Genomic DNA, 92,364 nt, shown 5'->3' on the forward strand with positions numbered 1-92,364 from the left:
ACCGCTCCGTTTTTCTTTAATTCTTCCAAAGCCAGAGTGATTCTCTTCTGATAGGCTTCGTAATTTTTCTTGAAATATCCCGAATTTTTCGCTGCAGTATCCATATTCGTCGGAATATTGCCTTCTCCGTAAATATCTGCTATAAAAGCAACATAGCCTTGTTTTTCTAATTCCAGAGCTGCTGTTTTTGCTTCATCGTCAATTCCTTTCCATGCGGGAAGAATCAAAACTCCGGGAAGTTTTTTTCCTGCATTGGAAGTCACTAAACCATTCAGCTTTTGAGAACCATCCTGATAAGAAACCGGTTTAAGATTTTGGCTGAAAACCGTTCCTGAGGTTATTAGAAATGCTGTGAGTAAGATAGATCGTATCATATTTTGTTATTTGATGAAAGTTATTAACACAAATATCACTACTAATAATTGGTAGAATTAGTGAAATTGAGTATTTGCTCTTTCGAAATTAGTAAAAATAAGCAAGAATAACGACTAAAGAATGTTATACTATCTTAAGGTTTATAAAATTGATACTGTTCGTTTTCGTAGTAGGCATTAATATGCTGTAATCCATTGGTTAAAATGATTTCTTTTGCTCCGATAATGGAGTTGTATCTTGCTGTCTGTTCAAACGTTTTTTCTGTTAATTTAATCTGTGGCGCTTTACATTCGATCAAAATTATGGGTTCCGTTTTTTCGGTAATTAAAAGATCAATTCTTTTGGTTAAACCATTCAGAACGATTTTTTTTTCCGTAATCAATGCTGAGGTTGAATACGATTTTACGGTAAGGTAATAATGAATCCAATGCTGGCGAACCCACTCTTCGGGAGTGAGCAAAAGATAGGTCTTTCGAACTAAATCATAAATAAAAAACTTATCTTTGTCTTTCTTGAATTTAAAATCAAAAGTTTCCTGAAAATTCAGTTTGGGAAGTTCCATTTATTAAGATGAAAGAATTAGATTTAATCCTCAAAAATATTAAAAATAAAGAAGTTTTACCTATTTATTTTTTCCACGGAGAAGAACCTTACTTTATAGATCTTGCGGTAAAAGCCCTCGAACACGACTTTTTGAATGAAGACGAAAAAGCTTTCAACCAAACGGTGGTGTACGGAAAAGATACGTCTTATCAGGAAATTCTTTCTTTGGCACGCCAGTTTCCGATGATGGGAGACAAGCAGGTGATTATTGTAAAAGAAGCTCAGGATTTAAAATTAAATGAAGAAGAAAACAGAATTTTAGAAGCGTATGTATCGAATCCTGTTCCGTCTACAGTGCTGGTTTTTGCCCACAAACACAAGAAATTAGACAGCAGGAAAAAAGTAACAAAAGCTCTGGATAAAGCCAATGCATTATTTTTGAGTGAATCGATCAGAGAATCCAATCTTCCGAAATGGATTGCGGACGAATGTACTTCTTTAGGAATAAAAACCGCTCCCAATATTTCTCATCTTTTGGCAGAATACCTTGGAAATGATCTTTCAAGAATTGCTAATGAATTGAATAAACTTAAAATTATTCTTAAAGAAGGTGAAGTGCTGGACGGAACCATTATTGAGAACCATATCGGAATCAGTAAAGAATACAATGTTTTTGAGCTGCAAAAAGCTTTAGGGACAAAAAATGCCAATGCAGCCTTTAAAATTGCCCACTTTATGGGTAAAAATCCAAAAAATAACCCTTTTGTGATGATGTTGGCGAGTTTATATAATTATTTCTCCAATGTTGTTATTTATAATACAATGGCGGGTCAGTCACCACAGGCAATTGCCTCTCAAATGGGGGTGAACCCATACTTTATTAAAGACTACGCGGAATCGGCAAGGCTGTATCCTTTGAAACATGCAACACGAGTGATCTCTATTTTAAGAGAATTCGATATGAAAGGAAAAGGCTTAGGAGCTGTAAATATGAGTGAAGCGGAACTGATTAAGGAACTGGTTTACAAAATTATCAATGTTGATAAAATTAAGATGAAAGTGTAATTTTTGTTGACTGTTGCTGGTTGATTGATTTTAATTTACGATCAACTGACAACCAACAACTATCGAAATTCAACATATCAGATATTGACAACTATCATTAAAATAACTTTAAAATAATAGTAAAAATCCCGAAATTAGCAGACGTTAATTTTATAATCTTTTGAAAAGCAAATTATGGAGCAAAACATTTTAGATTGTGTGATCGTTGGATCTGGACCTTCTGGTTTTACAGCGGCAATTTATGCAGCAAGAGCAGACCTTAAACCTGAATTGTATACAGGTTTGGAGCCGGGCGGACAATTGACTACAACTACGGAGGTGGATAACTTTCCGGGGTACCCAGCGGGAATTACAGGTCCTGAAATGATGATGGATTTGCAAAAACAGGCAGAAAGATTCGACACCAAAGTTCATTACGAAATGATCACAAAAGTTGAATTTTCTAAGGAAGTAGGAGGTATTCACAAATTATATGCAGGTAGCAAAGAGATTTTTGCAAAAACAGTGATTATTTCTACGGGAGCTACTGCTAAATATTTAGGGCTGGATGATGAGAAAAAATACAATGGAGGAGGAGTTTCTGCGTGTGCGACTTGTGATGGATTTTTCTACAGAGGAAAAGATGTAGTCGTAGTAGGAGCAGGAGATACGGCAGCAGAAGAGGCAACTTACCTTGCTAAATTGGTTAATAAAGTAACCATGTTGGTGAGAAAAGATGAATTCAGAGCTTCAAAAGCAATGATTCATAGAGTTGAGAATACACCGAATATCGAAGTGAAATTCCACCATGAGTTAATTGGTATCGAAGGTGAAAATAATCTGGTAGAAAGAGCGGTAGTTATTAATAACCAGACTCAGGAAAAATCTACAGTAGATGTTCATGGAATTTTTATTGCGATTGGTCACAAGCCGAATACAGATATTTTTGCAGGGCAGATCAATTTAGATGAAAACGGATATATCGACACTGAAAAAGGGTCTTCAAAAACCAATCTTCCCGGAGTTTTTGCTGCAGGAGATGTTCAGGATCATATCTACAGACAGGCGATTACAGCAGCAGGAAGTGGTTGTATGGCAGCGATGGATGCTGAAAAGTATTTGGCAGAATTGCATTAATATACAATTAGTTTTTACAACATATAAAACGCATCTTTCAGGATGCGTTTTTATTTTTCAGCCTTAAATTTTCTTGTATCCTTCATAGTTTATGAAAATAATAGGTTTGATTTCTAATGTATTATTAAGTTTTGTGAAAATTTGTCCGGAAAATATTTTGTCATAATTAAAAAACATTCTATATTTGCACCACTGAAAACAACGATAGAATCGTAGTTTATGGAGAGTTGGCAGAGTGGTCGATTGCGGCAGTCTTGAAAACTGTTGACTGTAACAGGTCCGGGGGTTCGAATCCCTCACTCTCCGCTGAGAGGGTCTTTTTCCAAAAGACTCTCTTTTTTTTTTGTATATGAGCAATCCTTTCTCTTTCATTTTCAAATGATTATGTGATAAAAAGTCCAGCTTTGTGGGTGTTCGATAGATACCTTTTTCATAGTAGAGATTGCTGTCGAACACCAAGTTCACAAATTCCCTTTTTTGTAATGTATCTGCTGAATCATAAAGTGTAAATTCTGTTTAAACTGACCAGTCTATTCCGAAGTAAATTGACCATAGTAAAATAAGTCAAAAGAACTGATCTAAAGAATGGTTTAAAAATACAAAATTATGGTGTTATTATTTCTTTTTTAGATTCCCCTTTAAGTTCTATTCTTAAGGCATTATGTACCATTCTGTCCAGTATGGCGTCTGCAATAGTCTGCTCACCAATGACCTCATGCCAAGCACTTACCGGTAATTGGGAGGCGATGATCGTAGAACGCTTTCCGTGTCTGTCTTCAATGATTTCCATAAAATCATTCCTTTTATTATTATCCAGAGGTTGTAATCCAAAATCATCCAGTATAAGAAGATCCTGTTTTTCTATACGGTCAATCTCCTTGAGGTAGGAACCATCTCCCTTTGCCATTTTCAATCTGGAAAATAGTTTATTAATACTGAAGTAGGTGGATGTTCCAAAACATCCACCTTTAAGATACGATAAAGTTTATTCTGATTGTATCCGTTTTCTGGAGACTATAATATTTACTCTTTAGTTATAGTTCGAAGGGCTAAAATTACATTTTTTCATTTGTATATTATGATTAAAATTAGTTGATAAAAGCTCACCGTTTTTCAAATAAATCATGAGCAAAAGTTCCATGTAATTTATTATGGGTAACAGTTACCTATTTCATCACTGTTTTATTAATTAATAGCTTTTGAAATTCCTTTCCAATAAATGGATTAATGATATGTTGGAAACTTTTTTGTAAAGTAAAAACAGTAATTGTTGCATCAGATTCAGGAGAATAAATAACATCAGTTCCCCACCACCCTCCGTGATAATATGCATTAAACCCCATATCAAAGTGGTAAAGTCCTAAACAGTATTTGGATTGATCTGACGGTAAAACGTAGGTGTGCATAGCTTCCAAGATCTGCTTATCCTCAATAATTTTTCCATCAAATAGGTATTGGAAAAACAGGGCTGATTCTTTTGCCGTCGCGGCAATTCCACCACCACCATATAAGTCCCAGGAAGGATTAATATCATACGAATCCCATTTATACTTGCTGGCATATTGATGGGCAAGAGCTAAGGTGTTTGTAGGATAATGTTCCAAATCAATAAACCATGTTTTGGTTAGATGTAGCCTTTTGTATTTCAATAAATCTCGAATTGCTGTATAAAAGGGCTTATCTGTTGTTTGCTCAATAATTTCGGCTAGGAGTAAGTAATTTATATCTGCGTAACTAAACTTTTTACCTACAGGCTGAGGACTTCCAATTTCAATTGATCTCTTGATTTGTTCCTCTTTTGTCCATTTGTATTTAGGATGTTGATTTACAAATTCAAAATAATCTTCGTTCACATAATCCTGAATTCCAGATGTATGAGACAATAAATGCTTTATGGTAATTGTGTCCAAATTATAACCATCTTTTTCGAATAATTGTCGCGTTTTCTCTGTTAATAAATTTTTTATCGGCTGTTCCATGGTTATTTTACCTCTTTCAACCAATCTCAATATGGTAGCGGCTACATAAGGTTTGGTATTGCTTGCTATCAGAACAGGTTGTTGGGCATTTAATAGTTCATTTGTTTTGGTATTGGCAATTCCTTTCGCATAACTCCATGAAATATTTTGTTTTGGAGACTCAACATGAACAATAATGCCAACAGCGTCTTTATTATTATTGTATATTGAATCAACTTTATTCTTAAAAATTGTCTGCAATTGAGCAGATACTATCAATGGAATACACAATGTATTTACTAGTAATATTTTTTTCATTTGTTATTTTGAATACTGACTTAAAGCTATCGATTAAGGAATTGGAGCATATTGTATGAAGTTAACAGTTAATTTGAACCTCCCTTCTAAAGCGAATGTAACCCATTTTTAATATTGTTTTTTATATTTTCTGCTTATTTTATTTGCATTATTTTTAATTTATAGTAAAACTGTTCGCGGTAAACTAGCCCTACAGGAATACTTTTTTTATTACTTAAAATAATGATATGTTGTTCGAGATAATTTATTTTATTGAGATTGATAAAAAATGATTTATGAACTCTACAAATGTAATTGAGATGTTTTACATTTTCTTCAAAAGAAGTTAAGGTTGCGTGAATCATGATCGTACCCGTTTCGGTGTGTAGATTAATATAATTACGCATTCCTTCAATGTAAATTAATTCTGAAGGGTTAATTTTAATCAAGCGTTTATCGCTTTTCACATAAAAGCTGTCATTCTCCTTTTCGGCAGCTATGAGCGGTTGGCTCGGCTGTACCGGTCTTAGAAATTGAGTTGCTTTTTGGATGCTTTTAGCAAAACGTTCTAAAGAAATGGGTTTAAGCAAATAATCAATAGCGCTTTGGTTGAATGCATCCAATGCATATTGATTGTACGCTGTGGTATAGATAATGGCGGGAGGATTATTAAACAGGGTAACGAAATCTGTTCCGCTGATTTCAGGCATTTTAATATCCAGGAAAATTAAATCGATGTTTTTATTTCTATGGAGAAAAGTAATTAATTCAAAAACGTTATTACAAGTACCTTCTAACTGTAAAGTATCAAATTTTGAAATGTAATGAATCAGAACATCCTGAGCCAGCTTTTCATCATCTACTACTAAACATTTTATTTTTGTCATTTCTAGAATTTTATTTCAAGCATAATTTTAAAAACACCATTACTTTTTTCAATTTGAAACTTATGTCTGGAAGGATAAATCAATTGCAAACGTTTGCGGATGTTTTCAAGACCAATTCCGCCAACCTCTTTCCGTTTCGATTCTTTAAAATTATTTTCACAGGTAAATATAAGGTTAATATCGTTGCAGCTTAATTTTGCATTGATATAAGAATGCCCAACCGTAGAATCTGTGCCGTGTTTGAAAGCATTTTCTATCAGAGGAAGTAATAACATGGGTGTAATCCTGACATTCTCTTTTACATGATTGTAATGAAATGTAATCATTACGTTTTCGGATACTCTTAATCTTTCAATATCGATATAGGTATTCAAAATATGTATTTCGTCAGCTATAGAAACTTCTCTTACCTGTGTTTCGTATAAAGAATAACGCAGAATATCAGAGAGTTTTAAAATAACATTTGGTGTTTCATCTGATTTTTTAAGAGATAAGGAATACAGACTATTGAGCACATTGAAGAGAAAATGGGGACTGATCTGTGATTTTAATACACCAAGTTCTGCGACAGCTTGTTGAGTTCGTACTTGTCTTTCTTTTCTGATTTTCAATAAAAATTGTTGAATGGCATACCCAATAACCATGATTCCTAGAACAATCAGGATTCCCGGGAAAACATCGAAATAATATTGATACTTTTCTAGTCCGGCCGGAGCAGAGGAAGTGGCTGCAACCGGAGTAAAATTAATCAATTCTGTAGTAGTGAAGCTCAGATATAACCATTGTAAATATTGTCCCAATATGAATGTAGTACAGAAGATTACAGCCATAAGAGAAAGACAATACTGCTGTATTCTTTTATTGTATTGAAGCTGGGGAATAAACCAAAAGTTATTCAACCATGCAGGGAGAAAAAGAAGGATGTTGTAAAAGAAAATATAACCTACAGGTATGTTCTTATCATTATTAATTGCCGAGACTGAAAATATAAAGATTATAAACACAATGTTTATGAATATTCTCAGAAAATTATATCTGCTCAATGGTTGATTTATTTTTAAGACAGTAAAGGTAAATATTTTCATCGGCAGCAAATTCTTTTTTACACCAACGGGAATTAATCGTTGACAAACAACAGATAGATAATGTCCAAATTGTTTGTCTATACTATTATATTGTTTGTCCAAAAAATGGAAAACTGTAGGAAAGTTCTTCTTTCATTTGCATCAATAAAAATTGAATCATGAAAAGAATATTTCTTTTTTTTAGCCTAAATTTCTTTGTAATTACTTCTTCACAAAGTATTGATTACAAAAAATCAATTGACAGCTTAATGAATTATTTTCAGGAAAACAATGCTTTTTCAGGGAGTGTCTTACTTCAAAAGGACAGACAAACTATTTATAAGGGAGAATTCAATAAATTTCCAAACGGTACCGATAAATATAGAATAGGATCAATTACTAAAATTTTTACTGCTATCGTTGTTTTTCAGCTTATTGAGGAAGGTAAACTGAAACTTGATACGAAACTCAGTATGTTTTATCCAACCATAAAATATGCTGATGAAATAACAATCGGAAATCTTCTGAACCATACCAGCGGAATTTATAATTATTTAGAATGGGAAGAATATTACAACCAAAAAAGCAGTATCTACACCAAAGAAAATATGCTGAAACTCATAGAACAAGGTAAGCCGGAATCTAAACCTAATAAAGAAAGTTCCTATAGCAATTCCAATTACACGTTATTGGGTTATATCATAGAAGATATAACGAAAAAGGAATATTCAGAAAATATAAAATCCCGTATTATTAATCCATTAGGACTTCAAAATACATATTATGAAACAGGTAAAGGTGAAAGTTTTAAACGAAATGACTCCTATAAATTTGATGGAGAAATCTGGTCTAAAGAAAATGACACTCATCCAAGTTTTACTCTTGCTGCAGGCGCAATGGTCTCTACTTCGGAAGATCTGTCCAGCCTGATGTCTGCACTTTTTAACGGTAGTCTGGTTTCCCCAAAATCGTTGGAACAAATGAAAAAGACGAATTTGCAGACCGGAATAGGATATGGATTGTTTAGAACTCCCTTTCATGATAAGAACGGATACGGTCATACCGGTAGAATCGATGAATTTCGGGCGGCTACAGTCTACTTTACAGAAGATAATTTAATCTTAACTATTCTTACCAATGGAACAAATAGTAAGCTGAATGATATTGCATTAGGGATTGTTTCAAAATATTATCATACCCAATATCAAAGACCTAATCTTATTGCATATGAAAATGTAAACGCACCGCAAACACAAATATATACAGGTATTTACAGCGCAAAATTGGCAGGAATTATTAGCATTGGAAAGTTCAAAATAACACAGGCCGGAAAAAATCATTTATATATTGCGATGCATAACAACGAAAAAGATAATGCGAAGGAAAGTAGGAAGGCACTGCTGAAAAGAACCGGAGAGAATGAGTTTTATTCTTTTGAGGCTAATGCGAAACTTCAATTCTTACTAAATAAAAAAGGAGTGGCGATCGGTATAAAGTTGGAACAAGGAAATAATTCTATCAATTGTAAGAAATTATAGTCTTGTTATAAACAATAATTATTTTGCAAAATTTGATTTTGACCGGAAATTTTTAATCAAAATACATATTGCATTTGAAACAATAAAAATTTAGGGAACGATATACATAAAATTCACTGCAGTTAGAATATTTGTGTAATTTTATTGTTTATATAAATGATTTAGACGGCATTCAATAAAAACTTCAAAAAAAGATGAATCTTAAAATATTATTAATTTTTCTGTTTTGTATTGCAAATACGACCTTTGGACAAAGTAAAAAATTAAGCAATCCATTATTGGAAAAATCATTAAAGAAAGATAGTATCACTGCCGAGTTTACGGAATTGTATAATTTGATAAATATCATTCATCCGGGACAATATATGTTTTGTTCCAAAAAAGAATTCGAGCAGACCTATTTAAATTTAAAAAAATCAATAAAAACGGATATTTCTCCGATTGAATATTATAAAATAACCGCTACTTTATTAGCAAAAATAAAGGACGGCCATACAACTACAGACAGAAATAAAATTATTAGTCAATTGAAAGAGCGATTGGTATTTCCATTCAGTATTTATAAAATAAAGAATAATTTTTATTTAGATAAATCAACGTTAGAAAACAAAAATTATACGGGTTTACAAATTCTTAAAATCAACGGAAAAAATATCGCTTCTATTGTATATGATATTCAGAAATACATTCATCTGGAAGGACATAATGAATCGGGATTAAATTTTAGGTTTAGAAATTTCCCCTTCTATTATTTTATCTATAATCCATCTGAAAATTTTGAAATTGAATATGTGGATTCACAAAATCATCATCAAAAAGTAGAAATTAAAGGCTTAACCTATGGAGATTTTAATAAAAATACCAATGAAAATATCGAACATTTGACAACTGAAATTAATTCGTTAAATATTGGCATTTTAAAATTTCATTCTTTTGAAAATGGGTACAATGAAGCCGATCGAAAAATAGCTGAAAGACAATTGGATGTTTTTTTCTCTAAACTAGATAGCTTGAAAATTAGAAATCTTGTTATTGATTTACGAGATAATAGTGGTGGTGCAGCCGAAATTGCAAATTATTTATTTTCTTATTTGACAAGTAAGCCTTATAACTATTTTGATTATGTAGGCGCGAAATACAGAAGCGTTAAGGATTGGAAACATTACGCTCAATACCCGAACAATATCGAGGAAATAAACCTAAATGAAACAAATTCTATTAATGGACTTAATTGTTACACAAATGGTAATTGGTGGTTCGATAAACAGTTCAATAAATCTAATTTCTACAAAGGGAATATCAGTGTTTTGATAAATGGCGGATGTTTTTCCACCACAGGACATTTATTAGCCTTGCTGAGAGAATATAAAATCGGAAAATTTTATGGCGAATATTCTCAGGGAAGCAATTACAGCAATGCAGGTGGTCAGGCTTTCATTTTGCCCTATTCCAAAACGGTGGTTTGGATACCTACCTTTCAATACAAAATGAGGACACCTAATTTTCAGTATGATCCAAATGGAATTAAACCGGACGTATATGTACCTATTGAACCAGACGACTTGAAAACAAAATTCGATAGACAAATGGGCTTTGTGTTAAAACAGATTGAAGAAAATAAATGAACGAACATCCAATTGCAAGTAGGTAAATGGCGGGTTTGGTTCTAAATTCAATGTCTTAATCTTTTTTCGTCCAAATGATTATAGATTGATAATAATTTTTAGCTTACCTTCTTTTCCCATAAGCCATTTTCATCGAGAATTTTTAAATAGCTGTTAGTTGGTTCATTAGCGTGATAATATTGATACAGCTGATCTGTTAGCGTTGTGAGAAAGTCAAAGACAACTGAAAAGTCTTCCTTTGAGTTGTAAAGGTTGTCCCATTCACCCAAAACCCAACGGAATATTTTGTTATCATCAGTAGTAATTGAAATGACGAGATGAGGCATATCTATGTCGGTTTGTTTGTAATAATCGTAATTTTTTCCTCCGAGCAATGAGATATTCCGAGCCGGAATATTGATAACACTTATGTCGGAAAATAAAACCGAACCAAAACATGAACTGATAAAGCCTTCCTTATTTAATGTAACTGTATCTGTTGACTGTCTTTCGGAAGTTGTTTTATACAACTTATAAATAGCCAGAAATAGTAATGGGAAGGAAATCAGCAATAACCAAGTCGGAAAATATGGATTCGAAAGGATCACTAAAATGGTGCCTGTTAAGGTGATGGTCAGCAATGTAGTAAAAAACCAAATCAAAATTACTGAGGTTTTATTGCTGTTATTAAAACGAAATTGATAGGTTTTCATTGCTGGTTTAATATGGTGATATTTTTAAAAGAAACCACGGTCTCCAATTGTAAAAGTATACATATTCTGCTAAATATAAGCGCTTTATTGTTTTGCCAATGAAGCTATCATTTTTATAAATATAAAAATGATTATTATGGAAAATATCGAAGTAGGGTTAGTAACAATTGATATAATTTTATTTTCTATTTCTTTATATTTAACCACAATAAATACAACAATCAAGACAAAGTAAAAACATCCAAATTATGATAAAAAATATTATTCTATTGCTTTCTTTCATTGTGTGTTTATCTGCAAAAGCGCAATCAAACGCTTCGACAGATTCCATAACACAGCGGAATTTATTCCAAAGTTTAAAACCAGAATTTGAGAAATACGAAAAACAATACGGAAATTATATTCAGACCAATAATATAAGAATGCATTATTTAGAGTGGGGAAATAAAAAAAATCCAACACTTGTCTGGATTCACGGAACTTATAGCAATGGATATGAATTACACGAAATTATAGATCAATTGGTAAGAATGAATTTGCACGTCATTGCAATTGATTACTATGGACACGGATATACACCAATTTCTCAAAAAGACCTGTCTATTTATCACGTTGCAGATGATATCAAATTTCTTCTTGATACAATGAAAATTAAAAAAGCAATTATCGGCGGCTGGTCAAGAGGAGGGACCATTAGTTCGGCATTTTATAATGCTTATCCGGAAATGGTTCAAGCTCTTATTTTAGAAGATGGAGGTTCTGTTGCCTGGGATTTTCAGTCAAAGGCAGCCAACATTGTGAAAGATATTGAAGAAACAAAACAATATTATGCCGACAAAAAAACAATGGTGTTTGATGACGAGTTTGATGCTTATTGGTTTATGTATAATAATTGGGGTATAAAAGGAAAAGAAAATGAAAAACTGAAAAAAGAAATCTTTACTTCATATGCCCGAATAAAGAAAAACGCAAACGGAAAATATGAAATCAATCCTGGTGGAGAAGAACTGACAGGTGAGAATTCTGCTGAAGAAAACATTGCAATTATTTACACTCCTTTTACTTCCAAAACGGCTTTCGGTGCCTCAACACATCAATTAAATCCTAAAATTATTTATCGGAATTTGAATAAGCCTTTGCTTATTTTCGACCCGGTTAGTAATAATGATTGGTTTGATTTTAAGGAAGAAAATGATAAACTTACAGAGGAACACAAGCCTTTTATTGTTCACAAAGTTTATGATAAAACCTGGCATGGAGTAAAAGACGAACACCCAAATGAAGTAGCTAATGATATTAAAACATTCTTATTAAAGAATAAGCTGATAAAATGAAATAGTTATTAATATTCGTTTTGATGTTTAATGCTTTGTTAAAAGACTAGTTAAGGATAGGAAGGATATCACTAAAACTGATCCAAAGAATTTGAACGTAATCTAAATTTGTTTTGCGAGCAGAAACTATAAAACTGAAACAAGCATTGAGATATTCTGTTAAAATAGTAGAAATACTAAACTTACTTACTATAATTTTAAAAGGAGAATGAAAGTAACATGCTTTAAAAAAAGAGGTTGTCGAAATTTTTATTTCTATAGGAGCAGGAATCAATTATTATTTTGTTCATCTCTTCTTAGCTCTCTTTCCACTTCATCTATTTCTGTTAAAGGAAGAAGGAAACTGTTTTCTATGTAGCTCAGGATATTTTCATCGGTTTTATGATTTATTTTTCTGATGAAAATTTGATTGCTGGATTTCAGAGATTCTATAAAATTGAGTGTGTCTTGTTTGTTCTGAAAAATCGATTTTTCGAATACGGCTCTTTTATCATCGTTCACAATAATATCATTAAAGGAAGTATTCATGAGAACAGTCTGAAAAAACGATTCGGCAGGTAAAAAAGTATGGAGATAGAAGTCTTCAAAATCCATTACTTTTTTGTTGTTGGTTAAGAATGCACAGGTATCTCTTGTAAAGATAAACCACTTTCCGCCAATATAAGGGGTTATTCCTTTCATAAACTCTCTTTTATAGACAAAAGAGGAGATTTTGTAGGCTAATTCAGTAAAATGATTTTGTATTCTTTTTAGAGTATCTGGTCTGCAAAAGTTTTGGTCATAATAAAACAGATAATTCCGGCCGTTGTTAGTTGTAAGGAATTTACGGATGATCGGTTGAGACCTGAGTGGATAATCTTCGCCGCTTAGGTTGATGAAATAATCCCATTCCAAGCTGGCATTTAAGAGAAATTCCATAGCATTAAGCTCGGCCTGGATCATGCTGAAGCCTCCTGAAACAATATTCAGACTGTCTAAAATATAAACATTGGGAAATTGTACGATATAGAGCTGTATCTCTTCTGTTACTTCCGGTTTGGCCTTCCTGTCGATATGAATAAGATAGTATTGATCCTTCGTATAGATTTTCTGAAATAGGGCTTTGAATATATTAGGTTTATGATGAACCATAATAAAATAAGCAACTTTCACAAGAGGGGTAGCATGTGACTCCAGAGTCTGAGTCTGAGGATGTGTTATGGGTAGGGCTGTTTGCATATAGGGAAGCTTAAAATCATCCGCATAGCAAATAATTCGGTTAACGTGCGTAAGGTAGGAATAAAATTTTGATAATCAATTATTTAAATACAATGCTCTTTGTTTATTTTTATCGTAAGTTTGCAAAACATTTATAAAAACAGGTCACTGCCTTTGCTATTCTGTAAGTTTAAAATCACAATTTTCTTTTTCAGTTTTGCTTTTTCAGCTACCAATTTATAATCCTGATTTCATGAGGAGAAAATTAGGGATTGTAAAAATCCTATGATAAATAGGGGCGATATGTTATTGCAGGTCATTCAACAATAGTTTAAGTGGTATTGTTTACAGATAAAGCAAGCAAAATGATAAACCGGAAAAGGATTCTTTATTTGTTTATCCTTTATATACCAATTCAAATTTTAATCAACAGATTGGCTTACAAGCTACCGGAAGACCGGAATTTATAATGAGTTTCAAAAATTTAAATTTAATCAATCCGATTATTCGTGCCGTTACAGAAGCTGGGTATTCCCAACCTACTGAAATACAAAACGCTGCGATTCCATACATTCTGGCCGGAAAAGATATCATAGGATGTGCTCAAACCGGAACCGGGAAAACGGCTGCATTTGCTATGCCGATACTGCAGCTACTGAAAAAATACACCCCTGAACATAAAGAAATACGAACCTTAATTCTTACCCCTACTCGGGAATTGGCGATACAAATAGAAGAAAATTTTGGCATTTACAGTAAATATATGCCGCTATCTCAACTTTCTGTTTTTGGTGGTGTTTCAATAGGAAGCCAGCTTGCTGCTTTAAGAAAAAGAGTGGATATCCTTGTGGCAACTCCGGGAAGATTGTTGGATCTGGAAAGTCAAAGACATATCGATCTTTCTAAGGTTGAAATATTAGTGTTGGATGAAGCGGATAGAATGCTCGATATGGGGTTTGTAAATGATGTAAAAAGTGTTTTAAGTTTAATTCCGAAAAAAAGGCAAACCTTATTTTTTTCGGCAACGATGCCAACAAAAATAAGAGAATTTGCTGAAACGATTCTGAATAAGCCTGTAGAAGTTACGGTGAATCCGGTGTCTTCAACTGCAGAAACAGTCAAGCAATCAGTATATTTTGTAGAGAAAAAAGATAAAATAGATCTGCTGATTGAGATCTTACAGGAAAAAAATACAATGAGATCATTGGTGTTCACCCGTACCAAACATGCAGCCAATAAGCTTGTCCAACAGCTGGAGAGCGTAGGAATTTTTGCAGCAGCGATTCATGGAAACAAGTCACAGGCAGCAAGGCAAAATGCGCTGGATGATTTTAAGAACAACAGGATTAAAGTGCTTATTGCTACAGATATTGCAGCGAGAGGCATTGATATAGATGATCTTCCTTATGTGATCAACTATGAACTTCCTAATATCCCGGAAACTTATGTACACCGGATCGGGAGAACCGGAAGGGGAGGCACAGAGGGAACTGCGATTTCATTTTGTGATACAGATGAGCGGTTAGATTTTAAGAATATTCAAAAACTGATTGGGTTTACAATGCCGGTCAGGTCATTTTACTAATAAAGTCTGTAGCGTTTACAGACAATATATATAATTTTAATAATAATTACAATGCAACAAGGCACAGTAAAATTTTTCAACGAAGCAAAAGGCTTCGGATTTATTTCTCCTGCAGACGGGAGTAAGGATATATTTGTACATTCTTCAGGATTAAGCACAAGAACGATCCGTGAAAATGATAAAGTAACTTTCGATGTACAAACAAGTGAGAAAGGTTTAAATGCGATCAACGTAAAGTTGGCATAAACTAAACTTTATTTACAGAAATTTTAGAAATAATTTTTACAATTTTATATTTTAGAAATTAAGAATCAATACATTTTTAGTCTGAATATATTATTGGTACGAACATTAATATTGGTATATTAATTTTTTATTTTCCATTATGTTCATGGAGCCTCTTGCTATATGTAAGGGGCTTTTTAGATTTTATAATGAAGAGAACGATAAGTTTATAGAGAGTCTTCTGATAATGATTAATCAAAAGAGGAAATAAATAAAAACACACACTTCAAAATGAAGTGTGTGTAGTTCTAAAAAAGGATAAGATAGATTTAAAATTACTGCTTATTTCTTGTTTTTTATTCCTTCTGATAAGGACATCCTGAAGGAGGATTGGCAAGACGCTCAGAAACAGAAGCGGTGGTGGTCATACTCATGGCAGGAGGAGCGTTGAAGAACTCCTGTTCAATTATTTTTCTCTGATCTGCCGGAATATCTTCGATTTTACGAAGGGTATTGACCTGGATGTGGGGCCAGCTTGTTGTACCGCCGTCATTACCGAAATCAAATTCGAAGAATATAATCTGCTCGTATTGTAACTGAAGAATTTCTTTTCCGTCTTCAATCACGGTTTCAATCCAAAGATTAAAATCTATTTCAACGGTCGGTACAAAACGATTAACAAAAGGAACGTTTAAAATTCCTCCTTGTGCACCCGTTGCCATTCTTGAGGATAATTGAACAAGAACATAGTTTTCAACATGTTGTCCGCTTAGTGTATCTCTTAATCGCATATCCGGTCTTACACAGTAAGGGTATAATTCATCGGCAAGAATTCTCTGGGTATAGATTTTGTTGGAGCCGGGGTCATTTTCATCGGTTAAAGTTTCATGAACCCAGGCCGGAGCTGGTTCGTCAAGGTTAATAGGACCTCCACCACCTCCCATAGTAGGTGAGATAGCAAGATGAGGAGGATCCCAGGTTTTAATACCAGTAGGGAATTGTGGAGAACCATTTCTAAGGTAATATTGCTTGTTGTCTTTATTTTCGGGTGTAATATCTCCCAATACAGTAATCGTACTTCCATGAGGAATAACTCCGCTTCTTGAAATTGAATAATCAGGAATGAAATAGGGCCCTGTAATACCATCCATCGGCTTGATTTCCTGAGCAGGAATAATTTCATAATATTGCTGTCCTTCTTTTAATTGGCTCAAAAGAATGTAGGAAGGATTACCGTTTTCGTCTCTTACTTCAACCAAAGGTTCGTTTCTGTACTCACCTTTATAACCGTACTTTTTGAAATTATCTTCAGAAAAAGCATGAATTCCTCGGTCTCTTTTGATGGTTTCTTCAGTTGCTGCATAATTGTAGACATCACTTAGCCAAAGATACATTCCGTTTTCTTCGTGAATTCCGGCATATTGTAAATTTGGATTTCCTTCTACTTTATTGACACTTTTAATGGTTTGGTCGTATTTTACCGCACCGCAAAATAATTCAGTGGCGCCACCACGGTTACGAACTCCGCCGGGAACGATTTCGAATGTTAATTTTTCGATATATTCTTCAGTATCAAAGCTGAATTTACCCGGAATTGTTGATGGATTTGTACCTGGAGAAGGCATGATCGTGGTATGAATTCCGCTTCCCAGAGAAGGTCTGGTTATATTTTTATTGTAATTGGCATTGTAACTTACCCAGGTTCCATTCAGTGCTTCTAAAACACCATAATCAACATTGTTTGCAATTTCCTGTAGATTTTCTTCTCTAAATGGTCTTACCGGATCGTCGATTAAAAGTTTGGAGTATCCGTCCATAAGAGTCGCAAGATACCCTTTCTTGCTTTCTGCTGATGTTTTTAAAAGTTGGCTTTCTTGTCCAAGAATTTCTTTTTTTCTTTTTAGCATGATATTTAGTTTTTAATGGTTGTTCAATTAGTTGGTAGGATATTCAAAAGTGGGTCCCGCGTTTTGAGTAGAATTTAAAGGCTGGCTCATCAATCCGATCGCTTGCTCTTTCAAGGCATACATATACATGATTGATTTCTCCAGTTCTTTTGCATTACCTTCTACTGCCGCCTGAATAGCGTCTAATAAGCTTTTATAGGTTTGGTTAAATGCTTTTCCTTGTGCATACAGTTGCGGGTTTGACTGATAATCTGTCATTTTTGGGTTAGGTTTCATCGGATAAGCAGCGCTCCAGTCAACAGGTAAAGGTTTTCCGACAGGTGGGGTAGTAACGGGCATCATTCCGTTTTCGTCAGTGAAAGGTCTGTAATCTCCACCTACATAGAAATGCTCGTGGAAAACTTCTTTAAACCTGAAATAATGCGCCAGTTCTGCACCTTCTTCAAACTGAGAAGGATCTACATCGAAAATAGAATCATCTGCGCCTTCCCCCTGTCCTTTAATTTCCTGGAAAACAGCGATTACACCAGTTAAAGCTTCCACCGCGTGTAATTTTCCACCGCTTCCGTAATATTGCTCCGGACGGATCTGTTTAGCAGGATCTCCGGTGAAAATCCCACCAGTATTTAATTCTTCGAAATTTTGAGGAAGTCTTCCATGTTCTTTATAATAGGCAATGATTTGGAAAACAACGATATAAAAGAATAAAACATCATAATATTCACCAATGGTATGAACATTTTCCATGATGAAGCCTTTCATATTTTCAAGTGTCCAGTGATTATTTTCCTGTACAGCAGCACTTTTAGCAAGGGAAACACTTGGCTCAAATTCCTCATGATATTTCGGAGCTTTGACCAAAGGATTACTTGGACTTTCAATAGCGATAAAGGTTGCGATGCTGTTTGTTGAAAATGTTTCCAATCCAACATAGAAATCAACATTCATTGGTAATTTCATCGGATAAGAAGGGTAATTCTGAGGTCTGTTTACGGAAGGCTGGATATTTACCGCATTCATGACATTACAAACCATGATCATGTGAAGCATTTCTTCTACGGCAACACTGCGGATAATTTGCGAAGCCAGTGCATTGGTTCCATCTTTAATGGAATATAAAGCCGTAAGATAGGGTGGAATTGTAGAATGCTCGATTAAAATTGCAGTCTGCAAAAGATCTTGTAAAATCGGACGGTAATCAAGGTTTTCTATCCCTCCTTTTTTAATCTCCAAACTTGTTTTAGTAGATAAATCAGCAGGTTGTAATTCTGAAATTACCCCGCCAAACTGCGAACTTAAATATTCACTAAATTCTTTGATTTGATCATTTAGTAAAAGGTTGGTCAGCATTTTACTGTGGTGTTTTAAACCTTCAATCCAATCCGCTTTACTGATTGAGGTATCAAATAATAAGGATTGTAATGAAAGAGCTTCGGCAACAACCGCATTTCTGCCCATAAGATTTGAGCCTTTTGCGAAAGAAGTTCCCTGAGGTTCTGTTGTATTGATAAGTCTTTGTCTCATGTGTTAATTTTTTAGTTTCGTTTCCAGATCTGCCAAAATAGATTCTATTGAACGAATCGTGAATGCGGATAAGGTTAAGGTAGGGTTTGAAGTTCCCAAAGTGGTCATGTTTCCTGCTCCGACAATGTATAAATTCGGATGATCCCAGGATTTACAATAGCTGTTCGTCACAGAATCTTCCGATGTAGAACCCATTCTGTGAGTTCCCACGATATGACCGGCTCCGTTATAGGAATATCTTACATTGTTGTACACAAAAGTATTGTTGTCTGTTGCATTGTATTTTGTGAAATCTTCAATATCCAGTCTTTCAAACATCTGGTCTGAAGCCAGTTTTGCCTGTTCCATAGCTCTCTTTTCATAATCGGTCAGTTCATAATGAATAACCGGACGAGGAATTCCCAGAACATCCAGATATTGATCATTAATGGTCACTCTGTTATTTGGATTCGGCAATTGTTCGATCTCAAAATGGAATAATACCTGTCTTGAAAGTCTGTAGGCTAAAGCTTCTTTTAAATCTTCTCCAAAAAGACCTTCGTTCAAAAATTCCGAAAGATCAGATCCTGGTGAGAATGTGGGCCAGCTCCATCCCCAGTTATCCAGTGGAGAAATCCATGCGGAGAATTCGCTTCTGAAATTTCCGTCTCTGAAAGACGAAATATTGGTGGTAGAACCCGGTCCTCTATAAGAATAAATAGGTTCCGGAAATAATCCCCACGTCAGCATGACCATGTGGTCCATCAAGTTTCTTCCCACCTGATCGCTGCTGTTGGCAACCGTTTTTTCAACTCTTTGACCGTTTTCAATGACGGTATATTTAGAATTCAATAAAATTTTAGGATTTTCAAAAGCATTGGCCGCAAGAATGACAATCGAATCTGAGGTATCGATCACGTCTTCGACGAAATCCGTTTTCTCTTTTGAAACATATCTTCTTAAGTGAACTTTTGAAATTTTCTCTTTATCGTTCTGATCTACGCTTAATTTGTAAACAACGCTCTGAGCTTTCACTTCGATGTAAGGATTACGCGAAAGATTTTCATTTTCATTGACCTTGTATAAGGCTTTTTTCAATGTTTTTAAAGCATTGTATTTGGCCTGAACCGGACAGATCGGAACACATGAAGCATTTCCTTCACAGCGTTCTCCCATATAAGGATTCCAAACTGAGCCAAGCGCTTTGTATTCTTCTTTTCCTGAACCATCCAAAACCAATTTGTAACCGGATTCTGAAGTTTCTGCTTTAATGATTTTTGTTTTTCCGTATTTTGGATTCGGAATAGAATTTCTTCCTTGTGGAGACGGAACCAGCATCAACGGAATGTTTTCAAAATTTAATTGAACATTGGTTCCGGCAAGTCCATCCATGATCTTCTGATCCATATAACTTTGCGGAATTTCTTCCATCGGGAATACATAATCACCATAATATTGCTCCATGCTTTCGGAAATAGGATATTCCTGTTTTGAAACATTTCCGGAAACCCCGATTTCAAACTCAGCCATTTCGTAGTACGGTTTTAAAATGTCATAAGTGATCGGCCAATCCATTCCTCGACCATATTTTTCTTTTAAATGGAAATCATTCGGAAGCATTCTCGGTGTTGTTCCTAGCCAGTGAAGGGTAGTTCCGCCACCAACCCGAATAGCATCACTCGCAAATGGCATCGGACCAAACTGCACCAAATATCCTTTTTTATCGGGAAAAGGAGGAATAATGGGTTCCATATCCAAAACATTCGGGGAAGGAGCCTGTTTTAGATTAGGATAAGGAGAGTTTGGAACTTTGGCTTCCTGTAGATAAAAAGTACGCATGTACTCGTTATAATTAGTCATCGAAGACACGGAATCCAATTCTAAACCAGCTTCCAGACCTGCTTCAAACATGAGTATTGATAATTCGCGAACTTCATCTCCTTTTTGAGCATCTGCACGGTGAATCATTTTTCCTTTTTTAGTATCGAATACATGATCGGTCAGTAATTTTGCGATCAGTGATCCTGCGATCCCCGTTCCTACGATGATCACATCTTTCTTGTTGTCTGTCTGGCTCATGAGTTACTGTTTATAGGTTTAACGGCCCAAGATTTATAACCCGGTTGTTTTGCTCCCGGTGGATGCGCGTGCATCACATTCCAGACTAGACCTTCTTTGTAGGAAAGATCATTCACATAAGCACCTTCCCAGGTTCCCAGATACCAAAGTGTGATGACACTATTGGCAATGTCCTGAGTGGAAGGATTGGCAATAATTTCAGCACTAATGGAATTTTTAAGCTGATCCTGGCTGTAAGAATTTTCAAGAACAGTTTTAGAGGTGTTCAAAAACTCGATGAAGGTTGCTGCTTCTATTTTACCGAAGATATACATATAATACGTCTCAGCTAAACCGGTTGATTGTAGTTCGTTCACGGAAAATCCGGTGAGGGATTCTGAGATAGCCATGAACACGTCGTAATAATAATCGTCGACGTTGAGGATTTTGTTGATAATCATTTCGTTGAATTTGGTGTTTAGATTCATACCTTCTTGTTATGAAGAGGGTAATGTTACGATTGAAAATAAGTTTTTGAGGTATCTTTTATCGATTGATTGGATACGTTTGTAAGAGAGTTTTAGGGTTAGACATAGTTAGTAGTTTTTGTATTCTAAAGATAGTGAATTATCTTATGTGAAACATTGTAAATTTAGCCTAAAGTGTTGCTTGTGTGTTATTTATAATTATTCTACAAATTGGATGTATATGTACGAATATTGCAATTAAATTATTTTAATTTAGAATTGTTTTAGATAGAGTGTTGAGAATAGTAAATTCAATATATCCCTTTTAATAAAATACATTTGCCAATTGTGAATTATTTTAAAATGCAGTTTTTTAATAATCTATGGAGGTTAGTTTTTGTGAATATTTGTAATTCAATAGGTATAATAAAAAAAACATCTGAAATTAATAAATGTTAATTTCAGATGTGTAAAGTATTAATTGATGCAATTAAATGTAAGTATAAATTAAATTTAATTCCCGTTAATGATTGTTGTTTTCAATTGAATCAAGTGTCAAAGGTTTATAAAGATGATTTCTAAGTATTCTAATAGGAAGATAGGTGAATAATACCGAAAGTATCCCGGCTAAAGCACCGACTAACACCGCCATTGAAGTTGCATCCAGTTTGTAATATTTTGATAGAATAAATTGCCCCAATAATAGACTTGTCAAAACAAGAGAACCACTGATTAAACCATGCAGAATACTGAGTTTAGTCAATAATTTTTTAATATTCAATTCGTCATCAATCTTAAATTCAATAGCTTCCTGCGCAGCTGCATCAGTTACTCTTTTGATAATGTCAATGGTGAGAACAACAGGTAAAAATATGGCCATAGGCAAGGTCAGCCGGGCTAGACTTTGGGTGCAGGCAAAAAAATGAGTGTATCCCAATTCATTAAAACTGGCTAAGGCGATAATAAAATTGAAGAGTACATTCGGAATTACATAGATAAGCATCCGCTTTCTCAAAAAGCGATTAAGAGTAGTCTTTTTTATAGGTTTGGGTTGAGCCTTTTTTATTTTAAATTTCATGAAGTCAGGAGCTCAATAGCTTTATCTTTAATTTTTTCAGCTTCTTCTTTGGGAAGAAAATCTTCGTTAGACATAAAAGTGAAATCCATTTGCTGATTAAAAGTTGTCGCAACTAAGGTATTGGAATTTAACCAGGGAAATGCAACAGTCGGGCTAAAAATAGTATCCACTTTAAAGTTTTTATAATCATTAGAAATATCAAGTTTGCCCATATTCGATAAGGTGACGTCGTGTCCGCCGTTACTGGATTTTAACATTGTAACCATACGTTCCACGATCGGATGCATCTGCTCGCCCATCCACAACAGTTCTCTTGTATTCATACTCTCTATTTTCTGCACAAGATCTTTTTTAATGTGTCTGGAATTTTCCAATACATTTTGATTTCCTTTTTGTAAAGACAATTCAACAGTCGGAGCAAAAGCAAACAAATGATCCTGCTTAATTTCCGGTACGAAATGGCGTACATCTACAGGGCTGATCACTTTTCCTTTGGCATTTTTACCTTGAGTTTCTTTAAAAGCCTGCATGAAAGCCGAACATAATAAGGCATGAACAGAAACTCCGTTTGTCTTACATTTTTCAGTAATTTTTTGAGTCGTTTCCGGGTTTAATTTCCAGTGATTGGCATAGTTTTTACCCAGATTTCTCTTTTTACTTTTTCCTTGAATTAAGAAAAAAAGTTTCGCCATCATTAGATAAAAGCGGGCTTTTCGTTTCTTCTTTTTCAAATTAAAATCTGAAAGCATAAAATCATTGACTGAACTGAAGGTCTGATAAGGTTCAAGTTCAACAGACGGATCATCCAAAACGGCAAGAATTTCGCGCATTAAGGTCACAAGCGAAGTTCCGTCGCAAATGCAGTGAGGCATCACCAACAGAATTTCAGAAGTAGGCTGACCTTTTACCCAAACCAATTGAGCCAAAGGTTTTTCAGGATCCTCAAAAATTCGGTACCATTCTTTTTCAGATTCAGAAAGCCAGTCTTCATCGGTTTTTCGTTCACAAATCCGAATTGGAATAGGTTCGATTTCCTTTTCCTCTATAAAAACAGGATATTTTTTGCTTGTATCGATTTTTGATCTCAACAGAGGATGCTTTTGCTGAATTTTATCTAAAGCAATTCTTAAATTTTCTTCAGCAATTTCTCCGTTGATTTTTACGGTAAATATACAGTTTAAAGGGGTTTGAGAATCAACATACATGATTCTTTCCACCATCATTAATGGTCTCATGATACAGCTAAATATTCCAGTTGATGTTTAACAATTTTTATCATTTCATCACGGATTGCCAAAGCTTCTTCATAAGGTAAATATCCTTCGCTTCCCATGAAAGAAAAATCCATTTCTCCTCTGAAGGTTGAAACGACCATCGTAGTCGTATTTCCCAAAGGACCGATCACTGAAGGACTGAAAACGGCTTCCAGTGAAAACTCTTTGTATTGATGGGCAATCTGAATTCTTCCCAGATTCGAAAACATACAATCGTTGGAAGATTTTCCGTTTTTCAATAGCTTGGTAAAATTGGTCAGAGCATCATGTGCAGATTCCATGACCATCATAGTGATGTAAGGATTGAGTTTCGATGTTTTTTTATCCGCAGATCTTTGCATCAACTTTACATTTTCCATAAAGCCCAGTTTCTGGTCAGCAGAAAGCACAATCATTAATCCGAAAGCGAAAATATGATCTGTTTTAATCTGATTGGCAAAACGTCTGATATCAACCGGACATGAAACTTTATTGAAAGCACCATTACCTCTCACTTTTTTAAAGGCTTGAAGCAAAGCAGCACTCAGGAAAGTATTCACCGTCACTTCATTTGATTTGCAGTAAGAAACCAGCTCCTGACTTGTTTCTTGATTGAATTTCCAATGAATTAAATAATCATTTTGTCGGTCTATCGATTTTTTACCAACAGGAACAAGCTTGATCGCTGTTGCAGCCAGCCGTCCGATTGCTTTTGCTTTAAACTGTTGTCCGCGACTGGAAAGGATATTGGAAGGAACCACATCCTGAATTCCTAAAATCGGATGTTCAACACCGATGTCAGCTAAAGGATCATTCAAAACTTTTAAAAACTCATCCAGTACGGACATGGCAGAACCACCATCGCATAGACAATGATGGAAGACAAACATCATATCCGAAATCTCTTCATCTTTGATCCATACGAATCTCATAAATGGCTGCTCTTTGTAATTGAACATTTTGTGCCATTCTTTTTTCGATTCTTCCAGCCAGTCGTTTTCATCTTTTCGGGCTAAAATTCTGATCGGAATTTTTGCTTTTTCAGAAACTTCAAACCACGGAACATTTTTTTCATCATGCTTAATAACAGCTTTTAACCAAGGGTGTTTTTCCTGAAGCCTGTCCAGAGCATGCTGAATGTCTTTAAGCACGAATGTGCCCTTCAATCTAAAAGGAATTACCGTATTGAAGGGCTCTGTACCGTCTCCCAGCAACATTCGTTCGCCAAATAACAATTTTCTTTTCATCGGTTACATTTCTATCAATGATTCCTGTTGAACAAAATTTTCCAGCAATTCTACTGCACGATCGTTTCCGCCTGCATTGAGTAAGCTTGCCTGAACTTCTTTCGCTGCGTCTCTGTATGCCGGATTTTCCAATAATTCAAAAACAGTTTGGCGAAGCGCTTCAACACGCAGTCTTTTATATCTGATGCTGATTCCGCAACCTGCTTTTTCGATAAGTTTTGCAATATGAAAATGATCATAAGCAATTGGTGTGATCAACATGGGTAAACCGTTGGTAAAAGTATCATTCACCGTATTAAAACCACCGTGACAAATCACAGTATCCATATGAGGCATCAAAGCCGATTGAGGAACAAAGCTGCTCACGATAAAATTAGAAGGCCATTCTTCAAAAATTTCGGGTGGAGTAGCAGCAATGATGGTTACAGGCTGATCGGCAAATGCTGCAATCACTTTTTCAAAAAATGCTTTTCTGATATCCACTAAAAGAGTTCCAAGTGAAACGAAAACTTTCGGAGTGGTGGAAGCTTCCAGTTTTTCCCAGTCAAAAGGTGCCGGATTTGGACGACCTTTTACAGGGCCTACAAATTCCATATGAGAAGGAACGGTTTCAAAATCAGCGAATTTTTGAGAAGTAAATACCAGATTCAATTCATGAGAATGAATGAAAATTCCGTCTTCTTCGATGCCTACTGCTTTTTGAAGATCTTTAATTAAATTCTGCTGCCACTCAAAGATTTTCGGGGCGCTGTTCGCAGTATCGCCCATCACATCAGGTGGAACAGGAGTTGTTGTTACACAAGGAATATTATGTTTATGGGCAAAAAGAGCTCCTCCGAAACTAATACAATCATTTACGATGACATCGGGTTGCCAGTTTTTGGTAAGAGTTTCCAAACCGGGCATCATCATTTTGGCAAAAGGAACATACGTTTCTTCCAACGCCAGTTTCATCACTTCAGGCCCTGAACAAGAAGGACCGTCATCTTGTCTTTTTAAAATTCTTGCGATCTCCTCCTGATACGGAATTAAATCTTCTTCAGGATAAAAATAACTTCCTCCTTCCGGAATATGTTTATTATCTAAAGGAGTAATTCCGAACCATTTTACTTCGTGACCACGAGCAATTAAGCTTGCTCCAACACTCAAAGTGGGACTGATGTGTCCAAAAAACGGAGGAATAACGAATAAAAATTTAGATGTTGGTTTTTCCATAGTTGAAGTTGAAATGGCGTTTTCAAGTAGATTGGCTGCAGTTTCGCTACCTCCGGCTTCAGCGAAGGATTCACGAACAGTTTCTGCTGCTTTTTTATATTCAGGATTTGTTAAAATAGTTGTTACGGCTTCGTTTAAGTGGTGCGCTTTAAATCGGTTAAAGTTCAGACGTTCTCCTGCTCCGGTACGTACAACACGACCTGCAACATGCGACTGATCATACGCAATCGGAATCACAACTAAAGGCAAACCATTGGAAAGTGCTTCTGAAACCGTATTATGACCACCGTGACAAACGACACCATCCAGATGTGGCAACAAATCCAGTTGGGGAACTTGCTGATACACCATAAAATTATCTGGCCATTCCTCAAAAAGTTGAGGATCTGAAACTACAACAACCGTTAAATCTTCATTTTTAAAAGCATCGACAACCTTTTGGAAAAATGCTTTTTTATGATCGTGATCAAAAGTTGTTCCGATGCTTACGAGAATTTTTTTCTTTGAACTTTTATGAAAGGTTTCCCAATCAAATTCACAGGAAATACGACGCTCAGTAAGAACAGGACCTGTAAACTGGAAATTAGACGGAAGATCCATTTCACCAAAGAAGTATCTTGAAGTTAAGACCAAAGTCAGTAGATCTGAACAGTCCAATGCTTTGTCATCATCAATTCCCAATTCTTTTTGTAATGCAACGATCTGTTTTTCTTCCCATTCGTGAACTTTCGGTAATTCATCCATAATTTTAATGGCAGCCGGAGCGGTAACGGTGGTAGAATAGGGAAGTCCCAATTTTTTTGCAGCAACAGCAGCAGCAAATAACTGATGATCACCAATTACGATGTCAGGTTGGTAAAGTTCAAGTAAGCTGACAATACCATTATAGCAGTGTCTGTTTAAAGGAATCAGAACTTCTTCATAAAGAAATTTGATGCTGTCGATTCCATAGACCACTTTTTTTGAAATAATATCGAGATAGTTTTCACTCTCTTTTTTTTCTTCGTCGGTTTGATCGTATTCGATCAATAATAATTCTCCTCCGACAGGAAGTTTTGTACTTAAATTTTTGTCAAGACTGATCCAGGCTACTTCATGCCCTCTTTCCAGAAGAGTAGCACCGATGCTTAACGTGGGGTTGACGTGCCCTGTCAATGGTGGAACAACAAATACAAATTTAGCCATGGTTTTGTGTCAAAGTTTTTGATAAAATTTTAGATAAAAAATCAACGATCGTTTCTGCGATCAAAGCCGGTTCCTGAATCGGGATATTGTGATCTCCTGAAATTAATTCCAATTGAGAATCGGAGATTTGAGTGTTCAGCCATTCTCCGGTTGGTTTACAATTTGAATCAGAACCGTACAACAATAATGTAGGAATGTCTAACTCAGATAGATTAGCCTCATTCAGAAAATCTTTTTCCTTAATCATATCTGCTTTGATGCTGGTTTGATTGAAAAGGAATTCGTACATACGGTGGTTTTTTTCCATCTGTCTTTTGCCCATCTGAACTTTCGTGGTATCTGTAAAATTAGCCACATAATGTTCTAAAAACTCCTTGCTGTACTGATCGATAATTCCTCTGGCTTTTTCGTCTTGAGGATCGGGAGCTTCCATGATAACCAGCTGATTGATACGGTTTGGATATTCTAAAGAGGTTTTTAAAGCAATTAATCCTCCAAAGCTGTAGCCTACAAGATGTACTTTTTCAAGCTGTAACTCATCCATCAAAGCCATCAGGTCGGAAGACATATTTCCTAAATCGTAACCATCTTCAAAACGTTCGCTCATGCCGTGACTTTTCAGATCGTACATCACCACATGGAATTTTTTTGCTAAAACCGGAGCAATATTGAAATAATAAATAGACAGGTTACTGAACATTCCGTGGATCAAAACCACGGTTTGTTCAGCCCCTTTATTAAGTTCCTGAATATGAACTTTTTTATGATTAATTTCTATTATTGGCATTCGTAGATATAATTGATAATCATACTTAAATCTAGGTCGATCAGCTCATCAAGATCCATAGAAGATAACCAGCCTGTAAAATCGATCTGGTCGCCAAAATGCGCTTTAATTTTCTCTGAGAAAGACACAATTTCGATGCTGTCCATTTCAAGATCTTTGGTGAATGAACTTTCCGGTGTGATATCCATTTCTTCCGCGAATTCTTCACCAATAACTTCTGTGATAAATCCTTTTAAAAGCGTGAATAATTCTTCGTGATTTAATTTTTCTGTTGTATTTAAAGTGTCCATCCTATGATATAATTTTTATGTTTAATTGTTTTGATTTCTGTTTGATTGATCCATAAAGAATCTTCTGTTATTTTCTCAACTCCGAATTGTTTTGGATTTCCTTTCAGTCCGGTTCCTAAAAACTTTCCGTACGCTTCTTTGGCTACCCAGAATCGGGTCGTCCATTCTGCCTGATCTTTGTCTTTTAATAAAGTTAATTCATGATCGGTAAAGACTAAATCGTAAAATCCGGAGCTTCGCTCTTCAATGATTTCCATATCGATTCCGACCGGGTTTCCGTTTCTTGCAATTCCGACTGCATTTTTTCCTTTATGTGCCAGAGAAATGTGAATATTTTCTGTGGAATCTCCGATCAGATAAGGTTTTCCGACATCATCTTTTCCAATTTCAAAAGTAATCGGATAGCAAGGATGATCTTTTTCCTTTTTAAGGAGATTTCGTACTGCATCTTTCACGGCAACACGGCTTACCATCCAGTTTTTTCTCTTATTTGGTAAAAGCGTTTGATGATGCTGTTTTTCGGTTTGGTTAAAATATCTTTTCAGGATAAAATCCCAAGATGCCACTCTCGAATAGGCTTGATGGAAGAAAAATACTTCAGGAGCAATTTCCTCCGAAAGACGGTTATGCAGAGGCGACATGGAAACATTCCACAAAGCGGCATCGATTTCCAGACGACGGTTTTGCCATCCTGAAATCATACACCATACTTTTCCGTCTTTTTTAAGGACGATATCTGCGATGGCGAATTCATCATTTAATTCGGTCAGGCTGCAGGTGCATTCAAAAACTCCGCCCTGATCATGTAGATCTCCGAAGAATTCTATGTCTTTGATTTTTACGGGGAATGCGATTCTGTCTTTGGTTAAAGTTAATTGAAGCCAAAGTCCGAATAATTGTCCCGCATTATCCAGTAAAGAACCTTTTCCACCGTTTCCTTTGATTTTTCCGATAATTCCTTTCGTTCCCACCTTTGAAACTTCCGTAATTCCCTGATATTTTTCTCCGTGAAACATATGCATTTCGTAGATTTCTTCAGGGGTTCTTTCTATTGGTAATAAATCTCCAACTGAAAGGTTGATATTTGGAATCTGACGATCGGTTGAGGTTAAAAGAACTTCTGCGTTCACGAAATTTTCAATTTCCAAATACGCATGATTGGTTGATCTCCATTCTCCTTTTACGGTTTTTTCAAATGGTTTTGCCACATTCATCCATTGGAAAACGCTTACATTCATAATTTTATGAACTTTGCTTCCTTGGATTTCTGTCTGAGCAATTTCCGCTAATTGTTCAAAGATCATGGTCATTGGAATCACAGGTTCCATATCTGCCACGGTTGGCCAACCTTTGGGCTGTCTCAATAAACTGTGGTCGATCAGATACGGATGATTTTCCAAATCAACGTACAATGTTTTGGAAAAATCTTTACTTGCTGGAACTCCTATTTGAGGCGTAATCGGTGTCGGTCTTGAAATTTTAATTTCCGGACGGTTTTGGAAAAGTGTTAATACTTCTTCCTGCATGCTGATCATTTCAGCAATATTTTCCTGAAATGCCTGAACAAGAGGATGTCCTGCTTTTGCCACCGAAATATTTTTTTGTTTCGGAACTTCAACGGTTTTTGCTAAATTTTTAATGGCTGCAAAATCACGGATAATGGGTGAACCTAATTCAAGTTTAATCCCTTTTCCTGATGATTTTTTTGAAGACTGAATATCTAAAAAGTCTAAAGCGATCGTTTTTCCTTCTACAAATAGAGCCGCAACCACACGTTGTAACTGAGCCAATGCAGATCGGATAGGGGTGCTCGAAGCGATAGTGCTGAAAGCTTTTCCTTTCAGGGTATCATCAATAAATCCAATCAAACCTCCGGTTCCGACCTGAATGAAAAATCTTGCCCCTTCTTCATACAATTTGTCTGTCAATTCACGGAAACGAACAGGTTCCACAAGATGTTCTGCACTCAGTTTTCTGATCGATTCCTGATCTGAAGGATAAGGTTCTAAGGTTGTTGCCGACCACAACGGAATTTTCGTCTGCTGGAATTGGGCTTTTTCCATTCCTGCTAAAATCACATCCAATTTATCAGCGATAAAAGGGGAGTGAAAACCGGATTGGAACGGTAAAATCTGATGAAATATCTGTTTTGATTTTAAGACCGGAACCAATTCTTCCAATGCTGAGTTACTTCCGCAGAGAATTACCTGGTTCGGGCAATTGTCATTGGAAATATAAACATTTGGAATTTCTTCAATAATAGGTTTAATGGTTTCAATTCCGGAACCAATTGCGATGAATTTTGAGTCTTTTAACTCAAAAGTTTCAGGATTTAAAACATCAATTAAAGCTTTTACAGAATTCACTTCCGCCAGTTCCGAAGAGTAACCGGCAAGCCATTCTCCTAAACTATGTCCCGCATTCATATCAGGAACAATTCCTAATTTTTTTAGGGAATGATCGAGAATACTGCAGTTGTTGAAAATGTGTAAAGCATCATTTAATAAACCTTCACCTTCCGTTTCTATCGGAGCAGTCAGGTTAAAATAGTGGCTTACACTTTCAATTTCCCCTTTTGCTAACCCATCTAAACCAGGAAATACAAAGGCAACTTTTTCTCCGTTTTGAAGCAAAGGTGTGTTGGTGTACCAAATGTCCTGTTTGTTTCGCCACGGATTATTTTTAGAAACAATTTTTGTCGCTTTTTCTATTCTTTCTTTGGTAGGTTCGAAAACCGCAACACGGAAATTCCCTTCACCTACATGAGTCTCATTATTGTGTAAAGCGGAAAGTAATTCTTCATGTGTTGGTCTTGCCAGGATCAAAACCTTATCTTTTTTAGGTAGATCATATCCTTCCAAAACTACATGCGCATTGATTCCGCCAAATCCGAAAGCATTCACTGCTGCCACTTTTGGCAATCCGGTTTTTGACCAGTTTTTGGCTTCCTGAACAGGTTCAAATCTGGTGTTCTGCATATCCGAAGTTGGATTTTCGCAGTATAAAGTGGGTGGCAATGTATCATGATGCAAAGCCAGACAAGTTTTAATTAAACCTGCGATTCCCGCAGCAGGCATAGCATGACCGATATTCGATTTAACAGAACCGATTCCGGCAATTTTAGCGGTTTCTTCTTTTCCGAAAAACTGAGCCAACGTCTGCAATTCGGTTTTATCTCCAAGCGGAGTTCCTGTTCCGTGTGCTTCAATATAACCGATCTGTTTTTCATCCAGATCTGCATTATTCCAGGCTTGCTGTAAAGCTTTTAATTGTCCTTTTACGGAAGGGCTCATGACACTGGTTCCATTACCGTCACTGCTGACTCCGATACCTTTGATGACCGCATAGATTTTATCCAGATCTTTTACGGCATCTTCAAGTCTTTTTAATACGACAAACCCGCAACCTTCACCAATTAATAATCCATCGGCATCATTGCTGAAAGGCTTGATTTGCTGTTGTTTTGATAAGGCTCCCAATTGCGAAAAAATACTCCAGAACGCAGCATTTTGTCCGGTATGAACTCCACCTGCAATCATAATATCGGAACGGCCTCTCTGAAGTTCCTGAATGGCATGGTCAACAGCCAATAAAGCACTTGCACAAGCAGCATCTACGGTAAAAGCAACGCCTCCTAAATTGAAACGGTTGGCAACTAAAGAAGCAACCAGATTAGGAATCAATCCCATTGCAGTATCGGCTGCAAAACGACCTTTTCTTTCCTGAAAAGCGTGTTTTACTTTTTCAATATCTGCGGAAGAGACTTCTGGTAATAATTCCTGTAACAACGAAGAGATTTGCTCACCTGTTCTTACAATTTCGATGGCTCTTGTTGCACCGGGACCTGTATAGTTTCCTTTTCCGATGATGATTCCGGTTTTTTCCAAGGAAATATTTTTCTTAAAGATTCCGGCATCATCTAAGGCTTTCTGAACTAAATCCAGGGTTAATAAATGATCGGGTTCTGTACCTTCAACTGCCAATGGTAAGATTCCAAAAGCTGTAGGATCGAACTCATAATCAGGAATGAATCCGCCACGTTGGCAATAAAATCTGTCGACCGAACCTGAGTGGTCACTAAAGTGAACGGGATCAATACGATCAGCAGGAGCCAATTGGGTAGAATCTACTTTGTTGACAATATTCTGCCAAAAAGTTTGGGCATCCTGCGCCCCCGGAAAGACGCAGGATAAACCAATTATTGCAACATCTGTTTTTTTCATAAATTAAGTCTAAAACAGAGGTTACCAGTTATTTCCAGACATAATCAATACCTGACTTTCTGTTCCGTATTGTATTTCATTTAAGAAAATTTCTTTTCCCTGATCCAATGGAATAAGAGAAATTCCTCTTCTTTCGTATTCTGATTCCAATGATGAAGAAACCATTCCTGCGCCTTTCCAAGGACCCCAGTTGATGGAAATTACTTTTCCTTTTAATTTTTTATTTAAAGCATTTGCATAATCGTCTAAAACGCTGTTTGCTGCTGCATAATCTGTTTGTCCTTTATTTCCGTATACGGAAGCAATACTTGAAAATAATACCACAAACTGGCAGTCTGTACGAAGTTTTTCGGCTAAAACACGAAGCGGTTTTACTTTGGTATCGAACACACGTCCGAAAGAAGTGGTTGTTTTTTGTTTGAATAATTTATCTTCCAATAATCCTGCTCCGTGAATAACTCCGTCTAAACGGTTGTATTTTTCATAGATGGAATTGATTAAATCTGATAATCCATTTTCATCACAAAGATCTAATGATTGATAAACAACGGTATTCCCCAGTTTTTCCATATCACGGATTGTACTCAGGATCTGATTGTTTTTAAAAACTTTTGTCGTTTCTTTTTCAATATCAGAAGGGGAAGTGAATTTTCCTGATTTAATGAGGAAAGCTCTGATTTCTTCCTTCGTTTTCATCATTTCCAGCTCTTTAAACTCAGAAACTTCATTTTTCGGATCTTTTGAACGACCTACCAAAATATAGTTACACGGATAAGTTTGTGACATATGTTTTACCAACTCTGAAGTAATTCCCTGAGCGCCACCAAGAACTAACACAACAGAGTCTTTATCCAACTGAATATTACTTTCCTGAAGACTGTTTGATAATGGGGAAGGAATGATGTCTACCTTATGTCTTGTATTGTTTTTATAAATGATTTCAGCAGGTTTATCCGTTGATAATATTTCCTTTAATGTAATTTCAGCAATATTATCTATTTCTTCTGACGTACTTAGGCTGATCAATCTGCAGTTTGTCTGCTCAAACTCACGGGCTAAACTTTTGAAAAGTCCCGGATGACCTTTGTAATGGCGTAAAAGGGTAGTATCCGTCAGTTCCTGAATATTGGCAGGAATATCAGAGATTAAATAGATCCATTTTGCTTTTTCAAGATCCATTCTTTTAATCATGTCAACATGGTCGATGATGCTGTGCTTTACTTCTGAAGAAAATATATCTAAAATGATCAATCCGTCAAAAACAGTAAGGTCATTTTCCGAATTAATCAATTCTGCAATAGCACCATGTTTTTCAAGCTCGTTTTTAATAGCTAGAGTCTGTTGGCTATTATCCTGAGTGATGGCGAAACGTTTTCCTTTTAGAATTTCAGTGTTTTCTACTGAAGAAACACCAGTTGGAGTAAGATCGAAACGCAAACGGGATAGCTCATTTTTTGCAGGTTCAGGAGTGCTGTTTCCATTTATTTCATGAATCCATGATGCTAATCCGTTCAATGTTTTAATCGCAGCTAATTTTTCCATTAAATCATCAGCTTGTTCCAAATCCTGACCGAAGCCAATCTTTGTTTTCAGATCTGCGATAATTTCCATTCTTTTGATTGAATCGATGCTTAAATCGGCTTCCATATCTAAGTCTAATCCTAGCATTTCCTTAGGATAACCTGTTTTTTCGCTTACAATATCAAGAATGGCTGTCTGAAGCTCTTCAAGAGACAATGTTTTAGATTGAGCCTGCGTATTTACAGTTTTAACTTCTTCAGCAGCCGTTTTTTGAGAAGTTGCTGATGTTCCTGTATATTCTGTAAACCAATTTACCAAACCACTTAATGTTTTGATGGCAGCTAATTGTTCCATGATGGTATCTTCATTCGCCTGATCGATTTTTAAACCACCAAGTTCATTTTTAAGTGTTCCTATGATTTCAACTCTTTTAATAGAGTCAATACTAAGGTCGGCTTCCAAATCCATTTCCATCCCCAACATTTCCTGAGGATAACCGGTTTTATCACTTACCACCTGCATTAATAAAGCTTTAATATCTTTTACAGGAGCAACTGTTTTTGTCGGAATGATACCATTTTTTTCTGCACCGTTACTTTGTGGAGTCGATATGACAGGAGTCTGATTGTTCGATTGTACAGGAACTGGTGAAGTATACACAACAGGTGCAGGATTTACCTGTGGATGCTGTCCCAGGAAGGAAAGCATCACATCACGCTGCGCCTGTATCATCATTTTCATACTGTTTAAATATTCCTGCAGCATGCGTTCTTGGGTAGATTGGCTTTCGGTTGCAGGAGCTTGAGTATTATGGGTATAGTTGTTCATTTGAATTGGATTTATAATTGGTAATGCACCATTGTTAGGAAGCGTACCTGTTGTCGGGTGTGCGGTTTGTCCGTTTACACGCCAGATGGCAGGATTTTTCTTGTAAAGTTCAGGCTGATCAATTTGAATTAATTGAGCGTTTCGACCGTTGAACAGACTAGCTATGTTGAAGTTTCTTCCGGTACCTAAATACTGAGCCAACATAGAAAGAAGGTGGGTAAGTTTGTTACCGTTGTTATCTTCTACAAACAATGTCAATTGATCTTTGTCTAAGCAAGATTTCGTTAATCCTGTTAAAACTTTTCCTGGTCCCACTTCAATAAATATCCTGGCCCCATCTTCATACATGGCCTGAAGTTCTTCAACGAATCTTACCGGTTGTACCAAATGATCAGTCAGTCTTTCTTTGATTTCTGAAGCTTTTGTTGGATAGGATTCGGCAGTGGTGTTCGACCAAACCGGAATCTGCATTTCCTGGAAAGGGATGTCTTTTAAAACGTCAGCATACAAATCTTTTGATTTTGCCAATAATGGACTGTGGAATGCGCAGGCAACTTCTAATTTCTTAGCTGAAATACGTTCCTGTTTAAGAACTTCCATCAATTTGTTGATCGATTCCGTGCTTCCTGCAACGACACACTGAGTAGGAGCATTGTAATTAACCGGATAACAGTTTTCTACTTGATCTAAAAGTGGCTTTAAAATCTCTTGTGTAGCACTTACGGCAATCATAGAACCCGGATCTCCGCCTTCTACGGAATCTAAAATTGAATGTGCACGTTTGGTACTTAGTTCAACCAGTTGCTCTTCTTCAAATACACCGGAGAAACACAATGCCGGCAATTCTCCGTAACTGTGACCTGCCAACATATCCGGAACAATACCGATGGATTGAAGGAATTTAGCTAGAGCCAAATCAACAATTCCTAAAAGCGGTTGTGCTAAACGGGTGTCTTTTATGGTTTCTTTTTGCTGTTTTAAAGTCGTTTCGTCAAAAGTTCTTGAAGGGAAAAGTACTTTTTCTAATTCAGGGTGCGAATCAATCAGTTTTCGCATTTCAGGGAAAGCTACAAACAGATCACGAGCCATATTGATTCGCTGACTGCCTTGTCCAGGGAAAAGAAATGCTACTTTACCTTCCTTTTTGTTGATTGTAAAAGTGTCTTTACTTTCAATGCCGGATAAAGCCAGTTCGATGTTCATCATCAAATGTTCCGCAGTATCTGCAACGATACTTAACTGTACTTGCTTTTCTGAACTGATCGCCAAACTGTACGCAATATTTTTTAATGAAATACTATCATTGATTTCCAGTAAAGATTTAACTTGATTTAATTGAATTTTAGCTTCCTCATACGTTTCTCCACGGAAAACAAATAATTCCGAAGGCCATGATTGTAATACGGCAGAATCGTCTTCTTTAGGATGATTGGCAATTACGGTGTGGAAATTGGTTCCTCCAAAACCAAAAGCACTGATTCCCGCATAACGGTTTTTCTCGTTCCATAGTCCTGTTTCTGCATGGAAAGCAAATGGACTTGTTTCGGCATCATAATAAGCATTCGGTTTCTGAAGGTGAAGAGTTGGTGGTTTTACCCCATGATAAACTGCTAAAGAAGCCTTTATCAATCCGGCCAATCCTGCCGCACATTTGGTATGTCCAATCTGAGTTTTTACCGAACCTAAATGAGTCTGTCCCGGTAAAGCTCCTGAACGACTGAATAAATTCGTTAATGCACTGAGTTCTGTTTTATCTCCAACCACGGTTCCTGTACCGTGTGCTTCAACCAATCCAATAGAGGCTGCACTGATTCCGGCTTGGGTATATGCTCTTTCCAATGCTCGAACCTGACCGATTTTCCTTGGTGCCGTAAGACCCAAAGCTTTACCGTCACTGGATCCTCCCACACCTTTGATCACCGAATAAATACGGTCACCATCACGCAAAGCATCTTCATATCTTTTTAAGACTAAAATCGCAACACCTTCTCCAAGAGCAATTCCATCCGCTTCACTGTCAAAAGTGGCACATCTTCCTTTTCTGGAAAGGGCATGTGTACTGGAGAACATTAAATAATCGTTGATACCGTTATGTAAATCCGCTCCTCCGGCAAGAACCATGTCCGATTTGTTTAAAATCAATTCCTGACAAGCGAGTTCAATAGCGGCCAAAGAAGAGGCACAAGCTGCATCTACGGTGAAGTTTCTTCCGCCAAGATCTAGACGGTTGGTGATTCTTCCCGCAATAACGTTCGCTAAAATTCCAGGGAAGGAATCTTCTGTGGTATGAGGAAAGGCTTCTTTTACTTCTTCATGAAGTTCTCCGAAAACCTGTTTGTAATATCCTCTGAAACTGTAACTGTTGGCAAGATCATTACCGCCTTCAGCTCCGATGATTACGGATATATTTTCTCTGTTGAAATTTTTTTCACCGTAACCTGCATCCTCCATGGCACGTTTGGCTACCAATAAAGTCAATAATTGCGTGGGTTCGATGGCAGCAAGAGATTGTGGCGGAATTCCGAATGCCAACGGATCAAAATCAATTTTTGGAATGAATCCGCCCCATTTTGAATGGGAAACATCGGCTTCGTTAGAATCCGGTTTATAATAAAGATCTTTATTCCACCTTTCGTCGGGAACTTCCGTTATGCTGTCTTTTCCTGTAATAATATTTCTCCAGTATTCTTCCAGGTTTTTTGCTTCAGGGAAAATACATTCCATTCCGATAATGGCAATATCTAGCGGCTTTTCGACTGAATTTGGTTCTTCTGATAAGGTTGCATTTTGAATGTATTCAAAATTATTAATGGCTACATTTTCATGAAGTTCAGCCATTGAAATGACTTTGTCGTGCATGGTGGCAACCTGACCGATCATATACATTCCAAGATCCAATTGCTCTTCTTTCGGAATATTGACTAAATGATCTCCTTGACGTTCAACGCCTTTGGCTGCAATTCTTAAACGACCGACATTTAATTTTTCAAGCTTTTCCCAAACTTCTTTTTTATCTGTTCCGGCTTCTAATAGCTTTGATTTTTCCGTGTTAAAATATTTTGCAAATGCGGTGTCTAAGCAACGGGTTTCGTGTCCCGGAGCAGTTTCGAGCAATACGGTTTCTTTTGCCTGCATGGCCTGCAATTGGAATTCATCCTGAATGGCTCCGCAAGAAACGGCTTCTTCGGTATATAAATAAGCGGTTCCCATTAAGACTCCGACTTTTACGCCTCTTGCAGCTAACGGAGCGGCCATAATGGAAACAAAGGCTGTAGAGAAATCGTTGTGAATTCCTCCTGCAAAAAATACGCTGATATTTTCCGGGTTGTCTTCTTTTAGGATACGTTCAATTTGTTTTTCCCAAAGAACCATGCTTGAAAGCGGACCAACGTGGCCACCGCATTCCCGTCCTTCAAAGATGAAGTTTTTGGCTCCTTCTTTTAAGAAAATATCCAAAAGGGCAGGAGAAGGAACGTGTAAGAAAGTGGTAATTCCTGCTTTTTCAAATATTTTTGCTTGTGCAGGTCTTCCTCCGGCAATTAAAACAACAGGAGGTTTTGCTTCTAATATATATGATGTCTGTTCTTCTCTCAATTCCTGTGGGGCAAAACCTAAAATACCTACACCCCAGGTTTTTTCACCGGCTAATTTTTTAGTATCCATTACTAAAGATTTTGCCGAGTCTCCTTTTAATAGAGATAAAGCTACAAAAGGTAAAGCTCCTGCTTCTGCAACCGCATTGGCAAACGACGGAACATCACTTACACGAGTCATGGGTCCTTGTGCGATCGGATATTTTATGCCTAATTCCTTAGCTAAGATGTTATCCTGATCAATTACCTGAAGAGCTTTTGCCTGCCTCAAATGACCATACATGGCTTCTTTAAATCCAAAGACTAATTTTTTCAGAGTTTTAAAATCCTCATACAAGTCAGTTGCTAATGAAATGTCTTGTCCCATAGGAATATAACTTTTACTGATATCAAAACCAGTAAAATATTGGGTAAGTTCTTCTGGGGTTATCTTCTCTGGTAATGCAGGTGAATTGGGCCTTACCAATACACGATGATCTGCAATGATCTTAGTTTCAGTTCCGTTGAGTTTTGAACATAGGTCTTTTATATCCTGAGGAACATTGCTTTCCGGAAATAAAGCTAACTGGCTGTCCAAAACAATACCAGTTGCGCCCAAAGCTTTTACCGCAGCTGCAGTATGAAGTCCGACTCCTCCTTGTACCCAAACCGGGATATCGGTAATTTCTTTGATGACACGCTGAAATAATACAAACGTTGATTCATAACCGACCAAACCTCCGGATTCATTTCCTTTGATGATGATACCTTTTGCGCCTGATTGCTCAGCCTGTTTGGCTTCCTCTAAGTTACTTACCTGGTAAATGAACGGTATGTCCCAGGATGGGTTTACCGGGGTTTGAATCGGTAGGATAGCAAACTGTACTTTTTCCGAAATATTGAGAGAAGTCAATTGGTCATTGGAGATATGAATACCATAATGAGGTATATCAGTTTTATCAAGCAGACTAAGTGATTCCTGGGCGATCACTGGCTCATGTCCTAAGCTTAATACAGGGAACGCATTTGCTTCATGGAGTTTAATAATAAGATTAACATCCGGTTTCTCAAAAGGAGTTAATCCAATAATGGTTAAGTTTTTCATTGTGTTGTTGATATTGAATAGTGGAAGGGGGCTTCATAATAAACATCAAACCTATCGTTGTAAAAATTGATAGTTCATTATGAAGGGATAAAAGTAGTTAATTTTTATGATATTTTCAATGATAAAGGATATTTGGTAATAATTTTTTAACATGATTGAAATATTGAATATAAACAGCTCGTAGTCAGTTTGTTATGCGTGTTCAATGTGGTTTGTTCGATTAAAGTCATTTTTATCATGGAGAATTAGTTTTTGTAATATTGATGTTATTAGGTAATACAAGAGGGTTTTTGAATGAAAATGAACTTTTTTTTCATTAGACTGTGAGTAAAATGCCTGATATAAAAGAATTTATTTCTATTATATTGTTAATGATAAAGATAATTTGGTAATAATTTATTAACATGAAAATTATATTCTATATACGATTAATGTGTATAGTTTATAATCTGCTTCTTAGAATTAAGAATGTATCGTCTAGTGGGTATAGATAACAAATGTATGAATAAAAATAAAATATTTCAATATTTTGAGATTTGTTTTTTTTGATAGGGAAGTAGGTAAAGCTATAGTATTGGAAAGTTCTTGATTATTTGATATATAATAAATGATATAACTCTTAATTCTTATGTCAGGGGAGATTTCTACTTACGTATATTGTATAGCGATTAATTTTTTATAAAAAATATTTAAATTGCTTATATTCAGATTGTTATTTGTTTTCTTTTTAAGATTCTTAAATGGTTTTCAGCATATTGCTCAATAAATAATCTATTATTTGCTACATAATTAGTTTTAAACTAATACTTTTGCATCAGTGAATCAGTTGATGGGAATTTAAGGTAAACATTATTTTAATCAATAGTAAAATGATCAAAAAACCTTTGCACAATTTCCATATTCCCGTGATGGGTTTGGCTTACACGATAGACAGTCCTATCCGTGTGGCGCAGTACGGTATTTCTTCCGTAGTTTCTATAATTGATGATGAGATTATAGAGAAAATGAAAAATTTTTACAATAAGAAGTTCAATCTGACTTACTCGAGTATTTCAACTATGATTGACGACTATCGTGCCAAGAGAATTACCGCGTATTTGGACATGATGGATGATATTGTAAATGAAAAATTTGAAACGTTCAAAGAAGAAATTTCTAAAAACAAAACGGCTTTGAAAAGTTTTGTGGAAATGCTTCCCAATACCTCGGAGATTAAAAAGAATCTTCAAAATCTCCTGAATCAAAAAGGAAATAGTACTTCTGTCATTAAAAATTGTATTGAAAATAATCTTTCTCCCGGAAATATTGATGTCAATATTATGACGAAAGTTGACAAAGATAATTTTAAGAACAATGAGCAATTACCTGTAATGTATAATGATGCTCATGCTTCATTGCGGGGTTTTGCTAAAAGTAAATTATCTTCCTCTATGGTGCTTTCTGCGGGAATGAATCCCCGTTTATACAGCTATATTGAAGAATTTGACGATTTTTTTCCTGATGAAAACAGTCTCCTTAAAAAGAAAATCATTCTAAAAGTTAGCGATTTTCGTTCGGCAATGATTCAGGGGAATTTTTTTGCAAAAAAAGGACTTTGGGTTTCGGAATACAGAATTGAATCCGGCTTAAACTGTGGTGGCCATGCCTTTGCAACAGAAGGTTGGTTGCTTGGCCCGATCATGGAGGAATTTAAGCAAAGAAAAAATGAATTAATAGCATCTTCTCATGCTTTAATGATAAAAGCTTTAGAACAAAAAGGGAGATATTCGGTTTCAGAACCTTTAGAAATGAAGATTACGGTTCAGGGTGGAGTAGGAACCTCTGAAGAACATGATTTTCTTTTAGAAACGTATAATGTTGACAGTATTGGTTGGGGATCCCCGTTTTTACTGGTTCCGGAAGCAACTTCTGTAGATAAAGAAACAAGAGAATTGCTTGTCAAATCGAAAGAGAAAGATTTTTATTTGAGCAATCTTTCACCTTTGGGGGTGCCTTTTAATACTATAAAAGGAACATCGAACGATATTATCCGACAAGAAAAACAAAAGAGAAACCGTTATGGAAGTTCGTGCCCGAAGAAATTGCTGGCTTTAAGCAAAGAATATTCAGCAGAAGGAATGTGTACGGCTTCTAAAAAATATCAGGAGATAAAGTTCGCAGAACTGGAGGTGGAAAAAGAAGAGATCCCAAAAGAAGTATATCAAAAAAGAAAAGAAAATATTACGGAAAAGGCCTGTCTTTGTGTGGGGTTAGTCAATGCTGCCTATCTCGAAAATAATATGGAAGTAAAAGGAGAGAAGCAGGGTGTTGTGATTTGCCCGGGACCGAATCTTGCCTATTTTGATAAAGAAGTTTCCCTTTCGAAAATGGTGAAGCATATCTATGGAAATGAAAATATTCTTCCTGAAAATGATCGACCGAATATGTTTATAAATGAATTAAAAATGTACATTGATCATTTGAGAAAAGATATTAAAGGCTTTTCAGGAGCGCTGACGAATTCTCAAATTAAAAAATGGAAAACTTTTAAAGAAAATATTCTGGAGGGAATTACTTATTATGAAAGTCTTTTTAGAAAAACGGTTTTTTTTAAAACGGATGTACATTTAAATAATCAACTGCAGGAAAATAAACGAATAATATTAGAAATCGAAATTCCCGAGATTTAATCTATTGATAAAACCTTCAAATAAATTGAAGGTTTTATTTTTAATGTAAGTCAACTTTTTATATCCTGAAATCTAGACTTATATTGATTTTTTAGAGGTTTGTCTTGAAAATATTTTGTCAGAATAAAAAAAGATCCTATATTTGCACCACTGAAAACGACGATAGAATCGTAGTTTATGGAGAGTTGGCAGAGTGGTCGATTGCGGCAGTCTTGAAAACTGTTGACTGTAACAGGTCCGGGGGTTCGAATCCCTCACTCTCCGCCAGTTGGGAAACCAAAATAAGCTAAAACGCTGTAAACATTAATGTTTGCAGCGTTTTTTGTTTTAGCGCTAGTATCAAAAAAAGTCAAAATAGATCATATAAATTATGACCTATTTAGTGACCTATCGTGAAAATTGAAAAGAGGTCACTGAAAATTCAGGAAAACCTGACCAATAGGCAGTCTAACGATTGTACATCTTGTAAAAAGTGGTAACAAAAAGTAAATTATTTAACAATTAAAGTTATCACACAATGAACAAAACATTCAACCTGCTATTCTTTATAAAAAAGAATAAAATCAGAACAAACGGAACCGCTCCAATCTACTTACGAATTACCATAGATGGCAAGGCAGCTGAGATTGCAGCTAAAAGGTATATTGAACCTAAGAAATGGGATAATAAAGCTCACAAAGCTGTAGGTAATAGTCTAGAAGCCAAAACACTGAACATTTACCTTAAAACTTTGGAACAGCAAGTTTACGATTTCCATTATCTGATGCTGAAAGAAGTGGACTTTGTAACAGCAGAAAGTTTAAAATCTAAACTGCTTGGAACTGATACTACTACAAGAATGCTCATTCCTATTTTTCAGGATCATAATGATAAAGTAGAAGCATTGGTTGGTCAGGATTTTGCTCCCGGCACATTAGAACGATATAAAACCTCTTTAAAACATACGCAGGAATTTCTAAATTGGAAATATAAAATTTCTGATATTGACATTACAAAAATCGATTACGCTTTCATAGTGGATTATGATTTTTGGCTTCGCAGTGTGCGCAAATGTGCCAATAATACTGCAGTAAAGTATATTAAGAATTTCAAAAAGATTATGCGACTATGTATGGCGAATGGCTGGCTATCAAAAGATCCCTTTCTGGGCTACCAAGCAAAACTTAAAGTAGTAGAACGTCCCTATCTTACCAAGGAGGAAATTCAGTCGATTTATGAAAAGGAATTTGCATCAGACAGATTGAACCAAGTACGTGATATTTTCCTTTTCAGTTGTTATACTGGATTAGCTTATATAGATGTTAAGAAATTATCGAAATCTCACATCAATCTCGGAATAGATGGTGACAAATGGATATTTACACATCGTCAGAAAACCGATACCTCAACCAAAGTTCCACTACTGCCATTAGCTCAAGAGCTTATTTTGAAATATGAAGACTATTCGGAATGTGTTAATTTAAATGTTCTGTTTCCTGTTCTAAGTAATCAGAAAATGAATTCTTATCTCAAAGAAATTGCAAATGTTTGTGGAATAAATAAAGAATTGACATTCCATATAGCAAGACATACTTTTGCTACAACCATAACATTATCTAATGGTGTGCCGATTGAAAGTGTTAGTAAAATGCTGGGGCATACAAATATTAAAACTACGCAGCAATATGCGAAGATTCTGGATAAGAAAGTGAGTGAGGATATGTCCACTCTACGAAATAAACTAAAAAATGGGAGTACCATTGAAGATTAAGGTAGCTATAAACGTGCTGTGTTTAAATTCTGTCTAGGGACCTCAACGAGCGTATTTTCAAACACTTTTGTTGATGATTTAATTCGTTTGTGTCAAATTAAACAAGAATTAGCTATTGCAAATCTGGCATTAAATTTATTGTAGTCGTAAAGTTTTTTGCAATATAATCTTAAGTATTTCAAACAATCGAAGCTGTCATAATTTAACTTTAGTTTACTTTGATTGTTTATAACCTCGTATGAACATTTTTTAATTCTTTATTTATCTTTTATGTAAAGTATTTAATCAATTTATAAAAAGCTGCTTTATTCTTTCTTAACGATATTCAGCCTTCTTTTATTGAGTATTTTAAAAATTAAAGGCAATGATATACTTAAATATACCAACCAAATTTCAAAAATGATTTTATAGAAGAAATTTACTATTATCATATAAAGTATGTGATAATATTTTGAATTTAATCTATTCTTATTACATATACATTAAAATATATTACCATCTTTTAAAAATTGGCTATACGGACTAATTGTTCAATGTTGATTAATTGAATTTTACGTCCTTCAATTCTGATAAGATGTTCCTGCTTAAAATCATTGAGAATACGGGCTAAGGTTTCTCTTGCTGTTCCTACCATATTGGCCAGATCAATTCGGGATAGTGAGATAAAAACATTTGTCTTAGATTCGTTAGTCGTATATTTATCATGAAGAATTAGTAAGCTAAGGGCAGCCCGTTCTCTAACGGTTCGATGTGACAATACCGCCATTAGGTTGGCCATCACACTAAACTCGTGACTAAGGGATTTTAGTAATAGTCTTGAAAAAACTGATGACTGATCAAGGATGTGTAAGAAATCATCTTTTGAAATAAATGATATGATAGAATTTTCAAGGGTTAATGTGGTATCCCCATAAGTTTCATTACTCAAAATAGCAGAATACCCAAAAAATTCACCGGAACTGTAAATGATTTGCTCTCTTCCATCATTGTCTACCTTGTACTTCTTTATTTTACCTTCGTTTAAATAATAAATACCGGTGGGTTTTGTGCCATCTGTAAATATAGCTTCATGATTACGGTAGTTTTTACTTTTCATTGCATTGATAAGTAAATTTTTATCATACTCAGGAAGTTCGTTAAAAAGATATTGATTATTAAAAATAAATTTTGAAATCATAATTTTTACTTCTTATTATTGAAAAAGAACTCAAAATTTAACTTAAATCACATTTTAAGCCTATGTAAATCACCAAGTTTTCTTTCTAAACAGATTATTTTTGCAAAAGTAAGAAAATTGCTCTTGAAATAGGAAAGAATGTCTTTTTTAAGAAGTGAACTGAATGTAATGAAGAGAAGCTGGAGATAAATTATTATATAACGATTTTTTTAAGTATACCGGATAAATAATAACAAGTACTCTTTATACATATTGATATAGCTAAATTTTTTTACCTTTTATTTATCCGGTTATTTTTTATTGAAAATAACAAATAATGAGTAATGTTTACGATAATATCCTTGGCCTAATAGGAAACACTCCTATGGTGAAGCTAAATACTGTTACAAAAGATATTCCTGCAACCGTTTATGCCAAGTTAGAATCATATAATCCTGGACATTCCACTAAAGATAGAATTGCACTTCACATTATAGAAAACGCTGAGAAAAAAGGCTTATTAAAAGAAGATTCTGTAGTTGTAGAAACTACTTCCGGAAATACCGGTTTTTCTATTGCAATGGTTTGCATCATTAAAGGATATAAATGTATGCTTGCTGTAAGTGATAAGACAAAGCCAGAAAAAATAGCTTATCTTAAAGCACTTGGAGCTACGGTTTACATATGCCCTGCTAATGTACCTGCAGATGACCCTAGATCTTACTATGAAGTTGCTAAAAGAATCGCTTCAGAAACACCAAATTCAGTTTACATCAATCAATATTTTAATGAACTAAATATTGATGCCCACTACCAAACCACAGGACCTGAAATTTGGGAACAGACAGAAGGTAAAATTACTCACCTTTTTGCCTGCACTGGAACAGGTGGAACTTTATCAGGATCAGCAAAATTTTTAAAGGAAAAAAATCCTGCGATCAAAGTGATCGGTGTAGATGCCGATGGCTCTATTCTTAAAAGTTATCATGAGACCGGGGAAATTCGTAAAGAAGATGTTCACCCTTATCAGATCGAAGGAATGGGGAAAAATTTAATTCCTTCTGCCTTGCTTTTTGATAAAATTGATGAGTTTGTAAGAGTAAACGATGAGATGTCTGCTTACAGAACCCGCGAAATTGCTTTAAAAGAAGCGATTATGGGAGGTTATACTACAGGAGCAGTTACTCAGGCATTGATGCAATATGCACAATCTCATGAGCTTTCTGAAAACGATATCATTGTTTTAATATATCCGGATCATGGGTCAAGATACATTACCAAAGTGTACAGCGACAAATGGATGGAAGAACAGGGATTCATCAATAACTGTGTTCATAATTATGATGAAGTTTTTTGACCAGAATTCATAAAGTAAAAGATAAGTATAAGATTTCTTAAAAGATCTTGTAACTGATATGGAAGTATCTATTGTAACAGTCAAATATGGTATAGATGTTTAGACATAGAGGAAAAAACAGAACTTATTTTCATAATCTTAAATTAGCATCACTCCTTTCATTTGTTGCAGGGACAATTAATATTGTTGGAGTATTATCAATTAAAATATTAACGACGAACATCACTGGTCATTTTGCTTTTTTTTCTGAAGAAGTAGTGCTGAAGGATTATTATGCAGCTGCTATCTACCTTTTATTTATCGGATGTTTCTTGTTAGGAGCTTTCTGTTCGAGTCTTCTGGTAGAATTTGTATCCGGGTTTAGAAAACTACAATCTCATTTTATTCCTTTACTGATAGAAATTTTTATTTTGGGCTTCATAGGACTGTCAGCTGATTTAAAAATAACAATCAGTCCAAATACAATTGCTTGTCTTTTACTTTTTGCAATGGGATTGCAGAATTCTTTAGTAACAAGAGTATCTCAATCAGTGGTAAGAACGACACACCTTACAGGTATTTTTACCGATTTAGGGATAGAAATGTCAAAATTGTTTTTTTATCGTAAAGGAATTGTATACAACCAACTAAAAAAAAGTATTATGCTAAAAATTGTCATTGTACTATGTTTTTTTTCAGGAGGCGTAACAGGAGGTTTTATTTATGAAATCTTTTATATAAAAACATTATTATTTTCTGTAGGATTACTTTTTTTCATCATCTGGTATGATAGAATATTATATAAATATTATGTATTGAAAAGAAAGTTAAGATGAAGTAATTTGTTCGACTTAATTGGTAAGTATAACCAGTTGAAAACTAATTTCTTTTAATTTTCATATTAAATGACGTTAATATATTGGTAGTATACCGAGAATTTTCAGTTTTTTCATTTATCTTACTATTGAGAGCTAAAGATGCGTCAAGAATTAGTGATTTAATGATGGTATAAGCTGCGGGAATAAAAAGCTTTTCATTTTTATTTTGAAAATTATAAAGCCTTTCAACTAAATAGTATTTTATCATGTTTTTTGGAGCATCAAAATAAGGAATACTGAAAATATCTGTTCTTAAGTTAAAAAATAGAATTGAATAGAGGCAAGTAGGGTTATTAGAGTGTTGTTCATAAAACAAAGAAGAAAAAGAGTAAATAAAGATTTCTTTTCCTTTATATTTACTAAATGAGAGCATTTTATGAGGACCAATAAAAACAACACTGTTACTTTTTATTTCATAAGTTTCTTCTTCAATAGTAATCTTAAGGTCGTCAAGTATTAGTAAAATACAAAAGTATTTTAATGTATTGAAATCTGATTTTCCTTGTTTCTTTTTAATAATATGGCTTAACGGATTAATACTGAATCCCGTTTTTGTAAGTTCTTTTTGTAGATGTACCATTGGTATTAATTAGAGATTAAAATAGTTAAAAATTCTTATTAAAGTACGTTATTTTGATTGTCTAAAATTTTGACTTAAATCAAATTTTGTAAAAAGATAGATCATGAAAATTTATTGAGAAAGGGACTACTTTTGCTCGAAAGTAAAAAACTGATCATAGAAATGAATCATTTAGAAAGTTTAAAGGAAATCGGAATTCTATCCACAAAAGAGATTTTTTGGAATTTATCAGAAACCCAGTTAATTTCACAAACCTTAAGAAAAGGGCAGGGTATTACAACTGAATCGGGGGCATTGGCTTGTGATACTGGTGAGTTTACAGGACGTTCCCCAAAAGATAAATATGTAGTCTTAGATGAAAATACCCAAAACTCGGTTTGGTGGGGAGAAGTAAATCATCCGTTTTTGCCTGAAGATTTCGACCGATTATATAATCGTGTAGTTGCTCATCTTTCAGAAAGTGAAATTTATGTTAAAGATGTCTATGCTTGTGCAAAACCTGAATATCGTTTAAATATCAGGGTTATTACTGAAAATCCATGGCAAAGCTTATTTGCCAATAATTTGTTTTTAAGGCTTAATGAAAAAGAGCTTGGGGTATTTAAGCACGAATGGCTTATCCTTGCAGCACCAAGTTTTAAAGCTGTTCCTGAAACTGATAAAACCCGTCAGCATAATTTTACGATTATCAATTTCACAAAAAAAATCATTCTTATTGGAGGGAGTGCATACACGGGTGAAATTAAAAAAGGCATTTTTACGGTATTGAATTATATTCTTCCGCATGAGAAACAAGTCTTATCAATGCATTGTTCAGCCAATGTTGGCCAAGGTGGAGATACTTCTGTATTTTTTGGACTTTCCGGAACAGGAAAAACGACTCTTTCAGCAGATCCGGCCAGAAAATTAATAGGAGATGATGAGCATGGATGGGATAACGATAATGTTTTTAATTTTGAAGGGGGATGTTATGCTAAATGTGTAAATTTAAGTCAAGACAAAGAGCCTCAGATTTTCGCTGCGATTCGTCCGGGTACTTTGCTTGAAAACGTACGTTTTTTTGACGGAACAGACATTGTTAATTATGATGATACTTCTGTCACTGAAAACACCAGAGCTGCTTATCCGATCGACTTTATTGATAACGCGATCCATCCTTCTGTTGGGGGGATTCCCAATAATATTTTCTTTTTGACTTGTGATGCTTTTGGCGTACTGCCTCCGATTTCAAAACTAACAACTGGTCAGGCGATGTACCATTTTATTTCGGGATATACGGCAAAAGTAGCCGGAACCGAAGCTGGAATTACTGAACCACAGACCACATTTTCAGCATGCTTCGGAAAACCTTTTCTTCCCCTTCATCCTACAAAATACGCTGAACTTTTAGGGAAAAAGCTGAATGAAAATAATGTAAACGTTTGGTTGATTAATACAGGTTGGTCAGGAGGCTCTTACGGAGTAGGAGAACGTATAAAACTGTCTTACACGAGAGCTATGATTACTACAGTATTAGAAAACAAATTCGAAAATGTAGATTTTATAAGTGATGCTGTCTTTGGTCTTCAAATGCCTGTACAGTGTGAAGGTGTTCCTTCTGAAATCCTGAATCCTAAAAATACTTGGGCTGACTCATCTCAATATGATAAAAAAGCACTACATCTAGCCAATCAATTTACGGAGAACTTTAAAGAGTTTGAATCTTTTGCCAGTAATGAAATTATAGAAGGAGGGCCTATCCAAAAAAAATAAATAAATTAAAATAAAGAACAAATAGAAATGGAAATTCCTAAAAATCTTTTGTATACTGAAGACCATGAATGGGTGAAAGTAGAAAATGATATAGCATATATTGGAATAACTGATTTTGCACAACATGAATTGGGGGATATTGTATATGTTGAAATTGAAACTCTTGGAGAGAATCTACAACAACATGCTGTATTTGGGACAGTTGAGGCAGTGAAAACAGTATCAGATCTTTTTTTGCCGCTTGCAGGTGAAGTATTGGAAATCAATCCAAAATTGGAAGCAAATCCTGAATTAGTAAATTCTGACCCTTACGGAGAGGGATGGATGATTAAAATAAAGATTAATAATATATCTGATTCAGAGGGACTCTTGAAAGTTGAATCATATGCTTCCTTAATTGGTTTATAACAGGATGGAAACAGTGAAAATTAAGAAAACGGCATTTAATGCAATACATCATCTGCTTGGAGCAAAAATGGTTGATTTTGCAGGCTATGAAATGCCTGTTCAATACAAAGGTATCAATCATGAACATGAAATTGTAAGAAATAGGGTAGGTGTATTTGACGTTTCTCATATGGGAGAAATTCTGATACAAGGAAAAGAAGCCTTATCATTAATTCAGAAGATTACTTCCAATGATGCAGCAAAACTTTTTCCGGGAAAGGTACAATACAGCTGTATGCCTAATGACACAGGAGGAATAATCGATGATCTTTTAGTATATATGATTAGCAAGGACGACTACTTATTGGTCGTTAATGCATCAAATATAGAAAAAGACCTGAACTGGATTCATGAACAGAATTCCTTTGATACACAGGTTAGTAATATCTCAGATTCGATGTCATTGTTAGCAGTTCAGGGACCAAAAGCCCAACAGGTTTTGCAAAAATTGACGGATATCAGTTTAAAAGACTTGGAATATTATACTTTTACCATTGGCGAATTGGCTCATATTCCTAATGCTTTAATATCTGCCACGGGATATACAGGAGCAGGAGGATTCGAAATATATGTTGAAAACAGATATGCTGCACATTTATGGGAAGCTATTTTCGACGCTGGGAAGGAAGAAGGAATAGAGCCCATAGGGCTAGGAGCAAGAGATACATTAAGATTGGAAATGGGCTACTGTTTGTATGGAAACGATATTGACGACTTTACCTCACCTTTAGAAGCTGGGTTAGGCTGGATTACTAAATTTAATAAAGATTTTGTTCATAGTGGATTTTTAAAAAATCAAAAAGAAAAAGGGATATCCAAAAAGTTAGTGGGATTTGAAATGATTGATAAAGGAGTTCCTCGCCATGGTTACGAAGTTTGGAATGAAAATCAAGAAATCTTAGGAACTGTTACCTCTGGGACTATGTCACCAACACTTAAGACAGCGATTGGGATGGGATACATCTCTGTTGAAAATTCCGCTGTAGGAAATGAGATTTTTATTAACATTAGAAATAAACCAACTAAAGCAATAATAGTGGCTCTTCCCTTCATTAATGTAAAATAAATTACCTCTGATACTACCAATTTTTGCATATTGTTGGATCATGTTTATTTTACTATAATTGATCAAAATAATGAGAGTATAACTGAATGATAGAATGATTTTTGAATACCTTAAATTAAATATAGATATTGATGATAATGCTTTTAATGAAATATATCCCGAACATATAAAAGCGTTATCACAGCGTCATTGGACTCCAGTTGCTGTTGCTAAGATGGCTGCAAAATACTTGGTTGATGATACCGATAGAAAAGTTTTGGATATTGGATCTGGAGCAGGTAAGTTTTGTCTCGTGGGAGCTGCTTCTACAGATGGTATATTCTACGGAGTTGAGCAAAGAACATCTCTAACTAAAATATCAAAAAAAATAGCTGATAAACACAATATATCAAATGTTGATTTTATTAATTTAAATATAAAAGAAATCTCTTTTTTAGAATATGAAGCGTTCTATTTTTTTAATTCTTTTTATGAGAATATAGATACTTCATGCTCAATTGATGATACAATTATTCATAATAGAGATTTATACTATGATTATTCGGAGTATGTAAGGGAACAGCTTGATGCAACACCGGTAGGCACTCGTCTGGTTACCTATTGGAGTAAGTGGGATGAAATTCCTAATAGTTTTAATCTAATTGATACTGCTTGTGATAAATTATTGAATTTTTGGGAAAAAGTAAGGTGAAAAACAAAATTCTTCTGGGCGATAATTGGTGTTGTGGAAGAAAAAATAAAATGACAATATTGAGAAATCTTATTTGTCAACAGAATACATAGGTCTGAATATTATGTATTTTTTTTTAGTATTACTACATTTTTGTAGTAATACTTTTCATTATTATAAGTATTACTATTTTGAAAAATACAGTGTAAAATATTGTACAAATTAGATTATTTAAAATCATTCTTAATGAAATATTTCGTAATTTTGATACAGTGAAAAAGCTGATTTCCATATTGTTGTTATCCCTTTATTTGGTTTCTACAACCGAACTATATCAGTTTTTGAAAATGCCGCTTCTCATTGAGCATTATTTTCAGCACAAAAACCTTAATTCAGAAATGTCGTTTACTGCATTTCTGAAAATGCATTATGATCATCCGGTTAAAGATAATGATTATGATCAGGATCAGAAGCTACCTTTTGTTTCACACGCAAGTCCTCTTTCTGTTGCATTTACCGTTAATCCAATTTTAGATCTTCATTGTATAGAAAAGGTATTTAATCCTATTGGCATAAAACAAATCCTTTATAAAAATGTCCTTTATAATAAGGAAATTTTAAATTCTATCTGGGAGCCCCCAAGATTTCATCAATCTTAATCTATTTTTCTCAATCATTCTCTGATTGAGGGTATTTTGCTTTGCCATAATATCTGCAAAAGATGCAGATGCATTCATTGTGTGCTTCAAAATACCTACAACTTATCTCAATAATTAAGATTAATAATTAATCATTTATGCTTACAAAAATCATTGAGTTTTCTGTAAAGAATAAACTCATTATTGCCTTGTTGGTATTAGGGCTTATTGGAATTGGTTCCTATCAGGTCACTAAATTACCGATAGATGCGGTACCCGACATAACCAATAATCAGGTACAGGTTATTACCATTGCACCTTCTTTTGGAGCAACGGATATAGAACGACTTGTTACCTTTCCTATAGAACAGACCAATAATAATATTTCAGGACTAAAAGAGATTCGAAGTTTTTCCAGATTCGGGCTATCTCTTGTTACTATTGTTTTCGAAGATGATGTTGACATTTATTGGGCAAGACAGCAGGTTGCTGAAAGACTGCAACAGGTACAGGCTGTCATTCCACAAGGGATAGGAAATCCCCAACTAGGACCTATTTCCACTGGACTGGGTGAAATTTTTCAGTATGTAATAAGACCTGAAAAAGGATATGAAAAAAAATACAATATCATGGAGCTTCGTACAATTCAGGATTGGATTGTAAGGAGGCAGCTTTTAGGTGTAAAAGGGGTTGCAGAAGTCAGCAGCTTTGGAGGAAAGTTAAAACAATATGAGATTGCAGTCAATCCGGATAGGTTGAATGCTTATGGAATTACCATTAATGATGTTTTCGATGCGCTACAAGCTAATAATCAAAATACAGGAGGTGCTTATATTGAAAAAGGACCTACCGTTTTATACATTAGAAGTGAAGGTTTGGTCGGAAACATTGAAGAAATTAAAAATATTTCTATTGCTACAAAAACAAATGATGTTCCACTGTTTATAAGAGATATTGCAGAAGTAAAGCCGGGTTTTGCTACCCGATACGGAGCTATGACCATTAATGATGAAGGAGAAGTCTCAGGAGCGGTCGTTATGATGCTTAAAGGTGAAAACAGTAACCAGGTGATTAAAAATGTAAAAGAGAAAATCGCTCAGGTTCAGAAAACGCTTCCAAAAGGAGTAGTGATAGAACCTTTTCTGGATCGGACCAAAATGGTGAATAATGCTATTGGTACTGTTGAAAAAAATCTTACAGAAGGAGCATTGATCGTGGTTTTTATTCTTGTATTATTCCTTGGAAATATAAGAGCCGGTTTACTGGTGGCTTCAGTGATTCCTCTTGCTATGTTATTTGCAATTTGTATGATGAATCTTTTCGGAGTTAGCGGTAATCTGATGAGCCTTGGAGCTCTGGATTTCGGTTTGATTATCGATGGCGCGGTGATTATTGTAGAATCTATATTACATCAGTTCAGTCATAATTCAAAATTCAAAAAGATTTTTTCTGTTGGAGCAGAAGAAATGGATACCGTTGTTATAGATTCTGCAGGAAAAATGATGAACAGTGCGGTTTTCGGACAGATCATTATCCTGATTGTTTATCTGCCGATTCTTACCCTACAGGGAATTGAAGGAAAAATGTTCAAACCAATGGCTCAGACCGTTGCTTTTGCATTACTGGGCGCATTTTTATTGTCATTAACGTATATCCCGATGATGAGTGCTGTTTTATTGAAAAAAAGAAGTGAAAAAACTACTTTTTCAGATAGAATTATGAAGAAAGTAGAGAAGATTTATCTTCATACTTTACTTAAGCTTCTTAGAGTTCCGAAAACGATTTTTGCGATTGTGGCTGTCCTGTTTATAATGGCCGTTTTCATCTTATCCAGAATGGGAGGGGAATTTATTCCATCTCTTGAAGAAGGCGATTTTGCGGTGGACACAAGAGTTTTACCCGGAAGTAATCTAACAACGACGATTGAAAGTACCCAGAAGGCTGCTCATATTCTTAAATCCAGATTTCCTGAAGTGGAAAAGGTAGTGACAAAGATCGGAAGTGGGGAGGTTCCTACTGACCCAATGCCCATGGATGCTTCAGATATGATGGTTATTTTAAAAGATAAAAAAGAATGGACTTCAGCTTCCTCTTTCCCGGAACTGGCAGATAAAATGGGGAAACAACTTCAGGATGTTCCGGGAATTACCGCCAGTTTCCAGTTCCCTGTTCAGATGCGTTTTAATGAATTAATGACGGGGGCAAGACAGGATGTTGTTATCAAGATTTTTGGAGAAGATCTGGATGTTCTTTCACAATATGCCCAGAAGCTTGGAAAAATTATAGAGACTGTGGATGGAACTCAGAATCTTTATATAGAACCTATTTCCGGAATGCCACAAGTTATTATAGAATACAATCGTCCTTTGATTGCTCAGTATCATTTGTCTATCTCAGACATCAACAGGATTGTTAACACAGCATTTGCAGGACAAAGTACAGGATTGGTTTTTGAAGGTGAAAAACGTTTCGACATGGTAGTACGGCTTGATACCAAGGATCGGAAAAATGTTACCGATATTAAGAATCTCCTGGTTCCTACTCCTTCCGGAAATCAGATCCCGCTATCTCAGCTTGCCAAAGTAGAAGTGAAAAATGGTCCCAACCAAATTCAGAGGGAAAACGCTCAGAGAAGAATTGTAGTAGGCTTCAATATAAAAGGACGGGATGTACAAAGTATTGTGGAAGAGCTACAGCGCAAAGCAGATCAAAAAATGAAGCTTCCCACAGGATATTATATGACTTACGGAGGATCATTTGAAAATCTTAATAATGCCAAACAGCGTCTTATGATTGCTGTTCCGATTGCATTGGCTCTTATTTTCGTTATGCTGTTCCTGGCTTTTAATTCTGTTAAAGAAAGTTTACTTATCTATACTGCAATTCCCCTTTCTATTATTGGTGGAGTATTTCTGATGGCATTGCGGGGTATGCCTTTCAGTATCAGTGCGGGAGTAGGATTTATCGCACTTTTTGGAGTGGCGGTTTTAAATGGAATTGTTTTAATCTCAGAGTTTAACCGTCTTCATAAAAGAGGAATTAAAAATATAGTAAGAATTGTTATAGACGGAGGGGAATCAAGACTTCGTCCCGTTCTGATGACGGCTTTTGTGGCTTCATTAGGATTTATTCCAATGGCTGTAAGTAGTGGTGCCGGAGCGGAAGTTCAGCGACCTTTGGCAACTGTTGTTATTGGTGGGCTGATGGTAGCGACTTTTCTTACCCTATTCGTTTTACCATTGCTTTACGTAAATATTGAAAAAGGATTTAAAATGAAAAAGCGCAATCATAAAAACTTTGCAGCGGTGTTGATTTTGGTTTTTAGCGTAATGGGAACCGGTGTTAAATCCCAAACTTCGATCAGTCTGCAAAATGCTATTAATATAGCACTAGAGAACAATAGAAATCTTAAAAATGAAAAACTGAAATCAGAGTATTCAAAAGCATTGATTCAATCTGCCAATGATATTCCGCAAACAGGAATTTCAATCGATTACGGGCAGATCAATAGTGCTTACAACGATATGAAATTCGGAATTTCCCAAAACATTGCGTTTCCGTCAGTGTATAAAAAACAGAAGAATGTATATACTGAAGAATGGAAAAGATCTTTGTTGAATGTTTCTCTTAAAGAATATGAGCTGAAGAAAGCCGTGAGTCTTACCTTTTATAATATCCTGTATTGGAAAGACAAGGAACAGCTTCTTCATGAAATATTAAAATTGTACACCGATTTTCTGAACAAAGCAAGCATTCGTTTAAAAGCGGGTGAGAGTAATATTCTGGAAAAAACAACAGCTTCCAATCAAAAATCAGCTATAGAAATTCAGTTAAAACAAGTAGAACAGGAACTTTCTGTTTTAGGATATCAGCTTCAGTGGCTTTTGAATACCGAAACAGAATTTTTACCTGAGGATCAGAAATTATTTAATGGAGTCTCTAAAACCGAACTTAGCTTACATCCTACCATTAAATTGCTACAACAACAGAAAAATGTTTCTGAGCAGCAGATTGCTCTTGAAAAGGCAAAAATGCTTCCCGGTCTGCAGTTGGCTTACAATCTTAACAGTTTCAGAGGAATGGGAGCTGATGATAAAGTGTATGGATCTGCACCACAGTTTCATTCTGTACAGCTGGGCGTTTCGGTTCCTGTCTTTTCAGGAAGCCAGAAGTCAAGAATACAGGCTGCAAAAATTGCAGAATCAGTTGCTGAAAACGATGTGCTCAACACAGAATTTGCTCTGAAGAATCAGTTTAAAAAAACAACCAATATTTATCAGAATAATCTTGATATTGTTTCCCAATATGAAAGCTCAGAGCTGAAAAATGCCGATATCATTACTGAAACAGCTAAGAAACAGTTTTTGGCAGGTGAAATTAATTACCTGGAATTTGTCATGTTGGTCAATCAGGCAGTTACCTTAAAGAATAATTATGCTGATGCCGTATGGAAACTGAATCAAAGTGCTATAGAACTTGAATATCTTACTTTAAACCCTTAACAATGAAACTTAAAATTATATCATATTTTCTATCCATAGGATTGCTCCTGTTTTACCAATGTAAAGACCATGAAAAAACAGAACCGGTTTCTGCCACGTCGAAAGATGAAAATGTAGTGGTTCTTACCGATGCTCAATTGAGAAATGCTCCGATAGAAACAACAACGCTTTCTTTACAGAAGATTTCTTCAGTTTTAAAGCTTAACGGGATGATTGATGTTCCACCACAAAATTTGGTTTCGGTAAGTATTCCTTTGGGAGGTTATCTCAAATCCAGCAATTTACTTCCTGGCAAACCAGTATCAAAAGGTCAGGTGATTGCAGTTATCGAAAATCCGCAGTTTATTCAGCTTCAGCAGGATTATCTGATGTCAAAATCTAAAGTACATTTTGCCCAATTGGATTATAACCGTCAGAAAACATTGAACCAAAGCCAGGCAACCAGTGATAAGGTGATGCAGCAGGCACAATCTGAAATGAACAGTCATAAAATTTTAATGAATTCTCTGGCTCAGCAGCTTCGTCTTATTAATATAAACCCTGAATCGCTGAGCTCTGGCAATATTACGAGAAGTGTACCTGTTTACAGCAGTATCAATGGCTTTGTAAGCAAGGTAAATGTGAATGTCGGGAAATATGTAAATCCATCCGATGTACTTTTTGAATTAATTAATCCTGATGATATTCACCTTACTCTTAAAGTCTATGAAAAGGATCTGAAAAGCCTGAACAAAGGGCAGCGGTTCGCAGCATATACCAATACTGCTCCTGATAAAAAGTATTACGGAGAAATCTTATTGGTAAGTAAAGATGTTAATCCCGGAGGTTGGGCTGAAGTACATTGCCATTTTGAAAAATATGATCAGAGTCTTGTGCCGGGAATGTACATGAATGCAGAAATAGAAACAAGTACCACTTTTTCTAATGCCGTTCCAGAGGAGAGCATCGTCAATTTTGAAGGGAAAGATTTTGTTTTCGTGGAAGATAAAAAACAAACCTACAGATTGACTCCTGTAAAATTAGGTGAAACGGAAAACGGATTCATACAGATTCTCAATTTTAATGATTTTAATAATAAAAAAATAGTAATCAAAAATGCTTATACACTTCTTATGAAGCTTAAAAATACAGAAGGAGAATAGCTTTTGATAAATGAATAAGTACTTTAAAAATCAAGTAAAATATAAAACAATGAAAACATCATCTTTAATAAAAACAGGAACCGGATTTGTCGCTCTATTGATAATTGCTATACAGTTTTTTGATACTGACAAAAATATATCAGCTACTCCTTCGGAAAATGCAATTGAAAAACAATATAAGATGTCCTCTCATGTACAGGGTTTATTAAAAACAAGCTGTTATGACTGTCATTCTAATAATACAGCTTATCCATGGTATAATAATATACAGCCAGTAAAATGGTGGTTGGCGGATCATGTCAATTCTGGAAAAAGGCATTTGAATTTTGATGAATTCAATACCTATTCTAAAGAAAAGAAATTGAAAAAATTAGACGAGATTACTGAAACGGTAAGAAGTGGAGAAATGCCTCTAAGCTCGTATACAGTTATCCATCATAATGCAAAATTATCTTCTGAAGATAAATTAGAAGTAGAAAAATGGGTGGATCAAGTCAAAAAGCAGATTCAGTAATAGGGAAAAAATGGCAAATAATTTTCTGCCATGACAAAAACTTTCAGTAAATTTAATACTAGATCCATCTCGCATGAATTACAATATACCTGAAGACCTGAAAGGGCTTACAGAAGCTGAGGTTACGGCTTCCCGAAAAAAATACGGTTATAACAGATTAGAAGCGATTAAGAAGGAAACATGGATAGGTATGCTTATCAGTATCCTGAAAGAACCCATGCTTATTTTATTGATATGTGTTTCCCTCATTTATGTAGTTATAGGCGATTATGGAGAAGCTGTATTTATGTTTGTGGCGATAGTAGGTGTGACTGCTATTTCCTTTTATCAGGATAACCGGAGCAAGAAAGCACTTGAAGAACTCGAAAAGCTTAATGAACCTTTAAGTAAGGTAATTAGAAATTCAAAGGTGGTGAAAATTCCTACTTTTGAAATTGCTGTCGGTGATCTTTGTATTACAGAAGAAGGGAATCTGATCAATGCTGATGGGAAGATTGTTCACAGCAATGATTTTTCGGTTAATCAATCTTCTTTGACAGGGGAAAGTTTTTCTGTTTTCAAAGACAGTCAATCGGAAGATAATAAAGTATACAGTGGAACTATTACGGTTTCCGGACTTGCTGTTTTTGTAGTTGAAAGTATAGGAAAAGAAACCAAAGTAGGGAAAATAGGGCAATCTATTCTGGGAATAAAGGAAGAAGCTTCGCCTTTACAACTTCAGATCCGGAGTTTTGTAAAAGGTATGGCTATTATTGGGTTGGTTATCTTTATGGCAGTATGTGTTTTCAGTTTCATCAAAACAGGCGACTTTGTTACCAGCTTATTAAGTGGTCTTACATTGGCGATGTCTGTACTTCCTGAAGAAATTCCTGTCGCTTTTACAACATTCATGGCTTTGGGAGCCTGGAAACTGATGCGTGAAGGAATCATTATCAAACGAAGCAGCATTGTTGAGACATTGGGAAGTGTTACAGTAATATGTACGGATAAGACGGGAACAATTACTAAAAATTCTATGCAGTTAAAACACCTTTACGATTATCAATCTGATACCATTTACGAGCAGGAAGAATTTAAAATAAAAGAACTGGACGAACTCATTGCTTATGCCATGTGGAGTAGTGAGCCGGTACCTTTTGATCCGATGGAAATAACTTTGCATAAGGTTTACGAACAAACTCAGGATTCAGATAAAAGAAAAGATTACCAGTTATTTCATGAATATCCGTTGGAAGGAAAGCCTCCGATGATGACGCATCTTTTTGAGAATGAACAAAAAAAAAGAATTATTGCTGCTAAAGGGGCTCCTGAAGCCATCCTTAATGTTTCTCAACTTTCCGAAGAAGAAAAGAACAAAGTACGAGAAGTCATAAAAGAATTCGGAGAACAAGGATATCGTGTTCTTGGGGTGGCTAAATCCCATTTCGAAGGAAATAATTTTCCTGTAAAGCAACAGGATTTTACATTTGAATTTTTAGGATTGACTGTATTTTATGATCCTCCTAAAAAAGGAATAAAAAATGTGTTTCAGCATATTTATGATGCAGGGATTAAGGTAAAAGTAATTACAGGAGATAATGCAGATACAACAAAGGCGATTGCAATGCAGGCAGGAATTATAAATGACAGTCCTGCGATAAACGGAAGCGAAATAGCTTCAAGTTCTGAAGATGACCTGCTGAAGCTCTCCGAAAATACAACGTTATTTACAAGAATGTTTCCCGAAGCAAAGCTTGAAGTGGTAAATGCTCTGAAAGCCCAAGGTAATGTAGTCGCAATGCTCGGCGATGGTGTGAATGACGGACCTGCATTGAAGGCGGCTCACATAGGAGTAGCGATGGGGAATAAAGGAACTGAGATTGCTAAATCGGCTGCTGCTTTGGTGATTACGAATGATGATCTAGAAAAGCTGGTAGTAGGAATTGCTGCCGGTCGAAGAATTTATGCTAATATCAAAAAGGCAGTTCAGTATATCATTTCCATTCATATACCTATTATCTTAACGGTTTCTTTACCATTATTCTTAGGGTGGATATTCCCTCACATATTTACACCGGTTCATGTCATTTTCCTCGAATTGGTAATGGGGCCTACCTGTTCCATTGTGTATGAGAATGAGCCTATTGAAAAAAATGCAATGAAGAAACCTCCAAGAGCACTTACGGATACCTTCTTGAACTGGAAAGAGCTTATGGTAAGTATTGTTCAGGGGCTGGTTATTACAGCAGGAATAATATGGATATATCAGTATTCTGTTGATCTTGGGAATGATGAAGTAAAAACGAGAGCTTGGGTTTTCAGTACCTTGATATTTGCCAATATATTGCTGAGTCTGGTGAACCGTTCTTTCTATTACAGCATATTTGAAAGCTTTAAAAATCGTAATTTTCTGCTAATGGGGATTTCGGCATTGGTTCTTGTGCTGTTATTTATTATTCTTTATGTAAAGCCTGTATCAGGATTCTTTAGTGTAACCTCTCTTACTGTAATAGAATTGGGGATGACATTACTTGTTGCTGCTGTTTCAGTATTGTGGTTTGAGGGATATAAACTTGTAAAAAGGTATACAGGAAAAAAATAAGTATTTTTAATAGAATATTTTATGATTTTGATTTGTGAAAAAGTTGATTTCCATATTGTTGTTATTTTTATATTTGGTTTCCACAACCGAATTATATCAGCTTTTGAAAATCCCGGAACTTGTTGAACATTACATTGAGCATAAAGAATTGAACCCAGATATGACGCTTACTGCATTTCTGAGAACACATTACGATCATCCTGTGAAAGACGGTGATTACGGAAAAGATCAGAGACTTCCGTTTATCATACATTCTGCGCCTTTATCGTTGGTTTTTACGATTAATCAGAGATTCAGTTTTGAAACTGCAGCTTATCATTTCAGACTATTAAAATTTCATAAAATTCCTTCAAAAGACGAAGATCTTTGCTATAAAGGTTTTCTGAATTCCGTATGGGAGCCGCCAAAATCATCTTTTTCATAATTCAGTCTCAATTTGGTTTGTATTCACAAATCAACAACATCAATTATTTTATATCATTAATTTCAGAATAATGAAAACAATATTTTCAGCCATATTAATGGTTGTATTCGCTGTTGGCATTCATGCGCAAAGCCGTTTGGAAAATGCCAGAAAACAAGCCTCACAAAATAAAGAACTTATCTTATTGAACTTTTCAGGTTCAGACTGGTGTATTCCATGCATCAAACTTCATAAAAATATCATCGAAACCGATGAATTTAAAAAGCTGGAAACAGAAAATGTCGTTGTTTACATCAATGCAGATTTTCCGAGAAACAAAAAGAATCAGCTTTCCTCTGAACTGAAAAAAGAAAATGCTTCACTTGCTGATCAGTACAATAAAAAAGGATTATTTCCTTACACATTGCTACTGAATTCTGAAGGCAAAATCCTGAAAAGCTGGGAAGGGCTGCCTTCGGAAAATGCATTGGCTTTCAGTAAAGAGATAAGAAGTATCAAAGAAAATCAAAAATAAAAAGGTATGTTAAAAGAATTCAAAAGACCTCAGAAATTAATGGGGAACGCTTTTGAAATTACCGTTGTAAACGATGAAGAAAATTCGGCAAATAACCATATTAATGCAGCTATCGGGGAGATTCGGAGAATTGAAAAGCTTCTGACGACATTCAGTGAAGAAAGCCAGACCAATCTCATCAACAGAAATGCCGGAATCAAGCCTGTAAAAGTGGATTGGGAGATTTTTAACCTGATTGAAAGAAGTCTTAGAATCAGCAGAATAACTGACGGATATTTCGATATTTCCTATGGCAGTATCGATAAAAGTTTCTGGAATTTCGATCGTGAAATGAAAGAGCTTCCGAATCCTGAACTGATTAAAGACCATCTGAAACTTGTTAATTATCAGAATATCATCCTTGACCGAGAAAATCAAACCGTTTTCCTCAAAGAAAAAGGAATGCGGATCGGTTTCGGGGGAATAGGGAAGGGCTATGCGGCAGAAATGGCAAAACAGATGCTTCAAAACAGAGGGGTAACTTCCGGAATTGTGAATGCTTCGGGGGATTTAACGACCTGGGGAAATCAGGCAGACGGAAAACCCTGGACTGTCGGAATTGCCGATCCCGACAACGCAAAACAGCCATTTTCGTATATGAATATCACAAATATGGCAGTTGCAACTTCAGGAAATTATGAAAAATTCGTCGTTATCAACGGTAAAAAATATTCTCATACCATTAATCCCAAAACAGGAATGCCTGTTTCGGGCGTGAAAAGTGTTACAATTTTTTGTCCCAATGCCGAAATTGCCGATGCAATGGCAACTCCCGTAAGCATTATGGGAATCGATGCGGCACTCAATATGATCAATCAGATCAACCATCTGGAATGTATTATTATTGATGATCAGGACAAAATTTATTCATCTCAAAACATTAATTTAAAATGAAAAACCTTATAAAAATATCAGCTTGCTTACTGATCATAGTTGCTTCGGTACAGTCCTGCACAACCGTAAAAGAGTACGAAAAAAATAAATTAAACGATGCCGAGATGGTTCTGGGAAACCGGACGATTGAAAAAACCGAACTCAGCTTTCAATCCTACAGAGAAGGATCTTCGGGAGCTAATGCAGGAAAAGTTGGCGGTGGTTGCGGATGTAACTAAAAAGAGTAATCGTAAAATTTAATTGTGATTCAAAAATGAAAAAATTGATCGTAAGTGTTATTGCTCTTTTTGGAATTTTCAACGTAAAAGCGCAGGAAAACACAAACAATGAACAGCCTAAAGAACTGACTTTTGATGAAGCTAATTTAGTTTCAAGCTATTATAAACAAAACGGGAACAATTCTGCAGTTACAGGAGGAATCGGGACGGAAAAACTGACCGATATTTCCAATACTATCGACGTAACCATGGTAAAATACGACAAGAAAGACAGGAAAAATAAATTCGATTTCAGTGTCGGGATCGATCATTATACTTCTGCTTCGTCGGATATGATCGATCTGAAAGCCAATTCATCCGCTTCCCACGCAGACAACAGGATTTATCCTGCATTAAGCTGGAGCCGTGAAAATATAGATAAAGGAACCACTTTAATGGCGGGCATTTCTACTTCCTTCGAGTTCGATTACATATCGTACGGAGTAAACATTGGATTTTCACAAAAAACTAAGAACAGAATGGGAGAGTTTACGGCGAAATTCCAGGCTTATCTAGATCAGGTAAAACTGATTGCTCCGATCGAGCTCAGAACAAGCGGAAGCACCGGAGGAGAATACGAAAACTACGGAACAAGTGGAAGAAATACGTATGCTTTGTCTCTTTCTTATTCGCAAATCATCAATCAGAATTTTCAGCTTGAATTTTTGGCAGATGGAATTCAGCAGACAGGATATTTAAGTTTGCCTTTCCACAGGGTTTATTTCAATGATAACTCAGTTTATCAGGAAGCTTTGCCTGATAAACGATTTAAAATTCCTTTGGGAATAAGAGCAAATTATTTCCTCGGAGACAAAGTAATTCTGAGAGCATATTATCGTTATTATACCGACGATTGGAGTTTGAAATCAAATACATTCAGCCTGGAAACGCCGGTGAAAATTTCACCTTTTATTTCGGTAAGCCCGTTTTACAGATATTATTCTCAGACTGCGGCTAAATATTTTGCGCCTTATCAACAACATACGGCTTTTGATGATTTTTATACCAGTAATTATGATCTTTCAAAATTCAGCAGTAATTTTTACGGAGCAGGAATCAGAATCAGTCCGAAAAACGGCTTATTTGGTGTCGAAAGGCTGAATATGCTGGAAATCAGATACGGACATTACACGAAATCCGTGGGAATGAAGTCTGATATTATTTCCCTGAATTTGAGATTCAAATAAAATCTTTTTTCTGTTTATAATAATAAAGATTAAATTCCAATTACCCCTTAAGATGTGTTATTAAAAATGGCGCCACTTGTCTTAAAGTGGCGCCATTTGGCTGTTTGTGACCTTGACGAGCAAATCTTCAAACACTTTTATCGATGATTTAGTTCGTTTGAGCCAAATTAAACAAGAATTGGCTATTGCGAATTAGCATTTGATTTCTTATAGTTATAGAGTTTTTATAATATAATCTTAAGCATATAAAACAATCGAAGTTGATATAATTTGACTTGGTTTTACTTCGATTGTCTTTCACATTTTGACTGAGATTTTAAAAAATATGATAAATATTTATAATGAATTTCTATAATTGAAATAGGTTATCTGTCTCATGAAACATTACATAAACCATTCTATTTGCAAAATAAAGAAAGTTTGAAAGTGATAGAATGTAAATTTATATTGATGAGTAAAGAAATACATCATATTTTATTTTCTGTTCATTTTATAAATCTTTGAAAGAAAATCAAACCAAATTCACAAAATTGTCGTACCTTATAGAAGATATTGCAGAATGAAAATAAATTTTCGTGTGAATAATGGCTCATAAATAAAGCATAATTTTTCTTTGCCTTCCGTAATACTTCTACGAAAAATCTTTCATTTTAATTTATATAATTATGGCAATATTCATTTTTATACTTATACATTGGTATACATCGCTTTTTTTTCAGTCCGTTTTTCATCATCGGTATGCTGCCCACAATCTTTTCACAATGTCAAAATTTTGGGAAAGAATGTTTTACATAGGCTGCTTTTTTACACAGGGATCTTCCTATATCAGCGCCTACACTTACGGTTTAATGCATCGTTTGCATCACGCACATACAGATAAAAGCGAAGATCCACATTCACCTCACAACGATCCTAATCCTTTTGTGATGATGTGGACGACACGAAATAACTATTTTAACCTTTATATAGGAAAAACATTTGCTGCAGAAAAATACAAAAAGAATCTTCCGGAATGGGAGAGGTTTGATAAAATAGCACACAATTATATTACAAGATTTTGTTGGATTGCTGCATATATAATTATTTATGCTTTATTGGCAACGGCTTGGTGGCAATGGCTTTTTTTACCAGTGACTGTAATAATGGGTTCTCTACAGGGAATGGCAGTAAATTGGTGGGCACACAAATTTGGTTATGAAAACTATAAGTTAACAAATACTTCAAAGAATATTTTGCCATTTGATTTTATTTTCTGGGGCGAAGCCTATCACAATAATCATCATAAGTATCCGCATAGACCTAATAATGCAACGAAGTGGTTTGAGTGGGACATGGGATTTCAGACAATGGTTTTTTTGCAGAAACTTAAGATAATCAAAATAAAATATCAATAAACAGATTTTATTTAACTGTAATTATTCGATTAAATTTTTCTCTATCTATTCTTGCTTAAAAGGATATTTAAAGGAAGTTTAACGATGCTGAAAGTCAGAAGAATTTTGAAAGTTTGAAATCACAATCAATCCAATCAATCAATTCAAAATTCTGAAAGAAAGATTTTTAATATTAATTATTGGGAAACCTATTGCGGAAGAGGTATAAAGGGGTAATAAATTTATAAAGATAGGAATCTATGAAAGGAACGACTATCCTAATTTATATGCAGGATTTTTTGATAAAATAAGAAAGCTCTTCACAGGTTTCGGAGGAATCATTGAAATTTCTAAAATTCAGTGGAAAAGGTTGGCGGATGGACTATTAGAAATAATAAAAGCTTCTTATTTCAGGTTGTAGATATAATTTTGTGATTCAGAAATATTATATCAGATCATAGCCATTGTTGTTTTTAATAAAATAATGTTCTATAGTTTGTTTTGCAGAACTGCATAGGTGTATCAATTCTTTGTACGACAGATCTTCATAAATAAAAGCGCTGGAGATATTAATTACATATTCCGTAACAATTTGAATTTCTACCATTGTAATTTGCCTCGGATCATCTAAAATATCCAAATTAGATTCCTTATTCAAAAAAGGTATTTTCCTGGTGATTGAATCTTTAAATTTATATAAGCGTATAGTATTCATAGGTTTATTTTATAATTAGGGATTTGAAGAATAATAATTCTGATGAATCTTTCATTAATGCGATAGCCAATCACCTTATTTGAAAATTTGAGAAGGATAGAAATAACCTAAAGACTGTTTATCAAGGCAATTTTAGGTGAATCGTATCATGCTATTAATTTATGAGGTTAAAATTGTTTTTAAATGCTATTAATCTTTCTTCTATCCTTACCATCAATCCATCTTCCTAGCATTAATTGTTCTGAGGGAGATTTATCTTTATTCATGCTCAAAGCTTTTAATACTACATTCCAAAAACTAAGTCTTTCGCTGAATTCCTCTTTATAGTTTTTTAAAGCCTCAATATATATTCGTTCATACCTTTTAAGTTTATCACTATTTTTGATTTTTGGAATGTTTATAATAATGTTCTGCATGATCTCTGATAGATTTTGAGGAGAATGGGTTTTGATAGAGTTTAGCTCTATTTTGCAAATATTTAAAAGTGAAATCATAATATGAAAAAACTCATCATACATATTACAAATGTTTGCTCTCCAATATAGTAATTCTTCGTTGGGGAGAATTTGATGTCCTAATAGCTCCAGTTTTTCGTAATTGTCTTCAATGGTTTTTACGAAAATTTTATTCTGCTGCCAAAACAAAGAAAAATTAAAGTGGTTTGCTTGTACAGTATTTTCCTTTATGTATTCAATTTGGAGTTTGATATACATAAGACTTTGATTTATCTCATTGATAATGGTTTCCCAAAGAATATGTTGAGTCAATGTACAGTTGGTCTTAAAAATCAATCGGGATTTTTTATTTATTTTTTGCAGTTCTTTTAGTATGCGAAGAATTTCTTCCAGATCTTTATTTAAGGCGATATTAGTATTTCTGATATAAAGCAATGAGGCAAACTCAGCGTGAGAGATTTTATTCAAGCTGTTTTTTTTATTGAGTAGACGGAATTTAGTTTTTCTTTTATTAAGTGTATGTTTCATTTTAATCATCAAAGGAAGTTATTTATTCTATTGAAATTCCAGACTAAGTCTTGCCATCAGATAACTGACGGTAGATTCTGCACCCTGATTGAGATTTACATTTTTTTCCTCAAGCCCATCATAGCAACCTCCTGTTGCAGGGTTATAAACGATTTGACTCAAATGATTTTTTCCTAAAAACCAATTGAATGAGTTATTCATCATTTGTAAATATTTTTCATCATGGAAAACTTTGTAAAATGCAGATAATGCCAAAACCGTATAGGCGACATCAATAGGCTGTTCTCCACCAATTGGAGTGTTATTTTCAGTTTTTTCTTTTTGCATCCAGCCTTTGTTTGATATTACTTTTATATTATTGTCAATCATAATTTTAGATAACAAAAACTGGAAAGATTCTTCCGCAATTTGTTTGTAAAGCTCGTCTTTGGTTGAAATCCAGGCACAGAGTAAAGCTTCCGGTAATACGCTGTTTCCGTAAGTCAGATAATTCTCAAACCAATGCCAATCGTCTTTTGCTTCGTGTTGATACATCTTCACTAAACGATTCGCAAATTGTTTTAACAATGGAAGGTTTTTTTCTGAGTTTTGATAATGCAATCCTTTAATAATAAAAGCCATTGCTCTTGTAGAATGGATTTTTTCTGCCCGGATAAGATTTTTTTGAATGATTTCCTCTGCAGTTTCAGAAAACTCCTGTGGCAAAATTTCTTTTAATGAAATCAAATAACCTAAAGCCCAGATTGCTCTTCCGTTGGAATCCTCAAGATTAGTCTCATAGTTTTGACTAGTGAATTGTTTTTGTTCATTTACATAATTCAGAAAACTTCCGTCTTTTTGCTGGCAAAACTTAATCAAGTTTAAATAAATTGAAATCAATTGCAGATCTGCTTTGTCTTTACTGATTTGAAAATGCTTGCAAATAGCAATCATCGCCCGTGCATTATCATCCAGCGTATATCCTGAATTGATATCTGGTTTACTGATCTTTGAAAACTGAATCATCCCGAAATCGGTTGTCATATTTTGAATATGCCCAAGATTGATTTCCGGTAGAGTATAATTGAGTTCTGTTCTAATATTTCTAAATTTCTGAAATAATAAAGCGTGTAAAATAGATGAATTTTCCCAGGCTGTCGGAGCCATTTTTTCGAGTGATTTTGAACGTAAATCTTCCCGTTTGCTTTCATTTTCTAATAATGTGTTTACTGCAACAGACAACTGTTCCGGAGCTTCGAAATCAATAATAATTCCGGCATCTTCCTTTAAAACTTCCAAAGCGTGTGGAATTGGAGTAGAGACAATGGCGCATCCGCTGCTGATTGCATAGGAAAATGTGCCGCTTACAGCCTGGTTTCTGTCTTTTGACGTGAAAAGATAAACATCGGTAAGCTGAAGATATTCTAGTAATTCCGGAAGTGGCAGATAATCATTGATAAAGCGGATGTTGTTTTCCAGATGAAGTTTACAAGTAAGATCTTCCAAAAAATCACGGTATTTTTCGCCTTCGTGCCTTACTATTGCAGGATGTGTTTTGCCAAGAATTAAAAAAATAACATCAGGATTTTTAGCAATGATTTCCGGCAAGGCTTTCAGTGTGGTTTCAATATTTTTTCCGGAACCTAATAATCCGAAAGTGGAAAGAACTTTTTTATTCTTAAGATTATACTTTTCTTTCAGCGCAATTTTGTCTGTGAAAGGCAAAAGGTGCGTTCCGTGAGGGATTACCGTTATTTTATCAGGAGAAATTTCATAATCATTCGAGAGAATGTCTGCGGAAATACTAGTCATTACAACAAGAGATTTTGCAAAATAGGCAATTTCTTTCACCTTTTCCTTTAGCTCTTTATCAGGTTTTGGCAAAACAGTGTGAAAAGTGATGATAACATCTTTTTTTAAGTTCTTGAGAAAAAGAAACAATCCATTTCGGGTTTCATTAAAAAAACCGAATTCGTGCTGAAGCATCACCAACTCAACTGTGTCGTTTTTATTGATCTTTGCAGCCAATTCCAAATAAGAAACGGCATCTGAGATATTTAATTTATACTCGGGGTATTCTTTGTACTCATAGTTTTCCTCTTCTGTTTCTATCGGGCAAACCATCGCATTGAAAGATTCTCCGAATTTCGAATGAAGAGATTTTATAAGATCCTGTGTATAAGTGGCAATTCCGCATACCTTTGGAGGAAAAGTGCTTACAAAGACAATGTTGGTTTTATTATAGATTTCGTGTTTTTTGTCATTATAAGTTTGTCTAATTGCTTTATCCTCCACGTCTGAATTAATATTTTTATTCATTTTTAATTTCTTTTAACCGTATTCTGCCTAATCATCTTTATACAGCGTACATCATTAACTCTTTCAATAGTTTTGAAATATTGAGTGATGCAACAGCTATCCTTTCGTCTGCAGCTCCATAATAGATATACAGTCTGCCATTTTCTACAATGGTTCCTGTCGGGAAACACACATTGTTGACTTCACCCTTCAGCTCCCATTCTTCTTCGGGTTTGAAAAGCGGATAGGGAAGTCGGGAAATTTCTTTTTCCGGGTTTTCAAGATCCAATAAAGCTGCACAGGCGTTGTAAACATAACCGTTAATGGTATCATAAACACCGTGATAAATCATTAGCCAGCCGTATTCTGTTTCTATTGGCGGACATCCGCCTCCGATATAACTTGATTCGTGATCATATTTCGGAGATAAAAGAATGTGAGCTTTAAAATGTGAAAAGTAATCCTGCCAGAAATCAGAATTCAGATCTTCGATATTTTTTACGCTGACGATCTGAATTTCAGGTCTTATCCTGTGAATGAAATAAAATTTATCGTTTATTTTTCTGGGGAAGAAAATCAGATTTTTATCCCATAAAAAGATGGGGTCACTGTCAGGATTATTGATTTGAAATTCATTGTATCTTCTATACTTATCCGGGATTAAACCCTCTGATTCCGATAAAAGCTTAAACTCTTTATAAGAAATTTTCGGAACAATAATTTTTTTGTTTTTAAAGTATTTAAGATCGTTTGAAGTCGTTAATGTTCCTAAGGCATTGATGCCGTCATAACTTGTATAGGTCAGATAAAATACATCATCTATTTTTACAATTCGGGGATCTTCTACACCGTGTTTTTCATATTCAGATTCAGGAACAATGATGGGTGAATCTGACCGTTTTTCTACCGTAAGCGGATCTGACAATACACAATGCCCGACAGTTGAGAAATTACCTTTGGCCACGGCGCGATAAAACAAATGTATTTTGCCATCTTCTTTAATGACGGCAGGATTCAGAACTCCTTCGTTTTCAAAACTTAAATTGGTTTTTCTGAGTATAATTCCTTCTTTTTTTATTTCTACCATTTAGGTTGTTGCGTTGCGAATTTCATTTTCTTTGTCTTTCCTTTTGTTTTGCTTGTCTTCCCGCTTCTCTTTTAGTGATTTTGCCGCAGGTGTTTTATCTGTTTTTTTCTTTGTATCCTTTTCTTTTGACATTTCAAAATATTTTTATTCTATGTAAAGGTCATCCATTAAAAAAGGAAAGGTTTGTAATAGTCTTTCAATTTGTTACATAAATCATAGATATTAAAATTTAAAGGACTAACTTTGAAAGAGTGGCTGTCAACATATAGATTGACAAACTCGAAATACTGTGAGGATTATGAAGTTATATATAAAATATATGGTAAGCCTGCGCTGCAAAATGGTGGTTCATCAGGAGCTTGAAAAACTGAATATAAGAAATGCCGTAGTAGATCTAGGACTTGTAGAAATATTGGATGATATTACGGATGAACAGCGACAATTGTTAAAAGAAAATCTCCTCAAAACCGGACTTGAGTTATTGGATAATAAAAAAAGCATTCTGATCGAAAAAATAAAAAATGCAGTCACAGAAATGATCCATTATTCCGAATCTCTTCCTCAAGAAAATTTCTCAGATTATATCAGTGAAAAGCTTGGCTACGATTACACTTACCTTGCCAATACATTTTCTGAAGTAAAAGGTATGACTTTGCAGCACTTTATCATTATCAATAAAGTGGAAAGGGTAAAAGAGCTCCTTTTGTATGATGAACTCAATCTTACTGAAATCTCTTATAAACTCAATTACAGCAGTGTTGCGCATCTTTCCAATCAGTTTAAAAAAATAACAGGACTTTCTCCTTCTTTCTACAAACAGCTGAAGCAAAAACGGCTGAAAAATTTAGAAGACTTATAAAAAGTGTGATATATGCAAATCTACTTTCGAAATGTATAACAGGATAAGACTAAAATAGATCACCTTTGGCTTGTAATAATTCTGTTACATATAAATTCGAATTATGAATACAAGTCACAATAAAGCTCATGAGGCTTTTAAAATTACAGGAGATTGGAAAGAACAATCGAAACAATTAAAAGAAAAATTTTCACAGCTTAAAGATTCAGATTTAGTGCTTGAAAAAGGAAAAGAAAATGAATTGCTGGGAAGATTAGAAAATAAACTAAGCAAAAGCCGTGAAGAGGTTATTAAGATTCTTAATAATACTCAACTTTCATAATGAGCATATTAAATCCAGAGAAATAGTACATATGTTTTGATGGATTTAATAGAAAAAGGGGCAGGTGCTTTTAAAGCCCCTGTCCTTTTTTATTTGAAAATATCCTACTATGTTATGCTCCATTTAAATAAAAAAAATATGAGACCACCGGATAATTTGCAGAATCTTACAAGAAAGATTTTTAAAGTTACGGGTAAAATTCAGTCTTCACATCCAGAATTGTATTTCCTGTTGAATGAAACGCCTCTGTTTATGTCTATAAATCAGGAAGATATTACGGTTCAGGATCTAAAGCAATATCTTTCGTCTATTAGAATGCAGCTTGTTACCTTTGAGAAAGAAAAAATAAAAAAATGAAAACAATTATATTATATAAATTTAAAAACTCTGTTACGCAGAAAATGCCTCTTCTGAAAGAAAAAAGTCTGCTTAGTTCACTTAATGATCTGATGGCAATTGAGCTTCTGGATACAGAAATAATAACGGAATATACAATGGATGTTCCTGACGATTTTAATTTTGAATACCACACCGATGAAGAATTGTTAGAATTATGCAAGACTTCTAAAAGTTTTATTGATTATCATTTTGTAACAACTTTGAACGACTATGATGTCATCTGATTTTACGAATCGAAGTTTTCAATCATCAGATAATTAAAATTATATGAAAAAAAAGATCTACCTTTTAGGCTGGACGATAATTGCCCCCATATTGGCTTGGATTGCTTATTTGCTGCATTATTCGCTAACGGGACATTTATATTCTTTAATCCTCACTTTCTTTCTTATAGGAGCCGTTTTAGCAGCGGTTTATCATTCGGAAATCATTGCTTATCGGGTAGGCGAGCCTTATGGAACTTTACTTTTGGCTTTTGCGATAACCGTGATAGAAGTTTCTCTTATTATTTCGATAATGCTGAGTTCAAAAGGTTTGGAAACAATTAGTCTTGCGAGAGATACGGTCTTTGCTGCTGTGATGATTATTCTTACAGGGATTATCGGTATGTGTATTGTTGTTGGATCAATCCGTTATAAACAACAGGTTTTTACGCTGCAGGGTGTAAGTACTGCAATGATTACACTTGTTGTGATTGTAGTATTTATACTTATTCTTCCAAATTACACGACAAGTCACAGTGAAGGAGAATATACTTCATTGCAGTTAATCTTTATTTCTGTTATCTGTCTACTATTATATATAGGTTTTACAATGGTTCAGACCATCAGACACCGTGCTTTTTTCATTGCGCCCATTCCTAAAAATAATGATGAAGAGAATGAAGAGAATGAGATCCTTCCTGAAAAACCCACTCGAATGATGATGTTTTACAGCATTATATTTTTGATTTTATGTCTGGGAATTGTCGTTCTCTTAGCTAAATATCTTTCAAAAGATGTTGATAACCTTGTATTCAAAGTCGGAGCTCCAAAATCTATCGTTGGAATTATTATAGCCGGAATTGTTTTATTACCGGAAGGAGTTGCCGCAATCCGTGCTGCATATAATAATCGCCTACAAACGAGCCTTAATCTGGCTTTTGGATCTGCATTGGCAAGTATTGGTCTCAGTATTCCAGCTGTAGCTGCGGCTTCAGTAGTAGGTGATTTCAGGATGACACTAGGTGTAGATTTAAAATCGATGCTTTTGTTAGGATTATCTTTATTTATAATTACGATTTCGCTGGCAACAGGACGTACCAATATTATGCAGGGATTAGTTTTGATTTCGATTTTTCTCCTTTATCTTTTTACGACACTTGTTCCTTAAAAATTTAGATAACTATATTTTTTGATGTGCCAAATAAAAAAATGCAAGTGGTTATTTATTTTAAAATCAATGCAGTTATCAGCATACAAATATATATTTCTCTTCTAAAATAAAAGCCCGATTTGGTATATTCATTATATGCCAAACTAAAAAATAAAAATGGCGCTAACTGTCTTCAGTTGGCGCCATTTGGCTGTTTGTGACCTTGACGAGCGTATCTTCAAACACTTTTATAGATGATTTAATTAGTTTGAGCCAAATTAAACAAGAATTAGCTATTCCAACGCTGGCACTAAATTTCTTATAGTTGTAAAGTTTTGGTAATATAATTTTAAGTATGTAAAACAATCGAAGTTGATATAGTTGAAGTTTATTTTGCTTCGATTGTCTTTTATTTTTTAGTAATCGAATCAATAAATCTGATGGAAGAGATGTACATAGGTGATAAAATAAAAAACCATAACTTCTTGCGTTGTTATTTTATTGTTATTTGCGTTTAGGAATTTAATGATAGATGCCTTCAAAAAATAAGAATATATCTTCCCAGTTGTTATTCCCCATATGAAAACAGATAGATCATATCATTCTTTTTGTCTTCTCTTGATCTGTTATTAAGGCTTTTTTTGACTTTTTTTCTTCTCGTACTTGTATTCATATAAGGCAATTTGACCTTTATGATCTTCTGAAATCAAATATAGTATCGCGAACTTCTCCTTCTTTTTGATAGGCCATTATTTTTTCTACTAATATATCATCGGAAATATAGGAGCTAAAGGTCAGGTAAGTGCTTGAAAGCTGATGCAATTCCGGCTGTGGCACCGGCTGCCAATAACAGTGTTCTCTCTTTATATCCAAGTCTGTAGGTTTGGGCATAATTCGATCCGATAGCAGAACCAGTTACCGCAATAGGACTCTCCAAACCTGCGGATCCTCCCAATCCTACAGTTACCGCACTTTGTATAATTTGAGAATACATCTTTACTGAAGATACGATGCTTGAGTTTTGTGCAATCTCATAGAGTATTGCTCCAATACCTTTTCTATCCTGGCCTTTAAACAGGGTAATGACGATCATGGTGGTCAGAACAATTCCTAAGAATGGAAATACAAGATAGAACAGAAGCTGGTATTCAAAATGTACTCTATGAGTGATAAAATAATGAATGTTGTGAACTAATGTTTTCAGAATCACTCCTGCCAGTCCGGCTGTACATCCTACAAGAATACCGGAGAGTAAAAGAAATTGACTTCTGTTCAACCTATTATGCAGCCAATGAAGCACAAGCTCATAACTCCTTGCTTTTTCAAGCCCGTATTTCTGAAAGTCTCTTTTAAACTTAAGAAAACTTAAGTATTTTTTTCTGTTATGAATTTTCATCAGCGTTGGTCTTACCTGAAGGCATTTTAAGAGGTTAATTTTTTGATTACTTTTTCCACAGTGATTCCCTGTATAAGAATTGAGAAAATTACAATGACAAAGGTAATGGATACCAGAATATCTTTATAGGGATTTTGCGGTAAAGATAGTGCCAAAGCAATAGATATTCCGCCTCTTAATCCTCCCCATGTCATAATAAATAGGGATTTTGTCCCAAAAACCTTTTTAAATCTGAATAGAACAGCAGGAACATATAAGGACACAAAACGGGCGATCAGAATAATTATTGCAGTAATAATACCAATAGCCAGATAACTCATGTCAAAAGAAACGATAACGATTTCAAGTCCAATTAGCATAAATAAGATGGCATTTAATACCTCGTCGGTTACTTCCCAGAATTTGCCCAGGTAATCGCGGGTAATATCGCTCATTGCCAGTTCTTTTCCTCTATTACCAGTCATTAACCCTGCAACTACCATGGCTAAAGGTCCTGAAACATGGATGGAATGGCAAAGGCTGTAACCACCCATTACCATGGCTAATGAAATTAAAATCTCAGTTTGAAAATGATCTATGGATTTCATGAGTTTATAGCCTATGAAACCGATAACAAGCCCTATAATAACGCCGCCAATGGCTTCATGAATAAAAAGCATTCCAATTTCAGCAGGTCCAAAGTTTTCCGGTCCTAGAGTGGCTATCTTTAAAATAGTAACGAAGATCACGACTCCAATACCGTCATTAAAAAGAGATTCTCCAACAATATTGGTTTCTATATTTTTTGACAGATTTGTTTTTTTCAGGATACCCATTACAGCGATGGGATCTGTAGGAGAGATCAAAGCACCAAACAAAAGACAGTATATAAGAGGGATATCCTGATGAAACGCTGAAAGAAGATAAAATAAACTGTAACCCACTACCAGTGTGGATATTAATGTTCCGATAGTGGCAAAACTAATGATGCTTTTTGCGGATTTTTTTAAGTCTGGAATAGAGACATGCAGAGAACCTGCAAATAACAAAAAACTTAAAAGAATACCCAATAGAAACTCTGAAAAATCAATTAATGCCAGCTTTTCGCGGATCATTTCTGTGAAACCTGAAGAAAAATATCCGGTAATAATCACACCAGTAGCTGCAAATACTCCCATCATCATCAGACTGATTCCGGAAGGAAGCTTTAAAAATTTTATATTGAGGTAAGAAAAGAATGCTGCGAGCGTGATTAGAATAGAGAAGATTAGAAATAACTCCATACAGATATTTTTTTTGTGCTGCAAAAATACTTAAAACTAGCCTAATTATTGAATTTTAATTGTATAAAAACCTTGGTTTAACTTTAAATTGCAATAGTTTTAACGTATTTGTTCTCCTAAAAGAGTTGGTTAGCATTAATTTTTTATAAATGTTTCAGTAGGCTTTTAGCCAGTATTCTTTTAACACTTTTTTAATCCCTATTATTTGTAATCGTTTTGAAGTTTGCTTACATTTGTGCCTGCGATGAAAGGGAAGTTTTATCAATATCTATGCAGTTTGTTATTTGCTCTATTAACCGTCTTGGGATGGTATTACGGGCAACTTCAACAATACATATCTGTTGAGAACAATAATGAATTAGGTTTTCATTTCACTACGGATATTTGTAATACATGCCATAAAAGTCACGAGAAGTCATTCGTATTAGTTAGAGAGCATGAAGGTGAGGACTTATATAATATCAGCCGCCCCCATTACAGTAAACTTCGTGCAAATCTTTCTGAAAATGACAGTGAAAATGATGAAAATGTAGAAACATCAGGGACTTCGGAACTAGCCTTGTTTTTAAGAGGCGATTTCTGGCGTTTGATTTCCGGCTTCGTTATTACGTTTCATGATAAACAAAATGCAGTTTCATTCGCTCATTTCGAACATTTAAAACTATTTTATGATGATCTGTACATCCAGTACAGGGTCATCCGACTGTGATTTTATACTATTTTTTCCGAAAAACTTTAAGGTTTTCATGATCTGTTCTGAAAACCTGTAACTCTATTTTTCAATTTTAAAATATTATAAAAATTATTATCATGGTCAAGAAAAGTCTCATGTATCTCAATCTGTGCCTTATTCTGTTGTGTCTAAGCTGCCAATCTGAGAAAAAAGAAAAAAAAGAAACAGCATCTTTCAATGTGACGAGTCCGCTTGTAAAAGATACCTTAATTAATAAAGATTATGTAGCGCAGATCCGCTCAATCAATCATATTGAGCTTCGCGCCCAGGAAAAGGGATATATTCAGGAGATTTATGTAGATGAAGGGCAGTATGTTCAGAAAGGACAGCTTTTATTTAAAATTATGCCCAATCTGTATGAATCTGATGTAAATCGTGCGAAGGCAGAAGCTAAATACGCTGAAATCGAATATCAAAACACTAAAAATCTTGCAGCTAAAGATATCGTTGCTCCTCAAGAAATGGCAATGGCAAAAGCAAGGTATGAAAAAGCGAAAGCTGAACTTTCATCAACCAATACTCATTTAGGATTTACAGAAATCCGTGCTCCTTTCACAGGAATTGTTGGAAGATTACATGTAAGAAAAGGAAGTCTTGTAGATGACGGAGAGTTGATTACTGAACTATCTGACAACAGCAAAATGTGGGTGTATTTCAATGTTCCGGAAGCTGAATATCTGAATCAGATGAGTGACAGAACAACTAATAATCCGATGCACGTTCGTTTGAGAATGGCCAACGGAAAAGAATTCACACAGGAGGGTGTTGTAGAAACTATTGAATCTGATTTCGATAATGAAACCGGAAATATTGCTTACCGAGCTACTTTCCCGAATCCAAAGGGATTATTAAGATACGGTGAAACCGGAAATGTTGTGATCACATCTCCTTACGCAAACGCGTTAATGATTCCTCAGAAAGCAACTTTTGAAGAATTAGAGAAGAAATATGTTTACGTTATCACAAAAGACAACAAAGTAAAAGCAAGAGAAATAAAAATTGCAGCCGAATTACCGCATCTGTATGTTGTAGCTTCAGGTCTTGGAAAGGACGAAAGAATCCTTCTGGACGGTCTTAGAATGGTTCAGGAGAATCAGACGATCAGTTCAAAATTCCAAACCCCTGAAAAAGTAATGTCGAATCTGGACCTGTATGCCGAGTAATTAAAAAGCAAGATTATGTTTAAAAAAGTAATACACCGACCGGTATTTGCCATTGTAATATCGGTTATTATCCTCTTTATAGGAGGTTTGGCGATTAAGCAGCTTCCTACCGAACAGTTTCCTAAAATTGCTCCTACTACAGTTGCTGTTACGATTGCCTATCCCGGAGCGAGTGCCGATGTTTTGGTTAAATCTTCATTGATTACGATTGAAAATGCCATCAACGGAGTCCAGGGGATGCGTTACATCACAACCGATGCAACGAGTGCCGGAGAAGCAACTGTAAACGTTATTTTTGATCCCGGAACCGATCCTAATGCGGCCGTTGTTTTGGTGAAAACAAGAGTGGATCAGGTAATGCCGCTTCTCCCTGAATTGGTGCAAAAAGAAGGAGTTGTAGTAAACCCGATCCAGCCCAGTATGTTGATGTACGTGAACTTATATAGTACGAACAAAAGCATGGATGAAAAATTCCTTTACAACTATGCTACCGTCAATATTATTCCAGAAATCAACCGTATTCACGGGATTGCAAAATCTCAGATTCTGGGAAGTAGAAGATATGCCATGCGTATCTGGCTGAATCCTGACAGAATGCGTGCTTATTCGATTTCTGTGGATGAAGTGATGAAGGCAATCGGTGAACAGAGTATCATAGGGCGTCCCGGAAGAATAGGGCAGAGTTCCGGTATCGCAGCACAATCCCTAGAATATGTTCTAACTTATAAAGGTCAATATAATAAGCCTGAAGAATATGAAAATATCATCGTCCGTTCCAATTCAGAAGGAGAAAATATTAAGCTTAAAGATGTTGCAAAAGTTGAGTTGGGAAGTGAGTTTTTTGATATTTATTCAAATCTCGACGGACATCCTTCTGCTTCTATTGTGTTAAAACAAAACTACGGAAGTAACGCCAATGACGTTATTAAAGATGTAAAAGCCAAGTTGGAGGAAATGAAAGGAAATTTTCCTCCGGGAGTTGATTATAAGATCAGTTATGATGTTTCGCAATTCTTAGATGCATCAATTGAACAGGTAATGCATACTCTAAGAGATGCCTTTATTTTGGTAGCAATTGTAGTTTTTATTTTCTTAGGTGACTGGCGTTCAACCTTAATTCCAATTATCGCTGTTCCCGTTTCGTTGATCGGAACCTTTTTTGTGATCCAAATGTTTGGAATGTCAATCAATTTGGTAACCCTTTTTGCGTTGGTTTTAGCGATCGGAATCGTGGTTGATAACGCGATTGTAGTGATTGAAGCCGTTCACGCAAAAATGGAAGAAAGTGACATTACACCTTATAAAGCCGTAAAAGAAGTAATGGGAGAGATCGCAGGTGCGATTATCGCGATTACAGCGGTAATGGTTGCCGTATTTATTCCTATTTCCTTTATGACAGGTCCTGTAGGAACTTTCTACCGTCAGTTTTCCATCACGATGGCGAGTTCTATTGTAATTTCTGCAGTTGTAGCTTTAACATTAACTCCCGTTTTGGCGGCAATGTTATTGAAAAATCATCACGGAAAACCTAAAAAATCTAATATTTTTACTAAAGCTTTAAATTCTTTCAACAAAGGATTTGATAAAGTTACAGGAAAATATGCTTCATTCCTTAGAAAAATTGTAACCAGAAAAGTGGTGACATGGGGAATCTTAGTCGCTTTCTGCGTCGGAATTTTTGTTGTGAATAAAGCGCTTCCGGGTGGTTTTATTCCCAATGAAGATCAGGGAACAATTTATGCGATTGTGCAAACGCCTCCGGGTTCAACACTGGAACAAACGAATAAAGTTTCGAGAGCATTGCAGAAAATCTGTCAAGGTGTGGATGGAGTAGAGTCGGTTTCATCTTTGGCGGGATACGAAATCATGACGGAAGGTCGTGGTTCTAATGCAGGAACGTGTCTGATTAACCTGAAAAGCTGGAACGACCGTGAGCATAATGTAAAAGAAATCATGGAAGAGCTTGAAGAAAAATCAAAAGATCTTGGAGCTACAATAGAATTCTTCGAACCACCTGCAGTTCCGGGTTTCGGATCTTCGGGAGGTTTCTCCATGAGATTGCTTGATTTGAACAGAACGACCAATTATCAGGATTTTGATAAAGTGAATAAAGCGTTCATTGCTGAGCTTAAAAAACGTAAAGAATTGACTGGGGTATTTACCTTCTTCGCAGCTAATTATCCTCAATATGAATTGGTTTTCGATAATAATGCAGCGATGCAGAAAGGTGTTTCCATCGGAACAGCCATGGAAAATTTGAATATTTTAATTGGTAGTACGTACGAACAAGGGTTCATCCGTTTCGGGCAGTTCTTTAAAGTCTATGTTCAGTCTTCCCCTGAATTCAGAAGGCTTCCTACCGATATTTTGGGACTGTATGTGAAAAATGATCATGGAGAAATGGTTCCTTATTCAGCGTTTATGACGATGAAAAAAACACAGGGACCAAACGAAATTACCCGTTATAATATGTACAACTCAGCGGCAATCCGAGGACTTCCGGCTGAAGGATATACAACAGCGGATGCGATTCAGGTAATCAATGAAGTAGCGGCAAAAACATTACCTCACGGGTACAAAGTAGCCTGGGAAGGATTGTCTTATGATGAAGCACAACGTGGAAATGAAGCGATCTATGTATTCCTTGTGGTTTTGGTATTCGTTTATCTGGTTTTGGCAGCACAATACGAAAGTTTTATTATTCCGTTTGCGGTATTATTTTCATTACCGGTCGGAGTTTTCGGATCTTTCTTATTGTTGAAAGCAATGGGGTTGGAAAATGACATCTATGCACAGGTAGGACTTATTATGATCATTGGATTATTAGGTAAAAACGCCGTACTGATCGTGGAAGTTGCCGTGAAAAGGCGACAGGCAGGAGATTCTATTCTGGAAGCAGCCATCGAAGGATCCAGAGCCCGTTTCAGACCGATTTTAATGACCTCATTTGCGTTTATTGCAGGATTGGTCCCTCTTGTTTTCGCAGGTGGAGCAGGTGCTATCGGAAACCATACCATTGGTGCTTCTGCGTTAGGAGGAATGTTGATAGGAACGCTTTTCGGAGTTATTGTAATTCCTGGGCTCTACTACATTTTTGCCAAATTATCTGATGGTAGAAAAATGATCAAAGACGAAGACGAATCACCATTAAGCGAAGACATGATCCATTATGAATAAGAATAAAATATATCAATATGCGGGAACAGCATTCTTTTTATTAAGCCTCGCCGCATGCAAACCTATAGACATACAACAACGTGCTGAAAACAGGACGGTTCCTGAAAAATACACATTGTCGGAGAATGACACTATGAACACAGGAAAATTAAAATGGGACGAATATTTTAGTGATCCTCATCTTCAGACACTCATTAATCAGGCATTACAGAATAATCAGGAACTCAATATCATCCTTCAGGAAATTGAGATTTCTAAAAATGAAATTAAAGCGAAGAAAGGAGAATATTTACCTTCTGTAGGCTTAAAAGCGGGAGCTGGAGTTGATAAGGTAAGCCGTTATACCAATATCGGAGCAATGGAAGCCAATACTGAAATGGAACCCGGAAAAGAAATGCCTGATCCTTTATTTGATTTCGGAGTGGGAGTACAGGCAAAATGGGAAACCGATATTTGGGGGAAACTTCACAATGCAAAAAAAGCTCAGGTTCAGAGGTATCTGGCAAGTGTAGAAGGAAAAAATTTCATGATCACGAACCTTATTTCTGAAATTGCCAATTCTTACTACGAATTGCTTGCTTTGGATAATGAGCTTGTTATTCTAAATCAAAATATTAAGATTCAGAATGATGCACTGGATATTATTAAAGAATTAAAAAAGAATGCCCGTTCCAATGAACTTGCCGTGAAGAGATTTCAGGCACAGGTTTTAAAAACACAGGGAATGCAGTATGATATTCAGCAGAAGATCGTAGAAACTGAAAATAAGATCAATTATCTGGTTGGAAGGTTTCCTCAGCCTGTGGAAAGAAGTCAGGATTTTAATTCGATTGTACCACAGACGGTCTATGCCGGAATCCCTTCAGAGCTGTTGGAAAACCGTCCGGATATCAAACAGGCTGAGTATGAGCTGGCTGCCTCAAGACTGGATATTAAATCTGCAAAAGCAAGATTTTATCCTTCTTTAGATATTGGTGCAGGTGTTGGATTACAGGCCTTCAATCCGACCTATTTGATTAAACCTGAATCGTTTCTGTTCTCTTTAGCAGGTGAACTGACTGCTCCGTTGATCAATAGAAGTGCTATTAAAGCTGCATATTATAATGCCAATGCAAAGCAGGTTCAGGCGGTTTATCATTATGAGCAGACTGTTTTGGGAGCTTATATTGAAGTGGCGAATCAGCTTTCAAAAATTAAGAATCTGAAAAACAGTTTGGATATCAAAACGAAGGAAGTGGATGCTTTGACAAAATCCATCGACATTTCTAACGATTTGTTCAAATATGCTAGAGCTGATTACATGGAAGTGCTTTTGACCCAACGTGATGCGCTGGAGTCAAAGTTTGAATTGGTTGAAAAGAAAGTTGATCAGTTGAAAGCAAGTGTAGCGGTATATAGAGCTCTTGGTGGCGGTTGGGATAAGAATCTACCGGCTTCATCAGATGTTACTTCTCATTAATATTTTATAGTTATTTTAAATTAAAGGAGCTTATCGAAAGATAGCTCCTTTTTTTATTAAGTAATGATATAATTTAAGATCTTATTATTTTTAAATAATTATATAATTTAGTGGAGTTGCTAATTTTGTTAAACACTTCTCAAGAGCTACAAAGCTCATTACTACATTTTTTACAATACAATTTAAATATCCAAAACAATCGAATTTAACATGGTTTGTCTTTAGTAATAATATTTATATTGTCGTGATAATTTTCTAGAAATGCTTAGCAAGAGTACTACCTATCACTATTCCATTCTCTCTGTAGCATTGCATATTGGTATTCACTTCCCCATTTACCTTTGAAAAATATGTTTTCAATAAAATGTCCTTCTTTCTTAAAACTGATACTTTGTAGCAAATTTATCGAGGCGATATTTTCAGTATCAACTATTGCTACGATTCGATGTAGATTTTTTGTTTCAAATAGGAATTTTACAATGCCTGTCAATGCCTCTTTAGCAATGCCATTTTTTTGTTCCAAATGAGATATTGTAATTCCTATTTCTGCTATTCTTTTATCATAAGTATCGAGTTTGATTGCGCAATCTCCAATTAGTTTACCTGTTTGAATTTGCTCAATACCATATTGTACCCATTCTCCCGGTTTACCGAAAGACTTTGACGAATTGTCTATTATAAACGACTTTAGTTGGTCTATATTCATTACATCAAAACCTTGATATTTGACTACTTCAGGATTTGACCTGTATATAAATAAATCCTTTAAATCGTTTATTGTAAGATGTCTTATCAATAACCTGTTTGTATGAATGTTTAATTCTTTCACAATTACGTATAATATTTTAATTTATTTTCTTTGCCGGGATTGCTTTACCACCATCGGTTAAAATTAGTTCCGTTATACTTCCTGAAGAATCTTTTTTAAAATCGATAAATACGTCTGCTCCTTTTATAAAAAATGATTCTTCATTTCTAGCAGTAAGCAAAACTTTATCCTGACCAGTTGCTTGCCCAAAAAGTTGCCCATTTTCGGTAGTAATCGTGACAATGATCTGTGGTGCGATTTGATATGTTCCAATATATTTTTTCAATATTTCAGAACTAACGGATACTTCTTTCAATATTTCAGGTAATTTGTATGGTTTATCATAAATAATGGCTAAAATATTATTGGCTATGTCATTGATAATATAGTTCGGAATATTATTAAGTATTATTATGTTCAAATGGTCCTCGAGAACTCTTCCTGCATAGGAAGTATATCCAAATGTAAGTCCACCATGTGCAACAAGTGTTTTCCCGGCAAAATTGTTAATGTAATTTCCATATCCGTACTTATTTTTATAGGGTGTTATCATTTTTATATAGGATTCTTGAGAAATAACTTTGCCCGATGATAATTCTGTTAACCATTTGTCCAAATCGGCAGTTGTTGTGTACATGCCACCAGCGGCATAAGAGACGGTGGGATCAAATTCATCCGACTCCTTATTATTTTCTTTTGAGTAAACAATATAGCCTTTTGCCTTGGCTGACTTTTGAAGCTTATTGAAATCAAACCCCGAAGATTTCATTTTAAGCGGTTTAAAAATCATTTGCTCAACAACTTTCTCATAGGGCTTATTTGTTAGCATTTCAATAATATATCCCAGTAAAATATAATTTGAATTACTATATTCAAAATCACTGCCTGGCACAAATTTCAAAGGTTTATCCTTGAATGTATTTATCATATCCTTGTGAGTGATTGGTTTCATCGCTTTGGTTTGCATAAATTCCCTATCATCAGTATAGTTAAAAATACCTGAAGAGTGAGTCAACAAATGTTCAATCCTGATTTTATCACCATTTGGATAGTCAGGAAAGTACATACTAACTTTATCGAGAAGGCTTAATTTCTTATGTTCCTGTAATTTTAGAATAATAGCAGCAGTAAATTGTTTAGTGACAGAACCAATCTGAAAAATCACATTGGGATCATTGGGAAGATTTTCAGTAATATTTCTTAAACCATATCCTTTATTAAGAAGAGTTTTACCTTTTTGAGTGATGAGAACTGTACCATTTAATTTTCCTGTTTCCGAATATGCTTGCATTAATTGCTCTAATTTTTGCTCCTGTGTTTGGGCAAAAATTGTAGTAGTCAGCATTGTGATAATGAATGTTATTACTATTTTTTTCATTTTAGATAATTTTTTTGCGTTTATTAGTGATTGTTTTACAAAGATTCTAATACTTCTGGATTTGCAATGTTTGTTAGTTTTCCATTTATAAAGTCCAAGACATTTTCGAATGCATTTCCAAAATACAATTCGTAACTGTTTTTTTCAACGTACCCTAAGTGAGGAGTACAAATCACATTAGGAAATTTAAGCAATTCATAATTTTTATCATAAATTGGTTCCTGCTCATAAACGTCGACTCCTGCGTACGATGGTTTTCCAGCTTTTAGACTCTTTAATAATTTTCCTTTTTCGATTAATTCTGCTCTGGCTGTATTAATCAGAATAGAATTATCTTTCATTTGGAGTAAGTCAGATTCTTTTACTATGCCGAATGTACTTTCATTGAGACGAAGATGTAGCGTTACAATATCAGCATTTTTAAAAAAGTTTTCTTTTGAATTTGCTTTCTCAAAACCATGTTCAATAGCTTTTTCTTGTGACAACTCGCTTCCCCAGACTATTACTTTGGCGCCAAAAACCTTAGCATATTGGGCAATACGCTGACCAATTTTTCCATATCCCCATATTCCTATAGTTTTTCCATGGATTGTCGAGCCAATATTTGTTTGCCATTTTCCATTTTTCATTCCTTCTATTGCATTTGGAATTTGCCTTACAGTATTAAGCAATAATGTCCAAGCTAATTCTGCTGGGGCAATAGGGGAGCCTATCCCTTCAGCAACAGCGACTTTATATTTTGTGCAATCAGATAGATTTAGATGGTTAGAGATTTTCCCGGTCTGACTGATTAATTTTAAATTCGGCAGCAAGGAAATAAGCTCCTCATTTATTGTAGTTCTTTCGCGGGTTAAAACAATAATGTCAGAGTCTTTTAACTTTTCTGCTAATACTTTTACATTTTTTTCAGTGTTATGAAGAATCTCAACGTTCTGATCTTTCAAAAGTTTAAAGCAGTCAAGCTTTTCAATTGCATGTTGGTAATCGTCTAAAATTGTAATTTTCATAATCTTGAAATTAAAGGTGATTTATTTAATGATTTTCAGTTACCATTTGAATGTGGTCTTGAAAGATAAATACAGAATATCATCGCCAACTCCTGTAGTTTTTGGATAACTTCCCACTTTAAAATAGGAAGCATCTAAAGCGAATGAAAGATTACTGTCTTGTTGGTAATTGGTTTCCAATACATAATATTGCCCCAGCGTTTTCTTCTCGGAATTAAACAACGAGTTTGGCTTTGGTCTGTTTTGAATCATACCGGGAGAATATGTACCGTCTTGATTACTATTCCTGGCAAGGAAAAATGCTTCTGCTAAAATGTTTAACTTTTGAACCGGATTGATTTTTATATAAGGATATATACTCAACATGTTTGTAGCGCCAATAGGAGCTGCTAGACCATATGCAGGTTTTGCATACAGAAGATTGTATGTGTTCAGCTTATTGTCAGTCTTATTCTTATCTCCTGATGCCAGATTTGCCGCAAATCCTATGATTCCTTTTTTAGAAGGGAATACAGTTATATTGACATCTGCCAGAATATTGTATGCTTCAATAAGAAGGTTATTAAATTTTCCGGTTTGATAGGCACCTTCTAATTCGAAATTAGCAGTTTTTAAATTTGAGAATAAACGTATTCCACATGTATTACGATTTTCAAATCCTGATTGATAATTATACATTCTGTCCCTTGACTGAAAATTTATTACATAATAATCCAATCCTATTTTTTTGTTGAAAAGATATTGTGTTCCATATATTCCAAAAAGACCGTCATGCATGCTTTCATCATCGAATACATATTTTTTTGAGATGACTTTAGATACTGCAAATAAATCAAGAGATCCATTTGGAAATTTTCTTTTAACGGTAAGCCCGTCGAATGACTGTCTTGTATTCGGCCCTTCTCTTACGGTAATTACCCTATGATTTCCAAAATGAATTTCCTGAAATCCTAGTCGGAAATTCCAATTTGTAAGTTTTAATTCGGCAAATGCCTGGTGTAAGCTCAGCTGGTTCTCTTCAATTTCCGGAACTGCAGGGTTGTCATTGAAAAAGCGTGATGTATTGTTCAGTTGCATAAAAACCCTAAAATTTTTGCCTAATTCGATATCTGTATGCACCATTAGGCGATGCCAAAGTTGTGTAACATCGGTATCTGAGTAGGTTGGAGGTACATCGCCAAAATTGATATTGTCATAATATTGGAACTGTTCACGTAATTCACCCCCGAACGAAATGAAATAATTGTTATCCAGTTTGATATATTTTAAATTATCTAATTTCTTTTTGATGGTATCATTTTTCAATGATCTAAAATCATCATTGTATCGTACGAGACTTATTTTATTTTGGGCCGAAGTTTTTTCAATTGCAAACAAACTTATTAACAAAGTTATAATTATATGTTTTCTCATTTTCTTATGTATTATATGTACTATTTTATACCTTCATTAATAAATTACTGTAAGAAATACCGAATAGCTGATACTAATTTTGATTTAAACTTAAATTCTAGATTTTTTATAGGGGTATAAAGGATCCAAATATCTTTTATATGAATAGAAGAAATAAAGAATCCGCAGTCCACTACCAATACTATAGCAACCTGCGGATTTTTAGTTCTTGAAACTATGGTTTAATAATATGTCCGGTTACTTTTCCGAATACACTTTTTCTAAACATAAATTCCAATTGTCTCATAGTAGTTGGAATTTCTCCGGGGAAGTAAGGGAAGTACTGTGGTGAATCTTCAATCACAGTTGGGCTTACTGCATTAATACGGATCCCATTTTCCAATTCAATAGCCGCAGCTCTTACAAATCCTTCTACAGCTCCGTTAGCAGCTGAAGCATTGGCAAAGTTCACTTGCGGTTCATGGGTTAATGCTCCGGTAATTAATGTAAATGATCCTTTGGGGTTAATGTATTTTTGTCCAATCAATACCAGATTAATCTGACCCATCATTTTCCCTTCAACACCATTTCTGAAGGTCTCATTGTTCAGTTTGCTCCATGGACCGACAAATGTTGGACCGGCAGTTGAAATTAATGCGTCAAATGCTCCCACTTGTCTAAACATATTTTCAATTGATTCGGTTGAAGTAATGTCGGCTGTGATATCACCTCCTTTTGAAGCAACTTTAATAACTTCATGCTCTTTCTCCAGAGCTTTTACTAAGTATGTTCCCATAGTGCCTGTTGCACCTACGATGATAATTTTCATAACGATGAATTTTTTTTAAGATTAATTTGTTTTAATTTCCTTTAACAAAGGTATTTTAGTATGCTGTCTTGATGTTAGGACAATATTTGAGTTAAGTAGGACATTTTTTTAAATGACCTTAATTGAGTTGGATAGAGCTTAGAATTGTTCTAATATCAATTTTTTACTGGCAGCGATTCCTGCGGTAGTACCCGTTGCGACGGCATTGGCAACGGTTCTCATTCGGGTAGTATTATCGCCAGAAGCATAAATACCGTAGATAGATGTTTCTTGAAATCCATTTACCTTTAAATATCCATCTTCAGTAACTTCACATCCAAGGACTTCTGGTATTGAGCAATGCTGTATAAATGGACGGGGAGAATACAATGCAGTAAGTGGTAAAACCGTATCGTCATTAAAGACCATATTTTGGATATGACCGTTGATATGATCCAGCTTTTTAATTTCCTTTTCAACAATCTTTATGTTATGAGATTCCAGCTTTCGAACCTGTTCGGGGGCTAAGGTTGATTGTCCATTAGTGTAAATCGTTAAATCTTTTGTCCAATTACTGATCATTTTTGAAAGTTCGTAAGCATAATCGCCATTGCCAAGAATACCTGTTTTTTCATTACGCACTTCATATCCGTGACAATAAGGGCAATGCAGGACAGAGATTCCCCAACTTTCTGAAAACCCAGGAATATCAGGCATTATGTCTTTAATTCCAGTAGCGAAAATCAGTTTTTTCGCGGTATACTTTTCTCCGGAGGCCGTTTCTATCTTAAATGTATCTTCTGTTTTTACTCCTTTTACTGCCAAATCATCTGTAAAAGTTACAGTGTTATACATTTTTACCTCGTTCTTGCCCATTCCTGCAATAATTGCCGGGATTTCACCATCCTGAGTCAAAAAATTATGAGAATAGGGAGTTTGGGAATTACAAGGTTTACCGCCGTCAATTACCAGGACTTCTTTCAGTGCTCTTCCTAATGCCATTGCTGCAGCAAGTCCAGAGTAGCTTCCGCCAATGATAATTACATCAAATTGTTTTGTAGTTGTTTTCATAATAAAGTTCTTAAACGGAAATGGAAAAGTGGTTGCAAACATCCCAAAACCAAATTGTTTAATAAATTTTCGTCGTGTTAGGTTGTTCTGGTCAGCCATCTAATGTAGTTTTAGTAGCAATTTTTATATTGCATGTTTACTTGTGGTCTTTTGTGCTGAATTGGCGCATAATAAAGTCAACAAGAGGAACTCCGATAAATACAATAAAAGGAACCAGTATTATAGTTAGGATGAATGTCCGTTGATAAATTGGGAATGTATTTAATGTCTTACCGAACAGAAATAAAAAAAGCGTGATTGATGGATAAATGGCTAGCCATATTTTTAGTGAGGCCATTAGTTTCATTTTTGTTTTCATAATGATTTTCTTTTAAATAAGTTTATAGAGCAAAATTACTTCGGCAGAAAACCATTGTGTTAGGACAAAGTTGAGAATGAGTAGGACTATTTTAGAATTTTGGATAGTGAAGGGATGATATATTATTTTAGATATTTATTTACCCTTTGCAATTTATACTCAGGGGAGGAATTAAAGAAAATGTTTAGCAAGTTCATATGTCCGGCGCCATAGATTACCAGAATCTTATCCGATGCATTAGTGTTTATTTTTTGGATATTACGGAAAATCTTCAGATTTCTGTTGAACCACCAGCCTGTTGTAAAATCTACTCCAAAAAAACTATTATTTTCCGTTTCATATTTAAATGTACCTACTAAATAATTGCCTAAATCCTTTTTTAAGTTCTTAGGATTGTTGAGTTCCTTAAGTTGAGCGATGATACCTTTCGTCTTGAAGATATCCTTTGAATAATGAATAAGGGATGTATCTGGATTTTTATAAAAGAAGTCGGTGAATTTTTTTTGTACAATTGTATCGTTTGCCAAAAGACTATCGATGTTTTTGTAGTGATGCCCCCAATCGTTAACGCAATAGAGTTTTTTTAAATTTAATTTTTTGGCAATTCTAAAACCAATTTGTTGGTACTCTTCACGATTAAGTTCGTAATTACCCTTCAGGTAACAATTGTATAACGAATCTATTTTATGTTGCAATACGGGATCTACTTCAATTGCAATAACGGTGGGTTTAAATTTTGAAATCTTTTGTACTATTGTACGGATTTCATCCTGATACTTTTTATCAAGAACATCTATCTGATTATTTTTCTCGATTTTCTTCACATCTCGGTTATGAAACGCAAAATGGAATGTGCCTAAGGTCAGAACTTCTTTTTGTTTTGTCTGAGCAGATGTAACTGCTGCTATAAGTACTAATAGCAATTTAAAAAAGGAGATGATTGTTGTTTTCATATGGTTTTCTTTTGAGATAATTTTGTTAAGCAAAATTACTTTTCGTTAAACCATTTGATTAGGACAAAAACTAGAATCAATAGGACTTATTTGAAGTTTTGCCTATATATTTCGGGAGATACTGTTGTCTGTTTTTTAAAAAATCTGGTAAAATAGGAAGGGTCCTCATAGCCAAGGTTATATGCAATCTGGCTGACCTGGTTGGATGTAGCCAGTAGTTGACGTTTAGCTTCAAGAATAATAGAGTCGTTTATAATTTCAGACGGGGTTTTATTTAATAGGGATTTGGTAATGGCACTCAACTGATACGAAGAGAGGTGTAGCAAATCAGCATATTGTGGCACTTGTTTGTGTGTACTGATGTGTGCCTCGACCAACGCTAGAAATTGCTCTAGTTTTTCCTGTGTGTATGGATTACTAGCAGCGGGTGTTGTTACTTTTTCCTGTCTTTGTCGAAGCAGTTCAATCAGGAATATGCTCAGATTGGCTTTCAGAACTTCCTGGTATCCTTTTTCTTTTTCGGTGTATTCTTTCAATGCGTTCAATACAATGTTTTCAATTTTTGCAAACCCTTCAGGTTCGAGTCGGTACGTATTGTATTGTATCAGTTTTGTTAAATGATTTTGTGAGGCACTATTGTGTGAGTACAGAAAATCCGTTTTGAACTGAATAAGATAGCCTGTTCCTTTTACTTTCAAATTAAGACGGTGTACCTGTCCGGGACGCATGACAAAAACAGTATGTTCTTGTATATCATAATGGGTGAAATCTATCTCATGCTGGCCAGCCCCTTTTTTTATTATCAAAATATAAAAGAAGTCGTGCCTGTGGAGTTCTTGCACCATATCATGCTCGGCAAGCAACGGTGCAATATCCCTAATAAAATAACTACTGGAAAATTGTGGCTCATCTTGTGAATGTATGTTTCTAACAGGTATGTCCTTCATCTAGAAAAAAATAATATCAAATGTAATATTTTATATTTAGCACTCAAAACAATTTGAGTGATGAGAATAGAGAATATTTTCATCAATGTCCGCACTGATGATTGTTTTTTTCATGATTTTATAATTTTTTGAATATAGGATATTAGGTTTTAAAACCGAAAAAGAAATTTAAAATTTGAAATTAACAATCTGTAACACACAGCTCATTTTACTTCTTTGGTCTGAATTGTAAATTCCAGTGATATTGACCACCCAATTCCAATTTAAAGTGATCATGTAATTTCAGATTAAATTGACCACCCTTTTTTTGATAAAAACTACTGTTTTTTATGTGTCAATTAGTATTCA

Annotated in this window: 71 protein-coding genes, 2 tRNA genes and 1 pseudogene (1 of these 74 only partly in view); 37 read left to right on the forward strand and 37 right to left on the reverse strand. The window is 35.1% G+C overall.

Features of this window, described 5'->3' with window-relative positions; genetic code table 11:
- Window positions 1-374, reverse strand: the 5' portion of a protein-coding gene (locus LV842_RS10285) for a dienelactone hydrolase family protein (RefSeq protein WP_233111358.1). It extends 370 nt beyond the left edge of the window; 374 of the gene's 744 nt are visible here — the first part of the coding sequence; it begins with the start codon at window positions 372-374; its stop codon lies beyond the left edge, outside the window.
- 134 nt (window positions 375-508) lie between these two features.
- Entirely contained in the window at window positions 509-937 is a 429-nt protein-coding gene (locus LV842_RS10290; protein ID WP_233111359.1) for a type I restriction enzyme HsdR N-terminal domain-containing protein, read from the reverse strand.
- Between the two features lie 8 nt (window positions 938-945).
- On the opposite strand from LV842_RS10290, the gene holA reads away from it, so the two are divergent.
- From holA to LV842_RS10305, 3 genes are all read left to right on the forward strand, one after another.
- Window positions 946-1,983 carry a DNA polymerase III subunit delta gene (gene holA / locus LV842_RS10295; protein WP_233111360.1) on the forward strand — a complete coding sequence of 346 codons (1,038 nt, stop codon included), beginning with the start codon at window positions 946-948 and terminating at the stop codon, window positions 1,981-1,983.
- A gap of 174 nt (window positions 1,984-2,157) precedes the next feature.
- Window positions 2,158-3,099 (forward strand): thioredoxin-disulfide reductase, encoded by a 942-nt coding sequence (gene trxB, locus LV842_RS10300; protein WP_233111361.1) that lies wholly within the window; start codon window positions 2,158-2,160, stop codon window positions 3,097-3,099.
- Window positions 3,100-3,320: 221 nt separating this feature from the next.
- A tRNA-Ser gene (locus LV842_RS10305) sits at window positions 3,321-3,405 on the forward strand.
- Between the two features lie 298 nt (window positions 3,406-3,703).
- On the opposite strand, the pseudogene LV842_RS10310 reads toward LV842_RS10305, so the two are convergent.
- The 4 genes and pseudogenes from LV842_RS10310 to LV842_RS10325 all read right to left on the reverse strand — a co-directional run.
- Window positions 3,704-4,042 (reverse strand): annotated as a pseudogene (locus LV842_RS10310) (ATP-binding protein); the annotation flags it as partial.
- Between the two features lie 223 nt (window positions 4,043-4,265).
- The gene (locus tag LV842_RS10315) at window positions 4,266-5,318 is read right to left on the reverse strand and encodes a serine hydrolase domain-containing protein (protein ID WP_233111362.1); all 1,053 of its coding nucleotides are present in this window, start codon (window positions 5,316-5,318) and stop codon (window positions 4,266-4,268) included.
- A gap of 191 nt (window positions 5,319-5,509) precedes the next feature.
- A complete protein-coding gene (locus LV842_RS10320) occupies window positions 5,510-6,241 on the reverse strand; it encodes a LytR/AlgR family response regulator transcription factor (protein ID WP_233111363.1) in 732 nt (243 codons plus the stop codon).
- Between the two features lie 2 nt (window positions 6,242-6,243).
- Complete coding sequence (locus LV842_RS10325) at window positions 6,244-7,071, reverse strand: sensor histidine kinase (RefSeq protein ID WP_233111364.1); 828 nt, start codon at window positions 7,069-7,071, stop codon at window positions 6,244-6,246.
- 413 nt (window positions 7,072-7,484) lie between these two features.
- Here LV842_RS10325 and LV842_RS10330 point away from each other — a divergent pair, with 413 nt between their 5' ends.
- Together LV842_RS10330 and LV842_RS10335 are read left to right on the forward strand one after the other, a co-directional pair.
- Window positions 7,485-8,843 carry a serine hydrolase domain-containing protein gene (locus LV842_RS10330; protein ID WP_233111365.1) on the forward strand — a complete coding sequence of 453 codons (1,359 nt, stop codon included), beginning with the start codon at window positions 7,485-7,487 and terminating at the stop codon, window positions 8,841-8,843.
- A 194-nt stretch (window positions 8,844-9,037) separates the two neighbouring features.
- Entirely contained in the window at window positions 9,038-10,468 is a 1,431-nt protein-coding gene (locus LV842_RS10335) for a S41 family peptidase (RefSeq protein ID WP_233111366.1), read from the forward strand.
- A 98-nt stretch (window positions 10,469-10,566) separates the two neighbouring features.
- On the opposite strand, the gene LV842_RS10340 is transcribed toward LV842_RS10335, so the two are convergent.
- The gene (locus tag LV842_RS10340; RefSeq protein ID WP_233111367.1) at window positions 10,567-11,160 is read right to left on the reverse strand and encodes a hypothetical protein; all 594 of its coding nucleotides are present in this window, start codon (window positions 11,158-11,160) and stop codon (window positions 10,567-10,569) included.
- Between the two features lie 248 nt (window positions 11,161-11,408).
- On the opposite strand from LV842_RS10340, the gene LV842_RS10345 reads away from it, so the two are divergent.
- A complete protein-coding gene (locus tag LV842_RS10345) occupies window positions 11,409-12,494 on the forward strand; it encodes an alpha/beta fold hydrolase (RefSeq protein ID WP_233111368.1) in 1,086 nt (361 codons plus the stop codon).
- Between the two features lie 270 nt (window positions 12,495-12,764).
- On the opposite strand, the gene LV842_RS10350 is transcribed toward LV842_RS10345, so the two are convergent.
- Window positions 12,765-13,712 carry a beta-1,6-N-acetylglucosaminyltransferase gene (locus LV842_RS10350; RefSeq protein ID WP_233111369.1) on the reverse strand — a complete coding sequence of 316 codons (948 nt, stop codon included), beginning with the start codon at window positions 13,710-13,712 and terminating at the stop codon, window positions 12,765-12,767.
- A gap of 448 nt (window positions 13,713-14,160) precedes the next feature.
- Here LV842_RS10350 and LV842_RS10355 point away from each other — a divergent pair, with 448 nt between their 5' ends.
- A complete protein-coding gene (locus tag LV842_RS10355) occupies window positions 14,161-15,276 on the forward strand; it encodes a DEAD/DEAH box helicase (RefSeq protein WP_233111370.1) in 1,116 nt (371 codons plus the stop codon).
- Between the two features lie 51 nt (window positions 15,277-15,327).
- The gene (locus LV842_RS10360) at window positions 15,328-15,522 is read left to right on the forward strand and encodes a cold-shock protein (protein ID WP_233111371.1); all 195 of its coding nucleotides are present in this window, start codon (window positions 15,328-15,330) and stop codon (window positions 15,520-15,522) included.
- A 335-nt stretch (window positions 15,523-15,857) separates the two neighbouring features.
- Here the strand turns inward: LV842_RS10360 and LV842_RS10365 are convergent, their stop codons facing one another.
- From LV842_RS10365 to LV842_RS10420, 12 genes are all read right to left on the reverse strand, one after another.
- Window positions 15,858-17,408: a peroxidase, FMP-type gene (locus LV842_RS10365; protein WP_233111372.1), complete on the reverse strand. Its 1,551-nt coding sequence runs from the start codon at window positions 17,406-17,408 to the stop codon at window positions 15,858-15,860.
- Between the two features lie 27 nt (window positions 17,409-17,435).
- Entirely contained in the window at window positions 17,436-18,932 is a 1,497-nt protein-coding gene (locus LV842_RS10370) for a ferritin-like domain-containing protein (protein ID WP_233111373.1), read from the reverse strand.
- A gap of 3 nt (window positions 18,933-18,935) precedes the next feature.
- On the reverse strand, window positions 18,936-20,990 hold the full coding sequence (locus LV842_RS10375; RefSeq protein WP_233111374.1) for a GMC oxidoreductase: 2,055 nt from the start codon (window positions 20,988-20,990) through the stop codon (window positions 18,936-18,938).
- Window positions 20,987-21,457 (reverse strand): hypothetical protein, encoded by a 471-nt coding sequence (locus tag LV842_RS10380; protein ID WP_233111375.1) that lies wholly within the window; start codon window positions 21,455-21,457, stop codon window positions 20,987-20,989. The genes LV842_RS10375 and LV842_RS10380 overlap by 4 nt, the downstream gene beginning before the upstream one ends.
- A gap of 502 nt (window positions 21,458-21,959) precedes the next feature.
- Complete coding sequence (locus LV842_RS10385; RefSeq protein ID WP_233111376.1) at window positions 21,960-22,439, reverse strand: hypothetical protein; 480 nt, start codon at window positions 22,437-22,439, stop codon at window positions 21,960-21,962.
- A gap of 71 nt (window positions 22,440-22,510) precedes the next feature.
- Window positions 22,511-23,749 carry a condensation domain-containing protein gene (locus tag LV842_RS10390; RefSeq protein ID WP_233111377.1) on the reverse strand — a complete coding sequence of 413 codons (1,239 nt, stop codon included), beginning with the start codon at window positions 23,747-23,749 and terminating at the stop codon, window positions 22,511-22,513.
- On the reverse strand, window positions 23,746-25,014 hold the full coding sequence (locus LV842_RS10395; protein WP_233111378.1) for a condensation domain-containing protein: 1,269 nt from the start codon (window positions 25,012-25,014) through the stop codon (window positions 23,746-23,748). Before LV842_RS10395 ends, LV842_RS10390 begins: the two co-directional genes overlap by 4 nt.
- A 3-nt stretch (window positions 25,015-25,017) precedes the next feature.
- Window positions 25,018-27,414 carry a glycosyltransferase gene (locus tag LV842_RS10400; RefSeq protein WP_233111379.1) on the reverse strand — a complete coding sequence of 799 codons (2,397 nt, stop codon included), beginning with the start codon at window positions 27,412-27,414 and terminating at the stop codon, window positions 25,018-25,020.
- Complete coding sequence (locus LV842_RS10405; RefSeq protein WP_233111380.1) at window positions 27,407-28,201, reverse strand: alpha/beta fold hydrolase; 795 nt, start codon at window positions 28,199-28,201, stop codon at window positions 27,407-27,409. Before LV842_RS10405 ends, LV842_RS10400 begins: the two co-directional genes overlap by 8 nt.
- Entirely contained in the window at window positions 28,192-28,491 is a 300-nt protein-coding gene (locus tag LV842_RS10410) for an acyl carrier protein (RefSeq protein ID WP_233111381.1), read from the reverse strand. Before LV842_RS10410 ends, LV842_RS10405 begins: the two co-directional genes overlap by 10 nt.
- Window positions 28,479-32,714, reverse strand: a complete 4,236-nt coding sequence (locus LV842_RS10415; protein ID WP_233111382.1) for a type I polyketide synthase — start codon at window positions 32,712-32,714, stop codon at window positions 28,479-28,481. Before LV842_RS10415 ends, LV842_RS10410 begins: the two co-directional genes overlap by 13 nt.
- A 21-nt stretch (window positions 32,715-32,735) precedes the next feature.
- Window positions 32,736-39,740: a type I polyketide synthase gene (locus LV842_RS10420; protein ID WP_233111383.1), complete on the reverse strand. Its 7,005-nt coding sequence runs from the start codon at window positions 39,738-39,740 to the stop codon at window positions 32,736-32,738.
- Between the two features lie 869 nt (window positions 39,741-40,609).
- Here LV842_RS10420 and LV842_RS10425 point away from each other — a divergent pair.
- The 3 genes from LV842_RS10425 to LV842_RS10435 all read left to right on the forward strand — a co-directional run bounded on the left by LV842_RS10425 (window position 40,610) and on the right by LV842_RS10435 (window position 44,159).
- Entirely contained in the window at window positions 40,610-42,409 is a 1,800-nt protein-coding gene (locus LV842_RS10425) for a hypothetical protein (RefSeq protein WP_233111384.1), read from the forward strand.
- A gap of 179 nt (window positions 42,410-42,588) precedes the next feature.
- Window positions 42,589-42,676: transfer RNA gene (locus tag LV842_RS10430), tRNA-Ser, on the forward strand.
- 250 nt (window positions 42,677-42,926) lie between these two features.
- Complete coding sequence (locus LV842_RS10435) at window positions 42,927-44,159, forward strand: site-specific integrase (RefSeq protein WP_233111385.1); 1,233 nt, start codon at window positions 42,927-42,929, stop codon at window positions 44,157-44,159.
- A 502-nt stretch (window positions 44,160-44,661) separates the two neighbouring features.
- Here LV842_RS10435 and LV842_RS10440 read toward each other — a convergent pair.
- Window positions 44,662-45,336: a Crp/Fnr family transcriptional regulator gene (locus tag LV842_RS10440; protein ID WP_233111386.1), complete on the reverse strand. Its 675-nt coding sequence runs from the start codon at window positions 45,334-45,336 to the stop codon at window positions 44,662-44,664.
- Window positions 45,337-45,652: 316 nt separating this feature from the next.
- On the opposite strand from LV842_RS10440, the gene LV842_RS10445 reads away from it, so the two are divergent.
- On the forward strand, window positions 45,653-46,672 hold the full coding sequence (locus LV842_RS10445) for a PLP-dependent cysteine synthase family protein (RefSeq protein WP_233111387.1): 1,020 nt from the start codon (window positions 45,653-45,655) through the stop codon (window positions 46,670-46,672).
- 95 nt (window positions 46,673-46,767) lie between these two features.
- Window positions 46,768-47,487, forward strand: coding sequence for a YoaK family protein (locus tag LV842_RS10450; RefSeq protein WP_233111388.1), 720 nt, complete (start codon window positions 46,768-46,770; stop codon window positions 47,485-47,487).
- A gap of 43 nt (window positions 47,488-47,530) precedes the next feature.
- Here LV842_RS10450 and LV842_RS10455 read toward each other — a convergent pair whose 3' ends face one another.
- Window positions 47,531-48,109, reverse strand: a complete 579-nt coding sequence (locus LV842_RS10455; protein WP_233111389.1) for a hypothetical protein — start codon at window positions 48,107-48,109, stop codon at window positions 47,531-47,533.
- Window positions 48,110-48,271: 162 nt separating this feature from the next.
- Between LV842_RS10455 and pckA the strand changes: the two genes are divergently transcribed.
- The 15 genes from pckA (at window position 48,272) to LV842_RS10530 (ending at window position 66,130) form a co-directional block, all read left to right on the forward strand.
- Complete coding sequence (gene pckA, locus LV842_RS10460; protein WP_233111390.1) at window positions 48,272-49,861, forward strand: phosphoenolpyruvate carboxykinase (ATP); 1,590 nt, start codon at window positions 48,272-48,274, stop codon at window positions 49,859-49,861.
- Window positions 49,862-49,888: 27 nt separating this feature from the next.
- Window positions 49,889-50,269 carry a glycine cleavage system protein GcvH gene (gene gcvH / locus LV842_RS10465; RefSeq protein WP_233111391.1) on the forward strand — a complete coding sequence of 127 codons (381 nt, stop codon included), beginning with the start codon at window positions 49,889-49,891 and terminating at the stop codon, window positions 50,267-50,269.
- 4 nt (window positions 50,270-50,273) lie between these two features.
- Complete coding sequence (gene gcvT / locus LV842_RS10470) at window positions 50,274-51,374, forward strand: glycine cleavage system aminomethyltransferase GcvT (RefSeq protein ID WP_233111392.1); 1,101 nt, start codon at window positions 50,274-50,276, stop codon at window positions 51,372-51,374.
- 94 nt (window positions 51,375-51,468) lie between these two features.
- Entirely contained in the window at window positions 51,469-52,065 is a 597-nt protein-coding gene (locus tag LV842_RS10475) for a class I SAM-dependent methyltransferase (protein WP_233111393.1), read from the forward strand.
- A 251-nt stretch (window positions 52,066-52,316) separates the two neighbouring features.
- Window positions 52,317-52,703 carry a hypothetical protein gene (locus LV842_RS10480; RefSeq protein ID WP_233111394.1) on the forward strand — a complete coding sequence of 129 codons (387 nt, stop codon included), beginning with the start codon at window positions 52,317-52,319 and terminating at the stop codon, window positions 52,701-52,703.
- Between the two features lie 137 nt (window positions 52,704-52,840).
- Window positions 52,841-57,184 (forward strand): CusA/CzcA family heavy metal efflux RND transporter, encoded by a 4,344-nt coding sequence (locus LV842_RS10485; protein WP_233111395.1) that lies wholly within the window; start codon window positions 52,841-52,843, stop codon window positions 57,182-57,184.
- A gap of 2 nt (window positions 57,185-57,186) precedes the next feature.
- Window positions 57,187-58,326, forward strand: coding sequence for an efflux RND transporter periplasmic adaptor subunit (locus tag LV842_RS10490; RefSeq protein WP_233111396.1), 1,140 nt, complete (start codon window positions 57,187-57,189; stop codon window positions 58,324-58,326).
- Between the two features lie 49 nt (window positions 58,327-58,375).
- The gene (locus LV842_RS10495; protein ID WP_233111397.1) at window positions 58,376-58,840 is read left to right on the forward strand and encodes a heme-binding domain-containing protein; all 465 of its coding nucleotides are present in this window, start codon (window positions 58,376-58,378) and stop codon (window positions 58,838-58,840) included.
- A gap of 73 nt (window positions 58,841-58,913) precedes the next feature.
- Window positions 58,914-61,421, forward strand: coding sequence for a cation-translocating P-type ATPase (locus LV842_RS10500; protein ID WP_233111398.1), 2,508 nt, complete (start codon window positions 58,914-58,916; stop codon window positions 61,419-61,421).
- 55 nt (window positions 61,422-61,476) lie between these two features.
- Complete coding sequence (locus LV842_RS10505) at window positions 61,477-61,845, forward strand: hypothetical protein (protein WP_233111399.1); 369 nt, start codon at window positions 61,477-61,479, stop codon at window positions 61,843-61,845.
- Between the two features lie 70 nt (window positions 61,846-61,915).
- A complete protein-coding gene (locus tag LV842_RS10510) occupies window positions 61,916-62,359 on the forward strand; it encodes a thioredoxin family protein (protein WP_233111400.1) in 444 nt (147 codons plus the stop codon).
- A 6-nt stretch (window positions 62,360-62,365) separates the two neighbouring features.
- Entirely contained in the window at window positions 62,366-63,292 is a 927-nt protein-coding gene (locus tag LV842_RS10515) for an FAD:protein FMN transferase (protein ID WP_233111401.1), read from the forward strand.
- Entirely contained in the window at window positions 63,289-63,510 is a 222-nt protein-coding gene (locus tag LV842_RS10520) for a DUF4266 domain-containing protein (protein ID WP_233111402.1), read from the forward strand. Before LV842_RS10515 ends, LV842_RS10520 begins: the two co-directional genes overlap by 4 nt.
- Before the next feature lie 35 nt (window positions 63,511-63,545).
- Window positions 63,546-64,736: a DUF3570 domain-containing protein gene (locus LV842_RS10525; RefSeq protein WP_233111403.1), complete on the forward strand. Its 1,191-nt coding sequence runs from the start codon at window positions 63,546-63,548 to the stop codon at window positions 64,734-64,736.
- A 665-nt stretch (window positions 64,737-65,401) separates the two neighbouring features.
- Window positions 65,402-66,130, forward strand: a complete 729-nt coding sequence (locus tag LV842_RS10530; protein ID WP_233111404.1) for a fatty acid desaturase — start codon at window positions 65,402-65,404, stop codon at window positions 66,128-66,130.
- 424 nt (window positions 66,131-66,554) lie between these two features.
- Here LV842_RS10530 and LV842_RS10535 read toward each other — a convergent pair whose 3' ends face one another.
- The 5 genes from LV842_RS10535 to LV842_RS16095 all read right to left on the reverse strand — a co-directional run bounded on the left by LV842_RS10535 (window position 66,555) and on the right by LV842_RS16095 (window position 71,303).
- Window positions 66,555-66,767, reverse strand: a complete 213-nt coding sequence (locus LV842_RS10535) for a hypothetical protein (protein ID WP_233111405.1) — start codon at window positions 66,765-66,767, stop codon at window positions 66,555-66,557.
- A gap of 236 nt (window positions 66,768-67,003) precedes the next feature.
- Complete coding sequence (locus LV842_RS10540; protein WP_233111406.1) at window positions 67,004-67,807, reverse strand: hypothetical protein; 804 nt, start codon at window positions 67,805-67,807, stop codon at window positions 67,004-67,006.
- Between the two features lie 27 nt (window positions 67,808-67,834).
- On the reverse strand, window positions 67,835-70,105 hold the full coding sequence (locus LV842_RS10545) for a glycosyltransferase (RefSeq protein WP_233111407.1): 2,271 nt from the start codon (window positions 70,103-70,105) through the stop codon (window positions 67,835-67,837).
- A gap of 37 nt (window positions 70,106-70,142) precedes the next feature.
- Window positions 70,143-71,171 carry a glycoside hydrolase family 130 protein gene (locus LV842_RS10550; protein ID WP_233111408.1) on the reverse strand — a complete coding sequence of 343 codons (1,029 nt, stop codon included), beginning with the start codon at window positions 71,169-71,171 and terminating at the stop codon, window positions 70,143-70,145.
- On the reverse strand, window positions 71,172-71,303 hold the full coding sequence (locus LV842_RS16095) for a hypothetical protein (protein WP_262909411.1): 132 nt from the start codon (window positions 71,301-71,303) through the stop codon (window positions 71,172-71,174).
- A 166-nt stretch (window positions 71,304-71,469) separates the two neighbouring features.
- Between LV842_RS16095 and LV842_RS10555 the strand changes: the two genes are divergently transcribed.
- The 5 genes from LV842_RS10555 (at window position 71,470) to LV842_RS10575 (ending at window position 74,122) form a co-directional block, all read left to right on the forward strand.
- The gene (locus LV842_RS10555; RefSeq protein ID WP_233111409.1) at window positions 71,470-72,030 is read left to right on the forward strand and encodes a helix-turn-helix domain-containing protein; all 561 of its coding nucleotides are present in this window, start codon (window positions 71,470-71,472) and stop codon (window positions 72,028-72,030) included.
- A 103-nt stretch (window positions 72,031-72,133) separates the two neighbouring features.
- A complete protein-coding gene (locus tag LV842_RS10560; RefSeq protein WP_233111410.1) occupies window positions 72,134-72,352 on the forward strand; it encodes a CsbD family protein in 219 nt (72 codons plus the stop codon).
- 138 nt (window positions 72,353-72,490) lie between these two features.
- Window positions 72,491-72,709 (forward strand): hypothetical protein, encoded by a 219-nt coding sequence (locus tag LV842_RS10565; protein ID WP_089859432.1) that lies wholly within the window; start codon window positions 72,491-72,493, stop codon window positions 72,707-72,709.
- Window positions 72,706-72,975 carry a heme oxygenase gene (locus LV842_RS10570; RefSeq protein WP_233111411.1) on the forward strand — a complete coding sequence of 90 codons (270 nt, stop codon included), beginning with the start codon at window positions 72,706-72,708 and terminating at the stop codon, window positions 72,973-72,975. The genes LV842_RS10565 and LV842_RS10570 overlap by 4 nt, the downstream gene beginning before the upstream one ends.
- Before the next feature lie 43 nt (window positions 72,976-73,018).
- Entirely contained in the window at window positions 73,019-74,122 is a 1,104-nt protein-coding gene (locus LV842_RS10575) for a calcium:proton antiporter (protein ID WP_233111412.1), read from the forward strand.
- Window positions 74,123-74,891: 769 nt separating this feature from the next.
- On the opposite strand, the gene LV842_RS10580 is transcribed toward LV842_RS10575, so the two are convergent.
- Both LV842_RS10580 and LV842_RS10585 read right to left on the reverse strand, forming a co-directional pair.
- Window positions 74,892-75,500: a chloride channel protein gene (locus tag LV842_RS10580; protein ID WP_233111413.1), complete on the reverse strand. Its 609-nt coding sequence runs from the start codon at window positions 75,498-75,500 to the stop codon at window positions 74,892-74,894.
- Between the two features lie 26 nt (window positions 75,501-75,526).
- Window positions 75,527-76,762 carry a cation:proton antiporter gene (locus LV842_RS10585; RefSeq protein ID WP_233111414.1) on the reverse strand — a complete coding sequence of 412 codons (1,236 nt, stop codon included), beginning with the start codon at window positions 76,760-76,762 and terminating at the stop codon, window positions 75,527-75,529.
- 244 nt (window positions 76,763-77,006) lie between these two features.
- Here LV842_RS10585 and LV842_RS10590 point away from each other — a divergent pair, with 244 nt between their 5' ends.
- The 4 genes from LV842_RS10590 to LV842_RS10605 all read left to right on the forward strand — a co-directional run bounded on the left by LV842_RS10590 (window position 77,007) and on the right by LV842_RS10605 (window position 83,294).
- Window positions 77,007-77,471, forward strand: a complete 465-nt coding sequence (locus LV842_RS10590) for a hypothetical protein (protein ID WP_233111415.1) — start codon at window positions 77,007-77,009, stop codon at window positions 77,469-77,471.
- Between the two features lie 101 nt (window positions 77,472-77,572).
- Window positions 77,573-78,658: an efflux RND transporter periplasmic adaptor subunit gene (locus tag LV842_RS10595; protein ID WP_233111416.1), complete on the forward strand. Its 1,086-nt coding sequence runs from the start codon at window positions 77,573-77,575 to the stop codon at window positions 78,656-78,658.
- Between the two features lie 15 nt (window positions 78,659-78,673).
- Window positions 78,674-81,835: an efflux RND transporter permease subunit gene (locus tag LV842_RS10600; RefSeq protein WP_233111417.1), complete on the forward strand. Its 3,162-nt coding sequence runs from the start codon at window positions 78,674-78,676 to the stop codon at window positions 81,833-81,835.
- Entirely contained in the window at window positions 81,828-83,294 is a 1,467-nt protein-coding gene (locus LV842_RS10605) for a TolC family protein (protein WP_233111418.1), read from the forward strand. The genes LV842_RS10600 and LV842_RS10605 overlap by 8 nt, the downstream gene beginning before the upstream one ends.
- Before the next feature lie 277 nt (window positions 83,295-83,571).
- Here the strand turns inward: LV842_RS10605 and LV842_RS10610 are convergent, their stop codons facing one another.
- From LV842_RS10610 to LV842_RS10645, 8 genes are all read right to left on the reverse strand, one after another.
- Complete coding sequence (locus LV842_RS10610) at window positions 83,572-84,123, reverse strand: GNAT family N-acetyltransferase (RefSeq protein WP_233111419.1); 552 nt, start codon at window positions 84,121-84,123, stop codon at window positions 83,572-83,574.
- Between the two features lie 16 nt (window positions 84,124-84,139).
- Window positions 84,140-85,480 (reverse strand): serine hydrolase, encoded by a 1,341-nt coding sequence (locus LV842_RS10615; protein WP_233111420.1) that lies wholly within the window; start codon window positions 85,478-85,480, stop codon window positions 84,140-84,142.
- A 35-nt stretch (window positions 85,481-85,515) separates the two neighbouring features.
- Entirely contained in the window at window positions 85,516-86,487 is a 972-nt protein-coding gene (locus LV842_RS10620; RefSeq protein ID WP_233111421.1) for a D-2-hydroxyacid dehydrogenase family protein, read from the reverse strand.
- Window positions 86,488-86,526: 39 nt separating this feature from the next.
- A complete protein-coding gene (locus tag LV842_RS10625; protein ID WP_233111422.1) occupies window positions 86,527-87,900 on the reverse strand; it encodes an alginate export family protein in 1,374 nt (457 codons plus the stop codon).
- A 214-nt stretch (window positions 87,901-88,114) separates the two neighbouring features.
- Window positions 88,115-88,708: a short chain dehydrogenase gene (locus tag LV842_RS10630; RefSeq protein WP_233111423.1), complete on the reverse strand. Its 594-nt coding sequence runs from the start codon at window positions 88,706-88,708 to the stop codon at window positions 88,115-88,117.
- 138 nt (window positions 88,709-88,846) lie between these two features.
- Window positions 88,847-89,857 (reverse strand): NAD(P)/FAD-dependent oxidoreductase, encoded by a 1,011-nt coding sequence (locus tag LV842_RS10635; protein WP_233111424.1) that lies wholly within the window; start codon window positions 89,855-89,857, stop codon window positions 88,847-88,849.
- 381 nt (window positions 89,858-90,238) lie between these two features.
- Window positions 90,239-91,069 (reverse strand): DUF5694 domain-containing protein, encoded by an 831-nt coding sequence (locus LV842_RS10640; protein WP_233111425.1) that lies wholly within the window; start codon window positions 91,067-91,069, stop codon window positions 90,239-90,241.
- Window positions 91,070-91,155: 86 nt separating this feature from the next.
- Window positions 91,156-92,016 carry a helix-turn-helix domain-containing protein gene (locus LV842_RS10645; protein WP_317207297.1) on the reverse strand — a complete coding sequence of 287 codons (861 nt, stop codon included), beginning with the start codon at window positions 92,014-92,016 and terminating at the stop codon, window positions 91,156-91,158.
- Between the last annotated feature and the right edge of the window lie 348 nt (window positions 92,017-92,364).

The organism is Chryseobacterium gwangjuense (genome assembly GCF_021311115.1).
In the GTDB taxonomy this organism is placed as follows: Bacteria; Bacteroidota; Bacteroidia; order Flavobacteriales; family Weeksellaceae; genus Chryseobacterium; species Chryseobacterium gwangjuense.

Excerpts from the sequence above, each read along its gene's own strand:
- LV842_RS10290 (WP_233111359.1), bottom strand. The coding sequence starts at position 937 with ATGGAACTTCCCAAACTGAATTTTCAGGAAACTTTTGATTTTAAATTC.
- holA (WP_233111360.1), top strand. The coding sequence starts at position 946 with ATGAAAGAATTAGATTTAATCCTCAAAAATATTAAAAATAAAGAAGTT.
- trxB (WP_233111361.1), top strand. The coding sequence starts at position 2,158 with ATGGAGCAAAACATTTTAGATTGTGTGATCGTTGGATCTGGACCTTCT.
- LV842_RS10320 (WP_233111363.1), bottom strand. The coding sequence starts at position 6,241 with ATGACAAAAATAAAATGTTTAGTAGTAGATGATGAAAAGCTGGCTCAG.
- LV842_RS10325 (WP_233111364.1), bottom strand. The coding sequence starts at position 7,071 with ATGGCTGTAATCTTCTGTACTACATTCATATTGGGACAATATTTACAA.
- LV842_RS10330 (WP_233111365.1), top strand. The coding sequence starts at position 7,485 with ATGAAAAGAATATTTCTTTTTTTTAGCCTAAATTTCTTTGTAATTACT.
- LV842_RS10335 (WP_233111366.1), top strand. The coding sequence starts at position 9,038 with ATGAATCTTAAAATATTATTAATTTTTCTGTTTTGTATTGCAAATACG.
- LV842_RS10340 (WP_233111367.1), bottom strand. The coding sequence starts at position 11,160 with ATGAAAACCTATCAATTTCGTTTTAATAACAGCAATAAAACCTCAGTA.
- LV842_RS10345 (WP_233111368.1), top strand. The coding sequence starts at position 11,409 with ATGATAAAAAATATTATTCTATTGCTTTCTTTCATTGTGTGTTTATCT.
- LV842_RS10350 (WP_233111369.1), bottom strand. The coding sequence starts at position 13,712 with ATGCAAACAGCCCTACCCATAACACATCCTCAGACTCAGACTCTGGAG.
- LV842_RS10355 (WP_233111370.1), top strand. The coding sequence starts at position 14,161 with ATGAGTTTCAAAAATTTAAATTTAATCAATCCGATTATTCGTGCCGTT.
- LV842_RS10360 (WP_233111371.1), top strand. The coding sequence starts at position 15,328 with ATGCAACAAGGCACAGTAAAATTTTTCAACGAAGCAAAAGGCTTCGGA.
- LV842_RS10365 (WP_233111372.1), bottom strand. The coding sequence starts at position 17,408 with ATGCTAAAAAGAAAAAAAGAAATTCTTGGACAAGAAAGCCAACTTTTA.
- LV842_RS10370 (WP_233111373.1), bottom strand. The coding sequence starts at position 18,932 with ATGAGACAAAGACTTATCAATACAACAGAACCTCAGGGAACTTCTTTC.
- LV842_RS10375 (WP_233111374.1), bottom strand. The coding sequence starts at position 20,990 with ATGAGCCAGACAGACAACAAGAAAGATGTGATCATCGTAGGAACGGGG.
- LV842_RS10380 (WP_233111375.1), bottom strand. The coding sequence starts at position 21,457 with ATGAATCTAAACACCAAATTCAACGAAATGATTATCAACAAAATCCTC.
- LV842_RS10385 (WP_233111376.1), bottom strand. The coding sequence starts at position 22,439 with ATGCTTATCTATGTAATTCCGAATGTACTCTTCAATTTTATTATCGCC.
- LV842_RS10390 (WP_233111377.1), bottom strand. The coding sequence starts at position 23,749 with ATGAGACCATTAATGATGGTGGAAAGAATCATGTATGTTGATTCTCAA.
- LV842_RS10395 (WP_233111378.1), bottom strand. The coding sequence starts at position 25,014 with ATGAAAAGAAAATTGTTATTTGGCGAACGAATGTTGCTGGGAGACGGT.
- LV842_RS10400 (WP_233111379.1), bottom strand. The coding sequence starts at position 27,414 with ATGGCTAAATTTGTATTTGTTGTTCCACCATTGACAGGGCACGTCAAC.
- LV842_RS10405 (WP_233111380.1), bottom strand. The coding sequence starts at position 28,201 with ATGCCAATAATAGAAATTAATCATAAAAAAGTTCATATTCAGGAACTT.
- LV842_RS10410 (WP_233111381.1), bottom strand. The coding sequence starts at position 28,491 with ATGGACACTTTAAATACAACAGAAAAATTAAATCACGAAGAATTATTC.
- LV842_RS10415 (WP_233111382.1), bottom strand. The coding sequence starts at position 32,714 with ATGAAAAAAACAGATGTTGCAATAATTGGTTTATCCTGCGTCTTTCCG.
- LV842_RS10420 (WP_233111383.1), bottom strand. The coding sequence starts at position 39,740 with ATGAAAAACTTAACCATTATTGGATTAACTCCTTTTGAGAAACCGGAT.
- LV842_RS10425 (WP_233111384.1), top strand. The coding sequence starts at position 40,610 with ATGATCAAAAAACCTTTGCACAATTTCCATATTCCCGTGATGGGTTTG.
- LV842_RS10435 (WP_233111385.1), top strand. The coding sequence starts at position 42,927 with ATGAACAAAACATTCAACCTGCTATTCTTTATAAAAAAGAATAAAATC.
- LV842_RS10440 (WP_233111386.1), bottom strand. The coding sequence starts at position 45,336 with ATGATTTCAAAATTTATTTTTAATAATCAATATCTTTTTAACGAACTT.
- LV842_RS10445 (WP_233111387.1), top strand. The coding sequence starts at position 45,653 with ATGAGTAATGTTTACGATAATATCCTTGGCCTAATAGGAAACACTCCT.
- LV842_RS10450 (WP_233111388.1), top strand. The coding sequence starts at position 46,768 with ATGTTTAGACATAGAGGAAAAAACAGAACTTATTTTCATAATCTTAAA.
- LV842_RS10455 (WP_233111389.1), bottom strand. The coding sequence starts at position 48,109 with ATGGTACATCTACAAAAAGAACTTACAAAAACGGGATTCAGTATTAAT.
- pckA (WP_233111390.1), top strand. The coding sequence starts at position 48,272 with ATGAATCATTTAGAAAGTTTAAAGGAAATCGGAATTCTATCCACAAAA.
- gcvH (WP_233111391.1), top strand. The coding sequence starts at position 49,889 with ATGGAAATTCCTAAAAATCTTTTGTATACTGAAGACCATGAATGGGTG.
- gcvT (WP_233111392.1), top strand. The coding sequence starts at position 50,274 with ATGGAAACAGTGAAAATTAAGAAAACGGCATTTAATGCAATACATCAT.
- LV842_RS10475 (WP_233111393.1), top strand. The coding sequence starts at position 51,469 with ATGATTTTTGAATACCTTAAATTAAATATAGATATTGATGATAATGCT.
- LV842_RS10485 (WP_233111395.1), top strand. The coding sequence starts at position 52,841 with ATGCTTACAAAAATCATTGAGTTTTCTGTAAAGAATAAACTCATTATT.
- LV842_RS10490 (WP_233111396.1), top strand. The coding sequence starts at position 57,187 with ATGAAACTTAAAATTATATCATATTTTCTATCCATAGGATTGCTCCTG.
- LV842_RS10495 (WP_233111397.1), top strand. The coding sequence starts at position 58,376 with ATGAAAACATCATCTTTAATAAAAACAGGAACCGGATTTGTCGCTCTA.
- LV842_RS10500 (WP_233111398.1), top strand. The coding sequence starts at position 58,914 with ATGAATTACAATATACCTGAAGACCTGAAAGGGCTTACAGAAGCTGAG.
- LV842_RS10510 (WP_233111400.1), top strand. The coding sequence starts at position 61,916 with ATGAAAACAATATTTTCAGCCATATTAATGGTTGTATTCGCTGTTGGC.
- LV842_RS10515 (WP_233111401.1), top strand. The coding sequence starts at position 62,366 with ATGTTAAAAGAATTCAAAAGACCTCAGAAATTAATGGGGAACGCTTTT.
- LV842_RS10520 (WP_233111402.1), top strand. The coding sequence starts at position 63,289 with ATGAAAAACCTTATAAAAATATCAGCTTGCTTACTGATCATAGTTGCT.
- LV842_RS10525 (WP_233111403.1), top strand. The coding sequence starts at position 63,546 with ATGAAAAAATTGATCGTAAGTGTTATTGCTCTTTTTGGAATTTTCAAC.
- LV842_RS10530 (WP_233111404.1), top strand. The coding sequence starts at position 65,402 with ATGGCAATATTCATTTTTATACTTATACATTGGTATACATCGCTTTTT.
- LV842_RS10540 (WP_233111406.1), bottom strand. The coding sequence starts at position 67,807 with ATGAAACATACACTTAATAAAAGAAAAACTAAATTCCGTCTACTCAAT.
- LV842_RS10545 (WP_233111407.1), bottom strand. The coding sequence starts at position 70,105 with ATGAATAAAAATATTAATTCAGACGTGGAGGATAAAGCAATTAGACAA.
- LV842_RS10550 (WP_233111408.1), bottom strand. The coding sequence starts at position 71,171 with ATGGTAGAAATAAAAAAAGAAGGAATTATACTCAGAAAAACCAATTTA.
- LV842_RS16095 (WP_262909411.1), bottom strand. The coding sequence starts at position 71,303 with ATGTCAAAAGAAAAGGATACAAAGAAAAAAACAGATAAAACACCTGCG.
- LV842_RS10555 (WP_233111409.1), top strand. The coding sequence starts at position 71,470 with ATGAAGTTATATATAAAATATATGGTAAGCCTGCGCTGCAAAATGGTG.
- LV842_RS10560 (WP_233111410.1), top strand. The coding sequence starts at position 72,134 with ATGAATACAAGTCACAATAAAGCTCATGAGGCTTTTAAAATTACAGGA.
- LV842_RS10565 (WP_089859432.1), top strand. The coding sequence starts at position 72,491 with ATGAGACCACCGGATAATTTGCAGAATCTTACAAGAAAGATTTTTAAA.
- LV842_RS10570 (WP_233111411.1), top strand. The coding sequence starts at position 72,706 with ATGAAAACAATTATATTATATAAATTTAAAAACTCTGTTACGCAGAAA.
- LV842_RS10575 (WP_233111412.1), top strand. The coding sequence starts at position 73,019 with ATGAAAAAAAAGATCTACCTTTTAGGCTGGACGATAATTGCCCCCATA.
- LV842_RS10580 (WP_233111413.1), bottom strand. The coding sequence starts at position 75,500 with ATGAAAATTCATAACAGAAAAAAATACTTAAGTTTTCTTAAGTTTAAA.
- LV842_RS10585 (WP_233111414.1), bottom strand. The coding sequence starts at position 76,762 with ATGGAGTTATTTCTAATCTTCTCTATTCTAATCACGCTCGCAGCATTC.
- LV842_RS10590 (WP_233111415.1), top strand. The coding sequence starts at position 77,007 with ATGAAAGGGAAGTTTTATCAATATCTATGCAGTTTGTTATTTGCTCTA.
- LV842_RS10595 (WP_233111416.1), top strand. The coding sequence starts at position 77,573 with ATGGTCAAGAAAAGTCTCATGTATCTCAATCTGTGCCTTATTCTGTTG.
- LV842_RS10600 (WP_233111417.1), top strand. The coding sequence starts at position 78,674 with ATGTTTAAAAAAGTAATACACCGACCGGTATTTGCCATTGTAATATCG.
- LV842_RS10605 (WP_233111418.1), top strand. The coding sequence starts at position 81,828 with ATGAATAAGAATAAAATATATCAATATGCGGGAACAGCATTCTTTTTA.
- LV842_RS10615 (WP_233111420.1), bottom strand. The coding sequence starts at position 85,480 with ATGAAAAAAATAGTAATAACATTCATTATCACAATGCTGACTACTACA.
- LV842_RS10620 (WP_233111421.1), bottom strand. The coding sequence starts at position 86,487 with ATGAAAATTACAATTTTAGACGATTACCAACATGCAATTGAAAAGCTT.
- LV842_RS10625 (WP_233111422.1), bottom strand. The coding sequence starts at position 87,900 with ATGAGAAAACATATAATTATAACTTTGTTAATAAGTTTGTTTGCAATT.
- LV842_RS10630 (WP_233111423.1), bottom strand. The coding sequence starts at position 88,708 with ATGAAAATTATCATCGTAGGTGCAACAGGCACTATGGGAACATACTTA.
- LV842_RS10635 (WP_233111424.1), bottom strand. The coding sequence starts at position 89,857 with ATGGCTGACCAGAACAACCTAACACGACGAAAATTTATTAAACAATTT.
- LV842_RS10640 (WP_233111425.1), bottom strand. The coding sequence starts at position 91,069 with ATGAAAACAACAATCATCTCCTTTTTTAAATTGCTATTAGTACTTATA.
- LV842_RS10645 (WP_317207297.1), bottom strand. The coding sequence starts at position 92,016 with ATGAAGGACATACCTGTTAGAAACATACATTCACAAGATGAGCCACAA.